The organism is Mycobacterium sp. NPDC006124 (assembly GCF_040614235.1).
Classification (GTDB): domain Bacteria; phylum Actinomycetota; class Actinomycetes; order Mycobacteriales; family Mycobacteriaceae; genus Mycobacterium.
Genome location: NZ_JBEXUA010000004.1, coordinates 226464 through 341106 on the forward strand (window position 1 = coordinate 226464; position 114643 = coordinate 341106).

Consider the following 114643-nt stretch of genomic DNA (forward strand, 5'->3'; position numbering starts at 1 on the left):
AGTCGCCGTCGTTCCCGAGGCCCCTAGCGGGCACCCAGGACTTCACCTATGTACAGAGCAACCGCGGCGACGTTGGAGATGGTTCCCGGATAGTCCATCCGAGTGGGACCCACCACACCCATCCCGCCGAAGACCTTGCCCGAGCTGCCGTAGGTGGTGCTCACCACGGACGTTCCCGCCATCTGCTCGGCCGCGGTCTCGTGTCCGATGCGCACCGTCACCTTACCGGCCTCCTCCTGGGCAGCCAGCAACCGCAGCACCACCACCTGCTCCTCGAGTGCCTCCAGCACCGAACGCAGTGAGCCGCCGAAGTCGGCGGTGTTCCGGGTGAGGTTGGCCGTGCCGCCGAGCAGCAAACGCTCCTCGGAGTGCTCGACGAGGGTTTCGACGAGCACCGTCGCCGCCCGCCCGACGGCGTCACCCAGCCCGCCGTGGCCGACCAGCTGGGAGGCCAGGTCCGAGACCGCAATCGAGGCGGTGTTGATCGGCTTGCCCTCCAGGGCTTGGCCCAGCCGTTCGCGCAGCGTCGAGAGCTGCACGTCGTCGATCGCGTCGCCGAGCTCGACGATCCGCTGGTCGACCCGGCCGGAGTCGGTGATGACGACCAGCAGCAGCCGGGCCGGGGTGAGCGCGACGACCTCGAGGTGGCGCACCGACGACGTCGACAGCGTCGGGTACTGCACGATGGCGACCTGGCGGGTCAGTTGGGCGAGCAGCTTGACCGCGCGCCGCAGCACGTCGTCGAGGTCGACGCCGGACTCCAGGAACGTGAGGATGGCGCGACGCTCGGCCGAGGACATGGGCTTGACGTCGTCGAGGCGGTCGACGAACTCGCGATACCCCTTCTCGGTGGGCACCCGGCCCGAGCTGGTGTGCGGCTGGGCGATGTACCCCTCGGCCTCCAGGACGGCCATGTCGTTGCGCACCGTGGCACTGGAGACGCCCAGGTTGTGGCGCTCGACGAGGCTCTTCGAACCGATCGGCTCCTTCGTGGAGACGAAGTCGGCGACGATCGCGCGCAGCACCTCGAAGCGACGGTCGTCGGCAGTACCCATGGTTCACCTCCTAGTCGTCGTCATTTTACGTCGCCCAGCAGCACCGACGCGCCGCGGCGTCGCGCGGTGCCAACCGGTGGGCCAACGGATAGCCTGACTAGGTGCTCACCGGGACCGGACGATGATCTTCAAGGGCGTCCGCGACGGCAAGCCATATCCGGAGCACAACCTGTCCTACCGGCAGTGGGCGCAGATCCCGCCGCGGCAGATCCGGCTCGACGAGTTGGTGACCACCACGACCGTGTTGGAACTGGACCGCCTGCTCTCGGAGGACTCGACGTTCTACGGCGACCTGTTCCCGCACGCCGTCCGGTGGGAGGGCAACGTATACCTCGAAGACGGCGTGCACCAGGCGGTTCGGGCCGCGTTGCGCAACCGTGCCGTCCTGCACGCGCGGGTCTACGACATGGACCTCCCGCTGGATCAGCAGACCTGACCGACTACCCCAGCAGTTCTCGGACCACGGCGTCGGCGAGCAACCGGCCGCGATCCGTCAGCACCATCGCGTCCCCGTGGTCGCTCAGCAGGCCGGCGCGGCACAGTTCTTGGGCCCTCGAGCGCTCGCCGGCGTCGAGCGTGCTCACCGGCAAACCGCCGCGCAGCCGAACCGTCAGCATCAGGTCCTCGGTGTGCCGCTCGGGTGCGCTCAACTCCTCGCGCCCGCCGACGGGCAGTTCGCGACGGGCGAGCAATTCGGCATAGGCGTTGGGGTGCTTGACATTCCACCACCGCACGCCGTCGGTGTACCCGTGCGCCCCGGGGCCGGCCCCCCACCACTCGCCGCCGTCCCAGTAACCGAGATTGTGGCGGCACTCGCCACCCGGGAGACTCCAGTTGGACACCTCGTACCAGTCGAACCCGGCACCCGAGAGGCGTGCGTCGAGAAGTTCGTAGCGGGTGGCGAGCACGTCGTCGTCCGGCGCGGGCAGTTCGCCGCGGCGCACCCGCCTCGCCAGCGCGGTGCCCTCCTCGACCACCAAGGCATACGCCGAGACGTGGTCGACGCCGGCCCCGATTGCCGCGTCGACCGAGCGCGTCAGGTCGTCGTCGGTCTCCCCCGGCGTGCCGTAGATGAGATCGAGGTTGACGTGCTCGAACCCCGCAGCCCGGGCGTCGGCGGCAGCGGTCAGCGCGCGACCCGGCGAGTGCACGCGGTCCAGCGCGGCGAGCACGTGCGGCGCCACCGACTGCATGCCCAGCGAGATCCTGGTGAAGCCGGCGGTCCGCAGGCGGGCGAGCAGCTCCGGTGTGGTCGACTCCGGGTTGGCCTCGGTCGTCACCTCGGCGCCCGCGGCCAGGGTGAAGTTGGCCCGCACCGCGTCGAGCACGGCGGCGAGCCGCTCCCCGCCCAGCATCGTGGGGGTGCCGCCGCCGACGAACACCGTCGCCGCCTCGGGGACCTCTCCGCGCGATGACAGCTGGTGGGCAGCCAACTCGAGTTCGACCTTCATCGCCTCGAGCCAGCCGTCGGGGTTCGCGCCGCCGAGTTCGGCGGGGGTGTAGGTGTTGAAGTCGCAGTACCCGCAGCGAGTCGCGCAGAACGGTACGTGGACGTAGACGCCGAAGGGTCGCGCCGCAGAACGTCCGGTGACCATCGGTCCAGTCTCCCAGAGCCGAATTTGGCTCGTGATGAGCGCAAGATTTGGCCGGTTGGAGCCCATCGGGTGCTTCGTGGCAGAATGGCGAACGTGACTGCTGCTCAGACCTCGACCGCCGGCGTGTCGCTGGTGGTCCGGCGGCACGTCGACTTCAAGCGCGTATGCACCTGTTGCTGTCTGCCCTGACAGCGTTCGATCTCGGAGAACCGTCCATCCTGTAACTCAGCTGGCCGCCGGATCTGCGCCGCCGGACAGCCACCGGTGACGACGCACGATTCACACGCCGGCTCCCTCGAGAGGGGCCATCACATGACCCAGGCCGACGCCAAGCCCGCCAAGCCACCCAAGAACGAGGGCCAGTGGGCACTCGGGCATCGCGAGCCGCTCAACCCCAACGAGCAGGCCAAGAAGGACGACAACCCGCTCAACGTTCGCGAACGCATCGAGAACATCTATGCCAAGGGCGGCTTCGAGAGCATCGACAAGGGTGATCTGCGCGGACGTTTCCGCTGGTGGGGCCTGTACACCCAGCGCAAGCCCGGTTATGACGGCACGTGGACCGGTGACGACAACACCGACATGCTCGAAGACGAGTTCTTCATGCTGCGGGTGCGCTCCGACGGTGGCGCCCTGACCGCGGCGTCGCTGCGGGCACTCGGCGGCATCTCCACGGAGTTCGGCCGCGACACCGCCGACATCTCCGACCGACAGAACGTCCAATTCCACTGGATCCGGGTCGAGGACATGCCGGAGATCTGGCGGCGCCTCGACGAGGTCGGCCTGCAGACCACCGAGGCGTGCGGCGACTGCCCCCGCGTCGTGCTCGGCTCGCCGCTGGCCGGCGAGTCGCTCGACGAGGTCATCGACGGCACCCCCGCCATCGACGAGATCACCAGGCGCTACATCGGCAAGCCGGAGTACTCCAACCTGCCGCGCAAGTTCAAGACCGCGATCTCGGGGTTGCAGGACGTCGTCCACGAGATCAACGACGTCGCGTTCGTCGGCGTCGTCCATCCCGAGCACGGTCCCGGATTCGACCTGTGGGTCGGCGGCGGTCTGTCGACGAACCCGATGCTGGGCCAGCGCGTTGGCGCGTGGGTTCCGCTCGACGAGGTGCCCGACGTGTGGGAAGCCGTGGTCAGCGTGTTCCGCGACTACGGCTACCGCCGCCTGCGCGCCAAGGCGCGGTTGAAGTTCCTGATCAAGGACTGGGGCATCCCGAAGTTCCGCGAAGTCCTCGAAACCGAGTACCTCAAGCGGCCCCTGGTCGACGGACCCGCGCCGACGCCGGTTCCCCGGCCGATCGACCACGTCGGCGTTCAGCGTCTGAAGAACGGCCTCAACGCCGTCGGCGTCGCGCCCATCGCGGGCCGGGTGTCGGGCACGATCCTGACCAAGGTCGCCGACCTCGCGGAGGCGGCCGGTTCGGATCGCATCCGTTTCACCCCGTATCAGAAGTTGGTCATCCTCGACGTGCCCGACGACGCGCTCGACGCGTTGCGCGACGGACTCGACGCACTCGGGTTGCCGTCGAAGCCGTCGCACTGGCGGCGAAACCTTATGGCCTGCACGGGAATCGAGTTCTGCAAACTGTCGTTCGCCGAGACCCGCAGCCGCTCGCAGCAGCTGGCCCCGGAGCTCGAGAAGCGACTGGACGACCTCAACGCCCAACTGGACGTCCCCGTCACGATCAACATCAACGGCTGCCCCAACTCGTGCGCCCGCATCCAGATCGCCGACATCGGCTTCAAGGGCCAGATGGTGGACGACGGCAACGGTCCCGAGGAGGGTTTCCAGGTGCACCTGGGTGGCAGCCTCGGCTTGGACAGCGCGTTCGGCCGCAAATTGCGTCAGCACAAGGTCACCAGTACGGAGCTCGGTGACTACATCGAGCGTGTCGTCCGCAATTTCGTGAAACAAAGGGAGGACGGCGAGCGTTTTGCAACGTGGGCCGTTCGGGCCGACGAAGCTGATTTGAGGTAGCGATGACCGACGTGATGACCGAGACCGACCTGATCGAGATCGCCGAGCGGGGCGCAGCCGAGCTGGCGGGCGCCTCCGCCGATGAGCTGCTGGCCTGGACCGACGAGACCTTCGGCGGTGACGCCGGAGCCGGGCCGCCGGCGACATCGGGTTACGTCGTGGCCTCGAACATGCAGGACGCGGTTCTGGTGGCGATGGCTGCCAAGGTGCGCCCGGGCGTGGACGTCTTGTTCCTCGACACCGGCTACCACTTCGCCGAGACGATCGGTACCCGCGACGCCGTCGAGGCCGTGTACGGCGTCAACATGGTGAACGTCACTCCCGAGAACGACGTGCCCGAGCAGGACGAGCTGTTCGGCAAGGACTTGTTCGCCAGGGATCCCGCGGCGTGCTGCCGGATGCGCAAGGTCGAACCGCTCGGCAAGGCGCTGAAGGGTTATTCGGCCTGGGTCACCGGCATTCGGCGCGTCGAGTCCCCGACGCGGGCCAATGCCCCACTCGTCAGCTACGACAAGGCCTTCGGATTGGTCAAGATCAACCCGATCGCCGCGTGGTCCGACGAGGAGATGCAGGCCTACATCGACGCCAATGACATCCTGGTCAATCCCCTGGTCTTCGAGGGCTATCCGTCGATCGGCTGCGCGCCGTGCACGGCGAAGCCCATCGACGGAGCCGATCCCCGCAGCGGCCGCTGGGCTGGTCTGTCGAAGACGGAGTGCGGGCTGCACGCCTCGTGACCCTCGATGACTGAACCCGCCCTGATCCTCGCGGCTCACGGCAGTGCGGATCGCCGTTCACCGCAGGTGGCCCACGCACTCGCGGGACGCATCCGCCGACTTCGCCCCGGAATCGAGGTCGGCGCGGCGTTCCTGGAGAAGTCGCAACCCTTCGTCGGCGACCTGCTGTCCGAACTCGCGCGGCGCGGCGAGCCCGCGGTCGTGGTCCCAATGCTGTTGGCCAGCGCCCATCACGTCACGGTCGACCTGCCGGCGGTGATCGAGGAGTCCGGTGCGACGGTCGAGGTCGCCGACGCTCTCGGCGAGGACCCGGCGCTGGTGACGCTGCTCGGGCAACGTCTCGCCGCCGCCGGCGCACCGGCCGACCGACGCGACGTGGGGGTCGTGGTCGTCGCGGTGGGATCCTCCAGCGAGGCGGCCAATGCCCGCACGACGACGCTGGCGTCGGCTCTCGTGGCGCGGACGCGGTGGGCGGCAGTGGAGGTGGCCTTCGCCACCGGGCCGCACCCCACCGTCGCAGAGGCCGCCGCTCGACTTCGAAGCCGTGGAGCCCGACACCTCGTCGTAGCGCCGTGGTTCCTGGCTCACGGCCGCATCACCGACCGGGTCGCCGCGTCGGCCGCCGAACTCGGCATCCCGATGGCCGAACCGCTGGGCTCGCACAACCTGGTCGCCGCCACGCTGCTCGACCGCTACGACGCCGCCCGGCTCGTACGGCTCGCCGCCTGATCGACCAACGCGGTTTGCCATCCGCCCCACCGGGGCCACGGCTGGGTCGTCATTGGCAAGCTGGGCACGGCTCGACGTCCATTCGACGTTTAGTGCGTCATTTGCTCATCTCGTGGCATGATATTGACGGCGGCGTCCAGCCGCCCACGACCCCGCAAACGGTCGTCGGATCGCAATTCGGGGATTGGATTGGGATAGAACATGAATACAGATCGTTTCACTCGTCGGATGGCGTTGGTCATCGGTGGCGGTGCGATCATCACGATGGGTGCACTGACCGCTGGCTGTAGCAGCAGCGAGACGCCCGCACCCAGCAGCACGACGACGACGACGACCACCGCGCCGTCCGTCACCCCGACGGAGAAGAGTCTCACCCCGGGTGGGGCGAACAGCTTCTCTCCGCCGGTGAAGGCACCGCCGGCTCCTACCGGCGAGCCGGGAACTCACCGCAACGGCAGCAGTTCCTAACTCCGGTCGCCGCAAGGCAATTCGAATTCTGCAGGGACGTCACATAATGGCGTCCCTGCAGAGTCGACGATGGTGACCGGGAGTCCCTGGTGTTCGATCGACGCATCGCCACGCGAGTGGCCGGGTGCACGTTGGCCCTCTCGTTGACAGCCGGTGTGGCCGTGGTCATCTCGGATCACCGGTCCGAATCTGCGGCCCGACCCGCGGTCACGATCGCCGGGCCCTATGCAAACCTTCTGGCCAGTTCCACCGATCTCGGCCCGTCCCAACTGGACCACGCTCAGCTCACCGTCGGCCTTCGAGAGTCCACCCGACCCGACCGCCTCCTGCAGTGGGCGACGACCAAGGGACTCGACGTCCGCTGGAAGGACGGCGAGGACTGGGCGATCGTGGAGGGTACCCCGCACGTCGTGGCCGAGGCCTTCGACGTACCCGTGCACGACTACCGCGGCATGCAGGGTCAGGTCTTCTACGCCTCCCCCCAGCAGCCCGAGGTACCGGCCGCGGTGCGCACCACGGTCACCGATCTCGGCCGTATCCTCGGATTCACCCCGCACCGCGAGGCGCGCCCGGATCACGTGCCGCTCGACGTCCCCGGCCAAGGGCTGACGCCGGCGGCCCTGCTGACCGCGTACAACGCCAATCCCCTTACCGACGCCGGCGTTACGGGCAAGGGCCAGACCATTGCCTTCTTCGCCTTCAGCGGTTACGACCAGGGCGACCTCGACGACTTCGCGTCGATGTCCGGCCTGCCACCGCTGAAGCCGGTGCTCGTCGGCGGTCAGCCGAGCGAGTCACGCGCCGAGACCGTGATGGATCTCGAAGTGGCCCATGCGATTGCGCCCGACGCCCGGATGGTGGTGGTCAACGCCCGTCCGACGTTGGAGGGCGGCCGCACCTACGAACGCATCGCGGAGATGTTCGATGCGACCAACGAGCAGTTCCCCGGCGCCGTGTGGAGCCTGTCGATCGGGTGGGGTTGTGACGCGCTGATCACCGCAACCGACCTCAAGCCCGTGCAGTCGGCCCTGGAGCGCGCCCACCGCAACGGCACGTCGGCCTTCGACGCCAGCGGTGACACCGGAGGCCTGGAGTGCAAGGGAGGCGAGAACTGGTCGTCCGCACCGGGTCCCGACGACGTCGGGCTGGACGCGATTTCCTCCCTTCCCGGCATGACGTCGGTGGGCGGCACGACGCTGTCGACCGACGAGGACGGCCAGTGGTTGGCCGAGCAGGCCTGGATCGACTCGCCGCTGTCGCAGGGCACCAGTGGCGGTGTGTCCAAACTCTTTCCGCGCCCCGCGTGGCAGCGCAGGCTGACCGTGGAGCGGGACTCCGGCAAGAAGCAGCGGCGCCTCACCCCCGACGTGTCCGCCCTGGCCGACCCGTTCACCGGCGTGCGGATCAGATTCGACCAGCAGGACTTGGTGGGCGCAGGAACGTCGCAGGCGGCGCCCGTGTGGGCCGGTCTGACCGCGCTGATGAACCAGTACCTGCTGGCCAACGGCGGTCAGCGCCTCGGTGACGTCAACCCCCTGCTCTACCGCGTCGCCGCAGGCGCCAACGAAGCGGGGTTCCGGGACGTGACGCTGGGCGGCAGCGCCGTCGACGTCGCGGCCCCCGGTTACGACCTGGCGACCGGTCTCGGCAGTCCCAACGTCGCCCAGCTGGCGCGTGACTTCCTCGCCATCCAGAAGGGAATGGCGCCTCGATGACGGCGACGACGATGACGTGTCGCGTCTGCGCCGTCGTCGTCCCGGAGGGCGAGTTCTGCGGAAACTGCGGGGCGACGGCGACCGCGCGGCGAGGTGACGGACCGTCCTGGCTCCGGCTGTCGGCCTACGCCGCCGCTCCCGGTGAGCGCGTGCTGCGGCCGGCGGTGCCGAGCACGGTGTTTCCGAGGGCACCGCGACATCTCCGGGTGGCGTTCGGCGTCGCGCTGATCGGCGTCGTCGCACTGCTGGTGGGCACGGCCGCGCCGATGTGGCTGGCCCCGTTGATCGGCGTCGTCGGCGTCGGGCTGCCGGTGGTGTTCCTGGCGTACCTCGCCGTGGCCGACGTGATGGCGGACCGGCTGGCGGGCACACTGCTGGTGAGTGCCGTGCTCAGCGTCGCCGGGGGTGTCGGCTGGAGCATCGCGACCGATCTGGCTGCCGCACGCGTCGACGACGACGCCCTGGGCCTGCCGGCCAGCACGCTCGACCTGCTGCTGACCTGTCTGGGCATCCCGGTGGGCTTCCTGATCCTGCTGCTGGCCCCGACGGCCGTCGCCCGGCTCTGGCACCCCGGTGCTCGAGAGCCGCTGCGCGGTATGACGATTGGGGCCTTCGGCGCCATCTGCTTCGTCACGGCCGGAAGCATGACGTCTCTGGTGCCGGAACTCGCCGGCGGTCCCGTGGACACCGACGGTCAAACGCCCGTCGACCTGGTGGTCGGAGGTTTGATCCAGGGAATCGCAGTCCCGCTGACGGCCGCGGCGGTCGCCGGCGCGGTCGGCGCGACCCTGTGGTTCGTGCCGCGCCGCGACACCGGTCGGCGGTCGCGGTGGTACGCGCTGACCTCGCCCCTTCCGTCGACCGCGTTCGGGCTCGCCGCGTACCTGGGTTTGGGGGTGCTGGACTTCGTCTCGCCGCCCAGCATCGTGGAGACGGTGGTCTACGCGGTGCTGACCGTGGTGGCCCTCTACCTGCTGCGCCTCGTGGTGCACTCCACGCTGCTGCACGCCCAGCCCGACGACGCCGGGGCACCGGATGAAGTGCTGCTCTGTCCCGAGTGCGAGCACGTCGTCCCGGACCTGCCCTTCTGCCCGCGGTGCGGCCTGGCGAGCCTGGCCACCTCGCGAATCTCGCGGGCCCGCAGGCGTTCCGAGCGCCCCGTGCCGGTGAGCTCGTGACGGCGGCGCCCCCGACGGTGTGGCCGGGGTATGCCACGCCGGAGACCAGCTACACCGCGGCGCCGGTGAAGTCGACGTCGCCGACGCGCCTGCTGCTGATCCTGGCCGCCGCGGTGGTCATGGTGGCGGCGGGCGCGACCGCCGCGGCGGTCTGGCTGACTCCGCAGGAGGCGGCGGTGGTGTGCCCGCCCGATTGCGGTACCCCGCCGATCGCCAAACCCGTCTCCACCAACCCCCGGTTCACCTCCACCGACGGTCAGTTCTCGGTGTCCTATCCCGGACCCGAGACCGCCTACGACGCCACGTTCGAGCCGAACGGAGTGGTGCTGGACCTGCTCGCCGGTGACGGCGGCACCCTGCGCTTGTTCGGGCAGCCCGCCAACGGACGAACGCCACGACAGATCGCCGACGACATGTTGCGAGAGCACTATCCGGACGCGACGTTCGACTACGAGATCCCCAACGCCTTCGTGGGTTACCAGCTGGGGTACGGAGAGCTGGCCGACGACTATCCCGCCGACGCGATCGGCGACGACGACCGCAACCGGGTCCTCGTCATGGTCGGGGTCAAGAACGACTACGCGTTGATCGCCGCGGCCGCCGGTCCGTACCGGGAGTTCACGCCCGAGTTCGGGTCGGGGCATCCCTCGGGCGCCAACTTCTTCCTCGCCCTGGACATGGCGAAGTACGTCAACAGCTTTACCTGGCGGGGAGACCCGCCGCGCTGAGGTCGGCGGGCACCTCGACGTCACCGGGGATCGGCGGCACCCGGGTGGCGCGCACGTAGACGGTGTCGCCCTCCTTGAGTGCGAGCGCCTCGGCGTCACCGCGGGTGATCTGCGCGGTGAACGTCGAGTTGTCCGCCGCGCTGGTCAGTTCGACGCGAACCTCGAAGCCCAGCATCACGATTCGGTCGATCACGGCGCGGATGACACCGGTCGAGGACACGCTGCCGTCGGTCTGCGCGAGGGCCATGTCGGGATTGCGACCCACCCGGATGTCGTGGGGACGCACCAGCGTGCCGTTCAAGGAGGACACGGCGCCGAGGAACGACATCACGAATCCGTTGGCGGGACTGTCGTAGACGTCGGTGGGCGAACCGATCTGCTCGATGCGGCCCTTGTTGAGCACGGCGATGCGGTCGGCCACGTCGAGCGCCTCGGCCTGGTCGTGGGTGACCAGCACGGTGGTGACGTGCACCTCGTCGTGCAGTCGGCGTAGCCACGCCCGCAGGTCCTCGCGCACCTTGGCGTCCAGCGCTCCGAACGGCTCGTCGAGCAGCAGCACCTCGGGGTCGACCGCGAGAGCGCGGGCCAGGGCCATCCGCTGCCGTTGACCACCAGAGAGTTGGCTGGGATAGCGATTCTGGAATCCGGCGAGGCCGACGATCTCGAGCAGGCTGTCGACCTTGTCCTTGATCTCGGCCTTGGGCATCTTGCGGATCTTCGGGCCGAACGCCACGTTGTCGCGCACGGTGAGGTGCTTGAAGGCCGCGTAGTGCTGGAACACGAAGCCGATCCCGCGTCGCTGCGGCGGCACCCCGGTGACGTCGCGGCCCTTGATGGTGATGGTGCCGGTGTCGGGCTGATCCAGACCGGCGATGGCGCGCAACAGGGTCGACTTGCCCGATCCGCTGGGCCCCAGCAGAGCGGTCAGCGATCCCTCGGGCACGTCGAAGGTGATGTCGTCGAGGGCGACGAAGTCTCCGTAGCGCTTGTTGGCGCCGCGCACGGTGATGGCGTTGGTCTGCTCGGAAGTCATGGGGTCTCCTAGCCGAAACCTATTTCATCGCCCGGGCACGCCGGGCGTCGAGAATCACTTGGACGATCAGCACCAGCACCGCGACGGTCATCAGCAGCGTCGAGATTGCGTAGGCGCCGTACTCCTGCCCACGGCTGTACCGGTCGGAGACGAGCAGAGTCATGGTCTGAGAGGTGCCGGGAAGGTTGGAGGACACCATGATGACCGCGCCATATTCGCCGAGGGTGCGGGCGATGGTGAGCACGATGCCGTAGGTCAAACCCCACCTGATGGACGGCAGGGTGATGCGCCAAAACGTCTGCCACCACTGAGAACCCAGAGTGGAGGCTGCCTCCTCCTGGTCGGTGCCGAGTTCGTGCAGGAGTGGCTCGACCTCGCGGATCACGAACGGCACCGTGACGAAGATGCTGGCCAGGACGATGCCCGGCAATCCGAAGATGATCTTGAAACCGAGGTCGTTCTCGACGAACCCCAGGACGCCGGCCGAACCCCACAGCAGGATCAGGGCTACGCCCACGACCACCGGCGACACCGCGAACGGCAGGTCGATGACCGCCTGAAGCGCACTCTTGCCACGGAACTTGTTGCGCGCCAGCACGAGTGCGGTCGGCACACCGAAGAGCACGTTGAGCGGCACCACGATTGCCACGACCAACACCGACAACTGCAGCGCCGAGATCGCAGCAGGTGTGGTGATCGAGGCGATGAACGTGCTTAGCCCCGGGGAGAGCGTGCGCCAAAGGATGAGTCCCACGGGGACTATCACCAGGATCAGGATGTACGCCAGCGCGGCGAGGCGGATGAGAAAGCGCACCGGGCGCGACAGGATCACTTTGCCAACTCCTCCCGCTTGGCGGCGCGAGATCCCACGGCCCGCAGGACGAAGAGCACCAGGAACGACGCAAGGAGCAGCACGATGGAGATGGCTGCGGCACCGGTGCGGTCATCGTTCTCGATGAGCGTGCGAATCCACTGCGAGGACACCTCGGTCTCGCCGGGGATTGCGCCGCCGATCAGGACCACCGAGCCGAACTCGCCGATCGCACGAGAGAAGGCCAGGCCCGCCCCGGACAGCAGCGACGGCAACAGCGCCGGCAGCACGACGCGGACGAAGATCGTCCAGTTGTTCGCCCCGAGCGACGCTGCGGCCTCCTCCACCTCCCGGTCGAGTTCCAACAGCACGGGCTGCACCGAGCGCACCACGAACGGCAGCGTGACGAACAGCAGAGCGACGCCGATTCCCCACCTCGTCTGCTGAAGGTGCAGTCCCACCGGGCTGTTGGGTCCGTAGAGGGCGAGCATGACCAGGCTCGCGACGATGGTCGGCAACGCGAACGGCAGGTCGATGACGGCGTCCACCAGCCGCTTGCCCGGGAAGTCGTCGCGCGTGAGCACCCAGGCGACCATCAGCCCGAAGACGAGGTTGACCACCGTGACGCCGACGGACACCGACAACGTGACCTTGTAGGACTCCAACGCCGCGTTCGAGGTCGCGGCCGCTGCGAAGGCCGACCAGCCGCCGCCGGCCGCTTGCCACAGGATGGCCGCCAGTGGCAGCAGCACGATCACGCTGAGCCACAGGGTCGCCGCGCCGACACGGAGCGACGTCGTGCCTCTGGCGCGGCGCAGTCGGCCCGGCGCCTCGGGAGTCGGCGCGAGCCCAGCGGTCATCCGGTGGCCTGCTTGTAGATCTTGGTGATGGTGCCGTTGTCCTTGTCGAACAGGGCGGGATCCACCGTGCTCCAGCCACCGAGGTCGGCGATGGTCCACAACTTCTGCGGCGCCGGGAAGTCAGAGGCGAACTCCGCCGCGACCGCGGGGTCGACGGGTCGGAATCCGGCCTGGGCCCACAGCTTCTGCCCCTCGGGGGTGTAGAGGAAGTTGTTCAGGGCGGTGGCTTCCTTGACGTGCTGTGAAGTGGTGACCACGGCCACCGGGTTCTCGATCTTGAAGGTCTGCGGCGGGGTGACGTGCTCGACGGGCTTGCCCTGACGCTCGACGTTGATGGCCTCGTCCTCGTAGGCAAGGAGAACGTCACCGCTGCCCTGGATGAAGAGGTCGGTGGCCTCGCGGCCCGAGCCTGGCCGCGCCTTGACGTGATCGGTGACGAGCTGGTTGACGAAGTCCAGACCGGCCTGCGCGTTTTGACCGCCGTTACTGGCGAATGCGTACGGCGCCAACAAGTTCCACTTGGCCGAGCCGGAGCTCAGGGGGCTGGGGGTGACGACCTCGACACCGGGCTTGAGCAGGTCGTTCCAGTCCCTGATGCCCTTCGGGTTGCCCTTGCGGACCAAGAAGGTGACCACGGAGCCGAACGGAATTCCCTTGGTCGCACTCGCGTTCCAGTCCTTGGCCACCTTGTCGGCCTTGACCAGCCGGGTGACGTCGGGTTCGACGGAGAAGTTGACGATGTCGGCGGGCTTTCCATCGACGACGCCGCGGGACTGGTCGCCGGAGGCGCCGTAGGAAGCGGTGACGGCGACGCCCTTGCCATCCGGGGTAGCGGCGAAGGCGGGAATGATCTTGCTCCAGCCCGGCTCGGGCACGGCGTAGGCGACCAGGGTCAGAGTGGTCTGGGCGGCGGGCCCCGAGCTCCCTCCGGCGACATCGCTGGCGCCGCCGCCGCACCCGGCGAGCAGGGTGGCCGTGACGGCGAGAGCGCCGGCAGTGGTCAAGGACCGCATCGACTTCTTGGTGACGACGGACATGGGTTGGGGCCTTTCCTTGCGGCGTTCTTGGGGTTCTGGTACCCGCCACGACGGAGAGGGGACGTATCAGCTCTCAGGCAAGGAGATTGCCGCGACCGACACCAAACCGCGCAACGGAATGGGGGTCAGCGACAACAGTGCACATCGGCCACAGCGCAGTTGCCCACGGCGATGAGGGCCAGGACATGGCTCTCGTCGTTGCTGGACAGTGCGTGCATGGCGCGAAGCGTAGCAGAACGAATCGACGTGCCGTTACCTGGCGAACAACCACATCACGACGACGAGCAACACCAGCGCCACCAGCACCAACGTCACCCTGGAGCGCGGCATGCCGGTCACGACGGATCCTCGTCGACGTGCTTGGTGCGCTGCAGCAGCCGGATGCCGTTGCCGAGCGCGCCGTCGAGCAGCACCGCGACCAGGTACGCCAGCACCAGCACCACGGGCATCACCACGATCGTCTGGACGACGAACCCGAGGCCGGACAGCCACAGTTCGACCCCGTCCCACCAACTCAGGATGCCCGTCACCCGCTCCACCCTACGATCACGTGCTGTCAACGGCCCGGAGGGTGATGCCGAGCGCGCGCCTGGACACGCCAGACGGCCGAACGCGCACGAGTAGACGCCGGAGGCCCGGCCGGTCGATGATGTCGGGATGGTTCTGCAGCAAGCTGGGTCCAACGGCAGTGGCGACGGTTCGTCCGACGAGGCCGACCACGTGCCGGAGGCGCCGTACACGGTGACCGCACCCGTGCCCTACGCCCCGAGCGGACCGTTGCGAAACCCGTTCCCGCCGATCGCGGACTACGGCTTCCTGTCCGACTGCGAGAACACGTGCCTGATCTCCTCGGCCGGCTCGGTCGAGTGGTTGTGCGTGCCGCGGCCGGATTCGCCGAGCGTGTTCGGCGCGATACTCGACCGCGGCGCTGGTCACTTCCGCCTGGCGCCGTACGGGGTGACGGTGCCGTCGGCGCGGCGCTACCTGCCGGGCAGCCTCATCATGGAGACCACGTGGCAGACCCACACCGGCTGGCTGATCGTGCGCGACGCATTGGTGATGGGTCCGTGGCACGACCTCGACACCCGCTCGCGCACCCACCGCCGCACCCCGATGGATTGGGACGCCGAACACATCCTGCTGCGCACCGTCCGATGCGTCAGCGGTGTGGTGGAGCTGGTGATGAGCTGCGAGCCGGCGTTCGACTACCACCGGGAGCCGGCGACCTGGGAGTACTCGGCGCAGGCCTACGGCGAGGCGATCGCGCGGGCGAGCAAGAATCCGGAGGCCCATCCGACGCTGCGGTTGACCACCAACCTCCGCATCGGCCTGGAGGGTCACGAGGCGCGCGCTCGCACGCGACTCACCGAGGGCGACAACGTGTTCGTGGCGTTGAGCTGGTCCGGCCACCCGGCGCCGCAGACGTTCGAGGAGGCCTCGGACAAGATGTGGAAGACCAGTGAGTCGTGGCGACAGTGGATCAACATCGGCGACTTCCCGGATCATCCGTGGCGGTCCTACCTTCAGCGCAGCGCGTTGACGCTCAAGGGGTTGACCTACTCCCCCACCGGGGCCCTGTTGGCCGCGAGCACGACGTCGTTGCCGGAAACGCCTCAGGGCGAGCGCAACTGGGACTACCGGTACTCGTGGATCAGGGATTCGACGTTCGCTTTGTGGGGCCTCTACACCCTGGGGCTGGACCGGGAGGCCGACGACTTCTTCTCGTTCATCGCCGATGTGTCGGGGGCGAACAACGGTGAGCGCCATCCGCTTCAGGTGATGTACGGCGTCGGGGGCGAGCGCAGCCTCATCGAAGACGAGCTGAACCACCTGTCCGGGTACGACAACTCGCGTCCGGTGCGCATCGGCAACGGCGCCTATGACCAGATGCAGCACGACATTTGGGGGTCGATGCTGGATTCGGTGTATCTGCACGCCAAGTCGCGCGAGCAGATTCCGGAGACGTTGTGGCCGGTGTTGAAGCTTCAGGTCGAGGAGGCCATCAAGCACTGGCGTGAACCCGATCGCGGAATTTGGGAGGTGCGCGGTGAGCCGCAGCACTTCACCTCCAGCAAGGTGATGTGCTGGGTGGCGCTGGATCGCGGTTCCAAGCTGGCCGACCTGCAGGGCGAGAAGAGCTACGCGCAGCAGTGGCGCGCGATCGCCGAGGACATCAAAGCCGACATCCTGGCCCACGGCGTGGACCACCGGGGAGCGCTGACGCAGCGCTACGGCCACGACGCACTGGATGCGTCGCTCCTCCTGGTGCCGTTGGTGCGGTTCCTGCCGTCCGACGATCCGAGGGTGCGCGCCACGGTGCTGGCCATCGCCGACGAGCTCACCGAAGACGGCCTCGTCCTGCGCTACCGCACCGAGGAGACCGACGACGGCCTCTCCGGCGAGGAGGGCTCGTTCACGATCTGTTCGTTCTGGCTGGTCTCGGCACTGGTGGAGATCGGCGAGATCAGCCGGGCCAAGCACCTGTGCGAGCGACTGTTGTCGTTCGCGAGCGCGCTACATCTCTACGCCGAGGAGATCGAGCCGCGGACGGGTCGTCACCTTGGCAACTTCCCGCAGGCGTTCACCCACCTGGCGCTGATCAACGCCGTGGTGCACGTGATCCGCGCCGAGGAGGAGGCCGACAGCACGGGCGTCTTCCAGCCGGCCAACGCACCCATGTGAGGTGACTCAGCCGACGAGCGGCCGGCCCAGAGGCAACGCGCGACCGCCGGTCTCCTCCCACAGCGCGGCCACGTAGTAGTAGGCCACCAGGGCGACGAACGCGAAGACGAACCACCCGCCGGCATGAGTGGCCGCGGCGCTGCCGGTCAGGTTTCCGATCAGCAACGACACCAGTGCGACGTCGACGATCCCCAGGAGCAGCGGATAGGTCCACGGCAGCCGGAGCACCAACACCGTCAGCAGACCGATGGTCAGCAGCCAGCTGCCCAGCCACAGGGCGGTCGTCGGTCCCGCGTCGGCAGCGCTGATGCCGAACCAGTCGTGGGTGAGTCCCAGGGACAGCGCCGCATAGCTGGCGTAGAAGCCGAAGAACACCCCGTAGACCGTGGCGTTGACGTTCTGACCCAGCGCCGCCGCCCACACCGTGGCCAGGAGAAGGCCGATCGAGGTAGCCGACAACAGGATTGGCACCGCAGCCGCGGCCACGTCGACGATGCCGGTGTTGGTGAAGCCCAGTCCGAAGCCTCCGGCGATGACGAGTGGCAGCGCCAGCAGTCCCGGGTTGCCCTCCCGCACCGGTGCAACGGGCGGCGAGACGTCGACGGTCGAGACGGCGGCCGCCGGTGTCAGCGGCTCCCTGGTGGCAAGGTCGGTCATCGATTCCCTCATCTCAGAAGTGGCTCAGCGCAGTGTCTTTGACACTGCAACGTTCCTGAAACATAGGGCGACGTCGTCGCCGGACCGACGGTTGCGATCAGCGGGAAGTAATCAGGCGGCGTCGTGCCAGGCGAGGTGGTCGGCGAAGGCGATCTCGACGTCGCTTCGGTGGTGGGTGGTGCGGCCGGGTAGTGGTGGGGCTTGGGTGTGGTGGCGGGCGCCGGTGGGGGTGGTGAATTCTGCCGCGTGGTGACCGTCCTGGTCGAGGCTGGTGCTCACCACCCAGCCGGGTGCTTCCTTGGCGTGGTTGCAGGCTTCGCAGTCGCCGAGGCCGTTGACCGCGGTGGTCGGTCCGCCGCGGGCGTGGGGCTGGGCGTGGTCGGTGTGCCGGATCGGGGCGTCGCAGTACGGCGTGCGGCAGGTGTCGTCCCGGACGGCGATGAACCGCGCCAACCCCTTCGGGAACAGCCGGGCCCGAGATTCCATCGCCACCAGCGCCCCGGAAGCGGGATGGCGGTAGAGCCGCCGCAGCGTCGCCGCCGAGCGTGGGTCGGTGGCGGCACGGTCGACGAGCCGGCAGGCGACCGCGGCGGGGATGGGTCCGTAGCCGGGTACGCGGGCGGGTGTGGTGTCCACGCCGAGCAGAGTCTCGTCGGTGATCACCACCTCGACCGCGATCGGAACGGGCACCGCGGCGGGGCGGCCGGTGACGCGTTCGACCAGGGTGTCGGCCATGACCTGGCCGCGGGAGCGCCCGTCTCCGCACGTGTCGGTTTCCCTGCGCAGTGCGGCGTACACCGCGACACCCTGGGTCATGGGGAGCAGTGCGGTCACATAGGTCATGGCATCCGGTGCAGGTCGGACCCAGACCGAGCGTTCGCCCTCGGCGCGCACGGCCCGGTCCACGACGGCATGCGGATCGAGTTCGTAGGCGATGGCCTTGGCGTCCGCGGTGATCCGCTGATCACCCTTGCCGTCCAAACTCTCTCGGTCCGCACACATCCGGGCATCGAGGATTCGGCGGTCGGTGACGTCGAGGCAGGCCGATTCGCGCACGATGAGGGTGGCCCGCCACTCCGACAACGCCCCGGCGGCGAGGGCGGCCAGGGTGTGGGGCATTTCGTGGACCAGGGCGCGGGCGAACCCGAGGTGGCGGCCTCCTTGGTTGGGGGATTCACGGCGGGCCAGGGCGATCTCGCTGCCCAGGCCCTTGCCGCGTTTTGCGGCCGGAATTCCGGCGGCCGCTTCCCGGGCCCGGCGGGCCTAATCCAGGGTGGCGGTGAGGACTGCTTGCTCGGCGGCGGCCGCGGACTTGGCGCGCTCGAGTGCGGAGATGCGGTCCACCAAGCGCGCCTCGTCAACGCTATCGAACATGTGTTCGACAGTACACCTGTGCACCGACAAGGGCATCATCTATTCATGACCTCCGAACCCCATCGCACCGACACCACCGACGGCCTCGCCGCGCTGTCCCCAGAACTGGAGAGGGTGGCCGAACGACTCGGGGTGAAGTCCGTTCTGGTGATGCGCTCCGAACCCGACTCCATGGTCGTGGCGGCCACCGCAGGCGAGGCCACCAAGCACTACACCGTCGGGGCCGCAGGCAAGAAGGCCGGTGACGACGCCAGCCGCGTACCGCTGTACTGCGAGCGCATCGTTGACACCGACGCCGACCTCTTCGTCCGGGACTCCCGCGCCGACGAGACCTTCGCGGGCAACGAGGACGAGAAGGAGTTCGGCCTGCACAATTATCTGGGACTGGCCGTTCACGACTCGGATGGCAAGGTCGTCGGCACGGTGTGCGTGCTGGACGACGAGGCGCGCGACTACACCGAGGAGCAACGCGGCGAGCTGGAGAGGCTGCGCGGCGCGGTGGAGTCGATCGTCGGCAAGGACGGCACCGCCCTGCGTTAGTCGTCAGACCGCAGCGGGCACCGAGAGCGGCTCGGAGACCTTGTCGGCCAACGAGTTGCCGGTGAACGCCCCGCGGTGCTTCGCCGCTGGGTGGCTGGCGGGCAGCCGGTCGGAGCCGCCTCGGGAGAGCTTGTGCCGCAATGTTCCCGACTTGCCTTCGCCAAGCAGCCCGCGCTTGCGCAACTCGGGGAACAGCAGTTCGGCGATGTCGGAGAAGGTGCCGGGCCGGACGGCATGGAACACGTTGACCCCGTCGATGCCGGCGTCGCGCCACTCCTCGAGCTTGTCGGCCACCTCGCTTGGCGAACCGACGATGCGGCTGCTGCGTTCGAAGGCGCGGCCCAGATCGTTGATGGTGGGTTCGGCGCCCCCGGCAGCTTCCCTGGCCCAACGGACCCAACCCTGAACGCCACGAAACTCACCGAGAACCGACAGTGGCGTGTCCAAGGGCAGCGCTCCCGCGTCGATGCCGGCGTCACCGAGGATGTGGCACAGCACGCCCTCGACGCTCGACAACTCCTCGATCCGCGCTTCCTTCTCCCTGGCCTGCTCCGACGTGCGGCCGACGACCAGCGACAGGCCCTGGAAGAACTTCACGTCATACGGGTCGCGCCCGAAATCCGCTGCCAGCGCTCGCGTCTCCTCGATGAGGCCGCGGGCCGACTGAGGATCCGGGCTGGAGATGAAGACCCCCTCGGCGTTGCGGGCCGAGAAGCGCTGTCCCACCGGAGATGCGCCCGCTTGGAAGAGCACGGGAACGCGCTGCGGTGACGGTGTCACGAAGTGCGGCCCCTCGACCGAGAAGTGTTCACCGACATGGTTGATCTTGTGGATCTTCGTCGCGTCGGCGTGAACGCCGGCCTGCTTGTCGGCGCGCAGGGCGTCCTCGTCCCACGAGCCCTCCCACAATTTGTAGAGGACGTCGACGTACTCCTCGGCGATCTCGTAGCGGAGGTCGTGTTCGACCAGCTTGTCGTGACCGTAATTGCGATAGGTGTTGTCGGAGAAGCTCGTCACGATGTTCCAGCCCACGCGACCGCGGGTGTAGTGGTCCAAGGTCGAGATGCGGCGGGCGAAGTCGAACGGCAGGCTCTGCGCGATCGAACTGGTGTAGACCAGCCCCAGGTTCTTCGTCGCCGTGGCGAGTGCGGAGATCAGTACCGAGGGGTCGTTCGTCGGGATCTGCATGCCCTCGCGCGCGACCAGTTCATAGGAGCCGTTCCAGGGTGATCGCAGCCCGCTGACGTCGGCGAAGAACATCAGGTCGTAACCGGCGTCGTCGAGGTACCGCGCCAGGTCGACCCAGTGGTCCAGGGAGTTGATCTCGTGGTTGGCCGCCGCAGGGTCACGCCACAGTCCGTGGATCACGTGGGACGGGGTGTTCATCACGAAGGCGGAGAAGAAGAGCGGACGATCCTCGGCTGGCTTGGGCATGATCTCCTATGTCGCTGCGACGTTTACGGACTGAAGAGGATGCCGCCGACCGTGACGACGGCGACGCCCAGGGCGAACACGATCCAGGGCCACCAGTCGTGCCATGCGGTCTGCCCCGTACGCCCCACCTCGGTCATGAAGGCAGGCTAGTTGGAGCCACGTCGCGAATCACGGCCTACCCACGGTCATGTGATTCGGTCCTGGACATTCAAGGCGTTGCGCCACAATGCCTTTGACGACGGAGACTGCCCCGCTGGCGTTTCGATCACGATGGTCCGAAGCTGTACAGGGCATTCTGAATGGGGTTGACTCGACGGACACGACGCAGTGAAGGAGACACCATGAGCGAGCACACCTACCGAATCGTCGAGATCGTCGGCACCTCACCCGAGGGAGTGGACGCCGCCATCCGCAACGGGGTGAGCCGGGCGGCCAAGACGCTGCGCGGACTCGACTGGTTCGAAGTGCAGTCGGTGCGCGGCGAACTCGAGGACGGTCAGGTGGCCCACTTCCAGGTCACCCTGAAGGTCGGATTCCGGCTCGAAGAGGGCGCCGAGGGATGACCACGACCGAGACGGAGTGGGCGCAGTGGCACGCCGAACGCGAGCGGTACTTCGGTGACCCGGTCTGCTCGTAGAGGGCGTCGCAGGAGTCGACCGTCTCGAGCCGGCGGAGGGCGCGCCCGGTAGCGCCGGCGGTCAACCGGCTGGAGGTTGCCGTCGAAAGCCGGCGAACGCCTGCCCCGCTGAGCAGCAGGGATAAGAATCACGTCGGACGTAATCGTCGCGGCGCCCACCTTCCAGTCCTAACTTGGTGCGATGCGCGACCTGAAGTCGATCGACGACGAGCTGGCGCTCGTGGCGGAGGTACGCGGGGCGCTACGCGACGAGGGGTGGTCGTTTCCGACCTGGCAGCTCGACGGTCTGCTCGACGAGCGTCTGCGCTTCGTCTCCGCCCGCGCGCTGCTGGGTCGCGCCCATCTCGTACTGCGTCGACGACGCCGGTAACCGATTGAGCGCCTTGGCTCCCTGACGTTTCCGCGCCTAGAGCCGGGCTGCGTTCGCGATCATCGCGCGGACCATCGACACGGCCTCGTCGTTGACGCCGAAGGCGCAGGCGATGGTCTCGACGGAGAGGTTCGCGACCGCCGAGAGCGCGTGTTGGCACTCCCACCCGTCGGAGTCCTCCTGCGTGACCTTCTGCGTGACGACGTCACCATCTGCGCGCACGTCGTCGATCAGCCATATCGAACTGGTCGCCTCGTCGTCGACGGCCACCGAGAATCCGCTGCACCCCCGCCAGGCCGCCGTGGACGCGCCGACGAAGTCCCTGGCCGCCCGTTCGGTCGGGTAGAGCACCGCGGTCTGCTCCATCCAGTGCTCGTTGTCGTCGCGGGGTTCGCGCGCCACCTGGTCGCGCACGGCGGTCCAGCCGCTGGACCGGTACACCAGGTCCTCGGCACCGAAGATCGAACCGAGGCAGTCGGGATCAGACACCGCATCGGAGTTGTCCGACATCTCCTCGCCGGTGAGCACCACCTCCATCTGCGTCGCCCCGGCTATCCCGTTGAGTTGGGCGACACTCAGCATCACGTCGTCGAGCTGGGGCTCCCGCAGCGGACGGACGTCGGTCGGGTTGGCACCGGCGTCGCGCACCGCCACGCCCTCGACCGTGCTCGCGCACCCCGAGGCGGCCGCGGCGGCGACGGTCAGCACCGCACACAGCCGAGCCCACCGCATCACGATCGTCATTCTGACTTGCCGAGCATCGTCTTGGCGATGTCCACCGCCCAGGCCCGCGGATCCGGCTGACGGTCGCCGTCGGGCGTCACCGCCAACGAGACCTCGACGAGGGTCGCATTCCGCACGCCGAGCGCCCGCTCGTAGCGCGTCTGCGCTCCCCCCGGCCGCTGGCGGGTGCGAACCGTCGCGGAGACGACCGCGTCCTCGTCGTCGACGTCGGAGACGACCGCATCGACGACCGCCGCGCCCACGTGCTTGACCACCGTGGTGCCTGCGCACTGTCGCCACTGCCGGGTGAACGCGTCGAACGCGTCGCGTGCCGCGGTCGCGGTGGACAGTCGTACCACCGCGGCGTCGGCACCCGAGGCGTCGGCGCCCTCGTCCCAGTTGAAGTAGCTCTGCCGCGCGGCCTCGATCACGGGCAGCGGTTCGTAGACGATGCGCGGGGCGGTGTCGGTGACCGCCGCGCAGCCGATCGGCGAGGCGTCCGCCTCGGTGCGATATCCGTCGGGCAGGATCTCGACCCCACCGACGAACGGGCGAAAACCGAAGGTGCTCAACGTGTTCGGCAGATCGGACCCGATCTCACCCTCGGTCGGCAGCACCTTCACCGTCGACGCTGCGGGCGTGGGCACCCCCGGCACCGTCTGTGCGCAGCCGGCCACCAGCAGGACGACCGTCACGGCGCCCGCCGGCCACCGCACCGGCGTTACTTCTTCGGCTTGTCGCTGGCGGCGTCGGCAGACAGCGCGGCGACGAAGGCCTCCTGCGGCACCTCGACCCGACCGATGGTCTTCATCCGCTTCTTGCCCTCCTTCTGCTTCTCGAGCAGCTTGCGCTTGCGGGTGATGTCACCGCCGTAGCACTTGCTCAAGACGTCCTTGCGGATGGCCCGAATGTTCTCGCGCGCAATGATTCTCGACCCCACGGCAGCCTGCACCGGGACCTCGAACTGCTGACGCGGAATCAGTTCCTTGAGCTTGGTGGTCATCTTGTTGCCGTAGGCCGCCGCACCGTCCTTGTGCACGATCGCGCTGAAGGCGTCCACCGCCTCGCCCTGAAGGAGGATGTCGACCTTGACCAGATCAGCCTCCTGCTCGCCGGCCTCCTCGTAGTCCAGGCTGGCGTACCCGCGCGTGCGGGACTTCAACGAGTCGAAGAAGTCGAAGATGATCTCGCCCAACGGCATCGTGTAGCGGAGCTCGACGCGCTCGGGTGAGAGGTAGTCCATGCCGCCAAGCTCGCCGCGGCGTGCCTGGCACAGCTCCATGATGGTGCCGATGAACTCGCTCGGCGCGATCACCGTGGTCTTCACGATTGGCTCGAAGACCGACCGCACCTTGCCCTCCTGCCAGTCCGAGGGGTTGGTGACGACGATCTCGGTTCCGTCGTCCTTGACCACCCGGTAGACGACGTTGGGCGCGGTGGAGATGAGGTCGAGGTCGAACTCGCGCTCGAGACGCTCGCGGGTGATCTCCATGTGCAGCAACCCGAGGAAGCCACAGCGGAAGCCGAACCCCAGCGCCACCGAGGTCTCCGGCTCCCACGTCAGCGCGGCGTCGTTGAGCTGCAGGCGTTCCAGGGCGTCGCGCAGATTGGGATAGTCCGAGCCGTCCACCGGATAGAGACCCGAGTACACCATCGGCCGCGGCTCCCGGTACCCCGTCAGCGCCTCGGTCGCGCCGTTGCGGGCCACGGTGACGGTGTCGCCGACCTTCGACTGCCGGACGTCCTTGACACCGGTGATCAGGTAGCCGACCTCGCCGACGCCGAGACCCTCGGTGGCCTTGGGCTCCGGAGAAACGATGCCCACCTCGAGCAGCTCGTGCGTGGTGCCGGTGGACATCATCTTGATCTTCTCGCGCGGGTTGAGCTTGCCGTCGACCACGCGGACGTAGGTCACCACGCCGCGGTAGATGTCGTAGACGGAGTCGAAGATCATCGCCCGGGCGGGCGCGTCCGGGTCGCCGACCGGCGCCGGCACCAAGCGCACCACCGCGTCGAGCAGCTCTCGGACCCCGACGCCCGTCTTGCCCGAGACTCGCAGCACTTCCTCGGGCTCGCAGCCGATGATGTGGGCGATCTCACCGGCATAGCGGTCGGGGTCGGCGGCGGGCAGGTCGATCTTGTTGAGCACCGGGATGATCGTCAGACCGCGGTCCAGCGCCAGGTACAGGTTGGCCAGCGTTTGCGCCTCGATGCCCTGGGCGGCGTCGACCAGCAGCACCGCACCCTCGCAGGCCTCCAGCGCACGCGACACCTCGTAGGTGAAGTCGACGTGGCCGGGCGTGTCGATCAGGTGCAGCACGAACTGCTCGTCGACGCCGTCGGTCGTCACCGTCCACGGCAGGCGCACGTTCTGGGCCTTGATGGTGATGCCGCGCTCGCGCTCGATGTCCATCCGGTCGAGGTACTGCGCGCGCATGTCACGGTCGGCGACCACGCCGGTGATGCCGAGCATCCGGTCGGCCAGCGTCGACTTGCCGTGGTCGATGTGCGCGATGATGCAGAAATTCCGAATCCGAGCCGGCGCGGTGAACGTCTTGTCGGCGAAGCTGCTGATGGGAATCTCCTGGTGGGGCTAGATGGCAGCGGCGCTGCGCTCGTTCAGGATATCGAGCCGCCACCTCATCGACACAATCGCCGCCGGGCGAGACGTCCTATGCTCGACGCCATGGCTCCTCAGTTGAGTCCGTGGCAGCGGATTGTGAAGACCACCGAGAAATTGGTGTTCAGCGAGGCTCCGAAGATCATCCGGCAGTTGCAGAACCCCGAGATGGTGCCGCGCACCCTCGGCCAGGGCATCCGGCTGGGCATCGACGTCGGCCTCAGCGTGATCGCCGCTTCGCAGCAGCAACAGCATCCCCGGCAGGCGATCACCGCCGGTCGACCGGTCACCAAGAACAGTGCGCCGACCCATCGCAGGGCCCGCCGGATCGCGTACGCCCCCGATCTGGACGGTCAGGCCGATCCGGGCGAGATCGTGTGGACGTGGGTCGTCTACGAGGAGGACCCCTCCCGCGGCAAGGACCGCCCCGTCCTGGTCGTCGGCCGCGACAGCACGACCCTGCTCGGGCTCATGCTCTCCAGCCAGGAACGGCACGCCGGCGACCGGTCCTGGGTGCACATCGGCAGCGGCAGCTGGGATCACGAGGGCCGTGCGAGCTGGGTGCGGCTGGACCGGGTGCTCGACGTCCCCGAGGAGAGCATCCGACGCGAGGGCGCGATCCTCGAACGGGAGACCTTCGAGATCGTCGCGGCGCGGCTGCGCGCCGACTACTCCTGGCGCTAACGGGCGGCCCGCCACATGGGCCACAATGCCGGGCCGCCAGGCAGCTTGATCTCGCCGGTGACCTCGAAGCCGAAGCGCTGGTAGTACGGAAGGTTGTCCGGATTGCTGGACTCCAGGTAGGCAGGAGCATGCTCCGCGTCGACGCGGTCGAGCCGCGACTGCATGAGCACCTGCCCGAAACCCTTGCCGCGCACGGTCGGATCGCTCCCGATGACCGCCAGGTACCAGTGCGGCTCCTCGGGGTGGGCCTGCTTCATCATCTCCTCGACGACGACGCCACGTTGCAGGGACCGGCCGAACGTCCAGATCAGTGACGGCATCGCCCGTAACTCCTCGCCGCGGGTGTGCCGCCACGCACCGGGCGGATCCCACAGCGCCGCGCCGCCGATGCCGCCGTGGTCGTCGGTCACCACCTCGACGCCGCCACGGGCCAGATGGTGGTGACGGGTGAGCGCGGCGAAGAGGGAGTGCAGTTTGCGCGTGCGGCGTTCGGCGTCGGGCAGCATCCAGCACATGACGGGATCGTCGGCGAACGCTCTACCCAGGGTTCTCGAGAGGGCCTTGACGTCGGCGCGGGTCGCGGGTCGCGCATGCACGCCGTTCATGGTCTCACCCCTGGGTGATGTACGCCGCCAACTGCTCGCGCTCGGCCTGCAACTCCTCCATCCGGGTCTTCACCACGTCCCCGATGCTGACGATGCCGGCCAGTCGCCCGCCGTCGACGACGGGTACGTGCCGCACCCGATGGTTGGTCATGAGGGCGCTGAGGCCGTCCACGGTGTCCTCGGGCGAACAGGTGACGACGTCGCTGGTCATGATGTCGGCGACGGGGCGTCCCAGCGCGCCGGCGCCGTGCTCGTGCAGCATCCGCACGACGTCGCGTTCGGACACGATGCCGATCACCCCGTCGGGGCCGACGACCACCATGGCGCCCACGTTGCGGCCCACCAAGCCGCTGATCAGATCGCTGACCAGGGTGTCCGGCGCGGTGGTCAGCACACCCGCACCCTTGTTGCGCAACACGTCTGCGATCCGCACGATTACCCCCTCGTGACGTAGATCACATCAGGGTAGAACCGGTCGACGGCGGAACACAATGCCGCCGTGCGCAGAGCCCCGAGCTTCCTGTCGGCCGGCCGGGAATGACCCGTCAGTCCTCGTCGTCGGATCGTGTCCCCTGCACCGCAACGGCGACGTCGTCGAACGCAGCCGCCTGGGCACGGATCCGTTCGATCTCGCCGGGGCGCTTGAGGAGGCCGCGAAGGGCAAGGGTGGCGACTTGCTCGCCCACCCGGACCGCCGCCGCGACGCGGTCCTCGGGTTCGGCGGTGAGCCGCACGCGCTTCTGGGCACCCTCGCCGAAGGTCAACAGCAGCTCCGCGGTCTGCACCCTGTCGCAGTCGAGGAATCTGCCCTCCCCCACACCCGCCCCGATCAGGTCGACCACCCACTGGGTGAGACGTTCGTAGTCCCGCCAGAACTGGTGGAAGTCGGCGCGCTGCCGGTGGGCGATGCGCTGAATCTCGTTGAAGTCGATCGGCGAGAGCGCGAGTTGCATCGTGTCGAATCGCAGCAACCGGTACAGCTTGACCGCCGGCGAGCCGGACCCCGCACCCACTTGCGCGACGAAGTCCAGCGACGCCCGGTTGACGGCGAGGGTCTCCTGCAGCAGCTGCTCCTTGTTGCGGAACCAGTAGTACAACGACGACTGTTGCAGCCCCGCGGCGCGGGCCACGTCACTCATCGTGGTGTGGGCATAACCCTTCTCCGAGAACAACTTCGTGGCCGCGTCGACGATGCCGGCGCGCGGCGCCCGGCGCCGTGGCGTCGACACGGCTAGCTCAACGGCGCGCGCTCGCGGTGCGCACGCCGAACCGTCTCCGAGGCGGCCTCGACCACGTCGCGCCACAGCGTCGCACCGAAGTCGACCGAGGCGCGCGACGGAAACCCGGTGACGCCGTTGGTCGAGACCTGGTCGAGTGCGTAGCGAAACACGGTGCCCGCGGTGCGGTCCGGGTCGTCGGCCCCGGCGAGCGCATCGACGTCGACCAGATCGGGCCGCAACGCCAGCATCAGCGACGTCTCGGCCGCGTTGGCGTGCCAGTCCACCGCGTCGGAGGTGGCGTGCCGGGCGATCTCGGCGGTCAGCTCCCACCACTGCATGACGCCGACGCGACCGTCGGGGAACTCGCGCCTGAACTCGTCGCAGGCGATCCACAGCGGCGCCGCGTTGCCGACGTGCCCGTTGACGAATAGCACTCGCCTGAATCCCGATGCCACGCACGCCCGTGCGACGCGCAGCGCGGCGGCCGCGGTCTGCGTGCCGCTCGCCGCGACGGTGCCCGCCATCGTCGTACCGTGAAAGAAGCTGGCACCGAACGCCATCGGAGGCAGGACGACGGCGACATCACCCGCGGCGGCATCGGCTACCGCGGTGGCGATGATCGTGTCGGTCCCCACCGGCAGATGCGGTCCGTGCTGCTCGGTGGCTCCGACGGGGATCAGCGCGACGCAGTCGGGGTCGGCCGCCGTGCGCCGTGCGAGCTCGGCCGAGGTCATCTCCTCCCAGCGATGGCTCACCCGATCACCAGAACCTCAGGTAGCGGTCGGTCTCCCACGACGAGACGTGCGCGGTGTAGGAGTCCCACTCGGCGCGCTTCTCGCTGACGAACGAGGCGAACATGGCCTCACCGAACACATTGCGCACCAACGGGTCCGCCTCCAGCGCATCGACGGCCTCACCGAGCGAGCGTGGCAGCCAGCCGATGCCGCGCTTGGCCAGGTCACCCTCCGACGCGTCGTAGAGGTTGTCCCGGTTGGGGTCACCGGGATCGAGTCCCTCCCGAATGCCCTCCAGACCGGCGGCGAGCACCAGTGCGGCGCCCAGGTAGGGATTGCTCGCGCTGTCGGCGGCGCGACACTCGACCCGGCCACCTCCGCGGGGGATGCGCAACATGTTGGTTCGGTTGTTGTCGCCGTAGCAGGCGAAGATGGGCGCCCACGTGAGCCCGGACATGCTGCCCTGCTTGACGAGTCGCTTGTAGCTGTTGACCGTCGGTGCGATCACCGCGCAGATCGCCGACGCGTGCCGTAGCACGCCCGCGGTGAACTGGTAGCCCAGCGTCGACAGCCCGCACCCGCGGGGATCGTCCTCGGACTCGAACAGGTTGAGCCCCGCCGAGTCGGCCAGCGACATGTTGTAGTGCGCTCCGCTGCCCGTGCGGTCGGCGAACGGCTTGGGCATCCACGACGCGAACAGGCCGTGCTTTCGGGCGATCTCGCCGACCATCATGCGGAAGAACACCAGCCGGTCGGCCATGGCGACGGCGTTGGTGTAGGTGAAGTCGGTCTCGAACTGCCCGTTGCCGTCCTCGTGGTCGAACGAGTAGACGTCCCAACCGAGTTCGTTCATCGCGGAGACGATCTCGTCGACCACGCCGTAGTTGTGCAGCATCGTGCGCAGGTCGTAGCACGGCTTGGCCAGGTCGTCGTCGAGACTCGCCGGCTGGGGCACGCCGACGCGATCGTCGGTGAGCAGGAAGAACTCCGTCTCGATGCCCAGGTTGAAGGTGTACCCGAGGGTTTCGGCGTCGGCGGTGACTCGTTTGAGGATCTGGCGGCTGCAGGCCTCGAACGGAGTGTCTCCGATCCAGAGATCGCCGGGGAACCAGGCGATCTCGCGGTTGAACGGCGCGATGATGGCGGCGTCGAGATCGGGATGCGGTGCGACCTCGTCGTCGTTGACGTCCTGCGGCACGCCGTCGAGGGCGGCGCCGGTGAACATCTCCGATCCCTTCGACGCCTGCTCGAGATGGCCGAGCGGCACCATCTTCGCCTTGGGCTTGCCGTGCACGTCGACGAAACTGATGGCCGCGTACTTCACGCCGGCCGCGGTGAGGCGCTCCGCGATCTCGGCGGTCCGTCCGGTGAACGTGGTGACGATGATTCCTCCTGGTTTCCGGTGGTCGAGCAGGACGGTAAGTGCCCTCTGTTGCCGACCTGTTTCGCCGTCGTAAATGACGTATGGAGACTCCTTCCCTGCCTCGTTCGGGTGGAACGCACGTCAGGAGGCTTCCACCGACGGTGAATCAATAGGTCATCGAGAGGGCTTGGAGACGGCACCAAGCCGTTCCCGCCGATGTGCCGCGCGGTTGATCTTGACCGGGTAGATATGACGGCATGATCGAGGTAACCCTGCTGGGCACCGGCAGTCCGATGGTCGACCCCCACCGCGCCGGACCGGCCACGCTGATCCGGGCGGGGAGCCAGACGCTACTCGTGGACTGCGGCCGAGGAGTCCTGATGCGCGCCGCGGCGGTGGGCGTCGGCGCCGCCGACGTCTCGGCGTTGCTGCTGACCCATCTGCACAGCGATCACATCACCGATCTGTCCGACGTCGTCACCACGCGGTGGATCTCGACGTTCACCCGCACCCCCCTGCCGGTGTTCGGCCCACCCGGAACGGCCGCCGTCGTCGAGGCCATCCTGGCCTCCCTCGCGCCGGACATCGGCTACCGCGTCGGCCATCACGCCGACATCACCGAGCCTCCGACCGTCGAGGTCCACGAAGTGACCGAGGGCACCATCTGGGACGTCGACGGCGTCATCGTGTCGGTGGGAGCGACCGATCACCGTCCGGTGGAACCGACCATCGGCTTCCGGATCGAATTCGACGGCGCGTCGGTGGTGGTGGCCGGCGACTCGGTGCCGTGCGCCAGCCTGGACACCTTGAGCAGCGGCGCAGATGCGCTGGTGCACACCGCGATTCGCAAGGATCTGGTAGAGCTCGTACCCAATCAGCGCCTGCTCGACATCCTCGACTACCACTCCTCGGTGGAGCAGGCCGCCGCCACCGCGGCGCGGGCCGGGGTGGGCACACTCATCCTCACGCACTACGTTCCGTCGCCGGCCGCCGGTCAGGAAGACCAGTGGCGGGCGCGGGCGGCCGCCGAGTTCGACGGCACCGTCGAACTCGGCGACGACCTACACCGCGTGGAGGTCGTCGCTAGGCCAGCCGGGTGATCTCGACGATGACGTCGAGGTCGGTCGACCCCTCACCGGAGTAGATGCCCTTGAGCGGCGTCACGTCGTGGTAGTCGCGGCCCACCCCGACGCTGATGTACTGCTCGTTGATCTCCTTGTCGTTGGTGGGGTCGTAGTGCCACCACCCACCCGTCCACGCCTGGATCCAGGCGTGGCTCTGGCCGTCGATGGTGTCGCCCACCTTCGCCTTCGCGTTGGGATGAAGATATCCCGAGACGTACCGCGACGGAATTCCCATGCTGCGCAACACGATCAGGGTCAGGTGTGCGAAGTCCTGGCACACGCCCTTGCCCTCCCGCAGCGCGTCGAGACCCGAGGAGTGCACCCCGGTGGTGCCCGGCACGTAGGCCAGCTCGGTGTGCACCCACTGCGCCGCCTCGATCACCGCCTGCTGTGGATCGTGATACTTCGCGATGCGCTCGCCGACCCGCGTCAGACGCCTGCTGAACGGGGTGAACTCCGACGCGCTGAGGTATTCGTCGAACTTGTCCTTCACCGCAGGCGAGTCCAGGTCCTCCCACGACAGCCGCTCCTCGGGCACCTCGCCCTTGTCGGTCTCGACCACCGAGGAGGCGGTCACCTCGAGTTCGGCATGCGGAGCGTGCAGGTCGAACGCCGTCACCGCCGTACCCCAGTAGTCGACGTAGCGGTAGGACCGGGTGGCGGGCACCGTCTCGATGCGGTTGAGGACGACGTTCTGCCGCGAGTCCGACCGCGGAGTCAGGCGGGCTTCGTTGAACGACGCGGTGACCGGTGACTTGTAGGCGTAGCCGGTTGCGTGGATGACTCGCATGCGCCACATGTCCTAGACCTCGCCCTCTTCGATGACCAGCGAACCGTTGCGCCCGGCGTCGGTCCAGGCCACCCACGGTGCCGAGTAGAAGTACTCCTGCGCCAAGGCTTCTCCCACTTCGGCGCAGGTCACCTGCAAGGCGCCGAGCCGTTCGTCGAGGGATTCCAGCAGCACCCCGGATCTCAGGAACTCCAGCTCGCTGCGGGCGCGGCCGAGGAGGCGCTGCGCCTCGGCGGTCGCCCCGACGCGGTTGAGCCTGCGGTGGTGCAGCTCGTCGAGGCTGTGCTCGGCCAGGCGCAGCGAGTACATCACCGAGCGGGGGAACAGCCGGTCGAGCATCATGAATTCGACCACCCGGCCGGCGTCGAGAACGCCGCGGTAGGTCCGCAGGTACGTGTCGTGCGCACCGGCCGAGCGCAGTACCGTCACCCAGGCCGGCGAGGACGCGCTGTCGCCGACGCGCGACAGCAGCAGCCGCACGATCATGTCGACGCGCTCGATGGCCCGGCCCAGCACCATGAACCGGTAGCCGTCGTCACGCGAGAGCGTCGAGTCGGCCAGGCCGGCGAACTGCGCCGCCCGGCCCTCGATGTAGGACAGGAATTCGTGCGGTCCGAGACGTCGGGCGGCGCGCTCGCGCTCCGGTAGCGCGTTGTAGGTGGTGTTGAGGCACTCCCAGATCTCGGTGGAGGTGACTTCCCGTGCCCCGCGGGCGTTTTCGCGAGCCGCGGAGATCGAGTCGACGATCGAGCAGCCACCTTCGGTGTCGCGACTGAATGCCACGAGGTCGGTCAGCGACCACAGGTCGAGCTCGGTCTTCGGCGGCTTGATCCCCAGCACCCTCAGCAGAGTGCGCGACGCCTGGTCGGGGTCGACGCTGGAGTCCTCCAGCAGTTGGTGCACGGTCACGTCGAGGATGCGCGCGGTGTCGTCGGCCCGCTCGACGTAACGGCCGATCCAGTACAGCGATTCCGCGTTGCGTGCCAGCATCAGTTCACCGCCTGCTGCTGCTGTCGTTGTTGCTGCTGTTGTTCCTGCTGACCCTCGACGGGTCCGGCCGTCTGCGACTGCTTCTGCGACTGGGTGGGCCCGTCACCGTTGCGCTCCTTGGCCGGCTTCGGCTTCGGCAGCGCGCGAACGACTTCCGCCGCGGCGAGTTCGCGGTCGGCCACCGAGGTGCGCGACGCCAACACCCAGGTGTCCTTGGAGCCACCACCCTGGCTGGAGTTCACCACCAACGATCCCTCGGGCAGCGCGACACGGGTCAGGCCACCGGGCAGCACCCACACGTCGTCACCGTCGTTGACCGCGAACGGTCGCAGGTCCACGTGGCGTGGGGCCAGGCTGTCGTCGATCTGCGTCGGCACCGTGGACAGTTGCACGACCGGTTGTGCGATCCAGCCACGCGGATCGGAGCGGACCTTCTTGGTGATCGCCGCGAGTTCCTTCTCGCTGGCGCTCGGACCGAAGACGATGCCGTAGCCACCCGAGCCCTCGACGGGCTTGATGACGAGTTCGTCGATGCGGTCGAGCACCTCCTCGCGCTCGTCGTCCAGCCAGCACCTGAAGGTGTCGACGTTGGCCAGTGACAGCTTCTCGCCCAGGTAGTACTCGACGATCGTCGGGACGTAGCAGTAGACCAGCTTGTCGTCGCCGACGCCGTTTCCGACCGCGCTGGAGATCACCACGTTGCCGGCGCGGGCGGCGTTGAGGATGCCCGCGACGCCGAGCACCGAGTCGGGCTTGAAGTGCATGGGGTCGAGGTACTCGTCGTCGATGCGGCGGTAGATGACGTCGACCTGACGTTCACCCTCCGTGGTGCGCATGTAGACGGTGTTGTCGCGGCAGAACAGGTCGCGGCCCTCGACGAGTTCGACGCCCATCTGCCGCGCCAGCAGCGAGTGCTCGAAGTACGCCGAGTTGTAGACACCTGGCGTCAGCACCACGACCGTCGGATCGGCCTCGTTGGAGGCGGCGGCGTTGCGCAACGCGCGCAGCAGGTGCGAGGAGTAGTCGCCGACCGCACGCACGCGGTGGGTGGCGAACAGATTCGGGAACACCCGCGCCATGGTGCGGCGGTTCTCCATGACGTAGGAGACGCCCGACGGGGACCGCAGGTTGTCCTCCAACACCCGGAACGTGCCCTGGCCGTCGCGCACCAGATCGATGCCGGCGACGTGGATGCGGACGCCGTTGGGCGGGACGATGCCCGCCGCCTCGCGGTGGAAGTGCTCGCAGGAGGTGATCAGCCGGCGCGGGATGACGCCGTCACGCAGAATCTCCTGGTCGCCGTAGATGTCGTCGAGGAACATCTCGAGTGCCTTGACGCGCTGCTTGATGCCGCGCTCCAGGCGCGACCACTCGGCCGCCGAGATGACGCGCGGCACCAGGTCGAGTGGGAACGGCCGTTCCTGACCCGACAGCGAGAACGTGATGCCCTGGTCGACGAAGGCGCGTCCCAGCGCCTCGGACCGGGCGGCCAGCTCGGAGGCGTCCGACGGCGCGAGCTCGGCGAAGATGCCCTTGTACGGCCCGCGGACGTTGCCCTGGGCGTCGAACATCTCGTCGAAGGCCTTGGAGTAGTCGCCGACGTCGTTGTAGCCGCCGAAGATGCCGTGGTGACGAGTGGACGAGGACGCGGTCTTTCGCCCCGTTCGGGCGCCGTCCGCAGGCAGGGTTCGAAGGCTCACGACTGACATGCTGCCCCAACGTATTCGTTTCGGCAGGCCAGGCCACGCTGCTTTGGGGATTTAGGTGCTCCGCTGGTAACGTGAACCCTCGCTGCCCTCAGCAGGGCGCCCGTGCACACTTTGGTACATCCAAGCAGACATTCGCAAAGGAACTTTCGCGTGGCCAACATCAAGTCGCAGAAGAAGCGCATCCTCACCAACGAGACCGCGCGCCTGCGCAACCAGTCGGTGAAGTCCGCTCTGCGCACGGCTGTGCGCGGCTTCCGCGAGGCCATCGACGCAGGTGAGAAGGACAAGGCCGCCGAGTTGCTGGCCACCACGAGCCGCAAGCTGGACAAGGCCGCCAGCAAGGGCGTCATCCACAAGAACCAGGCGGCCAACAAGAAGTCCGCGCTCGCACAGGCCCTGCACAAGCTCTGAGCTAGTTCCCCCCGGCCAGTTCGGCCACCCTTCGCACCGCTGACTCGAGCGCGTAGTCCGAGTCCGCGGCTGCTCCCTTGACGTCTGCGTTCAAGGCGGCCACGAGGCGCATCGCCTCGGCCACCGAGTCCCGTGTCCACCGCCTGGACTGCTTCTGCGCCTTCTGCACGCGCCATGGCGGCATGCCCAGCTCGCCCGCCAGCCGGTAGGGATCCCCGGACAGCGGACCTACCCGCGCGATCGCGTGCACGGCCTCGGCCAGCGCGTCGGCGAGCACCACGTGCGGTTCACCGCCGATCATCGCCCACCGCAACGCCTCGGCGGCGCCGGACACGTCACCGGCCACGGCCTTGTCGGCGATGTCGAACCCCTTCACCTCCGCCTTGCCGCTGTGATAGCGGCGCACCGCGTCGGCGGTCACCTCACCGCCGGTGTCGGCGACGAGCTGTGAGCACGCAGCGGCCAGCTCCCGGACGTCGGATCCCACCGCGTCGAGCACCGCCGTGACGACGTCGTCGCCCACCTTGACCTTGAGACCGCGGAATTCGCGGCGGACGAAGTCGGCACGTTCACCGGCCTTGGTGATCTTGGCGCACGGATGGACCTCGGCCCCGAGCGCCTTGAGCCGGTCGGCCAGTGCCTTGGCCCGGCCCGCACCGGAGTGCACGACGACGAGCACGGTGCCCGGCTGCAAGTCCGCCGCGGCGTCGGCGATCAGGGCGACCGCGTCCTTTCCGGCCTCGGCGGCCGCTTCGAGCACCAGGATGCGTTCGTCGGCGAACAGCGACGGGCTAAGCAGTTCGGCGAGCTCGTTGACGCTGACCTCGCCGGCGCGCATCCGGTCGACGGGAACGTCCTGCGTGCCGGCCTCCTTGCGAGCGGCACGCAGGACCGTGCCGATCGCGCGGTCGACGAGCAGATCTTCATCGCCCAGGACGAGGTGCAGTTGACTCACGCCACGATGGTGTCACGCCGCACCGACGCTCCAGGCCACCAGGCACACCGCTGCGCCGATGACCGTCAGCCGGCCCCAGCGCCGCCGCCACAGCGCGACCGTCGCCACTGCGGCGGCCCCGGTGATCGCCACCCCCGGCCAGCCCGACGGCGTGGTCACCACCGCGCCGGGAACCGCCGCCGCCCAGGCGCCGACGTGCGTCAGCCACCACAGCTCGGGTCCGGTGAAGCGGATCATCGACTCGGCGGCGGCGGGCCATGGCACCGTCAGCACGGCCGCTGCGGTGCCGATCACCGTGATCGGCGGAATCACCACGGCGACGGCGAGATTCGCCAGCACCGAGACCATGCTGACGGTCCCGGACATGCCTGCGACCAGCGGCGCCGTGACGAGCTGGGCGGCGACGGCGACGCTGACCCCCGCGGCCACCGGCGTCGGCCACCCGCGGTCGACGAGCCGACGCGCCCACACCGGGGCCACGACCACCAGTGCGGCGGTCGCCGACACCGACAGGGCGAATCCCACGTCGACCGCGAGCTCGGGCGCCACGACCAACAGCACCAGCACACAGGCCGACAGCGCCGGAATCGCTTGGCGCCGACGGCTCGACAGCACCGCGAACAGGGCGATGGACCCCATGACCGAGGCCCGCAGCACGCTGGCCGAGGGTTGCACCACGACGACGAACGCGATCAGCGCCACCGCGGCGAGCGCGACGGCGATCCGCGGACCGACCACGGCCGCCGAGGACAGGACCGCGCCACACACGATGGTGACGTTGGCGCCCGACACCGCCGTGAGATGGGTCAGTCCTGAGGCGCGGAAGTCGGCCTGGGCGTCCTCGCCGACCGCGGAGGTGTCCCCCAGCACCAGCGCAGGCAGCATCGCCGCCTGGTCGCCGGGCAACACCGCCCGGGCCGCGTCGGCGAACCGCGCCCGAACCTCGGCGGCGGCCCGCTGCACCAGGCTCGCGGTGCCCCACCGCGGGCTGCCCGTCGCGGTCAGGACCGCGACCGACAGGTCCCGTCGCATCGGCCGCGAGATGCGGGCACGAAAGGCCGCGGGCCGACCAGCGGACACCTCGCGATAGTCCGATCCCGATGCGAACACCACGACGCGGCCGGTGGTCTCCCGCCCGTCGACTGACATCAGTTTGGCGCGGAACATGATTCGCGTCCCCCGCAGTAGGCGAGGAGACTCGGTTGGGATCACGACGACCGCCGCGGTCGTGCCGTACTCGGAGACGACGGGATGATGCTCGACGTCGTGCACCCGCATCCCCACCGCCGCAGCGAAGGCCACGCCGACCGCCGCCACCGCGACGACGGCGGGCCACGGCATCCGCAACCGCCATGCGACCGCCGCCGCGACGAGCACCGCCGCCAGCACGACCGCCCAGGCCGCCGTCGCCCCCCAGACGATGCCGGCCGCGGTGACCGCCCAACTGGTGAGCGCGCTCGGCACCAGCCGGACGTCGGGGACGGCGCCGGCCGTCGTGGTGGTCACACGTGAACCAGGGCGCGCAACTTCTCCAGGCGAGCCGGGCCGATGCCGTCGACCTCGGCGAGTTGATCCACGCCGGCGAAGGAGCCGTTGGCATCACGCCAGGCGACGATCGCCGCCGCGGTGACGGGACCCACGCCGGGCAGGGCGTCGAGCTGCTCGACCGTCGCGGTGTTCAGGTCGACGAGTTCGCCTGGTGCCGAGCCCTTCTCGCCGACGGTGGGAGACGCGGACGCTGCACCGGGTGGCGAGGTGATCGAACTGCCCATCGACGGCGGGGCACCCGGCGGTGACGACAGGCCGACGACGATCTGCTCACCGTCCGCGACGCGGCGGGCCATGTTGAGGCCCACCAGGTCCGCTCCGTCGAGCGGCCCGCCCGCGGCGGCGAGCGCGTCGGCGACGCGGCCACCGGTGCCGAGCGTCACCAGACCGGGCTGATGCACCAGCCCGACCACGCTGACGGTGACCTCGGCCTCCGCCGGCGCGGCCGGCGGCGCGGCCGGCGCCGTGGACGAGACCATCTGCACCGGCGGCAGTTTCGCCGACGTGACCGCGGGCCCGTCGTCGCGGGTCAGCGTGAACACCGTCACCAGGACGGCGACGGCACCGAGGACCACGAGGCCGACGACACCCGCGCGGCCCGGGTCGGCCCGGACCAAGGCGACCCATCCCGAGGCGGTGCCGGTGGTCGCCTCGGGCAGCCATCGCGACAGGGAGGTGTCGGACTCCTCGGCGCTGGAGGCGGCCTCGGCATCCCCCTCGGGCGAGCGTGTTCCGGAGAGCCGGCGTTCCACGTCGAGGACCGGTCGTTCGGTGCGCATGCCGCGACGTTAGGCGCGGCGACGGACGGGATTGCCCCGCCAGCCGGCCGACGGACACCCGCTGTGGATGAAGCGCCGTCTGTGGACTACCCCCACCCGTCCGAGCGCCAGCACACCCAGTCGATCTCGACCAGCGCGTCGACGGCCAGCCCGCTCACCCCGACGCACGTCCTGGACGGCAACCGATCCGGGAACCACGCGGCGTAGGCGGCGTTGAACGCGTCGTAGTCGGCCCAGTTCGTCAGGAAGGCGCGCACCGAGACCACGTCGGCCAGCCCGCCGCCGCAGAGTTCGCTGACGCGCAACAGGTTACGCAGCACCTGATCGGTCTGGGTGGCGACGTCGGAGCCCACCACGGCGCCGTCCACCCCGGTGGGCATCTGACCGGTGACGTAGAGGGTCTGGCCCGCGGCGGTGGCGTGGGCGAACGGGGCGACCCCGGGCGGAACGCCGTCGGCGGGGCTGAAGGTGAACGCCCGAATCCCGGTCATCCGGCGAGCCGCCAGCTCGGGAAGCACCGTTTGTCGATACGGCCGTGAACGCCCTGGCGTTGATCGACGACCTGGGTGACCGTGAAGTCGACGGCGACCGACATGAAGGAGTACGCGTCCACGCCACTCAGGCCGAAATGTCGTTGGAGTACGTCGAGAGTCCTCGTCGCAGCAGCCTTCATCGCCTCGTCGAGGGTGTCGCCGAATCCGTGCACCACCATGTCGGTCGAAGTCTCCAACACCGGGACGGTGAACGGCACGTCACGGCGAACCGTCACGCGCAGCAATCCGTTGAGGGAGGCCTCCAGTGCGGTCCCGCTGACTTCGCCGTCGCCTTGAGAGACGTGCGGGTCACCCACCGAGAGCAGTGCGCCGGGCACCTGAACCGGGAAGTACATTCGGCCACCCACTCCGATCCGCCAGTCGTCGACGTTGCCACCGTGATCGCCGGGCGGCACCGACGACACCCGCTGCGGTTCGGCGGGCGCGACCCCCATGGTGCCAAAGTGCGGGCGCAGCGGGATGACGACACCCGGCAGCGCGGGTTCACGGGCCTCGGCGTCGGGGGTGACGACGGTGCCTGGCTGGTCGGCCAGCGGAGTCGCGGCCCAGTCGTAGCCGAAGACCGCGCGGGCCAGCAGGCCATCGCAGTCCAGTTCGTAGATCGTCACGCGTTCGACCGGCAGCACGTCGTAGAGGTGGCCCCAGTGCGCGGCCAGATTCGACCCGTAGGGCAGCCGCGGGACCGCTTCGAGGATGTCCACCTGCAGGACGTCCCCGGGGCGGGCGCCCTCGACGGCGACGGGTCCGGTCAACAGGTGCGGTCCCGGCCCACGGTCGGTGACGGAATCGAAGACCGCGGCGACGCCGTCGTCCATGAGCAGGTCCGGAGCGTCGCCCGCATGATGGGTCAGCGTCTCGATCTGGATCAGGTCACCGGACGCGACGACGACGGCCGGGGGCAGGCGCGGGTCGAAGAAACCCCAGTGCACCGTCGACGGCGTGGCGGGCAGGAAGTGGTGCATCCGGCGATCATGCCAGCGGTCGACCCTCTCGGCGCGGCGACGAAGTGCGGGAATCGGCCCGCCGGTGAACACCTCGCGAATAGTGTTCACGCCATGACTTCGACGACCGACAGGCCGCTCCGGGTGATCCAGTGGACCACCGGCAACATCGGACGGCGTTCGCTGCACGCCGTCATCGGGCGCGACGACATGGAACTGGTCGGGGTGTACGCCCACGGCGCCGACAAGGTGGGCGTCGACGCCGCCGAACTGGCCGGCCTGACCGAGCCGACGGGCGTCACCGCGACGAACGACGTCGACGCCCTGATCTCCCTGCGGCCCGACGCCTGCTGCTACAACCCGCTGTGGCCCAGCGTCGACGAGCTCGTCCGGCTGCTGGAGGCGGGTGTGAACGTCTGCTCCAGTGCCGCCTGGATCACCGGCGGCAAGCAGACCCCGGAGGACATCGGTCGCATTCAGAAGGCCTGCGCCACGGGCAATTCCACCATCTTCGGCAGTGGGGCTCATCCCGGTATGACCAACATGGTGGGCATGGTGCTCTCCGGTGCATGCGAGGACGTCGACCAGATCCGGATCACCGAGTCGGTGGACTGCTCGACCTATGAGTCGGCGGGCACGCAGTCGGCCATGGGATTCGGCCGTGACCCTCAGACCCCCGACCTCGCCGAGAGCGTTCGGCGGGAGAGCGAGGTGTTCGCCGAGTCGGCGGCGATGATGGCCGACGCGATCGGCGCCACCCTGGACAGGATGACCTTCGACGTCGAGTTCACCGCCGCCACCGGCGATTCCGACCTCGGCTTCATGCAGATCCCCGCGGGTACCGTCGGCGGGGTCTTCGGATATCACCGCGGCTGGGTGGGCGACCGGAACGTCGTCAGCGTGGGCTTCAACTGGACGATGGGCACCCACGTCACCCCACCCAAGCCGCTCGAGCAGGGTCACGTCATCCAGGTCTTCGGCACGCCGAACATGCGCACCGTACTGCACTGTCTGCCGCCCAAGGACTGGCGTGAGCCGGGCTTCATGGGCCTTGGCATGATCTACACCGCAATGCCGGTGACCAACGCGGTGCCCGCCGTCGTCGCCGCGGCGCCGGGAATCGTCACCCTGAAGGACCTGCCACCGGTGACGGGTCGCCTTCGGCGCCAGCACTAGTCGTCACGACACGGCGTCGACGACGATCCTCGACGCCTGGGCGATGACGCGGTGCGCCTCGTCGGCCGGGAGCGCCGGATCCCGGGGCGACACGTAGACCGAGACGATCACCGGCGCGCGATGCGGCGGCCACGCCACGGCGAGGTCGTTGCTCTCGCCTTGGGCACCGCTTCCGGTCTTGTCGCCAACGGTCCAGTCGCCCGGCACGCCGGCCCGGATGGCCTGGCCGCCCGTGGTGTTGGCGATCAGGAGGTCGGTCAGACGCCGGCGCGAACCGTCGTCGAGGGCAGTGCCCAGGACGAGCGTCTGCAGATCGGCGGCCATCTGCGCCGGCGTCGAGGTGTCACGCTCGTCCCCCGGGCTGGTGACGTTGAGATCTGGCTCGAGGCGGTCGGCACGTGTGACGTCGTCGCCGAGGGTGCGCGCGAACTCGGTGACGGCGGGCGGCCCACCGAGCAATCCGACGAGCAGGTTGGCGGCCGTGTTGTCGCTGACCGTGATCGCGGCGTCGCACAACGCGGCGACCGTCATCCCCTCGGTCACGTGCAGAGACGTCACCGGCGCCCAGGCGAGCACGTCCGACGGCCCGTAGTCGACGACCCGGTCGAGGAGGCCAGGCTCGGTCTGGCTGCGCCGGAGGACGGCGGCGACGACCAACACCTTGGCCGTCGAGCACATCAGGAATCGTTCGTCGGCGCGATGCGTCACGACGGCCCGGCTGCCGGTGTCGACCGCGAAGACGCCCAACCGAACCTTGGCGCGAGCTTCCAGCTGCGCCAACGCGTCCGAGGCGCCGGGCCCTTGCGCCCGGGCTGGCGCCGCGGTGCGCCCAACCGCGGCGGTGCCGACTGCGGCCAGTCCGATACCCAGTAGCGTGCGGCGGCTCATCGAGGTGGTCATGGCGACGACTAGACCATTCTGCGCGCAGCATGTCCAAGATCGACTGACGCGCTCAGCGATATCATCGACGTATGACCGCTGCTCACCAGCGCATCGACCTGGTCAGACACCTCGAGTTCTTCGTGGCGGTGGCCGACGAGTTGCACTTCGGTCGGGCCGCGGACGCCGTGGGCGTCAGTCAGCCACCGCTCTCACAGGGTCTGCGTCGCCTCGAGCGCAAGCTGGGGTTCACGCTGTTCGACCGCAGCAGCCGCGGCGTCGCGCTGACCGACGCCGGTGCCGCCCTACTCCCCCATGCCCGCCGGATCCTCGGCGAGGTGGCCCTGCTGCTGTCCGCTGCCGACGATGCGCGACTGGAACCGGTGGGCCTTCGCCTCGGGGTGCCGCCCCAACTGCCGGTGAGCGCGGTGGCGGCCCTGGTCACCTGCGCACGCGTCGTGCAGCCGCACCGGCGGGTCGAGCAGTCCACCGCGCCGACCACGGAGCTGCTGCCCATGGCGCTCCGCGGCACGGTCGACGTCGCCGTCGTCGTCCACCCGGCTCCGGTGGCGGGCCTGCAGGCGGGTCCCGTCGTGCGGCTGCCACGGCACGTCCTGGTTGCCGCCGATCACGCTCTCGCCCAGGGCGATTCGGCTCGAATATCGGCGAAGGAGCTGGCGCGCGCCCTGCCGCTGGCGCTGCCGCCACGCCGACACCACCCCGCCGCGCACGACGACCTGCTCGACGTGTCGGCACGGCACGGGGTTCGGCTGAGCCAACGCCACGCCGAGGACGACCGCGCCGCGATGCTCGCCGCGGCATCCGGCACGGTGGCGGCCCTGACCGCCGACCCGAACCTCTCGTCGCCCAGCATCGCCAATCTGATCCTCACCGGGGATCCGTTTCCGTTGCGGCTGAGACTGGTTCGTCCGACGAACCCCGACCGCCCGGTCGAGCCCGGGGTACTCGCAGCCGTGCAACAGGCACTCGACGACGTGGCGGGTGGCGGGCGATGAGCGACGTCTGCGACCACATCGGCCATGTCTTCGCCGACGCCGGCGCCACCGGCTGGCTTCACGCCGTCGCCGCCGACGGTTCGAGCGGCGGCACCGTCGACGTCGCCGGCGATCGTCCCGTGGCCATCGCCTCGGTGTACAAGTTGCCGCTCCTGGTCGCGATGATGCGGATGGTCGACGACGGCCGGCTCGACCCGCTGGAGCGGATCACGCTCGAACCCGCCGACCGCACCGTGGGCCCAACCGGAATCTCGGCACTGCTCGACGCCGTCACCATGTCGTGGCGCGACCTGGCCTCGACGATGATGAGCGTGTCGGACAACGCCGCCGCCGACGCAATCATCCGACGGGTCGGCATCGAAGAGATCGCCGAGACGCTGCGCGCCCTCGGCCTCACCAGAAGCCGCGTGGTGGGCGGCACCGCCGATGCCTACCGCCTTCTCCACGTCGACACCGGCACCACCACCCTGGCGGCGGCGCTGGAGGCCCTCGCCGACGCCGACCGGACCGTCGACCCGCGCGCCTATGATCCGTTGCACTCCAGTTCCGCCACCGCGAGGGAGATGACGACGCTCCTCACCCGCATCTGGACCGATGCCGCTGCCAGCGCGCAGAGTTGCGCCTTCATCCGGCGACTGATGGGTCTGCAGGTGCGAACCACGCGCATTCACAGCGGATTCCCGTTCGCGGGGGTGCAGGTGGCCAGCAAGACCGGGACCATGGGCGCGCTACGGCACGACGTCGGCGTCGTCCAGTTCGACGACGAAAGGCCCTACGCCGTCGCAGTCTTCACGCAATCGGCCCGAGCGGCCGCCGTCCAGCCGACGGTGGATGCCGCCATCGGGCACGCCGCCCGTCTTGCCGTCGACCACCTGCGGGGCATCCACCGCTAGAGCCGGGCGGCGAGCATCCGGATGCCCGGTCCGTCGAGGTCGGCGAGCGCGTCGCGACGGCCCGCCATGACCATCAGCAGCGCCTCGCCAGACCCACGCACCTCGGGCCCCTTGCCGTGCGACCAGTCGACGTCGACGGCCACCAGTCGCGTGCCGCGGGCGCGCCACGCACCGCGGATGGTGGGTGCGTAGCGCACGAAGTCCAGTGCGACGCGAAGGCGGTCCGGCGGGATGGTCCGCGGCAGGCCCAACGGACGCCGGATGTCTTGCTGGTGGATCATGTTGTCGGTCAACGCGATCCGGCCACCAAACCCAGCGGTCAGTCCCGACGGCTCGGTGTTGTCGCGAAAGATGCCCACGATCTGCTCGTCCGTGCGGTCCGCCAAGGCCTCGACGGCCAGCGCGTTGATCCGGTCGGTCTGAAGCCATCCCTTCAGGAACCGAGCGGCCAGACCGGCAGGCGGAACACCCTCGAAACTGATGCAATGCGCGGCGACGTCCCGAACGGTCCAGCCTGCGCACAGCGACGGCGCCGCCCACTGGTCCGGCGTCAGACCGTCGAGGAGGTCCGCGAAGTCCTCGCGCTCCGCCCGCGTCAGTTCCAGATACGCCATGGTGTCTCCTCAATCCTCCAGCGTGACGCAGACGCCGATGGCGCCACCCCCGACGTGCACCGACAGCACCGGGCCCATGTCGGTGACGGACATCGTGTTCACCTGGGGCAGCCGGGTGGTCAGCGCCGCGCCGACCTCGGCCGCGCCGTCGTAGTCGTCGACGTGGTGCACCGCGAGAGTCGCCAGGCGGTCGCCGACCACCTCGGCGACGGCGTCGACGAGCGCCGCATGCGCCTTGGACGCCGTACGGATGCGCTGGGACAGCACCAGTCGGCCGTCGACGTCGAGGCGTAGCAACGGCTTCAACGAGAGTGCGGTGCCCAGCCACGACGCCGCGGTGCCGATCCGGCCGCTGCGGCGCAGATTGTCGAGCCGGTGCACCACGATGAAGGCGTGACCGCGAGGCACCGCATCCCGCGCCGCGGTCTCCACGGCGTCGAGGTCCCCGCCGGCGGCCGCGGCGCGCGCCGCGGCGAGCGCGACGAACCCGACACCGGCCGCAGCCGACCGCGAATTCACCACGCGCACCGCTGATCCGAACTCACGGGCCGCCCCGACGGCCGAACTGAACGTGCTCGACAACGCCGCGGACAAGTGCACCGCGACCACCCCGTCGCCACCGCTGTCGGCCAGCGCCTTCCGGTACGCCTGCGACAGATCGGCCGGTGAGGCTCCGGCGGTGGTCGCGTGTGGTCGGTCGTGGACGTCGTGGGGCACGTCGTCGACCTCGTCGAGCAGGTCGGCACCGTCGACCAGCACGTGCAGCGGAACCTGTCGAATCCCCCACCGCTGCAACAGTTGCCGCTCCAACCGGGCCGAGGAGTCGGTGACCACCGTGACGGCCACGATCAGCTACCCGAGTCCACGGTCGTCACGCCCGCCTCGGCGAGTCCCTTCATCATCAGGTCGGCCACCGCGCGGTGCGCCTCGAAGTTCCAGTGGATGCCGTCGGGATTGCCCCGGCCACTCATCACCTCGTCGCCCACCGCGGCCTTGAGGTCGACGATCGGGACGTCGTGCCGTCGACCCCAGTCGGTGATGGCGGCGGCGGTGGCGTCGCGCCAGCGGTGCGACCTGCCGTAGGTCTGCGCAACGTGAACGGACGGGACGCACGCGACGAACGGAATGCCCGGTCGGTTGAAGTCGATTGCGGCGCGGGTCTGTTCGAGATAGTCCACGCTCAGATGGGCAGGCAGTGCGGGGCGCGCCAGCGGCGACAGCCTCGGCTGCAGCCAGCCGTATCCGTCGCGTACCCAGCGGCGCAGCGTCGGCGGCCGCAGGTAGCGGATCCCCTCGCGCAGCGCGGTCGGCAACGGCGAGGGCAGTGAATCCATGCCGGACGTCGCGAAGACCACCGCACCCGCGCGGGGCAGCGACGCCCAGGCGCGGGGGTCCTGGATGGCGGCCCACCATACGTCGCGACAGGTCCACCCGATGCGACCGATCAGCTCGACGTCCCAGTCGAGTTGGGCGGCAACGATGTTGGGCCAAATCCTGGGGTCGTCGGCCGGCAGGCCGCCGGTCGGCCCGTAGTAGGACAGGGAGTCACAGAAGACGAGGAGGGTCCGGCGGGCAGGAGCGGACTCGTCAGAGGACATCGTTGGCGACCTGGGCCGAGGCGTTCCACACGTCGAGCCGCCACCGGATCTCCCGTGGCGCCGCGTCGTCATCGGAATGCCCGGACAGCTGCACCCAGCTGGCGTTGCCCATGCCGCCGAGCACCGGCCAGTTGTCGACCGGCAGGTTCAGCAGGGCGGCCGTGAGCGCGGCGATCAACCCGCCGTGAGCCACCAGCACCACCGGGCGGTCCGAGGCGTCCCCGGCATCCGCGGAGCCCCAGCCCTCGAGTTGGGTCAGCAATTCGTCGACCAGCGGCATGCTGCGCTCGGCGACGTCGACCCTGCTCTCGCCGCCGTGTGGAGCCCACCTGGCGTCGTCGCGCCACGCGAACCGAGCGCCGGGCGCGACGTCGTCGACCTCGTGATGGGTCAAACCCTGCCAGTCACCGAGGTGCGTCTCGCGAAGGCGGGTGTCGAGCGACATCTCCACCCCGCTGCGCTCGGCCAGCGCGGTCGCGGTGTCGGCGGCGCGCCGCAGATCCGAGGACACGATGGCCAGCGGCTGACGCTTGGCCAGCACCTCGGCGGCCGCGGCGGCCTGATCGCGTCCAAGGTCGGTCAGATCGGTGTCGAGCTGGCCCTGCATGCGGTTGCCGGCGTTGTACTGCGTCTGCCCGTGACGCAACAGCACCAGGCGACGAACCCTCACCGTTCGCCGTCCAGGTCGACCGGGATGATCGGGCAGTCGCGCCAAAGCCGGTCCAGGGCATAGAAATTGCGCTCGTCCTGGTGTTGGATGTGGGCCACGATGTCGATGTAGTCGAGCAGCACCCACCGGCCCTCGCGGGTACCTTCGCGGCGGGCGGGCTTGTACCCGGCCAGCCGCATCTTCTCCTCGACCTCGTCGACGATTGCGTTCACCTGGCGGTCGTTGGACGCCGAGGCGACCACGAAGCAGTCCGTGATGACCAGTTGGTCGGAGACGTCGATGACGACGACGTCGTCGGCGAGCTTGGCCGACGCGGCCTGGGCTGCGATCGTGGCCATGTGGATGGCTTCTGCGGTGGCCGTCATGCGTGGTGTTCCCCTAGTAAGTGAGCCGTCGCGGGATAGAGACCGCGCTTGGTGACGTATTGGACGACGCCATCTGGCACCAGGTACCAGATGGGCCTGCCGAGTTCGGCCCGCCTTCGGCAGTCACTCGACGAGATCGCCAGCGCCGGAACCTCGACGAGTTTCAGCGAGTCGGCGGGCAGTTCCTTCATCGCCGCCTCGATGTGCTCGCCGTCGAGCTCGTAGCCGGGCCGGCTGACCCCCACGAAGCGTGCGAGGGCGAACAACTGCTCCCAGTTCTGCCAGGACAGGATCGAGCCGAGGGCGTCGGCCCCGGTGATGAAGTACAGGTCGGCGTCGGGATTGAGCGCCGCGAGGTCACGCAGCGTGTCCTTGGTGTAGGTCGGACCGCCGCGGTCGATGTCGACCCGACTGACCGAGAAGCGTGGATTGGCCGCGGTGGCGATGACCGTCATCAGGTAGCGGTCCTCGGCCGCGGTGACCGAGCGGTCGCGCTTCTGCCACGGCTGACCGGTGGGCACGAAGACGACCTCGTCGAGGGCGAACAGATCGGCGACCTCGCTCGCGGCCACGAGGTGACCGTGGTGGATGGGGTCGAACGTTCCGCCCATCACCCCAAGTCTGCGTCGAGTCACGACTAGGCAGCTTAGACGGGTAGCAGCTGGTCGATCACCGCGGCGAGCTGCTTGGCCGAGCGGCACTCGTGCATGGGGATGACGCCGGAGTACCGCGGCACCGCCGAATCTCCGCTGCCCCACAGGTGCCTGGGCTCCGGGTTGAGCCAATGGGCGTGCCGGCTGGCGGTCACCATGTGCGTCAGCAGGTCGACCTCGGGATTGCGGTAGTTGTTGCGCGCGTCGCCGAGCACCAGCAGGGAGCTGCGCGGGGAGAGCACGCTCGGATACTTGTCCAGGAACGAGACGAACGCGTGCCCGTAGTCGGAATGACCGTCACGGGTGAACACCCCCGCCTCCCGAGTGATGCGCTGCACGGCGACGGCCAGGTCGGCCTCGGGCCCGAACATCTCGGTGACCTCGTCGGTGGTGTCGATGAAGGCGAAGACGCGAACCCTGCTGAACTGCTGACGCAGCGCATTGACCAGAAGCAGGGTGAAGTGGCTGAAGCCGGCGACCGAGCCGGACACGTCGCACAGCACGACCAGTTCCGGACGGGCCGGGCGCGGCTTCTTGAGCACGACCTCGATGGGCACGCCGCCGGTGGACATCGACTTTCGCAGCGTCTTGCGCAAGTCGATCTGACCGGCGCGCGACCGTCGGCGACGCGCGGCCAGTCGAGACGCGAGGGTCCTGGCCAGCGGCGCGACCACCCGGCGCATCTCGCGCAGCTGCTCACCGGAGGCCCGCAGGAACTCGACGTTCTCGGCGAGCTGGGGAATGCCGTAGGTCTGGACGTGCTGGCGCCCGAGTTGCTCGGCGGTGCGACGCTTGGTCTCGGCCTCGACCATGCGGCGCAGCTGTCCGATGCGCTTGGCGGCCATCGCCTTGGCGATCTGCTCCTGGGTGGGGGTGGGCTCCTCGCCGTAGGGCGCCAGCAGGCCGGCGAGCAGCTTGCCCTCCAGCTCGTCGAGGGCCATGGCCTTGAGCGCCTGATACGACGAGTACGACGGACCCCGGCTGGAGCTGTACTTGCCGAACGCCTCGACGATCTGGGCGACCATCGCCGCCAGCCGGTCGTCCATGGTGGCCATGTCCTCGTTGCCGGCCAACATCTCCACCAGCGCGGCCCGCAGCGCCTCGGCGTCGCGGCCTGGCGCGCCGTCGGGCGCGGTCGGATCGTCGGACTCCTCGTCCGAGAGCACCGTGCGGGCACCCAGAGCCGCGGGGAACCACAGGTCGAACATGGCGTCGTAGGTGCTGCGATGGTCCGGCCGGCGCAGCACTGCACACGCCAGCCCCTCGCGCAGCACCTCGCGGTCACCGAGTCCGAGCACCGTCATCACCTGCCCCGCGTCGACCGTCTCCGACGGCCCGACTGCGATGCCCACCCCGCGCAGCGCCTCGACGAACTCCACCAGATGGCCCGGGAAACCATGGGGCGCAAGGGGTTGCGGCGGGGTACTGCGACTGTAGGCCATCAGTTGAGCCTGAGCTCCCCGCTGGCCTTGACCTGATCGGACTGGTGCTTGAGCACCACGCCGAGCGTGGCGGCGATCATCTCGTCGTCGATGGTGTCCATGCCCAGGGCCAACACCGTTCGGCCCCAGTCGATGGTCTCCGCAACCGACGGGACCTTCTTGAGCTGCATGTCGCGCAGCACCCCGATGATCCGGACCAGCTCCTCGGCGATCTTCTCCGGGAGTTCGGGTACGCGCGACAACAGGATCCGGCGCTCCAGGTCCGGCGTGGGAAAGTCGATGTGCAGGAACAGGCATCGTCGCTTGAGCGCCTCGGACAGTTCGCGGGTCGCGTTGGAGGTCAGCAGCACGAACGGGGTGCGGGTGGCGGTGATCGTGCCCAATTCCGGCACGGTGACGGCGAAGTCGGACAGCACCTCCAGCAGCAGGCCCTCGATCTCGATGTCGGCCTTGTCGGTCTCGTCGATCAGCAGCACGGTCGGGTCGGTTCGCCGGATCGCGGTCAGCAGCGGTCGCTGGAGCAGGAACTCCTCGCTGAAGACGTCGGTCTTGGTCTGGTCCCAGTCGGCGGACCCGGACTGGATGCGCAGGATCTGCTTGGCGTGGTTCCACTCGTAGAGGGCACGGGCCTCGTCGACGCCCTCGTAGCACTGCAACCGCACCAGACCGGAACCGGTGCACTGCGCGATCGCGCGGGCCAGTTCCGTCTTGCCGACGCCGGCCGGTCCCTCGACGAGAAGCGGCTTGCCCAACCGGTCGGCGAGGAAGACCGCCGTCGCCGTGGCCGTGTCGGGGAGGTAGCCGGTTTCGGCGAGCCGCTTGGCGACGTCGTCGATGTCGGTGAACAGCGGGGTCGGACGGGTGGGGACGGCCACGTTGGGTGTTCTCCTTGCTAGGCAGGGCGGATGTGGCCGTCGGCGGGTGAGCCCCACACGATCCACTTGGTCGAGGTCAACTCCGGTAGTCCCATCGGACCTCTGGCGTGGAGTTTCTGAGTGGAGATGCCGATTTCGGCGCCGAAGCCGAACTGCTCCCCGTCGGTGAAGGCGGTCGACGCGTTGACCATCACCGCGGCCGCGTCGACGCGCTCGGTGAAGCGTTGCGCCGCCGCGAGATTGGCGGTGACGATGGCCTCGGTGTGGCCTGTGCCGTACTCGTTGACGTGGGCGATCGCGGCGTCCACGCCGTCGACCACGGCCACCGCGATGTCCATCGAGAGGAACTCGGCGCGCAGTTCCTCCTCGCTCGGGTCGAGGTGGACGGTGACGCCGGCGTCGGTGAGGGCGGCCACCAGCCGTGGCAGCGCGGTCGCGGCGATCGCCGAGTCGACCAGCAAGGTCTCGGCGGCGTTGCAGACGCTGGTGCGTCTGGTCTTGGCGTTGAGCACGATTCGCTCGGCGACGTCGAGATCGGCCGCCTCGTGGACGAAGACGTGGCAGTTTCCGACGCCCGTCTCGATGGTCGGCACGGTCGCGTCGCGCACCACGGCGTCGATCAGCCCCGCGCCCCCACGGGGGATCACGACGTCGACCAGTCCGCGGGCCTGAATCAAATGCGTGACGCTGGCGCGGTCGGCACTGGGCAGCAGTTGGACGGCATCCTCGGGCAACCCCTCGCCGAGCAGCGCCATCCGCAGCGCGGCGACGAGCGCCGCGTTGGACTGTGCCGCCGACGAACTGCCGCGCAACAGCGCCGCGTTGCCGGACTTGAGGGTCAGGCCGAACGCGTCGACGGTGACGTTGGGCCGGCCTTCGTAGACCATGCCGACCACCCCGAGAGGGACGCGCTGCTGGCGGATCTGCAGCCCGTTGGGCAGGGTGCTGCCGCGCAACACCTCGCCCACCGGGTCCGGCAGGCCGGCGACCTGTCGCAGACCTGATGCAATGCCCTCGACGCGCTGCGGGTTGAGCGCCAAGCGGTCCAGCATCGACTCGGGCGTGCCCGCAGCCCTCGCGGCTGTGACGTCGGCGGCATTGGCGGCCAACACCTCGTGCACGTGGGCCAGCACCGAGTCCGCCGCGGCGTGCAGCGCGCGGTTCTTGGTCTCGGTGGTCAACGTCGCAAGGGTGCGGGCGGCGACGCGCGCCCTACGGGCGGCGCCGTGAACCCGATCGCGCAGGTCGGAGGGAGCCTCAACGCTCATTAGTGCAGCTTATCGAGGTACGCCGCGTTTCGCCGCGTCGGGTCAGGTCGACGGCCTGAGCACGTCATGTGCGATGGACAGCGCAGTGCTCGTCTCGGCGTCCGCCGACTGCTGGGCGACCAGGACGCGACTTCGATCCGGGGACAGGGCGACCGACAGCACGTGATGTGGCAGACCGCCCGCGTAGGCCACCCGGTTGACGCGGATCAACGGCGACCCGATGGCGGTCGACAACAGTGACGCCGTTCGGGGACCGGCGATCTCGGCGGTCATCTCGTGGTCGAGGTGCTCCAGTTTCACCCCCGCGTCGGTCATCAGCCGGTAGAGCGGAGCCTGCCGCAACGCCGACTCCGTCACCACCTCGGCGAGTTCGGCGGGGAGCCAGGCATCCGTGATCATCAGGGGCTCGCCGGTTCGGCGCTCGTGACGTACCCGCAGGACGTGCAGCGCGGTGTCGCGGGCGTCCCATCGAGCGGCGACGGCCGGTGGAACGGCTCGGACACCCCACTCGACGACGTCCACCTCGGTCTCGAATTCGACCTGCCGCATGTTGTCCAGGTAGCTGCCGCCGGAGACCTGCCGGGCCGCCGCCGAGTGTTCGGCGACGAAGGATCCGACGCCGTGACGCCGGTCGACGAAGCCCGCCTCGGACAAATCCGCCAGGGCGCGTCGCACGGTGATGCGGGAGACGCCGAACATGTCGCAGAGCGTCTGCTCGGTCGGCAGGGCCTCACCCGATGCCAGTGCTCCGCGGCTGATCTCGTCGTGGAGCACCAGGTAGAGCTGACGGTGCAGCGGTACCCCGGCGTCTACGCTGACACGCGCGGTGCCGTTGCCGGGTTCCTCCACAGCGGAGAGTTTTTCACACTCCCGGCCGGTTAGGCCTCCGGGACCTCGCGGTCGATCTCGTCGAGCCAGATTCGCGCCGACATGTCCGACGGGGCGCGCCAATCACCGCGCGGAGACAGCGCTCCGCCCGCGGACACCTTCGGACCGTTGGGCAGCGCGGACCGCTTGAACTGGCTGAAGGAGTAGAACCGCTGGACGAAAACCTGGAGCCAGTGCCGGATCTCGCTGAGCGAGTACTCCGGCCTCTCGTCGACGGGGTAGCCGGTGGGCCACCCGCCGGTCTCGGCATCGTGCCAGGCATGCCAGGCGAGGAAGGCGACCTTCGACGGGCTGAATCCGTAGCGCAGCACCTGGAACAGTGAGAAGTCCTGCAGGACATAGGGTCCCACCTTCGCCTCGCTGCTCTGGACTTCCTCGTCCTCGCCGGCGGGCACCAATTCGGGGGTGATCTCGGTGTCCACGACCGACTGCAGCACCACGTTGACGTCGTCGGCGAACTGACCCGAGGAGATGACCCAGCGAATCAGGTGCTGGATCAGCGTCTTCGGCACGCCCCCGTTGACGTTGTAGTGGGACATCTGGTCGCCGACACCGTAGGTGGACCAGCCCAGCGCCAGCTCGGAGAGGTCACCGGTGCCCAGCACGATGCCGCCGCGCTGGTTGGCCAGCCGGAACAGATAGTCCGTGCGCAGACCGGCTTGCACGTTCTCGAACGTGACGTCGTACACCTTCTCGCCACGGGAGAAGGGATGCTCCATCTCGGTCAGCATCCGCGTCGCGGTCTCGCGAATGTCGATCTCGGCGAAGGTCACCCCCAACGCCTTGCACAGGGCGATCGCGTTGCCCTTGGTGCGCTCCCCGGTCGCGAATCCCGGCATCGTGAAGGCCAGGATGTCGCTGCGCGGCCGCTGTTCGCGGTCCATCGCCCTGGCCGCCACGATCAGCGCGTGTGTCGAGTCGAGACCACCGGAGACCCCGATCACGATCTTGGGATACTTCAGCGCCCGCATCCGCTGTTCGAGGCCGGACACCTGGATGCTGTAGGCCTCGTAGCAATCCCTCTGCAGGCGTTCGGGATCCGACGGGACGAAGGGAAATCGTTCGACCGCTCGGCGCAGCCCGATGTCACCGGCGGGCGGATCCAGGACGAACTCGACCCGCCGGAACGCGTCGACGCGGTCGGCGTGATGGCGCCGGTTGTCGTCGAAGGTTCCCATCCGGAGACGTTCTGCACGCAGGAGTCCGACGTCTACGTCGGCGACCGACCTGCGCTCGCCCTTGGGGAAACGCTCGGTCTCGGCGAGCAGCACGCCGTTCTCGTAGATCATCGTCTGGCCGTCCCAGGCCAGGTCGGTCGTCGACTCGCCCTCACCGGCCGCGGCGTAGACGTAGGCGGCCAGGCAGCGAGACGATGCCGAGCGCGCCAACAGCTTCCGGTCGTCGGCGCGACCGATGGTGATGGGGCTGCCGGAGAGGTTGGCGAGCACGGTCGCGCCCGCGAGCGCAGCATCGGCACTCGGCGGCACGGGGACCCACATGTCCTCGCAGATCTCGACGTGCAGCACGAAGCTCGGGAGGTCGGTCGCCGTGAACAACAAGTCCGGTCCGAACGGCACCTCGGTGCCGCCGAGCCGGATGACCCCACCCTGGTCGTCGCCGGGGGCCATCTGGCGTCGTTCGTAGAACTCGCGGTAGGTCGGCAGGTAGGACTTCGGCACGACGCCGAGCAACGCGCCCCGGTGGATCACGACCGCGGTGTTGTAGATCCGGTTGCGGTGCCGCAGGGGCGCGCCGATCACCAACACCGGCAACAGGTCCGCCGAGGCGGCGACGACCTCGTCGACGGCTGCTTCCACGGCGTCGAGGAGGGTGTCCTGCAGGACGATGTCCTCGATCGAGTACCCGGACAGCGTCAGCTCGGGGAAGACCGCCAGCCCGACACCCTCGTCGTGGCACTCGCGCGCGAGGCCCAGCACTGATTCGGCGTTGGTCGACGGGTCGGCCAGCGTCGTGTGATGGGTACACGCGGCCACTCGCACGTAGTCGTGCCGGTAGGCGGAGTAGAAGTCCACGCTCCCATTCTTTCAAAGGCCCCGGCGTACGGGTCCCTTTGGCGGTCTCAACGGCGCATCGAAGTCCGCATCATCCGAAACTACGATTGACAACCCATTCGTTGTCAATGGAGCCCTAACTGGTGTTTCTCACTGGAGTCGACGTAACCGATCATGGCGGCAGGGCGAAGTCCGCCCACCTCAACCCCGAGGAGTGGGACGTGACCTCAGTCGCCGCGGCCAATCGCAACGACCTCGAGCTCAGTCGACGAGCGAACAAGGTCGTGCCCGGCGGAATGTACGGACACCAAGCCGTCCGCAACATGTCACCGGCCTACCCTCAATTCTTCGCCGCAGGCAACGGCGCTCTGATCACCGACGTCGATGGCAACGAATACGTCGACCTCATGTGCAGCTGGGGGCCCGTCGTCCTCGGACACCGTGACCCGGTCGTCACGACGGCGGTACACACTCAGATGGAACGGGGCGAATGCTTGGACGGTCCTGGCCCGGTATTGGTCGATCTCGCGGAGACCCTCGTCGACGCGATATCTGACGCCGACTGGTGTCTGTTCGGCAAGAACGGGACCGACGCAACGACCGCCTGTCTGACCATCGCCAGGGCGTACACCGCTAAATCGGTCGTCCTTGTTGCCCGGGGTGTCTACCACGGCGCCGCGCCATGGTGCTCTCCGGTGCCCGCCGGCACCCTTCCGAGTGACCGCACTGCGATGGGCTACTTCGACTACAACGACGAAGCTGACTTCGACCGGGCGGTGGAGGCGGCCGGAAACGACCTTGCGGCGGTGATGTTGACGCCATTTCGTCACGTCGAGGGCGAGGATCAGGATCTCGCCGACGTCGACTTCGCTCGACACGTTCGAAGCCGCTGCGACGCACTCGGCGCACTGCTCATCATCGACGACGTGCGATGCGGCTTTCGGCTGGCTCACGGCGGCAGCTGGGAACCCCTTGGCATCCGGGCAGATATGAGTGCCTGGAGCAAGGCAATCGCCAACGGCTACCCGCTCGCGGCCGTGACCGGCCGAGAGTCCTTGCGCGACGCGGCATCGACGGTGTTCCTCACCGGATCGTTTTGGATGAACGCCACCCCCATGGCAGCGGCACTCGCCACCATTCGACGCCTGGCTCAGATCGACGGAGTATCGCTGATGCAGCAAGCCGGTTCCCGCCTCCGGGAGGGGATCCAGGGCCAAGCGGCCGACCGCGGGTTCGACATCGCCTACACCGGGCCAGACGTCATGCCCTACATGACGTTCGCCGGGGACGATGACTACGCCAAGATGACGTGCTTCGCCGAAGCTGCCCTCGCATCTGGGGTCTACCTCCACCCCAGGCACAACTGGTTCATGTCGTGCGCGATGACAGACGACGTCGTCGACCGCGCGCTGCGTGGCACGGAGGCTGCATTCGCCGCGGTGCACGAGCGTTTTGGCCCCAGCTGAGTTCACCAGCCTTCATCAAGGAGATCCCATGACGATCGGCCGTCCCGCAGAAGAGCGCGACGTAGCGCTCAACCACGACGCGAACCCCAACGATGCCACTCTGGCGTCATTTGGTTATACGCAAGAACTCAAGCGAACGTTGCGCTTCTTCTCGCTGTTCGCGATCTCCTTCTCCATCGTCTCCATCTCCACCGGCATCTTCCTGAACTACGGGTTTGCGATCAACCAATTTGGCGGAGCATCCATTTGGACGTGGCCCATCGCCGCGGCCGGTCAAATCGTGATGGCGCTGCTGATCGCAGAGTTGAGCACCAAGATCCCGCTTGCGGGCTACGCATATCAGTGGGGCGCACGCCTGGTCGGCTCGACTTACGGCTGGTACACGGGCTTCTTCGGTCTGCTGTACATGAGCATCACCGGTGGCGCCATCATCCTGCTGGGCGCCACCCCTCTGCTGTTCGAGGCGCTCGGCATTAGTCCACCCGACGGCGTTCTCCTTGGCGTCGCCGTCGCAATCCTCCTCTTCACCGTGCTCATCAACATCGTCGGCGTGCAGTTGGCGGCGAGGGTCAACAACACCGCCGTCATCGCCGAGATCATCGGGACGGTGCTACTCGCCGTCACCGTGATCGTCGCCTTCGGCCTGTATTCGGGCGGCGACGGGGGTTCGACTGCAAACCTGACCGACAGCACCGGAACCGCGGGCTCGGGCATCGGGCACTTCGTCCTGGCTGGCCTGCTCGGCATCTATACGATGGTCGGATTCGAACTCTCCGCCGATCTCACGGAGGAGGCTGTCGATTCACAGAAGGCCGTCCCCCGTGGCGTGCTCATGGGCGTCATTGGTTCGGCCGTGCTCGGCATGTTGGCGTTGATCTGCTTCACGGTGGCCATGCCCGATCTTGCGGCGGCGCAAGCGTCTAGCGCACCGATCGTGACGATCGCGGAGTTCTACCTACCGACCTCCGTCGTGAAGGTGTTCATCGTCGTGGTGGCGTTCTCGATGATCGCCCTTGTCATCGCGAATCAGGCGGCCCAGGCAAGACTCATGTACTCGATGGGCCGCGACAACATGTTGCCGCTATCCCGCCACTTCCGAATGGTCAACGCACGCACCAAGACTCCGATGCGGGCACTCATCGTCGGTGGCGTCGTCAGTGTCTGTTTCATGATCTACGGCTTCCTGCAGACGGACTCGTTCACCACTCTCGTTGGTGCCACCTCGATCGCTCCTTACCTCGTCTACCTTCTGATCGTTGGGTCCTACATGCGACGACGACCAGCGCTGGCGGCGGCTCCCGGCGCATTCAATCTGGGGCGGTGGGGCGTCCCCTTGATGGTGGTCGGGCTGATATGGATCATCGCTGCGCTGTTGATCTTGACCATTCCCGACGACTTCCATGGCGCAGTCAAGGTAGTGGCTGGTGCCACCGTTCTGGCCGTCCTGTGGCACGTGCTGGTGTTACGGGGCCGGATCAAGCGGGGCGAGGCTGGGGTGGCGAAGTTCGACGTTCCGATACGGCGGAACTGAACTCCCCTCCGCTGAAGGGATTCTCGATTGCCTCGACAATCCGAACCTCACGCTGCCGAACTTCCTGCGCAACCCGGTTGAAGGCCAGCGCGAGCGGTGAGACCCGGTCCCTACGCCAGGCGATCGCAACGACCGAACCCGGAACGTCGACGATCGGTATGTAGCGAACTCCCGAGTGCGGGATGTACCGCATTATCGCGGCTGGATTGACCGTGCAGGCCAGCCCCGCGGCAATGAGCTCGATTTCCTCGGTGTTGCTCGTGGTCGGGGTAAGGAGCGGCTCGGTCATCCCCGTGCGGAATTCCTGAAGACTCCAAAAGCGTCGATATTCCTCGTCGGTGGACCGACCTACAGCCAGCGGAACGTCGAGAATGTCCGCCACCGCGACCGTGTCCCGGTCGGCAAGAGTGTGTCTCACCGACACCGTCAGCACCCGCGGCTCGACGAACAAGGCGTGGGAGACGATGCCGGGTTCGGCTAGAGGTGGGCGGATGATTGCTACGTCCGCCCAATGCTCAGACAGACCGGCACTCTGATCGGGCAGCCCGAATTCGCGCATCTCGATCTCGACATTGGGAAACTGTCGGGAGAACTCGTCGACGATGTAAGGCGTGAGCTCGAGGGCTGCGCCCAGTCCGAAGCCGATCCGCAGATGCCCAACTGCCCCGGCGTCATGGCGCCGCGCGGCCTCTATTCCAAAGTCCAGGCTGGTTAGCGCTGATCGGACGGCCTCGAGGAAGGCCTCGCCCGCCGGCGTGAGTTCGACGGACCGCGTCGTCCGATAGAACAGCTGCGCGCCGAGCTCTTCCTCCAGATCACGAATCTGACGTGACAGCGACTGCTGCGTCATGAAGAGACGGGCTGCAGCTCTGGTGAAGTGCCGCTCGTCGGCGAGGACCGCGAAGTAGCGCAACTTCCGCACGGTCAGGTCCATGCACGCACGATAACGTGGCAGGCCAGCATCGACACCTGATCGGGTCGCAGTGACGGGGCCTACCCTGGACGGTGATGAACGGTCACACCGCCCCCGATCTGGTCACGCTGCTCGCAGGTCGGCGCCTCGCAGTCCTGACGGGCGCGGGCCTGTCCACCGACTCCGGCATTCCCGACTACCGCGGCCCGGACTCCCCGCCGAGCAATCCCATGACGATTCGCCAGTTCACCTCCGACCCGGCCTTTCGGCAGCGCTACTGGGCGCGCAACCACGTCGGCTGGCGGCACATGGACGACACCCTGCCCAACGCCGGGCACCGCGCGCTGGCGGCGATGGAGCGCGCCGGCGTGGTCACCGGCGTCGTCACCCAGAACGTCGACCTGTTGCACACCAAGGCCGGTAGCGAGAACGTCGTCGACCTGCACGGCACCTACGCCCAGGTGGTGTGCCTCGATTGCGGATTCACGATGACGCGGGCCCGGCTGGCCGACGAACTGGAGGCGCTCAACCCCGGTTTCGCCGAACGCGCTGCGGCCGTCGGCGGCATCGCGGTGGCCCCCGATGCCGACGCGATGGTCGAGGAGACGTCGTCCTTCCGCTACGTCGACTGTCCCCGCTGCGGCGGAATGCTCAAGCCCGACATCGTCTACTTCGGCGAGAGCGTCCCCAAGGACCGGGTAGCTCGGGCATATTCGATGGTCGACGCCGCCGACGCGCTGCTCGTCGCGGGCTCGTCGCTGACGGTGTTCTCGGGGTTGCGCTTCGTCCGGCACGCCGCGGCGGCCGGCAAGCCGGTCGCGATCATCAACCGCGGGATCACCCGTGGCGACGAGTTCGCGACGGTCAAGCTCGACGCGGGCTGCTCGGAGCTGCTGGTCCTCTTGGTCGACGAGCTGGCGCCAATTCCGGCTCCCTAGAAGGTGACCGGCAGCGACCGCACGCCGTGGACGAAGTTGCCTGCCACGTAGGACGGTTCGCCCGCGGCGATCGTGGGCAGCTGGGTCAGCAGCTCGCCGAACAGAGCCCGCAACTGCGCCCGGGCCACGTGCGCTCCCAGACAGAAGTGTCGGCCTCCGCCGCCAAAGCCGAGGTGCGGGTTGGGTTTACGGGAGAGGTCGAATCGCTCGGGCGCCTCGAAGGCCGCGTCGTCGAAGTTGCCCGACGCGTAGAACATGACGACCTTCTCTCCCGCGGCGACGTCTTGGCCGCCAAGCCGGACGTCGACGGCGGCCGTGCGGCGAAACGTCATCACCGGCGTCGCCCATCGCACGAACTCCTCGACCGCCCCGCCGATTCGGTCGTCGAAGTCGGCCATCAGCCAGGACCGCTGATCGTCGAAGTCGGTCAGCGCCTTCACGGCGTGGCTCGCGGTCTGTCGGGTGGTGTCGTTGCCGGCGACGCTGAGCAGGACGAAGAACGCGGCGATCTCGGCGTCGGTCAGCTTGTCACCGTCGACCTCGGCGTGGACGAGGGCACTGATCAGGTCGTCGCCCGGATTCTGGCGGCGGTCGGCGGCTAGGGCGCCCGCCACCTGGTGCAGGTACATCTGACTTCCGACGAGGATCTCCAACGGATTTCGCCCGTTGAGGTAGTGCGGATCGCCCCACGACACCATGGCGTCGGCGGCGTCGGCGACTTGGGCGCGCTCGGATTCGGGGATGCCCACCATGTCCGAGAGGGTCCGGATCGGCAGCTCCTTGGCGCAGAGGTCGACGAAGTCCGAACCGCTGCCCGCATCGCGCAGTTCGGCGACGATGGCGGCAGCGTTGGCCTTGATCGAGTCCTCGATGCGTCGCACCTGCCGCGGCGTGAAGGCGGCGTGCACGACCTTGCGAATCTTGGTGTGCCGCGGCGCATCCATGGCCAGGAACGATTGCGAGGCCTCGAGCAACTCCTCGGGGACGTTCTCGAACAGCACGCCCTTGCCGGACAGAAACGTCTCGCTGTCCTTGCTGACGGCGACGATGTCGGCGTGCCGGGTCACCGCCCAGTAGCCGCGGTCCTGCGGGTCATGCATCAGGGCATCCTCGACCGGCGGGTGCCAGCTGACGGGCCGCTCGGTGCGCAGAGTGGCGAAGGACCTCTCGCGGTCGGCCGCGGTGGTGGACCAGAACGCCCGCGAGGACAGGTCGATCGGGTCATACGGACGGACCGGGGTGGGTGTGAGCGGCGACACAGTCATGATCGTGACGATAAGTCTAGACAGTGTGTCTAGTCAAGATGTGTGAGCGCGGTCTACGCTGATCGGATGCCGTCAGTGACCCGAAGGCCGCAGGCCAAGCGGCAGGAGCGGCGTGGACAGATCGAACGCCTGCTGCTCGACGCCACCGAGCGTCTGATGGCAGACGGCGCCAGCTTCACCGAGCTCAGCGTCGACCGGCTGGCCACCGAGGCCGGCATCTCGCGCGCCAGCTTCTACGTCTACTTCGAGGACAAGGGCCACCTGCTGCGCCGGCTGGCGGGGCAGGTGTTCGACGACCTCGCCGACGCCGCCGAGCGCTGGTGGAGCGTGGCGGGGCGTCGAGACTCCACCGACGTGCTCGCCGCGATGACGGCGCTGGTGGAAACCTACCGGCGCCACCAACCGTTGCTGGTCGCGCTCAACGAGATGGCCGGTTACGACGCCGCGGTCGGCGCCACGTACCGGGACATCCTGGCCGCGATCGCGACGCGCCTGGCGGCCGTGATCACCGAGGGACAGCGCGACGGCTCGATCCGTCCCGAGCTGGCGGCTCCGACGGCCGCCACCAGCCTGACCTGGATGGTGGAGCGCGTCTGTCAGCAGAGCCTTCCCGGCGCGCCGGAGTCGGGCGACCGCGAGCTGGCCACCACCCTCACCCAAATCGTCTGGGGTGCGCTATATCTCGAGGCGCCCTAGACCGCGACGAGGTCGTCGGCGTGCACCGCGGGGCGTCGCATCTCGGCGGGCAGGTCGGAGGTCGACCTGCCGACCATCGTGGCCAACTCCGTGGCGTCGTAGGCGACGACTCCGCGCGCGACGACGGTGCCGTCCAGCGCGCGAAGTTCGACGACGTCGCCACCGTGGAACCGGCCGGAGACCTCGGTGATGCCCGCCGGCAACAGGGAGCGACGCTGGCCGACCACGGCGCGGACCGCGCCGTCGTCGAGCATCAGCGCACCCGTCGACTCCGCGGCGTAACGCACCCAGAAGCGCCGCGACGTCATGCGTTCGGAACGCGGGGCGAACACCGTCCCCACCGACGCGTCGGTCAGCGCAGCGGTGGCGTCGGCGGCCGCGGCCAACAGCACCGGCACCCCGGCATCGGCGGCCAGGAGCGCCGAGGACAGCTTCGAGGCCATGCCGCCGGTGCCCAACCGACTCCCACCGCCGGCAATGACGCCGTCGAGGTCGTCGGCGCCGACGACCTCGGAGATGAACCGCGCGTTACCCTTTCGCGGGTCGGCGTCGTACAACCCGTCGATGTCCGAGAGCAAGACCAACGCGTCGGCGCCGACGAGATGGGCCACCAGCGCGGAGAGCCGGTCGTTGTCGCCGAACCGGATCTCGTTGGTCGCGACCGTGTCGTTCTCGTTGACGATGGCCACCGCGTGCAACGCGCGCAGCCGGTCCAGCGTGCGCTGGGCGTTGGTGTGCTGCACCCGCATCGCGATGTCGTGGGCGGTCAGGAGGACCTGGCCGACGGTGCGGTCGTACCGGTCGAACGCCGCCGTCCAGGCGTTCACCAGCGCGACCTGACCAACGCTCGCGGCGGCCTGCTTGGTGGCGAGGTCGGTGGGCCGTCGCGTCAGGCGAAGGGGTTCGATGCCTGCCGCGATCGCACCCGAGGACACGATCACGACGTCGGAGCCCGCCGTCATCCGCGCCTCGATGGCGTCGACCAGCGAGGCCACCCTGGTCGCGTCGAACATGCCCTTGGCATTGGTCAACGCCGTGGTGCCGATCTTGACGACGACGCTGCGGGCCGTGCGGACGGCCTCGCGGTGAGGACTGGTCACGACTGCTCTTCGCGACTTTCCCGTCGCTGCTTGCGGGCGAGCTTGCGCTCGTCGGCGCGGACCCGGTCGTCCTGCTCGAGCCGGAGGTCGGTGCCGCGGCCCGACATGGTGACGTCGACGCCGGCGGGTGTCTGCGGCTCCCAGTCGAAGGTCATGTCGCCGATGGTCACGGCGCATCCGGGGGTCGCGCCCTGCTTGAGCAGTTCGTCCTCGACGCCGAGGCGGGCGAGCCGGTCGCCCAGGTAGCCGACGGCCTCGTCGTTGGTGAAGTCGGTCTGCGCGATCCACCGCTCGGGCCGGGTGCCGCGCACCACGAACCCACCCTCGCCGTCGGGAGTGACGGTGAAACCGCTCTCGTTGACCGGGATGGGTCGGATGACGGGGCGCTTGGGCGCCACGACGGGCTGTGCGTCACGGTAGGTCTTGACCATGTCCCACAACGCGAACGTCAACGGGCGCAATCCATCTCGCGTCAGCGTGGACACCTCGAAGACCGGCCAGCCGTACTTCTGCGAGACCTCCTCGCGGACGAAGTCGGCAAGCTCCCGCGCGTCGGGCACGTCGATCTTGTTGAGTACCACCGCGCGTGGTCGCTCGGCGAGGTCGCCGAGGGTCGTGTCACCCTGCAGGGTCGGGGTGTACGCCGCGAGTTCGGCTTCCAGCGCGTCGATGTCGGAGATCGGGTCGCGGCCGGGTTCCATCGTCGCGCAGTCCACCACGTGCACCAGCACGGCGCATCGCTCGATGTGGCGCAGGAAGTCCAGCCCGAGACCCCGGCCGTCGGACGCGCCGGGGATGAGGCCGGGGACGTCGGCGACGGTGAAGGTGTTGTCCCCCGCCGACACGACCCCGAGGTTGGGCACCAGGGTGGTGAAGGGATAGTCGGCGATCTTCGGCTTGGCCGCGGAGATCACCGACACCAGCGACGACTTGCCAGCCGACGGGAAACCGACGAGGCCGACGTCGGCCACCGTCTTGAGTTCGAGTACGAGATCGCGGGCTTGGCCCTTCTCGCCGAGCAGCGCAAACCCAGGTGCCCGGCGGGCCCGTGACGACAAGGCCGCGTTGCCGAGTCCGCCGCGACCGCCGGCGGCCGCCTCGAAGCGGGTGCCCTCGCCGGTCAGGTCGGCGAGCAGCTTGCCGTCCTCGTCCACGACGACGGTGCCGTCGGGGACGTGGAGTTCCAGATCCTCACCGTTGGCGCCGTCGCGGTTGTTGCCCATGCCCTGCTTGCCGGACGGGGCGTCGACGTGCGGGTGGAAGTGGAAGTCCAGCAGCGTGTGCACCTGCGGGTCGACGACGAACACGATGCTGCCGCCGTTGCCACCGTTGCCGCCGTCGGGACCGCCGAGGGGCTTGAACTTCTCGCGGTGTACCGAGGCGCAGCCTCTACCGCCGTTGCCAGCTCGCGCGTGGATGACCACGCGGTCGACGAAACGGGGCATGGGAGGTCCTTTCCATGACGAAATCTACGTTTTGCGGAGCTTGCGCGAGAGCCGAGCTGCAAAACGTCGATCTCGACTTGGTTCTAGGCCTCCGGAGCCGCCCCGGCGGTGGCGTCCGCGCGGACGGTGCGGATGATGTTGACGGTCTTGCGACCGCGCTTCTCACCGAACTGCACGGCGCCGGGGGCGGTGGCGAACAGGGTGTCGTCGCCGCCACGGCCGACGTTGAGGCCGGGGTGGAAGTGAGTGCCGCGCTGACGCACGATGATCTCGCCCGCCTTGACGACCTGGCCACCAAAACGCTTGACGCCGAGGCGCTGTGAATTGGAGTCGCGACCGTTGCGGGAGCTGGAGGCGCCCTTCTTGTGTGCCATGAGTTCGCTCCTCTACCTATGCGATTCCGGTGACCTTGACGACCGTCAGCTTCTGACGGTGGCCCTGGCGCTTGTGGTAACCGGTCTTGTTCTTGAACTTGTGGATGCGGATCTTGGGACCCTTGGTGTGCTCGAGCACCTCGGCGGTGACGGCGACCTTCTCCAGGTCCTTCGCGGCCGTGGTGACCTTCGCACCGTCGACGACGAGCGCTACGGGCAGCGAGACGGAGTCGCCGGCCTCGAGCTCCAGCTTCTCGACCTTGACTATGTCACCGACCGCGACCTTGTACTGCTTGCCGCCGGTCTTGACGATTGCATACGTCGGATTCTTGGCTGCCATCGTGCTCGTGCGTCCTCTACTTCGCTTGCGGGCGCGCGCCACCCGAGGGCTGCGTGCGCGGGTCTGGGGTGCGGGGGTCTGAGCCCCGCGTGTCACCGGCTCGGTCGCTACCTAGCCTGCAGACAACTGTGCAAGGGTACGTGACCAGCGGGTAAGGGGTCAAACCGCGACCCCCTCCGGTACCGGTCGGCCCTCATGAAACCGGTGGACCTGCGGGGCGGGCGGCGGCACGGCGGCGCCGGGGCCGTCCGGTCACCGCGACGACGGGCTCGTCGTCGGAGTCCTCGTCGTCAGAGTCCGCGTCGTCTGAGTCCTCGTCGTCGGAGTCGGATTCCAGATCGTCATCGTCATCATCGTCGTTGTCATCGTCGTCGTCATCGTCGTCATCGTCGTCGTCGTCCGAACCGACGTCGATGACCTCGATGTCGTCGTCGTCCTCGTCGTCGTCGTCCGAGTCGTCCTCGTCGTCCGAGTCGTCGTCATCCTCGTCGTCGAGATCGTCTTCGGAGTCCTCCTCGGACTCGTCGGCCAGCACTTCCTCGACGGGCTCGGTCGACGCCAGGTCCTCAGACCCCTCGACCACGGTGTCCTCGGCGTCCTCGGCGTCGATGCCGTCGCCCTCGACGTCCTCGTCGCCGTCTTCACGGCCGGTGGCCGCCGCCATGGCTCGGAACATCGGATGCTCGCCCGCGGCGTGCGCGGGCACCTTGGCGACCTGGACGTCTTCCTCGGTCCGGCCGCCCTTCTTGCCGCGCTTGCTCCGTCGGCCGGTGCCCGGCTCGTTGCGCCGGCCGGCGGCCGACCCGGAGTCCACGGGATCGCCGTGCAGCATGATGCCGCGACCGGCGCAGTGCGAACAGGTCGTCGAGAACGCCTCGATGAGCCCGGTGCCCAGCTTCTTGCGAGTCAGCTGCACCAGGCCGAGGGAGGTCACCTCGGACACCTGGTGCCTGGTCCGGTCCCGGGCCAGCGCCTCGGTCAACCGGCGCAGCACCAGATCGCGGTTGGACTCCAACACCATGTCGATGAAGTCGATGACGATGATGCCGCCGATGTCGCGCAACCGGAGTTGGCGGACGGTTTCCTCCGCAGCCTCCAGGTTGTTGCGAGTGACGGTCTGCTCGAGGTTGCCGCCCGAGCCGGTGAACTTGCCCGTGTTGACGTCGACCACGGTCATGGCCTCGGTGCGGTCGATGACCAGCGTGCCACCGGACGGGAGCCACACCTTGCGGTCCATCGCCTTGGTCAGCTGCTCGTCGATGCGGTGCACGGCGAACACGTCGGGACCGCCGGAAGCGGCGGGCTCGTACTTGGTCATCCGGGTCAGCAGCTCCGGCGCCACCGACGTCACGTAGTCACTGATGGTGGTCCACGCCTCGTCACCGGAGACGATGAGGCCGCTGAAGTCCTCGTTGAACAGGTCACGAATGACCTTGACCAGCACGTCGGGCTCTTCGTACAGCGCAACCGCGGCGCCGGCGGCCTTGCCGGTGACCTCGGTGGCCTTGGCCTCGACCTGCGACCACCGCTCCTGCAGACGGTTGACGTCGGTGCGGATGTCGTCTTCCTTCACGCCCTCGGACGCGGTGCGGATGATCACGCCCGCATCGGCGGGGACGACCTCGCGGAGGATCTCCTTGAGCCGCTGACGCTCGGTGTCGGGCAGTTTGCGGCTGATGCCGGTCGACGAGGCGCCGGGCACGTACACCAGGTAGCGGCCGGCCAGCGAGATCTGAGTGGTCAGCCGGGCACCCTTGTGCCCGACCGGGTCCTTGCTGACCTGCACGACGACGTAGTCGCCCGGCTTGAGGGCCTGCTCGATCTTGCGCTGCGCGCCACCGAGGCCGGCTGCCTCCCAGTTGACCTCACCGGCGTAGAGCACGCCGTTGCGGCCACGGCCGATGTCGACGAAGGCCGCCTCCATCGAGGGCAGCACGTTCTGCACGATGCCCAGATAGATGTTGCCGACGAGGGACACCTGCGCGGCGGAGGTGACGAAGTGCTCGACGACGACGCCGTCCTCCATCACCGCGATCTGGGTATAGCGGGCACCTTCGTGCGGCGGCTCGCTGCGCACCTTGTCGCGGACGACCATGACGCGCTCGACGGCCTCGCGGCGGGCGAGGAATTCGGCTTCGCTCAGGATGGGGGGACGGCGGCGACCCGCGTCGCGCCCGTCGCGGCGACGCTGACGCTTGGCCTCCAGGCGCGTCGAGCCGGCGATGCCCTGGATCTCCCCGTCACCGGAGGACTTGTTCGAGGCCTTCGCGGGCCGAGGCTGACGCTCGTGGACGACGGTGTTGGGCGGGTCGTCGGCCGAGGTGGCCTCGTCCCCGTCTCCCCCGCCGGTCTTGCGACGGCGCCGCCGCCGGCGGCGGCGGTTTGCTCCGTCGGCGCCGGTGCCGTCGTCGTCGCCACCCTCGTCGTCGGATCCGTCATCGTCGGACCCGTCGTCGTCGGAGTCCTCCGACGAGTCGCTCTGGTCGTCTGCGCCGTCCGGGCCGTCTCCGTCACCGGGGCCGTCGGCGTCGTCGCTCTGTTCACCGCGTCCACGGCCACGACCGCGACGGCCGCGACGGCGTCGCTTGTTGGCGGGGCGGTCACCCTGGTCGTCGTCGGAGTCCTCCGACGAATCGTCCAGCGAATCGTCGTCCTCGTCCTCGTCGTCGTCCTCGTCGAGGTCGTCGTCGGGCACGACGACGGCGCGGGGCGGCACGTAGGCGACGGGCTGGGGTGCCACGAACAGCGGCATGTACGCCGCGGGGGTGGTGTTGGGAGGCAACGGCTCGGGCACTGGCGGCGGCTCGGGCTCCACCTCGAGGGCCTGCGCCGGAGGTGTCGCGCCGGGGGACACCGGCTCGACGAAGACGTCGGCGGGATCGAGGCTCAGCTGAGCCGGCGCATCCACGTCGCGCTGAGTGTCTCCGGGTAGCTCGAATGGGGCGGCAAAATCACGGTCAGCCACGTACTCTCCTCAAGCCCCCGGGCGCGTCGTGCTGACGCGGCCACGCGAGGGCTTTCGCTATGGACCCGTGGAACTCTTCCCGGGCTTGTCATGGTCTCGCTCCGAGCGGTTCGTGAGAACCCCCGGTGCCTGGTGCGAATGATGGCTGGACTCCGCGCCGCACTGAAGAACACGTCCTAGGTGGTCGCGCTCGCCCAAGTCTTCATCCGGGATTCCAGCTCCGTTATGAAGCAGGTCACCCTCGGCCAGTATCCCACACCGCAGCGCCGGTTCCGACGAGGTGCCAATCTAGGCCCGGCCGACAGCTAACGACCGGGGAACCACAACTCGATCTCGCGGGCCGCCGACTCGGGCGAATCCGACCCGTGGACGAGGTTGTCCTGGGTGACCAACGCCAGGTCACCGCGGATCGTGCCGGGGACGGCCTTCTCCACCGGATCGGTGCCGCCGGCGATCTGACGGAAGGCGGCAATGGCCCGCGGGCCCTCGACGATCACGGCCACGACGGGACCGGAAGTGATGAATTCCAGCAGCGACGGGAAGAACGGCTTGCCCTCGTGCTCGGCGTAGTGCGCCCGCGCCAAGTCCTCGCCGACGTTCTTGAGTTCCAGAGCCGCGATCGACAGACCCTTGCGCTCGATTCGGCCGAGAATCTCCCCGACCAGGAGGCGCTTCACGCCGTCGGGCTTCACCAGTACCAGCGTCCGCTCAGTCACGGCGTGAGAGCCTACCCGTCACTCCCCCGTCGCTGCGCTCCTGCCCTCCGAATCAGCAGGCGGGCCCTGCTGACCTGGCAGCAGGCCTCGGTCCTGGCGACGCTTGACCTCGGCGCGCAGGTAGGCGATCAGCAACCACACCGCGGCGAAGACCACCCCGATGAAGCAGATCGCGGGATGGATGACGACACCGGCGATCAGCACCACCTGCACGGCGAGGTTGGCGCGCAGCGCCCATGGCCTGCCCTGGACGCCAGCCAGCAAGATCAGGATGCCGCTGATGCCGAGGATGAAGCCACCGCTGACCCACGTCAGCCCGCCGAGGGAGTTCGACACCACCGGTAGTGCGAGGAGGACGACGATGACCTCCAGGATCAGCGTGCCCGCCATGACGCCACGGAAGCTCTTCCACGGATCCGGTCCGACGGGTGGCTGCTCGACGGTCTCACTCACGAGGGATCCCGTCCGAAGAGGGTGCGGGCGGCGCCAGCGGTGACGACCGAACCGGTGATGACGATGCCGCTGCCGGAGAACCCGTCGGGAAAGGCGTCATCTGCCCCACTGTCCTCCGCCATCGCAATCGCCGTCTCGATGGCGTCGGGCAACGTCGGCGCCGTGATCACGCGGTCGGGGCCGAAGTGTTCCTCGGCGCGCATCGCGAGACCGTCGACGTCGAAGGCACGCGGTGATCCGTTGTGCGTGACCACGATCTGGTCGAAGGCGGGTTCGAGGGCCGCCAGGATGCCGTCGACGTCCTTGTCACCCATCACCGAGACGATGCCGACCAGATGCCGGAACTCGAACTCCTCGGCGAGCGCCTGCGCCAGGGCAGCCGCACCGGCCGGGTTGTGAGCCGCATCGACGAATACCGTTGGTGCACTGCGCATCCGCTCCAGCCGGCCGGGACTGGCCGCGTTCGCGAAGCCCTCCCGCACGGCGTCGACGTCGAGCTGACGGTCCGCTCCCGCGCCGAAGAACGCCTCGACGGCGGCCAGCGCGAGAAGGGCGTTGTGCGCCTGATGCTCGCCGTGCAACGGCAGGAATACCTCGGGGTACACCCCGCCGAGCCCCTGGAGTTCGAGCAACTGCCCGCCGATGGCGACCTGCCGGCGCAGCACCGCGAACTCCGACCCCTCGCGGGCGACCGCGGCATCAGCCCGAATGGCTTCGGCGAGAAGGACTTCCATGGCCTCGGGGGTCTGCTGCCCGATGATCGCCACGGTGCTGAGGTCGACGTCGGGGGCGACCGGATCCGGCGCCCGCTTGACGATGATGCCGGCCTTCTCGCCGGCGATCTCGGCGATGGTGTCCCCGAGGTAGTCGGTGTGATCCAGGCCGATCGGCGTGATGACGGCGACCGGTGCGTCGACGACGTTGGTGGCGTCCCAGCGGCCGCCCAGGCCGACCTCGATGACCGCGACGTCGACCGGCGCGTCGGCGAAGGCCGCGAACGCCATCGCCGTGACCACTTCGAACTTGCTCATCCGGGGGCCACCGGCCGCCTCGGACTGCTGGTCGACGAGTTCGACGAACGGTTCCAGTTCGCGGTAGGTGTCCACGTAGAGGGCCGGGGTGATCGGCTTGCCGTCGATGGCGATGCGCTCCACGGCCGACTGCAGGTGCGGGCTGGTGGTGCGCCCGGTCCGGCGGTGCAGGGCGGTCAGCAGCGAGTCGACGATCCGGGCGACCGACGTCTTGCCGTTGGTGCCGGCGACGTGGATGGTCGGATAGGCCCGCTGCGGGGAGCCCAGCAGCTCCATCAACGCCGAGATGCGCGCCGTGCTCGGCTCGATCTTGGTCTCGGGCCAGCGCTGGTCGAGCAGGTGCTCCACCTGAAGCAGCGCCGCGATCTCGTCGGGCGTGGGATCCGGCGTGGGCTCGGTCGTCGGCTCGGTCACGACAACCCGGCGAGTCGGGCCGTGATGCGCTCGACTTCCTCGCTGGCGACCTGCTGCCGGGTACGGATCTTCTCCACGACGGCGTCGGGGGCCTTGGAGAGGAACTCCTCATTGCCGAGCTTGGCGGCGGTCTGCGCCAGATCCTTCTGCGCGACGGCGAGATCCTTCTCGAGCCGCTTGCGTTCGGCGGCGACGTCGACGGTGCCGGAGGTGTCCAGTTCGACCTGCACCATGCCGGTGGACAACCGGACCTCGACGGCCGCCGAGGGGGTGAACCCGTCGGCGGGTTCGGTCAGCCAGGCCAGCGAGGTGACGGCCGCGATCTGAGTCGACAGGTCGGCCTCGGCGACGCCGACCAGGCGCGCGGGCACCCGTTGCCGGTCGTTGAGACCCTGATCGCTGCGGAATCGGCGAACCTCGGTGACGAGCTTCTGCATGTCGGCGACCCGGCGCCCGGCGACGTCGTCGCGGGCGAAACCCGAAGGTTGCGGCCACTGCGCGATCACCAGCGACTCGTCACCGGTGAGCGTCTTCCACAACGTCTCGGTCACGAACGGCATGACCGGGTGCAGCAGCTTGAGCAGGCTGTCCAGCACGGCCGCCAGCACCGCGTTGGTCGGCCCGTCGGGCCGGTCGGCCAACTGAACCTTCGCCAGTTCGAGGTACCAGTCGCAGAATTCGTCCCAGGCGAAGTGATACAGCGACTCGCAGGCTCGGCTGAACTCGTAGCGCTCGAACGCCGAATCGACTTCCGCGCGAACCTCTTCCAGCCTGCCGAGGATCCAGCGGTCGGCGTCGGTCAACGCCTCGGGGGCGGGCAACGGGCTCAGCGCGGCACCGTTCATCAGCGCGAACTTGGTGGCGTTGAACAACTTCGTCGCGAAGTTTCGCGAGGCGCGGGCGTAGTCCTCGCCGATCGACATGTCGCCGCCCGGGTTGGCACCGCGGGCCAGGGTGAACCGCAGCGCGTCGGCGCCGTAGGTGTCGACCCAGTCCAGCGGGTCGATGCCATTGCCCTTGGACTTGCTCATCTTGCGGCCGAACTCGTCGCGAATCAGACCGTGCAGGAAGACGTTCTCGAAGGGCACCTGCGAGCCGCGGGCGCCGCCGGCGGTGATCGCGTCGTCGTCGCCGACGAAGGTGCCGAACATCATCATCCTGGCGACCCAGAAGAAGATGATGTCGTAACCGGTGACGAGAACGGTCGTCGGATAGAACTTCTCGAGCTCCGGCGTGCGGTCGGGCCAGCCCATCGTGGAGAACGGCCAAAGGGCCGAGGAGAACCACGTGTCCAACACGTCGGAGTCCTGCACCCACCCCGGCGGCGGCGTCTCGTCCGGTCCGACGCACACCTTCTCGCCGTTGGGTCCGTGCCAGACCGGGATTCGGTGGCCCCACCACAGCTGGCGTGAGATGCACCAGTCGTGCATGTCGTCGACCCAGGCGAACCAGCGCGGCTCCAGGCTGGCGGGGTGAATCACCGTGTCGCCGTTGCGGACTGCGTCACCCGCAGCCTTGGCCAGCGACTCGACGCGCACCCACCACTGCAGGCTCAGTCGGGGTTCGATGGGTTCGCCGCTGCGCTCGGAGTGCCCGACACTGTGCAGGTACGGTCGCTTCTCCTCGACGATCCGGCCCTCGGCGGCGAGTGCCTCCCGCACCGCGACACGGGCCTCGAAGCGGTCCATCCCGTCGAACCGGGTTCCGGTTCCGGCGATGCGGCCCTTCGTGTCCATGATCGACGGCATCGGCAGGTCGTGCCGGACGCCGATCTCGAAGTCGTTGGGATCGTGTGCGGGCGTGACCTTGACTGCGCCCGTGCCGAATTCGGGATCGACGTGGGCGTCGGCGACCACGACCACCCGGGTGTCGAGGAACGGGTGGGGCAGGGTCTGACCGACCAGCGCCCGGTAGCGGTCGTCATCGGGGTGCACGGCGATCGCGGTGTCGCCGAGCATCGTCTCGATGCGCGTGGTGGCCACCACGAGGTGTGGCTCCGAGTCGTCCATCGACCCGTAGCGGAAGGAGACCAGCTCGCCCTCGACGTCGGAGTACTTCACCTCGAGGTCCGAGATGGCCGTCTCCAGCACCGGCGACCAGTTGACCAGCCGCTCGGCCTGGTAGATCAGATTGGCGTCGTAGAGGCGCTTGAAGATGGTGCGCACAGCGCGGGACAGCCCGTCGTCCATGGTGAAGCGATCACGGCTCCAGTCGACGCCGTCACCGATGCGCCGCATCTGAGCGCCGATGGTGCCGCCGGACTCGCGCTTCCAGTCCCACACCTTCTCGACGAACGACTCGCGGCCGAAGTCCTCCTTGGTCTTGCCGTCGACGGCGAGCTGCTTCTCCACCACGCTCTGGGTGGCGATGCCGGCGTGGTCCATGCCGGGCAACCACAGCACCTCGTAGCCCTGCATCCGCTTGCGCCGGGTCAGGGCGTCCATCAGCGTGTGGTCCAACGCGTGGCCCATGTGCAGGCTGCCGGTCACGTTGGGCGGCGGCAGCACGATCGAGTACGGCGGCTTGTCGCTCGACGGGTCGGCGGTGAAGTAGCCCGCGTCGACCCAGCCCTGGTACAACTCGGTCTCCACCGCAGCCGGATCCCACGACTTCGGAAGGGACTGCACCCCTGGGCTGTCTGCGGATTGCGGGCTGACGGTCACCTCGACAGTGTAGGAACTCCCCGCGAGCAGTCTCGAAAGGCCCTCGATCGTGGGTCAGCGCTTGCCACCGAGCAGCCCGCCGAGGATGTCGCCGAGCCCACCACCGCCCTGCCCGCCACCGAGCACGCTTCCGAGAATGCTGCCGAGCGGATTGTCCGTGCCGCCGCCACCGCCCTTGGCGGCACCGGTGAGGATGTTGCCCAGGACGTCCCCGATACCACCGGAGGAGTTGGAGAGCTGCTTGCCCACGTAGGCGAGCACGATCGGCGCCAGGATGGGCAAGAGCCTCTTCATCAGGTCACCGTTGCCCGCCCCACCGCCGGAGAGCGCGGCGGCGACCTGGGTGCTGTCGTTGCCGCCGAAGATCTTGGCGATCGCCTTGGAGCCGTCGGCCTCGTCGACCTGGTCGACGCCGACCCCACCGTCGAGCAACCCGCTCGCGGCGTGCGCGCCCGCGGCGTTCTCGATGCCGGCGGCATGCTCGGGATCCTGTGCGTTCTGCCTCAGGCCGCCGACCAGCAGCGGCACCAGGGTGCGAACCGCGCCGTCCACCTCGCCCTCGTCGGCGCCCAGCTTGCGGGCGATCTCAGCGGTGGGGATCTGGTTGAACAATTCGTCGAGGCCGGCCATGGTCGCGACAGTAGACCCAAGGTCGGCTGGTTACAGCCGTTCGGTCCTCAGCGTCACGCCCGCGTCGGGCAGGCGCGTCAACAGGGCGTCGCCGAGTGCCGTGGCGGGCGTGAGCACACCGCGGAGGTCCGACAGCGCGTCGCGGTCCAGCGCCAGCGCCAGCCCGCACTCACCGAGCAACACCGAGGTCGCCTTGTACCCGGGGTCGCCCTGCTGCGCCATCGTCGCCCGATAGCGGGCACCGCTGGTGGTCGTGGTGTACGTCTCGACCGTGTAGTGCCCGTTCTCGCGAGCCTGCTCGCTGGGACCGGTGCCCGGCTTGGGCAAGATCCGCTCGACCAGACCGCGCGGCACCTTGTCGAAGAAGCGGCTGCCGAGGCTCAGGACGGCGGCGTTGGCCGCGGTGCCCAGCGCGGCCGCGACGGGCGCCACCACCGAGGACCCCATGCTCATGTTCTCCGCGTAGCGAAACGATCGGCCGTAGGCCCAGTCGAGCAATGCGTTGCTGCGCCGCACGATTCGGGCGTTGGGCGCCCCCATCGCGAATGCGCCCGTCCAGACGCCGTCCAATTCGGGGGCGATGTCACGCCCGCGGCGCCACGGGACGTCGGACTGATGACCGAAGTCGGGTTCGGCGGCGCGGTCGGTGGTCAAGGTGTAGGGGTCGTTCATCGCGCGGCGCGCCTCGGGATCCGTCGACGAGGTGTGCATGACCTCCAGCATCGAGGCCGCGGTGCCGCCGGAGACCCCGCCCGCGAAGCCGCGCAGGACGAAGTTGGTCTCCGCGAGTTCGCCGGCGCCGTCGGCGAGCGCTCGCTTGTAGAGCGCGTACACCGTGAGATCGGATGGGATGGAGTCGAATCCGCACGAGTGCACGATGCGGGCGCCGTTGTCGGCCGCCTCCTTGCCGTAGACGTCGATGCTCTCCCGGATGAACATGGTCTCACCGGTGAGGTCGGCGTAGTCGGTGCCCGCCGCCGCGCAGGCGGCGACGACCGGGAGGCCGTACTTGGTGTAGGGCCCGACCGTGGTGACGACCACGCGGGTGCGCGACGCCATGTCGTTGAGGGTGGATGGCTGGCTGGCCTCGGCTTCGATCAACCCCCAGTCGCGGGCCGCCTCGCCGAGGGATTCGCGGACGTCGCGGAGCTTGGCCACCGACCGGCCCGCCAGCGCGATGCGCGCCGGACTGCCCGCCGATGCCAGGTACTGCGCGGTCAATTTGCCGACGAACCCCGTCGCCCCGTAGAGCACGATGTCGAATTCCCGCTGCGGTTCGGTCATGGCCCCAAGCTACCGGGAGGTCATCCGAGCGCCTCCGGACGCACCTCGGGTTCATCGCGCAGGTGCCGACCCAGGAACGCCAGGACGACCTGATACCAAATCTTGGTGTGCTGCGGCGCGAGCACCCAGTGCCCCTCCGACGGGAAGTACAGGAACCGGTGCGGGCTGGTGCCGTCGTCGGCGGCGGGCAGCCCGGACCGGGTGAGGAGGTCGAACCACAGCCGCAGACCCTCCCCGATCGGCACCCGGTAGTCCTTGTCGCCGTGGATGACGAGCGTCGGGGTGACGATCCGTTCGACGCCGAGGTGCGGTGAATTGCGTTCGGCCATGTGGGCCGTCATCTCCCTGGCCCACCAGTACGCGCCGTCGGTGGTGGGCCCGAACTGGTCGAGCGCCCAGAGGCTGGCGTGGGTGACGACGGCGTCGAACCGGTCGGTGTGGCCGGCGATCCAGTTGGCCATGTAGCCGCCGAAGGACCCGCCCATCGCCGCGGTGCGGGTCGCGTCGACCCGTGGATGCGCGCAGGCCCCGTCGACGGCTGCCATCAGGTCGGTGTACGGCGCGAATCCCCAGGCCCCCCAGCCCCGTTGAACGAAATCCTGACCATAGCCCGTCGACAGTGCCGGATCGGGCAGCAGGACGGCGTAGCCGCGGGCGGCCAACAACCATGGGTTCCACCGCCAGTGCCATGAGTTCCAGCTGCCCAGCGGGCCGCCGTGGATCCACAGCACCAGCGGAGCGGGGGCCTCGGCCTCGGGGTCGGACTCGGGGAGCACCAACCACGACCGCACGGCGGTGCCGTCGTCGGCGACGGCCGAGACGTCGACCACCTCACCGGGCAACTCGGGTGCGGCCACGCAGGGCAGCACCGTGACGGCGCCGTCACGGTCGACGCGCACGGGATGCGGTGGCACCGAATAGGAACTGCGCAACGCGAGGATGACGCCGCCGGGCGCGGGCCGGACGTCGGTGTAGCCGAAGTCGTCTGAGGTCAGGCACGTCACCGAGGAGTCGGCGGGGTCGACGAGGAAGATCGGCCGGCGGCCCCCGTCGTCGGCGGTGACGACGAGCGCGGACCCGTCGTACGTCCAGGCAACAGAGGCGGGCCAGCGGTCCCAGTCCTCGGCGACCGTGGTGACGGAACCGTCGGACGACACGACACAGAGCGTCATCCGGGGTGCGGTCTCGGGCGTCGAGTGCGACTCCCGGATGAACGCCACCACCGATCCGTCGGGTGAGATGGCCGGGGCGCCGAAGTCGGCGTGCGGATCCTCGGCGATCGTCGTCCGGGTGCCCGTGGCGACGTCGACGCGGACCAGCACCCGGCGGATCGAGGCGCCGGGCCCCGGGACCGCCCAAGACGCGACGGCGAAGAGTCCGTCGGCGCTGACGTCGACGTCGGCCTCGCGCAGGCCGCCGCCGGGACGCGGCGACACGTCTCGCGGGCCGGACGCGTCGACGAGGTGGGGTTCGGCGGGGCCGATGTCGTGATCCCAGTGCCGCACGGGATAGCCGGTGTGCAGCACCGCCGAGACCTTGCGGTCCTTGCGCAGGGCCCGCACGCGCGCGTCGTCGGTGACGCCGGCGGCGGAGGGCATCAGCGGCGCGGTGACCAACGTGACGTCGGCGTCCCGCGCGGCGTGGACCGCGTCGACTCCGCCGGCGAGGTCCAGGACGACGACGGCCTCCCCACCATCTGCAGGCAGTCGCCACAGCGACGCCGTCGGCTCGTCGGTGCCGTCGGCGTCGGGAATCTCGCGCGTGGCGAGGAAGAGCAGGTCGCCGGTCGAGGTGAACACCGGCGCAGATTCACCCTTGGCACCTCGGGTGAGGCGGCGCGCGGGGCGTCGACCGGTGACGTCGAGTTCCCATATGGCGGTGACGTATTCGGTGCGCTTGGCGTTCAGCTCACTCACCGTCGTGACGGCACGCGCCCCGTCCGGGGAGACCGCCAGGCCGGCGACCCTGGGCAGCGCCAGGAATGCGTCGAGATCGGAGAAGGGGGTCGGTGTCACGTTCCCGGGCGTCATGTTCCTCCGCGCGTTCCGAGCCATGCCACGATGCGGGCGCGATGCGCGGCGAATCCCTTGTAGTCGGCCAGGTCCTCGGGCAGCTCGGCCAAGACCGCCGCGGCGCGCCGCCGCCACGGCTCGACGGTGGCGAGCTGCTCGAGCGACAGGAGGTACGTACGGATGAGGAAGCAGACCGCACCAGACTCGGGCAGCCCGATGAGGTGCTGAACCTCCACCCGCAGGTGCACGAGGCGGCCGAACGGGTCGTCGTCGGCACAGGCCGCCACCTCGCGGTCGGCGACCCAGTCCGGGTAGCGCTCCAGCGACGTGTCGAGGCGGGGACTCATCGCCATCGACCAGTTGGTGCGCCGGTAGGCCTCCCCCGGCTGCAGTCGCAGGATGAATTCGCGGGCCCTGGTGATCACGCCGCTCTCCCGAAGTCGCGGCACCGGGCCGTGCACGTCGAGGAACTCCATGCCGACGTCGAAGCCGAACGACCACGCCGCCGCGAAGCTCACCACCCCGGCGTCGACGAACAGTTCGCCGCCGCGCTGGTCGAGCAGCACGACGTCCTCCTGAACCTGGGCGCCGATGAAGGCCAGCGGCTCGGCGGGCAAGGTCGTCTCGTCGCCGACGACGAAGTCCACGGTGACGCCCAGTCGGGAGTTGCACCAATGCCAGGTGGCGCCGTCGCCGGTGAGTGACATCGTCTCGGGGTAGGTGGCCGCCAACTCCCGCATCAGCACCAGCATCGCGTCCCAGCAGGCGGGCCGCATGTGCGGCAGCACGGCGTGCCGCCCGGGGTCGGCGGCCAGGATGGCTGTGCGCTCGGCGAGTTCGGCCTCGTAGTGCTCGTCGACGTCGACGACGCGATCCCCCCAGGCGCCGGTCGCGGTCACCACCTCGGTGCCCGCCGGCGCGAGGTTGGTGCCGTATCGGTAGGTGTCGGCGTCGAACGGAAAGGGAAAGCGGGACAAACGATCCGAGGCGGCGGTCACAGGGTCAACTCCAACCGGGCTCCGGCCGCCCGGGACACGCAGCACATCATCGAGTCGCCGGCCGCCCGTTCCCGGTCGCCGAGGAACAGGTCCCGGTGCAGCACGTCGCCGGCGGCGACCCCGACGCGGCACTCCCCGCACACGCCCCGGCGGCAGAGGTTGGGCACGTCGACGCCACGGGCGAGGAGGACCTCGAGCAGCGAGACACCCGGGTCGACGGTGAACGTGTCGCCGGTCGTACGCAGGTGGACGTCGAAGGGCTTGCCGGGATCGAAGACGTCCGTGCCGAAGTGTTCGACGTGCACCCGGCTCGGCGGCCATCCCAGTGCGGTCGCCGCCGCGGTGACCTCGGCCATGAACGGGGTCGGCCCGCACAGGTAGAGGTGGGTGCCGAGCGGTTGACGTCGCAGTGCGACGTCGACTGCCGCGGTGAAGGTCTCGCGCTCGGTGAACACCGATGCGTGCCCGGCGAGCGCCTCGACGTCGGCGACGTGGGCGCCACGGTCGCTGCGGTGGACGTAGAGCAGTTCCACCTCGCGGTTCCACCGCCGTGCGCTGCGCAGGTGCGAGACGATCGGCGTGATCCCGATGCCCGCCGCCACCAGCAGATGGCGCGTGGCGCTCAGCACCGGCGGGAACGCGCTGCGCGGCCCGCTGGCGGCGATCGGATCGCCGACGCGCAACCGGTGGATCCAGGATGATCCGCCGGAACCGTTGGCGCACAACAGGACCGAGATCGAGTAGGTATGCGGGGCGGCACCGTCGCCGGTCAGGGAGTAGGCGTTGCGCACCGGACCGCACTCCACCACGAGGTGACTCCCGGGGACGAACGACGGCAAGGGTCCACCGCCGGACCGCGCCAAGGTCAGCGACCTGACCCCGGGTAACCGGTCGTCCACGGCGACGACCTCGAGGCGGAGCTCGATCACGCCAGCACTCCGAGGTGGGCGCCGAGGCGTCGCGACACGTGCGCCTGTACGGCGAGCCGCCGACCGCAGCCCCGGCAGCCGACGACGCCGCCCAGTGCGACGGTCGCGTGCGTCACGGCGCGACAGTGCGCACAGTGAACGTCCTTGTCGGCCACGTCGGTGCTCGCCACGATGATCTCGTCGTCGCCGATCCCGAGGCCCAGCGCACGTGCCCGCAACCGCAGGCAGGCATCCGCCGGGCCGGCGATCATCAGGCGCCAGCCCACGCGCGCGGTGGACGCGTCGGACACGAGGGCACCCGTCGCGTCGTCGTCGCCGACGACGAGATGCACGCGCGGGGCCGCGGCGGGGTGGCGGCACTCGAGTTGCGCGACCCACTCGGCGGCGATCGGCTCACCGCCCACGAACGCGATCACCGTCCAGTACCGGCCCGTCACGTCGGCGTGCGCGCGGCGAGGCGCGACGGCCCACGGGGGCACGCTGGTGAATTCGATGGCGGGCGTCATGGCGGTCTCCGTCGAGGAAACCACACATCGGGGTCAGTGGCGCGGGTGGCGCGGCGCCCGTCCGGCCAAGGCCACCGCGCCGGCACCGACCAGCGAGATCGTCGCCGACACGACGATCGCCACGTTCCAGCCGGCGGCGAGGTCCTCGCCGACGTGGGTGGCGACGACGACGAAGAACGTGATGCCCACCGCCGCGCCGAAGTAACGGGCCGTGTTGTTGGCCCCGCTGCCCATCGCCGCCCGGTCTGCGTGCACGCTGGCCACGGCTTCGCGCCCCAGCAGTGCGTTGAGCAGACCCGTCGCCACGCCCGCCACGAACAGCGACGGAACCAGTCGCCACGGGCTGGACTCGGCGGTCACGCCGAAGCCGAGCGCCTGGCCGGCCGCGACCACGACCAACGCGATGGCGATCGGCATGGGCCCGTTCATCGGATGCCGCACGAGGCGCGACAGGAATGCCGTCACCACACTGGTGCCGGACCACACGACGACCAGCAGGCTGGCCGGCCAGATGCCGGCCCCCAGTCCCGTTTGGGCCAGCGTCGGGACGAACGACACGGTGGCGATGACGCCGGCGCCCAGGACGAAGGACCCAATGGTGGCGGCCCGGAAGCGGTGGTTCCGAAGGAGTGTCGGGTCGACGAGTGGATCGCGGACGCGGGCCTCGACGACCCCGAACCCGATCAGCGCCAGCAGCCCGGCGGCACCGAGGATCACCGATGTCGGGTGAATGCCGTTGCGGCCGAGAGTCAGTGCACACACCAGCAGGATCATCGCCGAGGCGAACAGCCCCAGTCCCCCGCCGTCGAGCCGACGCCGCTCGGCCGCGCGGGACTCGCCGACGCGGGACAGGCTGGGCCACGTCAGGATCAAGGCGACCACGGCGACGGCCAGATACGGTCCACGCCAGTGGGTCGCGCCGACGGCCGCCGACAGCACCGCACCCACCGTGATTCCCAGACCGACGCTGGTGCCCCACACCGCGGTCGCGTGGGTGCGTCGGCGCGGCTCGGTGAAGTCGTGAGCCAGGATCGCCAGACCGCAGGCCAGCACCGCCGCGCCGCGCACCCCTTCGAGCACGCGACCCGCGACGAATCCCACCGCCTCCCAGGCGACGCCGCAGGTGACCGCCCCGATCGCCATCGCGACGAGTCCGGCGACGTAGACGCGACGGCGACCTACGTTGTCCCCGACGACACCGGCGGCCAGCAGGCCGGCGGCCAGGCCGACCGACATGGAGTTGAGCAACCACGGTCCCGCGGCGGCGCCGGCACCGAGGCCGGCCACCGTGGCGGTCAGCGTGGCCATCGGCGTGACGTAGGTGACCAGCACCAGCGCCGTGCCCGCCGCGACCGGAGTCAGGGAGGTGACGCTGGCATCAACAGGTTTGATTTTCAAACTCACTCCTGGCACGCTAACACCGTGTCGACCGTGCCGCTGACCAATCTTGCGGGACGCCCGTGTCCGATCGCCGCCGCGTTGACGGTGGTCGGTGAGAAGTGGGCGCTACTCGTCGTGCGTGAGATTGCCCTCGGTGCAACCCGTTTCGGTGAGATCGTGGCTGGCACGGGAGCCCCCCGCGACCGGATCGCGGCCCGGCTCAAGACGTTGGAGACGGCAGGGGTGGTCTGCCGGACCAGCTATCAGGACCATCCGCCGCGCGACGAGTACGGGCTGACCGAGTCGGGTCGGGACCTGCTGCCCGTTCTGGACGCGCTCCTGGCCTGGGGCGTCGAACACGCCGTCGACGCCGACGATCCGCTACGCAGCAGCCGTTACCGCCGCTTCGTCCGACCGGAGGAGACCGCATGACCGACGAACGAGGCTGGGGCGAGCAGCGCTCGAAGGTGATCACCTGGCACGACCCCGCGCCCACCACGGCGACGGGCCTGTCGATGGCAGGTGTCGACTACCTGCGCGCGATGGTCGACGGTACGTTGCCACCCCCTCCGATCTCGGGCCTGATGTCGTTCGCGATGACATCCGTCGAACCCGGGCGCGTGGTCTTCACGTGCGAACCCGACGAGTCGGCGTACAACCCGATCGGCGCGGTGCACGGCGGATTGGTGTGCACCCTGCTGGACTCGGTGGCCGGTTGTGCTCTGCACAGCGTGCTGCCGCAGGGCAAGGGGTACACGTCGGTCGAGATCAAGGTGAACTACCTCAGGGGCGTGCGCGCCTCGGGCGGGCGGCTCACCGCCACCGGCACCGTCGTCAAGGCCGGGTCGCGGGTCGGCTTCACCGAGGGCGTCGTCACCGACGAGTCCGGCGCGGTCGTCGCGACGGCGACGAGCACGCTGCTGGTGTTCGACCTCCCCACCGCGGGCGGCTAGCCTCGCGGCGTGAGCCGTAGCTTCCTCGTCGTCGGAGCGGGCATCTCTGGCCTGGCGACCGCAGTGGCGTTGCAGCGGCGTGGTCACCGGGTGACGGTTCTCGAGGAGCGCGTCGACGCCGCCACGGGCACGGCGATCAGCATCTGGCCCAACGCGCTGGCCGCCCTGGACCGCATCGGTCTCGGCGACGCCGTCCGCGACTCCGGTGGACGGGTGTCGGCGGGCGCGATGCGCTGGTCGGACGGCACGTGGCTACGACGCCCGGCTCCGGAACGCATCGTCGCCGCCCTGGGCGAACCACTGGTCGTGGTGCGGCGGTCGGCGTTGACCCGCATCCTCGCCGACGCACTCGCCGAAGACACCGTCCAAACCGGTGTCACGGCAACCGAACTCGTCGTCACCGCCACCGGAGTGCGGGTCACGACGTCGGACGGCGACACCCGCGAGACCGAGGCGGTGATCGGCGCCGACGGCGTCGGATCCATGGTCGCCCGCCATCTCAACGGCACGCTGCGCCGCCGGTATGCGGGGTACACCGCGTGGCGTGGCGTCGCCGGCTATGCACTGGACCCCGATCTCGCCGGCGAAACGGTGGGGTTCGGAACGGAATTCGGACACGTACCCCTTGGGGCGAATCACACCTACTGGTTCGGCACCGAACGCCGCCCGGAATTCGCCACCTCCCCCGGTGGAGAACTCACCCACCTCGAGCGCCTGTACGCCGGCTGGGCGGATCCCGTTCCCGCCCTGCTGGCCGCCACCGACCCGACCGAGGTCCTACGCAACGACCTCTACGACCGCGAACCCGCGCGCCAGTGGTCGCGCGGCGCCGTCGTCCTCGTCGGCGACGCCGCCCATCCGATGCGCCCGCACCTCGGCCAGGGTGGTTGTCAGGGTCTTGAGGACGCCGCCACCCTGGCGTACTGCGTCGACTCGGTCGGCGATCTCGCCGGCGCGTTCACCAGATACACCGAGTTGCGCCGCCCGCGGGCGATGGCGCTGACCCGCGAGTCGCGACTGTTCGGACGAATAGTCAACGCCCGGCCCGCCATCCTCGGCGCGGTGGCGATGCGCGCGTCTGCGGCGGTTCCCGAGGTGGTCCTGCGCAGACATCTGGCCTCGGTGGCCGGCCGCTCGGCCTTCGTGCTTCCCGGTGCCCGATGAGCGCCGGCGACGCGATCAGCTCCGACCGGTCAGGGCACCCATCGGGTTGAGCAGCGCCGAGCACATCTGGCGGGGGTTGATGAGGCCGAGCAGTCCCTGGGTCGGCATCGCCTGGCAGCCGGTCGCGGGCTGTGCCGGGCTGATCGACGACACGTTCCACACGGCCGGGGTCCCGCCCTTGGCACCGCACTTCGGCCAGGCGCCGGGACCCTGGCTGGCCAGGACGTTCTCGGCCACGCGGATCTGCTCGGCCCGCGACGCCGAGGCAGGCGAGCCGACGCCGCCGTTGGAGCTCCAGGTGGCCGGCTTGAACTGCAGCCCGCCGTAGTGGCCGTTACCCGTGCTGGCGGCCCAGTTTCCGCCCGACTCGCACTGTGCGACGGCGTCCCAGTTCATCGAATCCGCATGTGCGTTGCCAGCGGACATTCCTGTCGATATCGCCATGATGACGATCGCGAATGCGCCGGTCAGCAGGACGAGCTTCAGGCCTCTGACCATGGAGGTGCGGTTTCCCTGGATCTTCACGAGTGCGGTCCTTCCCCGACCGGTTGACACGAGGACCGCGATAGCTGGTGGCTAATTGACGCGGTCAACCGGTAATTCGTGGGATGGATCACATGCGTTACAGAAGCGACGAAAGTTCTTTATCGAGACGTGATGGAAGCCTGAGAAACCTGAGGTAGGAGGGTCAAAAGCGAAAGCAGCGCCGGGCGTGTCGCCCAGCGCCGCTCTCGGAGGCTGCTCGTGGACCTAGCCGCGGCGTCCGCAGACCGGCCAAGCGCCGATGCCCTGGCTCTTGAGCACGTTGTTGGCCACGCGGATCTGCTCGTCCTTGCTGGCCTGGTGGGGCGAACCGCTGCCGCCGTTGGCACGCCAGGTGCTCATCGTGAACTGCAGTCCGCCGTAGTACCCGTTACCCGTGGCGGTCGACCAGTTGCCGCCCGACTCGCAGGCCGCGACGGCATCCCAGTTGACTCCGCCGTCCGCATTCGCGGTCCCGGCTCCCATCGCGATCGGGGCCACGGCGAGCGCGCCGGCGATCGTTGCCAGACCAAGCGTCTTGCGGGTGTACTTCAACTTCTGTCCTTTCGCCACGCGCGCACCAAGGACACCCGCGCTGAGCGCGGGTGCGATTGCCTGTCGGACAGGCGAGAGGTTCTGGGCCGTGCCGTCTCGGTCGGGCACGGCAGTGGGTGGTCAGGAATGCCACGCCGGGCGGGTTGCCCGGCGGCGGGCGCGGCACCGAAACTGCTCCGGGACCCGAGACCGCCCCACTCACACGCTGGTTCGTGGTTTGCGTTTCGTTTGCTCCACATGTGGAGACCCTTTGAAAGTACAAACGTTCTCCGCGAAAACGAAACCTGCCGCCGTGGGTGTCGCCGTTCGATAACGATCGGATAACGGCGGACGAACATCGCATCCTTGCAGGTCACCGATGATGGTTAGCACCCCGAGACATATAGGCACGCCGTCGAATCCACGTGAGTCAAATCACGCATCGGTTGTGACGTGGGGCACGAAGCGAAGTCACACGAGCCACTTCCATCACTCAGAATGGCCGTGCAGCAGCGACATTGGCCGAAGCGCCGCGGTTTCGCCGTCGCCCGTTCGCTGGAAGCCTTTGCCGTTGACAGCCCAATGACGTTGCATCACAGTTGATTCCGTTCTCGACCAGAGAAGTGGGCAACACCTCTTCGCAAGCCTGATGGAGCGAGAAGCATTGCGAACATTGACCTTTCACTGCCGTAGCCAGACGTGGTCGCCACTTCGATCGCCCACGATGCCCGTGCGCTCGGGTTCGGGCTTCTGCACCCGGTGAATGGAACTGCGCGATGGCGGCGCACCGCACGGGAAAGGCGGTGCGCCGCTCCGACTTTCATCAGGTGGTGCCGAAGCCACGAAGGCGTGATGGCCTGCACTGCAACGGATTCCACCGCGCTCGGGGTGCCGCCGTGATGCCAGCACACGACCGCACGCGACGAGGGTGAACGCGGGAACGCCCGGAATCGGATCGACTGCGCAGCGCATTCCGGTCGGCGTCAGCGAGCACGAGACCGCCGGCGAGCTGATTCGACGTTTGCTGGATGCCGTTACGACAGATCGGCGGGTGCGTTCACGTTGGCCAGCGACCGCTGCTCGGGCATCACCACACGCTGAACGTCGACCACGTCGACCAGGGCGCGCATGCTGCGTTCACCGGCGGCTACCAGCTCGTCGGCCCGCGCGGCCAGATCGGTCCGGTACACCCCGGCCAGGTAGTGGTCCCGACCGTCCCACGGCAGCACCACGGCGGCCCCCAACCGCACCGACGGGCCCACCAGCTCGTCGATCAGGTCAACGGTGAGATGGGGCATGTCGACCGCGCAGACGAAGGCCCGCTCCATGCCGGCGTCGGCTGCCGCGTGCAGGCCCCTGGCCGTGGCCAGCAGCGGGCCGACACCACGGACGTCGTCGCGCAGCACCGTGGCGTCGAGGGTGGGCAGCGGCTGACCAGGCGCCGCGACGACGAATATCGGTGCGCACCGGCCCGCCAACGTCTGCACCGCCCGTTCGACGAAGGTGCGGCCGTCGAGCTCCAGGGTCGCCTTGTCGCGACCCATTCGCCTCGAGGCGCCACCGGCCAGCACGATGCCGGCGAGCGGGGCCTGATGGGCCGTGCTGTTACTCGACGTTCCAGGTGTCCTTGCCACGAAGCAAGGATTGCAGAGCCGAGGTGTCGTGGGGCTTGGATTCCATCGCAGAGGTCACCTGATTACGGGCCATCTCGTCATACGTCGGGCGGCTCACCTGACGGAAGATGCCCATGACCGTGTGCTCGAGGTTCTGCTCGGACAGGCGCGACAGCGCGAACGCGTAGGCGGGGTCGTCGATCGTCGCGTCGTGCACCACGATCTGATCGGCGGACACGTCGGCGGTCTTGGCGACCTCCAGGCCGAAGCCCGAACTCACCACGCAGTAGGCGCCGTCGGCACCGAACGTGATCGGCTCTCCGTGACGGACGTTGACCAACCGATCCTCGGAGCCCTCCTTGCGCAGGGCGTCGAAGGAGCCGTCGTTGAAGATCGGGCAGTCCTGCATGATCTCGACCAGGGCCGCACCGCGGTGGCTGGCGGCCGCCCGCAGCACCTCGGTCAGACCCTTCTTGTCCGAGTCCAGCGCGCGACCGACGAAGGTGGCCTCTGCACCCAGCGCCAGCGACACCGGGTTGAAGGGCTGGTCGATCGAGCCCATCGGCGTCGACTTGGTGACCTTGCCGACCTCGGAGGTCGGGGAGTACTGGCCCTTGGTCAGCCCATAGATCCGGTTGTTGAACAACAGGATCGTGATGTTCACGTTGCGGCGCAGCGCGTGGATCAGGTGATTGCCGCCGATGGAGAGGGCGTCGCCGTCACCGGTGACGACCCACACCGACAGATCGTCGCGGGCCAGCGCCAGACCGGTGGCGAAGGTCGGCGCACGCCCGTGGATGGAGTGCAGACCGTAGGTCTCGAGGTAGTACGGGAACCGGCTGGAGCAACCGATGCCGCTGACGAAGACCATGTTCTCGCGCTTGAGCCCGAGCTCGGGCAGGAAGCTGCGGATGGTGTTGAGGATGACGTAGTCACCGCACCCCGGGCACCAGCGCACCTCTTGGTCGCTGGCGAAGTCCTTGGCCTTCTGCGGCTCGTCGGTCGTCGGAACTCCGCTGACCTTGGTCAGCGCCGTCAGTCCCAGATCCGAACCAATCAGGTCGGTCATAGCGCTTCAGCTCCTTCGGCCGTCGCCGGAGTCTCGATGGTGGCCGCTGCCAGCCGGGCGAACTTGGCCTTGTCGGTTTCCTTGTCCCGCAACGTTCCGTCGAGGGCCGAGTCGATGATGCCCTCCACCTCCTCGGCGAGGAAGGCCATACCCTCCACCTTGGTCACCGATTGGACGTCGACGAGGTACTTGCCGCGCAGCAGCAGCGCGAGCTGTCCGAGGTTCATCTCGGGAAGCACCACGTTCGGGTAGCTGCGCAGCACCTCGCCGAGGTTGCCGGGCAGCGGGTTCAGATGCCGCACGTGGGCGTGGGCCACCTTGACGCCATTGCGACGGGCGCGACGGCAGGCCTCGCCGATGGGTCCGTAGGAACTCCCCCATCCGACGATCAGCAGCTCGGCCTCGCCGCTGGGGTCGTCCACGACGACGTCGGGCACGGTGATGCCGTCGATCTTGGCCTGGCGCAGCCGCACCATCAGGTCGTGGTTCTTCGGCTCGTAGGAGATGTTGCCCGATCCGTTGGCGGACTCGAGGCCACCGATGCGGTGCTCGAGGCCCGGCGTGCCGGGGACGGCGAACTGGCGGGCCAGCGTCTCCGGATCGCGGGCGTAGGGCTGGAACGGCTCACCCGCCTTTGCGAAGGTGTGGTCGATCGACTCGAAGGTGGAGACGTCGGGGATGCGCCACGGCTCGGAGCCGTTGGCGATCGCACCGTCGGACAGCAGGATCACCGGCGTGCGGTACGTCAGCGCGATCCGCGCGGCCTCCACGGCGATCTCGAAGCAGTCCGAGGGCGACTGGGGTGCGAGCACCGCGACCGGGGACTCACCGTTGCGGCCGAAGAGGGCCTGCAGCAGGTCGGCCTGCTCGGTCTTGGTCGGCAGCCCGGTGGAGGGACCGCCGCGTTGGACGTCGACGACCAGCAGGGGCAGTTCGGCCATGACGCCGAGTCCGATGGCCTCGGCCTTGAGCGCCACGCCGGGGCCGGAAGTGCTGGTGACGCCGAGGGCGCCGCCATACGACGCGCCGAGAGCAGCGCCGATGCCCGCGATCTCGTCCTCGGCCTGGAAGGTCAGGACGTTGAAGTTCTTGTGCTTGGACAGCTCGTGCAGGATGTCCGACGCCGGGGTGATCGGGTAGCTGCCCAGCATGACCTGGGTGTCGGCGAGCTGGCCGGCGACGACGATGCCGTAGGCCAGGGCCGTGTTGCCGGACACCTGACGGTATTCGCCGGACTTCAACTTGGCGGGCGACACCTCGTAGGTGGTGCCGAAGGCTTCGGTCGTCTCGCCGTAGTTCCAGCCCGCCTTGAGTGCGAGCACGTTGGCGTCGGCGATCTCGGGCTTGCGGGCGAACTTCTCCCGGATGAACCGCTCGCTGTGCTCGAGTTCGCGGTTGTACATCCACGACAGCAGCCCGAGCGCGAACATGTTCTTGGCCCGCGAGCCGTCCTTCTTCGACGCGCCGATCTGTTCGACGGCGCCCAGCGTCAGGGTGGTCATGGGCACGGCCTGCACCACGTAGTCGGAGAGCTCGTCGGTCTCCAGCGGGTTGGCCTCGTACCCGACCTTGGCGAGGTTGCGCTTGGTGAACTCGTCGGAGTTGGCGATGACCAGTCCGCCGCGCGGGAGGTCGCCGACGTTCGCCTTCAACGCGGCCGGATTCATCGCGACGAGTACGTCGGGACGGTCGCCGGCGGTGAGGATGTCGAAGTCGGCGATCTGGATCTGGAACGACGAGACGCCGGGCAGCGTGCCCTGTGGTGCGCGGATCTCGGCCGGGTAATTGGGTTGTGTCGCAAGGTCGTTGCCGAACAACGCGGCTTCGGTGGTGAACCGGTCACCCGTCAGCTGCATGCCGTCGCCGGAGTCACCGGCGAAGCGGATGACGACCTTCTCGAGCTTCTGCCGAGAGGAGGAACTCGTCCCGGCTTCACTGCCGCTCAAAGTCACGACCCCCGCCTTTCACACTTATCTGTCACTGCCGGTACCGATTATTGCACTGCTCTTAGGTTGGCCTTCACCGACCGGCCACTCGCCACGTCTGATCTGCGGCGGGAAACGTCCTGTTCACGAGCGCGAGAACGAACCGCGGGCGTCGATTTTGTGGTTTTGGTCACGTTCGAGGTGGCGGAAATCCTAAGAGCGAAGCTACTCGCCGGTAGAAACTTGACGGGTGTCGAGTTGGACGTGCCTCGACCTGCGCCTACGCCCGGTCGGGAGACGGCACGGGCAGCCGCTTCTCGAGTTCACGAGCGACGAGTTCGCTGGCCCGCTCGGCCGCCGCGACCGGATCCGCACCCGCCGCCCGGTTGGCCACGTAGCACGACGTGAACATGTCGCCGGCGCCCGTCGCTTGCACACCGGTGACCCGCCATGCCGCGGGAACCCGGACGACGTCACCGTCGGTGTAGATGTCGCATCCCTCCGACCCCATGGTCACCAGGATCTCGGGCACGCCCAGCCGTTCGGCGGTCGCGGCGTCGAATTCCCCGTCGGCGACGATGACCGCCTCGTCCTCGGCCAGCTTGAGGACGCTGATGTCACGCAGCAGGCCGTGGGGGTAGTCGCGGTCCACCGCGAGCGGTCCCACCCGGTCGGCGCGCACCAGGCCCTGACCGTCGTAGGCCACGCGATGTCCGCGCTCGGCCAGCAGCGCCAGGGTGTCCTCGGGGAAGTCCGCGCGCAGCAGAGGCGCGAGGTGCACCCACGTCGTCTCCGGATTGGCGGTCTCGATCTGCTCGGTGCCCCAGACGGGACCAAGGGACGTCACGGACATCGCGCGGTGGTCGACGTCCACGTAGTCGAGCCGGAATCCGGCGGTCCGGTCCGAGTCGATGATGCGGACGAGCGAGCCGAACCGGTCGAGTACGCCGGTGAAGAGGTGATGATCCTGCGGCGCGCCCATGGCCACGATCTGGCCGACGCCACCCGCGTACTCCAGCGCCACGCCCGCGAACGAGGCGCAACCGCCAGGGCTGGGCGGGGCGCCGTCGATCAGGTCGACTGCGAGGTTGCCAAGGACGGTGACGCCGTCGACGAGCTGTGGCCGCACCGTTCGAATCTCCTGCTCTTCGTCGGCGCGCCGGAGTCGCCGTGAGGCGAAATGGTATCTGGCTCCACTGAGAATCGACGACTCATCGATCAAGGGGGCAGGTTGTAGGGGGTGACGACCTGGATTGGCGCCAGCCGCGCCGGCTCCGGCGGCAGGGCGCCGTGCTGCTGCAGGATCTGGCGCATGGCGAGCCGCGCGTCGGCCCGCAGGTCGTTGTGCAGCACCACCGAGATCCTGCCGTCGCGCAGCAGCCGTCGGTTGTCGGCGTCGAGGTCGTGGGCGATGAAGACCTTGTAACCGCGACCGAGCGTCTCGAACGCGGCGACCGTCGCGGCGTTGCCGCCGCCGGGCGAGTAGACGGCCGCCACGCCGGGGTGGCGACGAAGCGCGTCGAGGACGAGCCGTTCGGTGGTGGCGTCGAGGCCGTCGCTGTCGCTGACCTCGACGACCTCGCGCCCGGACCCGCGCAACGCCGACCGGAAGCCGACCTCCCGCTCGCCCTCACCGCGAAAAACCGTGCCGCTCAACGTGATCAACACCCCCGACTGCGCCGAGCCGAGCCACTGATCCATCAGATAGGCCGCCGTGACTCCGGCGCCGTGGTTGTCGATGCCCACGTAGGCGCAGCGTGCGCTATTGGGAACGTCGGTCGTGTAGGTGACGACGGGGACGCCGCTGCCGACCAATCGGTCGACGGCCTCGGTGACCTCGGGGGCGTCTTGCGCCTTGAGCACGACGCCGTGGCTGCCGCGGATCTTGCCGAGAGCCTCGGCCATCTGCGCCGTCGACCCCGACTCCCACAGATGGAATCGGGCCCTCAGCATGGCCGGCGCGAAGGCGGGCAGTTCGGCCTCGATCGCGACCCGGAAGGCGTCGGAGAATCGCTGCGGGGTCTGCATCACCACGTCGATCAGGAAGCGACGGCCGTTGAGGCGCAGTTGGGCGCGCTGCTTGTCGAGGTCGGCGATGGCTTGCGCGACCTCGGCGCGGGTGTTCTCGCGCACGCCGGGCCGTCCGTTGAGGACGCGGTCGACGGTCGCCTCGCTGAGACCGGACTGCTGGGCGATCTCACGGACCTTGTAGCGGTGCGGCATTCCTTCCCTCCCTCGCCAAGCGCTGAGGCGTTTTTGACGGGTTCTTGGTGTTGATCGAGGCGCGGGTCACAGCAAGACTAACGGGCATGGTTGCTCCCACCTCCACCGCGCACCGGGCGTGGATCGACGACGCCGATTGCGACCTCGACGACTTCCGCGCACTGGTGGCCACGTCGACCGACGCCGGCGACTACCCGCTCGCGAGTGACGTTCGCCGGGGCGTCCTGGTCTACTCCGCCGACACCGTCGCCAACGCCGACCGGCGCACCCTGCAGACCGAGTTGATCCACGCTCTCGCCGACGGACCCGGCGTCGTGATCTTCGAGGGCGCATTCGACCGTTCGACGGTGGACCGCGCCAGCGCGGCGTTCACCGCGATCATCGACGCCCAGCGCGCCGCAGGGACGGCGGCCGGCGACCACTTCGGCAAGGCCGGCGTCAACGACCGGGTGTGGAACGCCGCCCAGAAGTTGGCGTTGCACTCCCCCGAGGTGTTCGCGGACTACTACGCCAATGACGCCCTCGCCATCGTGTGCGAGGCGTGGTTGGGACCCCGCTACCAGGTCACCTCGCAGGTCAACGTCGTCAATCCCGATGGTGCCCCGCAGGTTCCGCACCGTGACTACCATCTCGGCTTCGTCGACCAGGACCACCTGGCCGCCTACCCCGCGCACCTGCACCGCATGTCTCCTGCCCTGACCCTGCAGGGTGCCGTCGCGCACTGCGACATGCCGCTCGAATCCGGCCCGACCATGCTGCTGCCGCACTCGCAGAAGTTCGTCGGTGGGTACATCGCCTTCTACCGGCAGGACTTCATCGACTTCTTCGCCACCGTGCAGGTGCAGGTGCCCCTGCAAGAAGGTGACGCGGTGTTCTTCAACCCCGCCCTCATGCATGGCGCCGGCGCCAACACCTCGACCGACATCCGCCGGATGGCCAACCTCCTGCAGGTCTCCTCGCCGTTCGGACGGGCGATGGAGGCCATGGACCGCACCGCGATGGTCCGCGCCGTCTATCCGGCACTGCTGGGCATGCGGGCCGCCGGCAGACCGGAGCGCGACATCCGCAACGCGGTCAACGCCACGGCCGAGGGCTACGCGTTCCCGACCAATCTCGACCGCGACCAACCCATCGGCAGCCTCGCGCCGCCGAGTCAGGTCGACACCGTATTGGCCGCCCTGGCCGACGAACTCACCCCCGAAGACCTCGACGCCACGTTGGCAGAACACACGACAAGGAGAATTCCATGACCACCCTCGGCGTGATCGGATTGGGCCGCATCGGCGCCTTCCACACCGAAACCCTCAGCAGCCTGGCAGGTCTCGACCGCCTGGTCATCACCGACGAGCGCACCGACGTCGCCGAGTCCGTCGCCGCCAAGCACGGCGCGACGTTCGTCGCGACGGTCGAGGAACTGTTGTCCTCCGGGGTCGACGGCGTCGTCGTCGCGGCAGCCACGCCCGCCCATGCCGAGCTCACCCTGGCCGCCGTCGAGCGGGGCATCCCGACGTTCTGCGAGAAGCCCATCGCGTCGACGGCCGTCGAGAGTGCCCGCGTCGCCGAGAGGATCCTGGCCTCCGGAGTGCCCGTGCAGGTGGGCTACCAGCGCCGGTACGACGCGGCGTTCGCCGCGGCGAAGCGCGCCGTCGATGACGGCTCGCTCGGCACGTTGCACACCGTGCGCAGCACCACGATGGACCCCGCTCCCCCGCCGCTGGACTACATCAAGGGCTCGGGCGGCATCTTCCGCGACTGTGCCGTGCACGACTTCGACGTGCTGAACTGGATCACCGGGCAGCGCGCGGTCGAGGTGTACGCCACCGGCACCGTGCAGGGAGACCCGTTGTTCGCCGAGTACGGCGACGTCGACACCGCCGCAGTCATCGTGAAATTCGACGGCGGCGCCCTCGGCGTGGTGTCCAACGCCCGCTACAACGCCCGCGGTTACGACTGCCGCCTCGAGGTTCACGGCTTCGACGACAGCGTCGCCGCCGGTTGGGATCAGGGAGTCCCGGTGCGAAACACCGATCCCGCCAACGACTTTCCTCAGGGGCCGGCCCACCACTTCTTCATGGACCGCTTCACCGAGGCGTTCCGCACCGAGCTGGCCGCGTTCGTCGAGGTGACCAAGGGTGGCCCGGTTATGGGTGCGACGGTCGCCGACGCGGTCGAGGTGGCCTGGCTGGCCGAGGCGGCCACCGAGTCGTTCAAGCGGGGAACGCCGGTCACGATCGCCGAGGTGCGGAACTCGTGAGTGCGATCAAGATCGCGGGCGCACCCATCTCCTGGGGAGTCTGCGAGGTGCCCGGCTGGGGCTACCAACTCGAGCCCGACCGCGTGCTGACCGAGATGCGCGGCGCCGGACTGACGGCCACCGAACTCGGACCGGAGGGCTTCCTTCCCGTCGACGCCGAGGAGCTCAAGGCCGTTCTGCGCAGTAAGGATCTGGCGTGCGTCGGCGGCTTCGTGCCGGTGGTGTTGTTCGACGAGCACCACGATCCGGCCGAGGACCTCGCCGGTCCGTTGGAGTCGCTCGTGGCCGCCGGCGCCGGCGTCGTGGTGCTCGCCGCGGCCACCGGAGCCGACGGTTACGACTCCCGGCCCACCCTCGACGACGCCCAGTGGGCTCGGCTGGTCGCAAACCTGGACCGGTTGGCCCGCATCGTCGCCGAGCGCGGTCTGCTGGCGGTGCTGCACCCCCATGTGGGCACGATCGTCGAGACGCGCGCCGAGGTGGACCGCGTCCTTCGGGGCTCGTCGATCATGCTCTGCCTGGACACGGGGCACCTCCTGATCGGCGGCACCGACCCCCTCGAGTTGGCGAAGGCCGTACCCCACCGGATCGCGCACGCCCACCTCAAGGACGTCGACGCCGCGTTGGCGGCCAAGGTGCAGTCCGGTGAGCTGACCTACACCGAGGCCGTCAAGGCGGGCATGTACACCCCGCTGGGCACCGGTGACGTGGACGTCGCAGGAATCGTCTCGGTGTTGCGGGACAACGGTTTCGACGGCTGGTTCGTCCTGGAGCAGGACACGATCCTCGACGGGGAACCCGCGGGCGAGGGTCCGGTGCGCGACGTCGTCGCGAGCGTGGCCTACCTGCGCAGCGTCACGTCGTGAGGATCGGCGTCCTCGGCGCCTCGCGAATCGCCGAAGCGGCGATCGTCGGTCCGGCGGCCGAACTCGGCCACCGTCTGGTGGCCGTGGCGGCGCGAGACCGCTCCCGGGCGGAGGTGTTCGCCGAGAAGTTCGGCGTGGAGCGGGTGCTCGACGACTACCAGCAGGTCATCGACGACGCCGAGGTCGACGTCGTCTACAACCCCCTCGCCAACTCGCTGCACGCGCCGTGGAATCTGGCGGCGATCGCGGCCGGCAAGCCGGTGCTCAGCGAGAAGCCCTTCGCCCGAGATCGATCCGAGGCGCGGCGCGTGGCCGAGGCCGCCGACGCGGCGGGCGTGACGGTGCTGGAGGGCTTTCACTACTTCTTCCACCCGGTCACCCAGCGCGCGTTCGAGCTGGCCGGGGACGGCACCATCGGCGCCGTCACCCACGTCGAGGTCAGGATGGCGATTCCGGCTCCGGCCGACGACGATCCGCGCTGGTCCCTCGACCTGGCCGGCGGGGTGCTGATGGACCTCGGCTGTTACGGGCTGCACGTCATGCGCTCAGTCGGCCGGCTCGCCATGCCGGGTGTCGAGGGCCGGCCGTCGATCGTCCGGGCGCACGCCAAGCAGCGCACGCCCGGGGTCGACGCGTGGTGTGACGTCGAGCTTGGCTTTCCCGGCGGCGCCACCGGACTGGCGGCGAATTCCATGGTGGCCGATCACCGCTCGTTCACCCTTCGCATCGTCGGCACGGCGGGCGATCTGCTGGTGCACGACTTCATTGCGCCGAGCTCCGATGACCGGTTGACCGTGACCACCCCCTCGGACACCACGGTCGAGCACCTCGGCACCCGGGCGTCGTACACCTACCAGTTGGAGGCGTTCGCCGCCCACGTCGAGCACGGCACCGCGCTGCCCTTCGGGACCGCCGATGCGGTGGAGAACATGGGGTTCGTCGACGAGGCGTACCGAGCGGCGGGCATTCGACCGCGTTGACGTGCACCGGGGGTTGATTCGCAGGGAGGGCATGGGGAAACACCCGATTAATCTGGTCCCGCGGATCCCTAGCGTCGGGTTGCAGTGTTCGCAGCACTCCGGCCAGGACGAAGGAATCCCGATGAGAGCTCTGTCAGCCCTTTCACTCGCCGCAGCACTTGGCATCCTCGCCGCTGCCCTCCCCGCACCGGTGTTCGCCGATCCACTTCCCTACGGTCCGGACACCTGCGTCGACGGCTTCGTCTGGCGCGAGGCCCGCAGCGGCGACACCGTTTGTGTCACGCCGGCCACCCGGGATCAGATCGCGGCGCAGAATGCCAACGCCAGCGCCAACAGAGACCCCAGCCAGGCGTCCGGGCCGCAATCCTGCTCGCAGGGCTACGTCTGGCGCGAGGCGTTCGACGGCGACACCATCTGCGTCACCCCTGCGGTCCGGTCGGCGACACTGGCCGACAACGCAGCGGCCGCGTCCCGCAAGGCTGCCAACCAGCCCCAGAACGAACCCGTAACCAACACCGTGAGGTTCGAGGTGACCGGTCCCGGCGAGGTGTTCAACATCGTCACCGATCCCGGTGGAGCGCCGGTGGCCGACCACACTCCGCTGCCGTTCGTGCGCAGCATGCGGATCGGGTCGGACGTCCACCTGCTCCAGGTGGTCGCCACCGGCAGGAACGATCCCGGTCCGGGCTGCCGAATCATCCTCAACGGCAAGGTCGTAGCCGAGGAGCCGATCGGCGGCAACGCCCACTGCATCTTCAGTCTCGACTAGTGGGCAGGCGGCGTCCCTCTCAGGGCCGCCGCCTCCCGCGCGCCATCCGCGGCCGGGTGGCCGAACGCTCGTGCCAACGCAGTCGCAACAGCAGCACTTGACGGTGCGCACGGAAGGACAGGCTCAACGGGTCACGCCACGCTGAATTTCGGGCCGGCCCCTGGTGATCGACGTCCACGACTCGATTGTGCCGTCCCGCCGACCGCCAGGCACCTTGGCGGGCCACGTCATTCGACGTCCTCTCGGTGAATGGTCGACGAAGACGAGGGGGCCATGAGGGGTTTTTGCCGGTCGGAGAACGTTGAAACCCTGCCTCGGCAGCACCAGACTGGCCACCATGAGTGAGTTCGAGTTGGCCATCAGCGCCGAGATGGTGTTCACCGACCTGCCGATCGTCGAGCGGGTTCGCCGCATCCACGACCTCGGTTTCGCCGCCGAGATCTGGAGCTGGCACGACAAGGACCTCGACGCGCTCGCGGCCACCGGCGCCACCTTCACCTCGATGACCGGCTACCTGCACGGTGACCTGATCGACCCGCAGACCGCCGACGAGGTGCTCCGCACGGCCGAGCTGAGCATCAAGGCCGCCGAGACGCTGGGCGTCACACGGCTCAACCTGCACACCGCCGAATTGGTCGACGGCCTGCCGGCCCGACCGCGACTGCGAGCGACGGGCGCCATGTGGGCGACCGCGCTACGGACTCTGGAGAGACTTGGTGACCTGGGCGCGGCCGCGGGAGTCACCTTCTGCGTCGAGAACCTCAACACCATCGTCGACCATCCCGGCGTTCCGCTGGCGCGGGCGAAGGACGTGCTGGCGCTGATCGAGGGCGTCGCCCACCCGCACGTCAAGATGATGCTCGACCTCTACCACGCTCAGATCGGCGAGGGGAACCTCGTCGAGCTGGTGCGCCGGTGCGGCCCCGCCATCGGCGAGATTCAGGTGGCCGACGTGCCGGGCCGATGCCAGCCGGGCACCGGTGAGATCTACTACCCGGCCGTGGCACGGGCGTTGCACGACATGGGATATCGCGGCACCGTCGGACTGGAGGGGTATGCCTCAGGCGACGACGCGGACGCCCTCGAGGCGTTCCGCGCGGCCTTCACCGTCTAGGCGTACCGGAGGGCGAGCCGCTCCAGCGTGGATGCCATGCCCTCGGCGTTCTTCTTGTCATAGCCGAACGCGGTGATGACGAACGGAACCTTCGCGGTGCTGTAGTCGAAGGTCTCGGTCACCTCGGTGACGGCGTCCTGGCCGGGTACCGGCGCAAGCTCCCAGCGCCACTTGTGTCCCAGGGGGTGCTGCCACTCGACGACCTTGCCCTCCTGGACGTCGGTGGCGGTCGAGGTGATCTTGTACGGCAGACCGTACTGCGTCATCCCGACGGTGAACTTGTCGCCCACCGCAAGGTGAGACGGTCCCTTGACGTCGACGTCGCGCACGGTGCCCGAACCGTCGAGTTCGGCATGGCGGTGTGGGTCGGCGACGAGGGCGAAGATGTCGGCCGCCGGAGCGTTGACGAGCACGCGTTTGGCGACGCGTCGGGGGCCGGCGTCGACCGTGGTGACTGCTGAGGTGGTCATGACGCCATTACTACCCGCATCCGGGCGGTGCGACACTCGACGGGCGACGTCCATGCGTGAATCCCACCGTTGAACCCTTTCACTTGTAGCCTGCCTAATGTGATCGACACCGCCACGGGCATCCCCGTGAGTTTGCGCGAGCGAAAGCGGCAACGAACCCGCGTTCAGTTGGTGGCCGCGGCCGTGGACCTGAGCCGTCGCCACGGATTCGCCCAGGCGACCATCGAGCAGATCGCCGCCGCGGTCGACGTGTCCCCACGCACCTTCTCGCGGTACTTCCCCACCAAGGAGGCCGCGATCCTGTCGGTCATCCAGGACATGGCCGACACCGCCCAGGATTACGTCGTCGACGTGGACCCGAAGGTCGAGCCGCTGGACGCGCTCGTCGTCGCCCACCAGATGATGTTCGACGACGTCCACCGCGGGCGGCACACGGTGACCCCGACGCTGCTCGCCGGGGCGCTGCTGGTCATCGGCGAGTCAACCGTTCTGCGTCCGCTCGCGCTGGGGCTCACTCCGGTGGGCCTGCTGCACGCCGTCGCCCGCAGGATGGGCGCCGGACCCGATGACAGCCCGCCCTGGCTGGTGATGCGGCTCTGGCTCACCATCTTGTCGTGCGCGTCCCGGGAGGCCGGGATCGCCGTGGCGTTCGGCCAGTGCGACGCCACCCTCACCGCGCGGGTGATGAGCGAACGGGTCACCGCCGTGCGAGTCCAGCTCACGGGTCTCGTTCCGCGGTGAGCGAACTGACCCTCGTCGGGCTACTCTCCCGCCGAGGTCTTCAGGGCGGCGTCCGCGGCCTTCAGAACCCCGGCGGCCACCTCGATGCCCTCGATGCGGGCCAATTCGGTGTCCTCGTGCTCGATGTTGACCAGCATGTCGGGATCCACCTCGTACAGAGCGCGCAGGAATTCGGTCCAGTAGGCCGTGTCGTGGCCTCTTCCGAGTGCGACGAAGTCCCACGACGAGTCCGACGGCCATTCGTTGGCCCACTCGTCACCCCCGAGATTGGTGCGCGACTCCTCCGGTGACAACCGACGGAAGCCGTTGTCCAGCACACCGTTCAGGGCCACCTGACGCGCGTTGACGCGGACGTCCTTGGCCGCGGCGTGGAACACCGGTCACCGAGGTGGCGCACCACCTGCACCGGGTCCATCTGCTGCCAGAACAGGTGTGAGGCATCGAGTTCGACCCCGACGTTGGTGGCACCCGTGAGGTCGAGCAGGTGGTGGATCGACGCGCAGTTGAAGACGAGATTCTGCGGGTGGAGCTCGAGAGCCACCTTCACGTCGTGATCAGCTGCGAGCCTGTCTGTTTCGCGCCAGAAGTCGGTGGCGACGCCCCATTGGTAGTCCAGGACGTCGAGGGCCGCCGAGTTCCAGGCGTTGACGATCCAGTTGGTCCGGGTGCTGCCTGGCTCCCCGCCGGGCAGGCCAGACATCGTGACGACGCGGTGCTGACCGAGTCTCTGCGCCAACCGGATCGAGCGGCAGACGTCCTCGGCATGTGCGACGCCGATGGTCGGGTTGGGATGCAGGAGGTTGCCGTTGCAGTTGAGCCCGGCGATGGACACGCCGGTGCCCTCGAATATTCCGAGATAGTCGTCGCGGGCGGTGTCGCTGACGAGGATGTCGTCGAAGGTCGGTACGTGCACCGGGGGCAGGAATCCACCGGTGTTGATCTCGATGCCGGGCAGAGGCCGGTCGTGCAGGACGGCGTCGAAGCGGCTCGTGTCGACCGCCCGGCCCCCGACCGGACGGAACCCCGCCGACTGTAGGGCCGACGGGGTTTCGTCGTAGTGCTCCTACTTGCGGGCCAGCTCGTGGCTCAGCGCCTCGAGTTCGTCGCCACCTGCCATCTGCTGAGTCAGGTGCTCGAGGGTGATCTCGTCGTAACTGCAGTCCAGCTTCTGACGCCCTCGGTTGAGCAGCACGAAGTGATCGCCGACCATGTGGGCATGGTGCGGGTTGTGGGTGATGAAGATGACGCCGAAACCCTGTTCCTTGGCTGCGGTGATGTACCGCAACACCATTCCCGACTGCTTCACGCCGAGTGCGGCGGTCGGCTCGTCGAGGATCAGGACGCGGGCACCGAAGAACACGGCGCGGGCGATCGCCACGCACTGCCGCTGACCACCGGACAGCGACCCGATGGGAGCGTCGACGTCGGGGAGGTCGATGCCCATCTTGTGCAACTCGGAGATCGTCGTCGCGCGCATCGCGTTGATGTCGAGCGACTTCAGGATGCCCTTCTTCCTGAGCTCCTGGCCTAGGAAGAAATTGCGCCACACGGGCATGAGCGCGACGACCGCGAGGTCCTGGTAGACCGTCGAGATGCCGTTGGCCAGTGCGTCCTTGGGCGAGTCGAACGTCATCGGCTGCCCGTCGACGAGCAGTTCACCCTCGGTCGGCTTGTGCAGGCCGGCGATGATCTTGATCAGCGTCGACTTGCCCGCGCCGTTGTCACCCAGCACGCCGGTCACCTGGCCGGCGCCCACGGCGAGGTTGATGTCCTTGAGCGCGATGATGTTTCCGTAGCTCTTGCCGACGCCCTTGAGTTCGATCAGGGGCACGTTGCCGCCGGCCGGGGTCTCGGAGATCGAGGATTCAGCAGTGGTGGTCATGTCGGATTCCTACCTCTTCGCCGCGTAGTTGCGGAAGGCGTTGTTGGCGATGACCGCGAACAGAAGCATCGCGCCCAGGAAGAACTTGAACCAGTCCGGGTTCCACCCCGCATAGACGATGCCCTGGTTCGTCATGCCGAAGATGAAGGCGCCGATCAGCGTTCCGATCGCGGTGCCGTAACCACCGGTGAGCAGGCAGCCACCGATGACCGCCGCGATGATGTAGAGGAACTCGTTGCCCACGCCTTGGCCGGACTGAATCGTGTTGAAGGAGAACAGCACGTGCATGCCGACGAACCAGGCCGCGAAGCCCACGCACATGAACAGGCCGATCTTCACCTTGTTCACCGGCACACCGACTGCGCGTGCGCTGTCCAGATTGCCGCCGACGGCGAAGATCCAGTTGCCGATGCGGGTCTTGAACAACACGTAGGTGGCGATGACGGTGAAGAAGATCCACCACAGGACGGTGATCCTGACCGACACCCCGAAGATGTTGAACGACGATGCGAACACCGTTCTCGCGGAATCGAATCCCTGCATGTCGGCGACGTTGGACGAGGCCACCTGCCCCGTGATCAACTTCGTCACGGCCAGGTTGATGCCGGTCAGCATCAGAAAGGAACTCAGCGTGATCAGGAACGACGGGATCTTCGTCTTCATCACGAGATAGCCGTTGAGGAAGCCAATCGCCAAGGACACGCACAGCGCCAGCGCCGCCCCCACCCACAGGTTGAGATGCAGGTTGTAGGAGAGCATCGACGCGGCCAAGGCGCTGGTGGTGACGGCGACACCGGCGGACAGGTCGAACTCACCGCCGATCATCAGCAACCCGACCGCAACGGCCATGATGCCGATCGTCGAACTGGCATACAGCACCGTGGCCAACGCCTCCGGACTGCGGAACGGCGGAGCGACGACGCAGAAGAAGATGAAGATTCCGATTGCGCCGACCAAAGCGCCCATCTCGGGGCGAATCAACAAGCGCTGAAGTCGATTTTGTTCCTTGACCCGCTCGTCGGTGACGACTTTGTGCGTCCCGAGGTCGAGATCTGCCTGGGTTGTCATGTTCTCCCTTTCGAGCCCGACTAGCGGGTTCCGGCCTCGGCCAGCGCCGCGATTGAATCGATGTTGGTCTTGTCGATGAAGGAGGGACCGGTCAAGGTCGGCTGGCCGCCGCCGATGACGTTCTTGTTGTTGAGGTATAGCCACAGCGAGTCCACGGCCAGATAGCCCTGCAGGTAGGGCTGCTGGTCGATGGCCCACTGCACGCTGCCGTCCTTGATGGCCGAGACCAGGGCGGCGTTGGTGTCGAAGGTCGCGACCTTCGCGTTGCTCCCCGCGGCCTTGGCCGACTGGACCGCGCTGAGGGCGAATGGAGCACCCAGCGTCACGATGTGGTCGATAGTGGGATCGGTCTGAAGCTTCGCGGTGATGGTCGACTCGACCGAGGGCATGTCCGTGCCGTTGACGTTGAGGTTCTCCACCGAGCCTCCGCCCATGCCCGCCTTGACGCCGGCACACCGGGCCTCCAGGGACACCGAGCCTTGCTCCTGCACGACGCAGATGGCCTTCTTGGCACCGTCGGCGGCGAGCCGCTTGCCGGCCGCCTCCCCGGAGATGCGCTCGTCCTGGCCGAAGTACTCCATGACGCCCATGCCCTGCCACTGCTCGATGCCCGCATTCAGGGCGACGACGGGAATGCCGGCGGCGACGGCACCCTTCACCGCGGACTCCATCGCGTCCGGCTGAGCCAGCGTCACGGCGATGCCGGCCACCTTGCTGTCGGTCGCATTCTGGACCAGGTTGGCCTGATTGGGGCCTTCCTTGTCAGAGGAGTACTTGAGTTCGATGTTGTCCTTGTCGGCGGCGGCTTGCGCGCCCTTGCGGATCAAGTCCCAGAACGTGTCTCCGGGCGCTGCGTGGGTCACCATCGCGATCGTGACACGCGGGGTGTTGACTCCGCCCCCGCTGCCGCCGGCACCGCCGGCGTCGGCGGGCTTGCCGCCCGTGCTCGAACACGACGCGAGCGCCAGGGCGACAACCCCTGCTCCAGCGGCAATTGCCAGCCGATCGAACTTCATCGTCTCTCCTGTCTGCGAGTGCCGTGGGACACGGCCTGGAGACGATGTAATACGGGTCACATCAGAAAGTCAAGACTTTGTTCGGACATTAGGACTGCAGGTCATATGCAACGTGCGCCGCGGAGTTTGCCAGAGCTAGCGGTCGACCAGCGTGGTCTCGAAGTAATACCGCGAGGCTCGGTAGCAGTGGTCGCCATACTCCACGGCCCTGCCCGAGTCGTCGAAGGCGGTGCGACTCATCGACAGCAGTGGGGCGCCGGCCTTCTCCGCCAACAGCCGTGCCTCGTTCCTCGTCGCCGGCCGAGCCCCGATCCGCTGTCGCGCCAGCCGTATGTGCACGCCCCGCGCCCGCAGCGCCTGGTAGAGGCCGCTGCGCTCGAGTTCGTCGGCCTCCGGGGCCAATTCGATCGGCAGATAGTTCACCATCACCGCCAGCGGCTCGCCGTTGGCTCGGCGCAGCCGCTGGATCGTCACGATCTCGTGGCCGCTGGTCAGGTTGAGCTGCGTGGCAACCTCGTCGTCGGCGTGGCCGATCTGATAGTCGAGGAGTTCGGTGGAGGGCTCCTGACCTGCGCGGGCGAGATCGTCGAACAGGCTGGTCAACTCGACGCGACGGTGGACGGGGTTCTGCACGACCTGGGTGCCCACGCCCCGCTTGCGCACCAGCAGACCCTTGTCGACGATCTCCTGAATGGCCCTGCGCGTGGTCGGGCGTGACAGCGAGAGGCGCTTGGCGAGGTCGAGCTCGTTCTCGAAGCGGTCACCCGGAACCAGGTGACCGTCCCGGATGGACGCCTCGATCGCCTGTGCCAGTTGGTAGTACAGCGGCACGGGGCTCGATCGGTCGAGCTCTACCTCCAGGGGCACGACGCCTCCAGCCTCGGATGACCAGACAAAGTGGTGATTAGGGTAACACCGTAATGACGGCAAGTCAGAATGTCAGGACAAAGTCTTGACACAGGTGAGTGACGCGAGGCACAGTCTTGGGGAGTCCATCACCAACCGCCTCGGGAGTCGACTTGTCCACCTCATCGCCCTTCGACGTACTGGCCATCGGTCGCAGCGGCGTCGACGTCTACCCACTGCAGATCGGCGTCGGCCTCGAGGACGTCGAGTCCTTCGGCAAGTTCCTCGGCGGCAGCGCCGCCAACGTCACGGTCGCCGCCGCCCGACTCGGCAATTCCGCGGCGCTGATCTCCGGCGTCGGCGACGATCCGTTCGGCCGGTACGTCCGCGCCGAATTGGCCCGCCTCGGGGTCGACAACCGCTACGTCGCCACCCATGATGCGTTTCCGACGCCGGTGACGTTCTGCGAGATCTTCCCGCCCGACGACTTCCCCCTGTACTTCTACCGCAAGCCCAGCGCACCCGATCTGCAGGTCACGCCCGAGGAGATCGACACCGAGGCCGTCCGCTCCGCGCGGCTGTACTGGTCGACGGTGACCGGATTGTCCGAAGAGCCAAGCCGCAGTGGGCACTTCGCGGCGTGGGAGGCCCGCAATCGCGCACCGCTGACGGTACTCGACCTCGACTACCGGCCGATGTTCTGGGAGAGCCCCGCCGCGGCGACCGAACAGGTCCGGCGCGCGCTCGCCCACGTCACCGTGGCCGTCGGCAACCGTGAGGAGTGCGAGATCGCCGTCGGCGAGACCAACCCGCACAAGGCCGCCGACGCCCTCCTCGACCTCGGCGTCGAACTGGCGATCGTCAAGCAGGGCCCCCGGGGCGTGCTCGGCAAGACCAAGCACTCCTCGGTGACCGTGCCGCCCAACGAGGTCGACGTCGTCAACGGTCTCGGTGCCGGAGACAGCTTCGGCGGCAGCCTGATTCACGGCCTGCTCCACGGTTGGTCGCTGGAGAAGACCCTGCGCTACGCCAACGCCGCCGGCGCCATCGTGGCGTCGCGGCTCGAATGCTCCACCGCCATGCCCACCGCCGCAGAGGTCGCCGAACTCGCCGAGCGGACCGCCGAGGAGGCCGTCAATGTCTAGCACCGAGACCGCCCTGTGCCGGGACTACGCCCAGGTGACCGATCTGCGTGCCGCCGACCCCGGTGCGGTCGCCCGTGCCTGGGACACCAGGACCACGCGTCCGACCGTGCGCGGCGACGGCCGGCTGATGATCGTCGCCGCCGACCACCCCGCCCGCGGTGCACTGGCGGTCGGCAACCGTCCCACCGCGATGAACAGCCGCACCGATCTGCTCGACCGACTTCGGGCCGCACTCGCCGAACCCGGCGTCGACGGTGTGCTGGCGACCTCGGACATCCTCGACGACCTGCTGCTGCTCGGCGCGCTCGAGGACAAGGTGGTCTTCTCCTCGTTCAACCGCGGCGGCCTGGCCGGCGCGGCGTTCGAACTGGACGACAGGATGACTGGGGCAACTCCCGAGTCGACCGCGGCCGCGAAGATGAACGGTGGAAAGATGTTGTGCCGCATCGCTCTCGACGATCCCGGTACCGTCGCGACCATGACGGCGTGCGCCCAGGCCGTCGACGAGCTCGCCGCCCGCGGCCTCATCGCCATGCTCGAGCCGTTCATGTCCAGCCGCGTCGGCGGCAAGGTCCAGAACGACCTGAGCCCCGACGCCGTCATCAAGTCCGTGCACATCTGCCAGGGTCTCGGCTCGACCTCGGCCTACACGTGGATGAAGCTGCCCGTGGTGCCCGAGATGGACCGCGTGATGGAGTCCACCACCATGCCGACGTTGCTCCTGGGTGGCGATCCCGCGGACCCCGACGAGGCGTTCGCCTCCTGGGAGAAGGCCCTGGGCCTGCCCTCGGTACGAGGACTCATCGTCGGACGCACGCTGCTCTACCCCGCCGACGACGACGTGAGCTCCGCCGTCGCCACGGCCGTCTCGATGGTGAGGTAGCGCATGCACAGCGACCTCTACATCCCAGCCCGCAGCGCCGAGCTGCCCTACACGGTCGACGTCACCCCAAAATCTGCCGGCTGGACCGAATCCTCCTTGCAGATAATCGAATTGGACGACAGTCAATCCGCCGAGCTTCACACCGGCGGCACCGAGGTGATGATCCTGCCGCTGGCCGGCGGCGGCACCGTCGAGTGCGATGGCGTCACCTTCGAATTGGCACCGCGCGCATCGGTGTTCGACGGCCCGTCGGACATGGTGTACCTCGGCATCGGCCAGACCTACGTGCTCGCGGGCGAGGGTCGCTTCGCCATCTGCGGAGCGCGCGCCAAGAACTCCTTCCCCAACCGACGGGTCGCCGCCGCCGACGTGTCGGTCGAACTGCGCGGCGCGGGGAACTGCAGCAGGCAGGTGCACAACTTCGGCACCGCGGGCGTCTTCGAGGCCGACTCCTTGATCGCCTGCGAGGTCATCACCCCCGGCGGCAACTGGTCGAGCTACCCCGCCCACAAGCACGACGAGAACACCGCGACAGAAAGCGAACTCGAGGAGATCTACTACTTCGAGATCGACGGGGGCCCGGACGGTTCACGCGGCTTCGGCTACCACCGGGTGTACGGCAGGCCCGACCGCCCGATCGAGGTGCTCGAAGAGGTGCGCACCGGTGACGTCGTGCTGGTGCCGCACGGCTACCACGGCCCGTCGGTCGCCGCCCCCGGCTACCACATGTACTACCTCAACGTGATGGCCGGACCGGGCGTCGAGCGCGCCTGGAAGATCGTCGACGACCCGGAGCACGCGTGGCTCCGCGGCACCTGGGACGACCAGGCGGTCGATCCCCGCCTTCCCCTGCACGCCCCGAGAGGAGCCTGACCATGGTGTCCACCGCACCCAAGCGCGCCGAGAAGGTCGCCGACAGCGAGGCGACCGTGCGACTCACCGTCGCCCAGGCCACCGTTCGCTTCCTCGGCAACCAGTACGTCGAGCATGACGGCATCCGCACGAAGTTCTTCGCCGGCGCGTTCGGCATCTTCGGGCACGGCAACGTCGCCGGCCTCGGCCAGGCGCTGCTGCAGGACGAAATCGATGCAGCCACGGCTGGTTCCGAGCCGTCTCTGCGCTACGTACTCGGCCGCAACGAGCAGGCGATGGTGCACAGCGCGGTTGCCTATGCGCGCCAGAAGGACCGACTGCAGACGTGGGCCGTCACCGCCAGCGTCGGACCCGGGTCGACCAACATGCTGACCGGCGCCGCGCTGGCGACCATCAACCGGTTGCCGGTGCTGCTGTTGCCGGCCGACACCTTCGCCACCAGGGTCAGTTCCCCCGTGCTGCAGGAACTCGAACTGCCGTCCTCCGGCGACGTCACCGTCAACGACGCGTTCAAGCCGCTGTCGCGGTACTTCGACCGGGTGTGGCGACCCGAGCAGCTGCCCGCCGCCCTGCTGGGCGCCATGCGGGTGCTGACCGATCCCGTCGAGACGGGCGCGGCGACCGTGTCGATCCCGCAGGACGTCCAGGCCGAGGCCCACGACTGGCCGGAATCGCTGTTCGCCGAACGCACCTGGCACGTGGCCCGCCCGCTGCCCGAGCGATCGGTGATCGCCCGGGCGGCCGACGTCATCCGGTCGGCCAAGAAGCCTCTGATCGTCGCCGGCGGTGGCGTCATCTACTCCGACGCCACCGATGCGCTGGCCACGTTCTGCGAGAAGACCGGCATCCCGGTCGGTCAGAGCCAGGCCGGCAAGGGGTCCCTGCCCTACGACCATCCGCAGTCGGTCGGGGCCATCGGCTCCACCGGTACCACCGCGGCCAACGCGCTGGCCACCGAGGCCGACGTGGTCATCGGAATCGGCACCCGCTACAGCGATTTCACCAGCGCCTCGCGGACCGCGTTCAACAATCCCGACGTGAAGTTCGTCAACGTCAACGTCGCGTCGATCGACTCGGTCAAGCAGGGCGGGGTCAGCGTCGTCTCCGACGCCCGCGAGGCCATCGAATCGCTCGGCGTTGCGCTGGGCGACTACTCCGTGAGTGACGAATACCGCACGCGGACGGCCGATCTCGCGGGGAAATGGGACGACACCGTTTCCGCGGTGTACAAACTCGACGACGACGTGGCGCTGAACCAGAACCAGGTGATCGGCCTGGTCAACACGCTCTCGGATCCCCGCGACGTCGTGGTCTGCGCCGCCGGTTCGATGCCGGGGGACCTGCACAAGCTCTGGCGCACCCGGGACCGCAAGGGTTATCACGTCGAATACGGCTACTCCTGCATGGGATACGAGGTGGCCGGCGGCATCGGCGCCAAGATGGCCGAGCCGGACCGCGACGTGTTCGTCATGGTCGGCGACGGCTCGTACCTGATGATGGCCACCGAACTGGTGACCGCGGTGCAGGAGAACGTCAAGGTCATCGTGGTGCTGGTGCAGAACCACGGCTTCGCCTCCATCGGCGGGCTCTCGGAGTCGTTGGGATCGCAGCGCTTTGGCACCTCGTACCGCTACCGCAGTGACGACGGCCGGCTCGACGGCGACAAGCTCCCCGTCGACCTGGCCGCCAACGCCGCCAGCCTCGGCGCCGACGTGATCCGCGTGGTCACCGCCGCCGAGTTCACCGACGCGGTCAAGGTCGCCAAGGCCAGCGATCGCACGACCGTGATCCACGTCGAGACCGACCCGATGATCTTCGCCCCCGATAGCGAATCCTGGTGGGACGTACCGGTCTCGGAGACATCCACCCTCGAGTCGACCCAAACCGCCTACGAGCGGTATGCCGACTGGAAGAAGATCCAGCGACCTCATCTCCGCCCCTCCGACAGCTCTGAGGCATCGTCATGAAGATCGCACTGGACCCGACCCCGTTCCACCACGACTACGAGCTGCTCGAATTCCCGCGCGTGGTGGCCGAATTGGGCTTCGAGTACCTGCAGCTCACCCCGCACCGGGACTTCATCCCGTTCTTCAACCACCCGCGGGCCGACGACGACCTGGTGGCCAAGTTCCGCAAGGCGTGCGAGCACGCGAACGTGGGCATCGCCTCGGTCCTGCCGGTGCTGCGCTGGTCGGGTCCCGACGAGGACGCCCGCGAGGCGGCCGTGCGGAACTGGAAACGCGTCATCCAGATCACCGTCGACCTCGGCGTCGACGTGATCAACACCGAATTCTCCGGCCGGCCCGAACGCGCCGAGGAATCCGAGCGGGCGTTCTTCCGGTCCATGGAGGAACTGATGCCGATCTTCGAGCGCGAGGGCATCGACGTCCGCGTCGACCCGCATCCCGACGACTTCGTCGAGGACGGCCTGGAAGCAGTCCGGATCATCCGCGGCGTCAACTCCCCCAACCTCGGCATGGTGTACGTCGCGTGTCACTCCTTCCACATGGGAGGCGACATGACCGCGATCATGAGGGCTGCGGGCGACAAGCTCCGCCTGGTGCACGTCGCCGACACCATGGATCATCATCGCAGCCATGGACTTCGGTACATCACCAACCCTCCGGGCAACGCCGCCCGGGTGCATCAGCACCTCAAGATCGGTGACGGCGACGTCGACTGGGATCAGTTCTTCTCCGGCCTCGCCGAGATCGGCTTCTACGACCGCCCCGACACCGTGATGGTGTCCTCGGTATTCGCCGAGGACGAGAACGCCCACGAGGTGTCGCGTTACCAGCTCGCCACCATGACCGACTACGTCACCAAGTACACGAAATGAGAAACGACATGACCACCATCGGCCACTGGCTCGACAACGAGGCGTTCTTCGGTGACGGCTCCGCCACCGCCCCCGTCACCAATCCCGCGACCGGCCAGGTCACCGGTCAGGTCGTCCTCGGCAGCGTCTCCGACGCCCGCACGGTGATCGACGCGGCGGCCGCGGCCTTCCCCGCCTGGCGCGACACCAGCCTGGCCAAGCGCACCAGCATCCTGTTCGCCTTCCGAGAGCTGCTCAACGCCCGCAAGGGTGAGCTGGCCGAGATCATCACCAGCGAGCACGGCAAGGTCGTCTCCGACGCCCTCGGTGAAGTCAGCCGCGGCCAGGAAGTCGTCGAATTCGCCTGCGGCATTCCGCATCTGCTCAAGGGCGGGTTCACCGAGAACGCCTCGACCAACGTCGACGTCTACTCGATCCGTCAGCCATTGGGACCGGTGGCGATCATCTCTCCGTTCAACTTCCCGGCCATGGTGCCGATGTGGTTCTTCCCCATCGCCATCGCCACCGGCAACACCGTCGTGCTCAAGCCGTCGGAGAAGGACCCCACCGCCTCGCTGTGGCTGGCCGAACTGTGGAAGGAGGCCGGCCTGCCCGCCGGCGTCTTCAACGTGCTGCAGGGCGACAAGACCGTCGTCGACGAGCTGTTGACCAACAAGGCCGTCAAGTCGGTGAGCTTCGTCGGCTCGACGCCCATCGCGCAATACGTCTACGCCACCGGCACCGCCGCGGGCAAGCGCGTCCAGGCTCTCGGCGGCGCGAAGAACCACGCGGTGATCCTGCCCGACGCCGACCTCGACTTGGCCGCGGATTCGATGGTCAACGCCGGCTTCGGCTCGGCGGGTGAACGTTGCATGGCCATCTCCGCGTGCGTGGCGGTCGGCCCGATCGCCGACGACCTCGTCGCCAAGATCGCCGAGCGCACGACGCCGTTGAAGATCGGTGACGGCACCAAGGACACCGACATGGGACCGCTGGTCACCAAGGCCCACCGCGACAAGGTGGCCTCCTACATCGACGCCGGTGAGGCCGACGGGGCAAAGATCGTCGTCGACGGCCGCAACGTCTCCGCCGACGGCGGGCAGGACGGCTTCTGGCTAGGCCCCACGCTCATCGACCACGTCACCCCCGAGATGAGTGTCTACACCGACGAGATCTTCGGTCCGGTCCTGTCGGTCATCCGCGTCGAAACCTACGACGAGGCACTGGAACTCATCAACTCCAATCCCTACGGCAACGGCACCGCCATCTTCACCAATGACGGCGGCGCCGCGCGGCGGTTCCAGAACGAGGTCGAGGTCGGGATGATCGGCATCAACGTACCCATCCCGGTTCCCATGGCGTACTTCAGCTTTGGCGGCTGGAAGGCCTCGCTGTTCGGCGACAGCCACGCCCATGGTACGGAGGGTGTGCACTTCTTCACCCGCGGCAAGGCCGTCACCAGCCGCTGGCTCGATCCCAGCCACGGCGGCATCGAGCTGGGCTTCCCGCAGAACGCCTAGCCTTCACCCCGTCGAGTGTGCGGTGAGATCGCCAAATCGGGTGAAATCCCGATCTCACCGCACACTCGACGCTGGCGGCGCTGTGATGGGATGGTCCCCATGCCATTCGCCGAACTGCACCTGCACCTCGAGGGCACCCTCGAACCGGAGACCATCCTGCGCCTCGCCGAGCGCAACCGGATCGAGCTGCCCTACGCCGACGTCGACGAGCTCTCGGCGCAGTACGATTTCTCCGACCTGCAGTCGTTCCTGAACCTGTACTACGCCAACATGGCCACGCTGCAGACCGCGGCCGACTTCGCCGAGATGACCGACGCCTACCTCGCCAGGGCCGCCCGCGCCGGGGTCCGGCACGCCGAGGTCTTCCTCGACCCCCAGGCCCACCTGAGCCGTGGGATCGCCCTCGAGGAGGTGATGGACGGCGTCTCGACGGCGCTGGCGTCGTCGCTGACGAACCACGGCGTCAGCAGCGGCCTGATCATCGCGATGCTGCGCGACCACAGCGCCCAGTCTGCGATGGACGTCCTGGATGCCGTTGTCGCACTTGGCAAGCCGATCCTCGGAATCGGACTGGACTCCGCCGAGGTCGGGCATCCCCCGTCGAAGTTCGTCGACGTCTTCGCCAGGGCACGTGCCGAGGGTCTGCACCTGGTGGCGCACGCCGGTGAGGAAGGTCCGCCCGCCTACATCTGGGAGGCGTTGGACCTGCTTGGCGTCGAGCGCGTCGACCACGGCATCCGCTGCCTGGAGGACGACGCCCTCGTCGAGCGCCTGGTCACCGATCGGACGCCGCTTACGGTGTGCCCGTTGTCCAACGTGCGACTGCGCGTCGTCGACGACATCGCCGACCACCCGCTGCCCGTCATGCTCCAGAGGGGGCTCAACGTCTCGGTCAACTCCGACGACCCCGCGTACTTCGGCGGCTACCTCGACGACAACGTGACCGCGGTGCGCGACGCGCTGGGCCTCGACGACGCGGCGCTGACGACGTTGGCGCGCAACTCCGTCACGGCCTCATTCGCCGACGACGCGCGCAAGGCCGAGTTGCTCGCCGAGATCGAGACGGGCTAGCCCCGTCAGCACGTCGCGCCCGCCGCGGGCACGGTGAGGTCGACGAGGTACTTGGTGGCCGCCTCGTCGACGCAAGAGTTTCCCTCGAACACCACGGTGTGTTGCGTGCCGTCGAAGGTCAGCAACGCGCCGTGCAGTTCCTTGGCCAGGTTGACCCCGGCCTGATAAGGGGTCGCCGGATCGTGCGTCGTCGACACCACCAGGACGGGCGGCAGACCGGGTGCGGCGGCCGTATGGGGCGTCCCCGTCGGCGGCACGGGCCAGAACGCGCAGTCGTCGAGCGGGGCGTTGCCGGTGAACGGCCCATAGCTCATGAAGGGAGCCACCTTTCGCACTTGGCGGTCCTCGTCGACGACCTTGGCCCGGTCGGTGACGGGCGGCCGGTCGACGCACGTGACGGCGATCTGCGCGTCGCTGGAGTTCGCATAGTGACCCTGCGGGTCGCGTTCGGAGTAGTCGTCGGCCAGTGCCAACAGCGTGTCGCCGTGCCCCTGCGCGAGTTCGGTCAGCCCATCGGTCAGGTGCCCCCACGTGCTCGGCGAGTACAGCGCCATCGTGGTGCCGGTGATCGCGTCGCCGTAGCTCAGTCCCCGCGGATCGTGGGTCGGCGCCGGCTTGGCCACCAGCGGGTCGACCAGGTGGTGGTATTCGTCGACGGCCTTGGCCGGGTCGGTGCCGAGCGGGCAGGTGGGCTTCTTCGCGCAATCCGCGGCGTAGTCGTCGAAGGCCTTCTGGAAGCCGGCTGCCTGGTTGACCTCGGCCACGACCGGGTCGGCATCGGGATCGACGGCGCCGTCGAGGATCATCGCGCGCACCTTGTCGGGGTAGGCCTCGGCATAGGCCGAGCCGATCAGCGTGCCGTAGGAGTAACCCAGGTAGGTCAGCTTCTCGTCGCCGACCGCCGCGCGCAGCGCGTCGAGATCCTTGACCACGCTGGCAGTTCCGACGTTCTCGAGGAACTCCTTGCCCATCCGGTCGACGCAGCGCTGCACGAACTGCTTCTCGGTGTCCTCGATGCGGGCGACACCCGCGGGGCTGTAGTCGACCTGCGGGTCGGCGCGCTCGGCGTCGGCCTCGGCGTCGGAGTTGCAGCGCACCGCCGGCGTCGACGACCCGATCCCGCGCGGGTCGAACCCGACCAGGTCGAATCGCTCGCGGATCTGTGGCGGCAAGCTCTGAAGCATTCCCAGCGCGGCGTCGACCCCCGACTCCCCCGGACCGCCCGGGTTGACCATCAGCGACCCGATCTTCTCGCCGGTGGCAGGAAAGCGGATCAACGCCAGGTCGGCGGTGCCCGCGTCGGGCTTCGCGTAATCGACGGGCACCGTGAGCTTTCCGCACTGCGCGTCCTTCGGGAGCTGTGCGTCGCCGCCCCCGGACACCACCTGACACGGGCCCCACTGCACGGTCTCACCGGCACGCTGGGCACCGGCCTCGGGCTTGCCGCCGACGGTGCCGCCGCAACCTGCCGTGGCGAGGCCGAGGACGGTCACGGCCGCCAAGACGAACACTGACCGACCCACGCCGCGACGGTGATTCCAGCTCATCGGCCCCATGCTGCCAGGGACACCTGGGAGAACCTGGCGACCGTGGCACACCGGCGCGTCAACCGCGCCGTGGGCGGGTATGTCGCCACGGCCAGAGTCAGGACCATCAGGGGATGGTCGAGGTCCGCGGTTGAGTCGACCTCCCCGGGCACGCCGCCTCGTGGGATGACACGCTGACGCCGTGCCGACTGAACCCACCACCGTCATTCGATCCGCTACCCCGTCGGGTGCCGAACTGGCCACCCTGACCTTCGACCACGGCCCGTTGAATCTCTTCGACCAGGCCATGTTCGACTCGCTGGCGGCCAACGTCGCAGAACTCGTCGCCAACCCACCCCGCGCCGTGCTGCTGCGCGCCGAGGGCAAGGTGAACTCTGCGGGCGTCGACGTTCACGTCTTCGAGGGCTTGACCGAGCAGCAGGGCGCCGACCTGTGGCGCACGCTGTTCAACCAGATCATCGCGCCCATCGAGGCGCTGCCCTGCCCCGTCGTGTTCGCCGCGCACGGCCTGACGCTGACCGCGGCGTTCGAGATCGCACTGGCCTGCGACGTCATCCTGGCCGGGCCGCGCGCCAAGTTCGGGCTCGTCGAGACCGTCGTCGGGCTGACACCGTCCATGGGCGGACCGCAGCGTCTCGCCGAGCGCGCCGGATCGGGGCGGGCCCGGGAGTTGGTCATGACGGGCGACGTGTACGACGCGGCCACGATGGCGGCGTGGGGCGTGGTGAACGCCGTGCACGACGACGTCGAGTCGGCGGCCCGCGCGTTGACCGACCGTCTGGCCGACGGACCGACTAAGGCACACGCCGCCACCAAGCAGATCGTGGCGGCGTGGCGCTCGGGCGGTGTCGGTCACGCCGACGCCGTCACCCCCGAGGTGTCGGGTGCGCTGTTCGCCACCGACGACCTCAGGCGCGCCGTCACGAGCTTCCTCGAGAACGGACCGGGCAAGGCGACCTACCAGGGGCGGTAGGCACCCGATGTCAGAGGATGTAGAGCATCTCCTGATATGTCGGCAGCGGCCACAGATCGTCGGCCACGACGCCTTCCAGCGTGTCGGCGGCCGCCCGGACCGCGTCCATCAGACCCAGCAGGCTCTGCGCGTGCGCAGCCTCCTCGGCGGCGGTGTCACCGCCGTGGGCGTCCATCGCGGCCTTGAGCGACCCCAACGCGGCCGTCAGCTCCGAGATCGGCGTCGAGACCATCTGCAGCAAGGTGGTGTCGGCCTCGACGCCCGCCGCCTTCAGGGTCGCCACGTTGGACGCCAACTCGGTCTGATACCGAACGGCCGCAGGCAGAATCACCGTCGACCCCAGTTCCAGCGTCAGCTTCGCCTCGACGTTGACGGTCAACGCGTAGGTCTCGTAGCGGACCTCCTCGCGGGAGTGCAGTTCGCGGGCGGTGAAGACGCCGTACTTCTCGAAGACCTCGATGGCCTCGGGCTTGCCCAACTCCGGGATGGCGTCGAGGGTCGTCTTGAGGTTCGGCAGCCCGCGCGTCGCGGCCTCGGTCTGCCAGTTCTCGGAGTAGCCGTCGCCGTTGAACACGACCGCGCCGTGCTCGGTGATGATCTCGGTGAGCAGCTTCTGCACCGACTGGTCGAAGTCCTCGCCGTCGCCTACGGCCTTCTCCAGCCACGTCGCCATGTAGTCCAGCGAGTCGGCCATGATCGTGTTGAGGATGATCATCGGGACGTTGATGGTCTGACCGGAGCCCGGCGCACGGAACTCGAACCTGTTGCCGGTGAACGCAAACGGGCTGGTGCGGTTGCGGTCACCGGGGTCGGTGGGCAGCACCGGCAGCGTGTCGACGCCGATGATCATGGTGCCCTTGCCCTTCGACGACGTCGCCGCGCCCTTGGCGATCTGGTCGAACACATCGGCCAGTTGGTCCCCGAGGAAGATCGAGATGATCGCCGGCGGAGCCTCGTTCGCGCCGAGCCGGTGGTCGTTGGTGGCCGAGGCCACCGACACCCGCAGCAGGCCGGCGAACTTGTGCACCGCGCGGATGACCGCGGCGCAGAACACCAGGAACTGTGCGTTCTCGTGCGGAGTGTCACCCGGCACCAGCAGGCTGCCGAACTGAGCGTTGCCCAGCGAGAAGTTGACGTGCTTGCCCGAGCCGTTGACACCGGCGAACGGCTTCTCGTGGAAGAGGCACTCCATGCCGTGCTTCTTGGCGATGGACTTGAACGTCGTCATCAGCAACTGCTGGTGGTCGGCGGCGATGTTGGCGCGCTCGAACATCGGCGCGATCTCGAATTGCCCTGGGGCAACCTCGTTGTGGCGGGTCTTGGCCGGGATGCCGAGCTTGAAGAGCTCACGCTCGGTGTCCATCATGAAGCCGAGCACGCGGTCCGGGATCGCCCCGAAGTAGTGGTCGTCGAACTCCTGGCCCTTGGGCGGCTTGGCGCCGAAGAGCGTGCGCCCGGCGTTGATCAGGTCGGGGCGGGCGAGGAAGAAGTGCCGGTCGACGAGGAAGTACTCCTGCTCGGGACCGCAGAACGACACGATGTGGTCGAAGTCCTCGTGGCCGAACAGCTTCAGGATGCGCTCGGCCTGGGCGCCCATCGCCTGCTGGCTGCGCAGCAGCGGCGTCTTGTAGTCCAGTGCCTCACCGGTCATCGAGACGAAGACCGTCGGGATGCACAGCGTGTTGCCGTTGGAGTTCTCCAGGATGTACGCCGGGCTGGTGACGTCCCACCCGGTGTAGCCGCGTGCCTCGAAGGTGCTGCGCAGGCCGCCCGACGGGAAGCTCGACGCATCGGGCTCGCCCTGAATGAGGGTCTTGCCCGCGAACTCGGCCAGTGTCTGACCGTCGCCGACGGGTTCGAGGAAGCTGTCGTGCTTCTCGGCCGTCAACCCCGTCATCGGGTAGAACACGTGGGCGTAGTGGGTGGCGCCCTTGCTCAGCGCCCAGTCCTTCATCACCGAGGCCACGGAGTCGGCGATCGCGGGGTCGAGCTTGGCGCCCTTCTCGATCGTCGCGACGACGGACTTGTAG

At 68.6% G+C, this 114643-nt stretch carries 108 protein-coding genes and 4 pseudogenes (1 of these 112 running past the window's edge); 40 read left to right on the forward strand and 72 right to left on the reverse strand.

The features are described from left to right. Positions 1-23: 23 nt before the first annotated feature. Complete coding sequence (gene hrcA / locus ABZ195_RS10725) at positions 24-1055, reverse strand: heat-inducible transcriptional repressor HrcA (RefSeq protein ID WP_355217430.1); 1032 nt, start codon at positions 1053-1055, stop codon at positions 24-26. A gap of 121 nt (positions 1056-1176) precedes the next feature. On the opposite strand from hrcA, the gene ABZ195_RS10730 reads away from it, so the two are divergent. Continuing rightward, entirely contained in the window at positions 1177-1491 is a 315-nt protein-coding gene (locus ABZ195_RS10730) for a type II toxin-antitoxin system VapB family antitoxin (RefSeq protein WP_355217432.1), read from the forward strand. Between the two features lie 4 nt (positions 1492-1495). Here the strand turns inward: ABZ195_RS10730 and hemW are convergent, their stop codons facing one another. Next, a complete protein-coding gene (gene hemW / locus ABZ195_RS10735) occupies positions 1496-2650 on the reverse strand; it encodes a radical SAM family heme chaperone HemW (protein ID WP_355217434.1) in 1155 nt (384 codons plus the stop codon). Positions 2651-2962: 312 nt separating this feature from the next. Between hemW and ABZ195_RS10740 the strand changes: the two genes are divergently transcribed. The 7 genes and pseudogenes from ABZ195_RS10740 to ABZ195_RS10770 all read left to right on the forward strand — a co-directional run bounded on the left by ABZ195_RS10740 (position 2963) and on the right by ABZ195_RS10770 (position 10191). After that, positions 2963-4636: a nitrite/sulfite reductase gene (locus ABZ195_RS10740; RefSeq protein WP_355217435.1), complete on the forward strand. Its 1674-nt coding sequence runs from the start codon at positions 2963-2965 to the stop codon at positions 4634-4636. 2 nt (positions 4637-4638) lie between these two features. After that, positions 4639-5373 (forward strand): phosphoadenylyl-sulfate reductase, encoded by a 735-nt coding sequence (locus ABZ195_RS10745; RefSeq protein WP_355217437.1) that lies wholly within the window; start codon positions 4639-4641, stop codon positions 5371-5373. Further along, positions 5352-6102 (forward strand): annotated as a pseudogene (locus ABZ195_RS10750) (sirohydrochlorin chelatase). The gene ABZ195_RS10745 and the pseudogene ABZ195_RS10750 overlap by 22 nt, the downstream one beginning before the upstream one ends. Positions 6103-6330: 228 nt before the next feature. Continuing rightward, on the forward strand, positions 6331-6570 hold the full coding sequence (locus ABZ195_RS10755; protein ID WP_355217439.1) for a hypothetical protein: 240 nt from the start codon (positions 6331-6333) through the stop codon (positions 6568-6570). 155 nt (positions 6571-6725) lie between these two features. Continuing rightward, on the forward strand, positions 6726-8285 hold the full coding sequence (locus ABZ195_RS10760) for a S53 family peptidase (protein WP_355217864.1): 1560 nt from the start codon (positions 6726-6728) through the stop codon (positions 8283-8285). Then, positions 8282-9463: a zinc ribbon domain-containing protein gene (locus tag ABZ195_RS10765; RefSeq protein WP_355217441.1), complete on the forward strand. Its 1182-nt coding sequence runs from the start codon at positions 8282-8284 to the stop codon at positions 9461-9463. Before ABZ195_RS10760 ends, ABZ195_RS10765 begins: the two co-directional genes overlap by 4 nt. Then, entirely contained in the window at positions 9460-10191 is a 732-nt protein-coding gene (locus ABZ195_RS10770; protein ID WP_355217442.1) for a hypothetical protein, read from the forward strand. The genes ABZ195_RS10765 and ABZ195_RS10770 overlap by 4 nt, the downstream gene beginning before the upstream one ends. On the opposite strand, the gene ABZ195_RS10775 is transcribed toward ABZ195_RS10770, so the two are convergent. The 6 genes from ABZ195_RS10775 to ABZ195_RS10800 form a co-directional block, all read right to left on the reverse strand. Beyond that, complete coding sequence (locus tag ABZ195_RS10775; protein ID WP_355217444.1) at positions 10163-11224, reverse strand: TOBE-like domain-containing protein; 1062 nt, start codon at positions 11222-11224, stop codon at positions 10163-10165. The two genes, ABZ195_RS10770 and ABZ195_RS10775, sit on opposite strands and share 29 nt — an antisense overlap. A 19-nt stretch (positions 11225-11243) precedes the next feature. Beyond that, positions 11244-12056, reverse strand: a complete 813-nt coding sequence (gene cysW / locus ABZ195_RS10780; protein ID WP_355217446.1) for a sulfate ABC transporter permease subunit CysW — start codon at positions 12054-12056, stop codon at positions 11244-11246. Next, complete coding sequence (gene cysT / locus ABZ195_RS10785; protein ID WP_355217448.1) at positions 12053-12895, reverse strand: sulfate ABC transporter permease subunit CysT; 843 nt, start codon at positions 12893-12895, stop codon at positions 12053-12055. Before cysT ends, cysW begins: the two co-directional genes overlap by 4 nt. Continuing rightward, positions 12892-13932: a sulfate ABC transporter substrate-binding protein gene (locus ABZ195_RS10790; protein ID WP_355217449.1), complete on the reverse strand. Its 1041-nt coding sequence runs from the start codon at positions 13930-13932 to the stop codon at positions 12892-12894. Before ABZ195_RS10790 ends, cysT begins: the two co-directional genes overlap by 4 nt. A gap of 125 nt (positions 13933-14057) precedes the next feature. Then, entirely contained in the window at positions 14058-14150 is a 93-nt protein-coding gene (locus tag ABZ195_RS10795) for an Ms4533A family Cys-rich leader peptide (RefSeq protein ID WP_355217450.1), read from the reverse strand. A 117-nt stretch (positions 14151-14267) separates the two neighbouring features. After that, on the reverse strand, positions 14268-14462 hold the full coding sequence (locus ABZ195_RS10800; RefSeq protein WP_355217452.1) for a hypothetical protein: 195 nt from the start codon (positions 14460-14462) through the stop codon (positions 14268-14270). Positions 14463-14589: 127 nt separating this feature from the next. Here ABZ195_RS10800 and ABZ195_RS10805 point away from each other — a divergent pair, with 127 nt between their 5' ends. Continuing rightward, positions 14590-16614 carry a glycoside hydrolase family 15 protein gene (locus tag ABZ195_RS10805; protein ID WP_355217453.1) on the forward strand — a complete coding sequence of 675 codons (2025 nt, stop codon included), beginning with the start codon at positions 14590-14592 and terminating at the stop codon, positions 16612-16614. Between the two features lie 6 nt (positions 16615-16620). On the opposite strand, the gene ABZ195_RS10810 is transcribed toward ABZ195_RS10805, so the two are convergent. Then, positions 16621-17271, reverse strand: a complete 651-nt coding sequence (locus ABZ195_RS10810; protein WP_355217454.1) for a GPR1/FUN34/YaaH family transporter — start codon at positions 17269-17271, stop codon at positions 16621-16623. A 111-nt stretch (positions 17272-17382) separates the two neighbouring features. Then, positions 17383-18645: pseudogene (locus ABZ195_RS10815) on the reverse strand (HNH endonuclease). A gap of 45 nt (positions 18646-18690) precedes the next feature. Here ABZ195_RS10815 and ABZ195_RS10820 point away from each other — a divergent pair. Further along, entirely contained in the window at positions 18691-19185 is a 495-nt protein-coding gene (locus ABZ195_RS10820) for a GAF domain-containing protein (protein WP_355217456.1), read from the forward strand. A gap of 3 nt (positions 19186-19188) precedes the next feature. Here the strand turns inward: ABZ195_RS10820 and ABZ195_RS10825 are convergent, their stop codons facing one another. Next, positions 19189-20619, reverse strand: a complete 1431-nt coding sequence (locus ABZ195_RS10825; RefSeq protein ID WP_355217458.1) for an NtaA/DmoA family FMN-dependent monooxygenase — start codon at positions 20617-20619, stop codon at positions 19189-19191. Between the two features lie 341 nt (positions 20620-20960). Here ABZ195_RS10825 and ABZ195_RS10830 point away from each other — a divergent pair, with 341 nt between their 5' ends. Beyond that, on the forward strand, positions 20961-21182 hold the full coding sequence (locus ABZ195_RS10830) for a dodecin (protein ID WP_355217460.1): 222 nt from the start codon (positions 20961-20963) through the stop codon (positions 21180-21182). Between the two features lie 255 nt (positions 21183-21437). Next, positions 21438-21626 (forward strand): hypothetical protein, encoded by a 189-nt coding sequence (locus ABZ195_RS10835; protein ID WP_355217462.1) that lies wholly within the window; start codon positions 21438-21440, stop codon positions 21624-21626. 36 nt (positions 21627-21662) lie between these two features. Here ABZ195_RS10835 and ABZ195_RS10840 read toward each other — a convergent pair whose 3' ends face one another. From ABZ195_RS10840 to lepA, 3 genes are read right to left on the reverse strand one after another with little or no spacing between them, the layout of a single operon-like run. Next, positions 21663-22358, reverse strand: coding sequence for a sensor domain-containing protein (locus ABZ195_RS10840; RefSeq protein WP_355217866.1), 696 nt, complete (start codon positions 22356-22358; stop codon positions 21663-21665). 8 nt (positions 22359-22366) lie between these two features. Continuing rightward, on the reverse strand, positions 22367-23065 hold the full coding sequence (locus tag ABZ195_RS10845) for a sensor domain-containing protein (protein ID WP_355217464.1): 699 nt from the start codon (positions 23063-23065) through the stop codon (positions 22367-22369). A 5-nt stretch (positions 23066-23070) separates the two neighbouring features. Next, complete coding sequence (lepA, locus tag ABZ195_RS10850) at positions 23071-24930, reverse strand: translation elongation factor 4 (protein ID WP_355217868.1); 1860 nt, start codon at positions 24928-24930, stop codon at positions 23071-23073. A 93-nt stretch (positions 24931-25023) separates the two neighbouring features. Between lepA and ABZ195_RS10855 the strand changes: the two genes are divergently transcribed. Beyond that, the gene (locus ABZ195_RS10855; RefSeq protein ID WP_355217466.1) at positions 25024-25653 is read left to right on the forward strand and encodes a type II toxin-antitoxin system PemK/MazF family toxin; all 630 of its coding nucleotides are present in this window, start codon (positions 25024-25026) and stop codon (positions 25651-25653) included. Here the strand turns inward: ABZ195_RS10855 and ABZ195_RS10860 are convergent. The 5 genes from ABZ195_RS10860 to glnT all read right to left on the reverse strand — a co-directional run bounded on the left by ABZ195_RS10860 (position 25650) and on the right by glnT (position 29596). Then, positions 25650-26258, reverse strand: a complete 609-nt coding sequence (locus ABZ195_RS10860; RefSeq protein WP_355217468.1) for a GNAT family N-acetyltransferase — start codon at positions 26256-26258, stop codon at positions 25650-25652. The genes ABZ195_RS10855 and ABZ195_RS10860 overlap by 4 nt on opposite strands. Before the next feature lie 4 nt (positions 26259-26262). Continuing rightward, positions 26263-26691, reverse strand: a complete 429-nt coding sequence (locus ABZ195_RS10865) for a CBS domain-containing protein (protein ID WP_355217470.1) — start codon at positions 26689-26691, stop codon at positions 26263-26265. A 112-nt stretch (positions 26692-26803) separates the two neighbouring features. Further along, on the reverse strand, positions 26804-27487 hold the full coding sequence (locus ABZ195_RS10870) for a helix-turn-helix domain-containing protein (RefSeq protein WP_355217471.1): 684 nt from the start codon (positions 27485-27487) through the stop codon (positions 26804-26806). A 2-nt stretch (positions 27488-27489) separates the two neighbouring features. Next, positions 27490-28233, reverse strand: a complete 744-nt coding sequence (locus ABZ195_RS10875; protein ID WP_355217473.1) for a creatininase family protein — start codon at positions 28231-28233, stop codon at positions 27490-27492. 4 nt (positions 28234-28237) lie between these two features. Further along, complete coding sequence (glnT, locus tag ABZ195_RS10880) at positions 28238-29596, reverse strand: type III glutamate--ammonia ligase (RefSeq protein ID WP_355217870.1); 1359 nt, start codon at positions 29594-29596, stop codon at positions 28238-28240. 236 nt (positions 29597-29832) lie between these two features. On the opposite strand from glnT, the gene ABZ195_RS10885 reads away from it, so the two are divergent. After that, positions 29833-30675 carry a ribonuclease Z gene (locus ABZ195_RS10885; RefSeq protein WP_355217475.1) on the forward strand — a complete coding sequence of 281 codons (843 nt, stop codon included), beginning with the start codon at positions 29833-29835 and terminating at the stop codon, positions 30673-30675. On the opposite strand, the gene ABZ195_RS10890 is transcribed toward ABZ195_RS10885, so the two are convergent. From ABZ195_RS10890 to ABZ195_RS10900, 3 genes are read right to left on the reverse strand one after another with little or no spacing between them, the layout of a single operon-like run. Beyond that, positions 30659-31498, reverse strand: coding sequence for a transglutaminase family protein (locus ABZ195_RS10890; RefSeq protein WP_355217476.1), 840 nt, complete (start codon positions 31496-31498; stop codon positions 30659-30661). The genes ABZ195_RS10885 and ABZ195_RS10890 overlap by 17 nt on opposite strands. 3 nt (positions 31499-31501) lie before the next feature. Continuing rightward, positions 31502-32479 (reverse strand): alpha-E domain-containing protein, encoded by a 978-nt coding sequence (locus ABZ195_RS10895; RefSeq protein ID WP_355217477.1) that lies wholly within the window; start codon positions 32477-32479, stop codon positions 31502-31504. Continuing rightward, the gene (locus ABZ195_RS10900) at positions 32479-34050 is read right to left on the reverse strand and encodes a circularly permuted type 2 ATP-grasp protein (RefSeq protein ID WP_355217871.1); all 1572 of its coding nucleotides are present in this window, start codon (positions 34048-34050) and stop codon (positions 32479-32481) included. Before ABZ195_RS10900 ends, ABZ195_RS10895 begins: the two co-directional genes overlap by 1 nt. 288 nt (positions 34051-34338) lie before the next feature. Between ABZ195_RS10900 and rpsT the strand changes: the two genes are divergently transcribed. Then, entirely contained in the window at positions 34339-34599 is a 261-nt protein-coding gene (gene rpsT / locus ABZ195_RS10905) for a 30S ribosomal protein S20 (RefSeq protein WP_355217479.1), read from the forward strand. Between the two features lies 1 nt (position 34600). Here rpsT and holA read toward each other — a convergent pair whose 3' ends face one another. From holA to ABZ195_RS10930, 5 genes are all read right to left on the reverse strand, one after another. After that, a complete protein-coding gene (gene holA, locus ABZ195_RS10910) occupies positions 34601-35545 on the reverse strand; it encodes a DNA polymerase III subunit delta (RefSeq protein ID WP_355217873.1) in 945 nt (314 codons plus the stop codon). A 21-nt stretch (positions 35546-35566) separates the two neighbouring features. Continuing rightward, the gene (locus tag ABZ195_RS10915; protein ID WP_355217481.1) at positions 35567-37060 is read right to left on the reverse strand and encodes a ComEC/Rec2 family competence protein; all 1494 of its coding nucleotides are present in this window, start codon (positions 37058-37060) and stop codon (positions 35567-35569) included. Beyond that, positions 37057-37881 (reverse strand): ComEA family DNA-binding protein, encoded by an 825-nt coding sequence (locus ABZ195_RS10920; protein ID WP_355217483.1) that lies wholly within the window; start codon positions 37879-37881, stop codon positions 37057-37059. The genes ABZ195_RS10915 and ABZ195_RS10920 overlap by 4 nt, the downstream gene beginning before the upstream one ends. 86 nt (positions 37882-37967) lie before the next feature. Further along, on the reverse strand, positions 37968-38372 hold the full coding sequence (locus tag ABZ195_RS10925; RefSeq protein WP_355217875.1) for a RidA family protein: 405 nt from the start codon (positions 38370-38372) through the stop codon (positions 37968-37970). Then, the gene (locus ABZ195_RS10930; RefSeq protein ID WP_355217484.1) at positions 38369-39487 is read right to left on the reverse strand and encodes an acetamidase/formamidase family protein; all 1119 of its coding nucleotides are present in this window, start codon (positions 39485-39487) and stop codon (positions 38369-38371) included. The genes ABZ195_RS10925 and ABZ195_RS10930 overlap by 4 nt, the downstream gene beginning before the upstream one ends. Before the next feature lie 3 nt (positions 39488-39490). Here ABZ195_RS10930 and ABZ195_RS10935 point away from each other — a divergent pair, with 3 nt between their 5' ends. After that, the gene (locus ABZ195_RS10935; protein WP_355217486.1) at positions 39491-40552 is read left to right on the forward strand and encodes a dihydrodipicolinate reductase; all 1062 of its coding nucleotides are present in this window, start codon (positions 39491-39493) and stop codon (positions 40550-40552) included. A gap of 3 nt (positions 40553-40555) precedes the next feature. On the opposite strand, the gene bla is transcribed toward ABZ195_RS10935, so the two are convergent. Continuing rightward, positions 40556-41452 carry a class A beta-lactamase gene (gene bla / locus ABZ195_RS10940; protein ID WP_355217488.1) on the reverse strand — a complete coding sequence of 299 codons (897 nt, stop codon included), beginning with the start codon at positions 41450-41452 and terminating at the stop codon, positions 40556-40558. Between the two features lie 71 nt (positions 41453-41523). Here bla and ABZ195_RS10945 point away from each other — a divergent pair, with 71 nt between their 5' ends. Beyond that, positions 41524-42447 (forward strand): LysR family transcriptional regulator, encoded by a 924-nt coding sequence (locus ABZ195_RS10945; protein WP_355217490.1) that lies wholly within the window; start codon positions 41524-41526, stop codon positions 42445-42447. Further along, complete coding sequence (locus ABZ195_RS10950) at positions 42444-43340, forward strand: serine hydrolase (protein ID WP_355217491.1); 897 nt, start codon at positions 42444-42446, stop codon at positions 43338-43340. Before ABZ195_RS10945 ends, ABZ195_RS10950 begins: the two co-directional genes overlap by 4 nt. Here the strand turns inward: ABZ195_RS10950 and ABZ195_RS10955 are convergent. The 11 genes from ABZ195_RS10955 to ABZ195_RS11005 are packed head-to-tail and all read right to left on the reverse strand — an operon-like array spanning position 43337 to position 53746. Next, positions 43337-43954 (reverse strand): maleylpyruvate isomerase family mycothiol-dependent enzyme, encoded by a 618-nt coding sequence (locus tag ABZ195_RS10955; protein WP_355217493.1) that lies wholly within the window; start codon positions 43952-43954, stop codon positions 43337-43339. The genes ABZ195_RS10950 and ABZ195_RS10955 overlap by 4 nt on opposite strands. A 9-nt stretch (positions 43955-43963) precedes the next feature. Further along, positions 43964-44800, reverse strand: coding sequence for a DegV family protein (locus ABZ195_RS10960; protein WP_355217494.1), 837 nt, complete (start codon positions 44798-44800; stop codon positions 43964-43966). Positions 44801-44802: 2 nt separating this feature from the next. Beyond that, on the reverse strand, positions 44803-45552 hold the full coding sequence (gene octT / locus ABZ195_RS10965) for a diglucosylglycerate octanoyltransferase (protein WP_355217496.1): 750 nt from the start codon (positions 45550-45552) through the stop codon (positions 44803-44805). Then, on the reverse strand, positions 45542-46222 hold the full coding sequence (gene gpgP, locus ABZ195_RS10970) for a glucosyl-3-phosphoglycerate phosphatase (RefSeq protein WP_355217497.1): 681 nt from the start codon (positions 46220-46222) through the stop codon (positions 45542-45544). The genes octT and gpgP overlap by 11 nt, the downstream gene beginning before the upstream one ends. Then, complete coding sequence (rsfS, locus tag ABZ195_RS10975; RefSeq protein ID WP_355217499.1) at positions 46219-46587, reverse strand: ribosome silencing factor; 369 nt, start codon at positions 46585-46587, stop codon at positions 46219-46221. Before rsfS ends, gpgP begins: the two co-directional genes overlap by 4 nt. Continuing rightward, positions 46584-47222 (reverse strand): nicotinate-nucleotide adenylyltransferase, encoded by a 639-nt coding sequence (gene nadD, locus ABZ195_RS10980; protein WP_355217501.1) that lies wholly within the window; start codon positions 47220-47222, stop codon positions 46584-46586. Before nadD ends, rsfS begins: the two co-directional genes overlap by 4 nt. A gap of 11 nt (positions 47223-47233) precedes the next feature. Next, positions 47234-48682: a VWA domain-containing protein gene (locus ABZ195_RS10985; protein ID WP_355217503.1), complete on the reverse strand. Its 1449-nt coding sequence runs from the start codon at positions 48680-48682 to the stop codon at positions 47234-47236. After that, positions 48682-49557: a MoxR family ATPase gene (locus ABZ195_RS10990; RefSeq protein ID WP_355217505.1), complete on the reverse strand. Its 876-nt coding sequence runs from the start codon at positions 49555-49557 to the stop codon at positions 48682-48684. Before ABZ195_RS10990 ends, ABZ195_RS10985 begins: the two co-directional genes overlap by 1 nt. A gap of 17 nt (positions 49558-49574) precedes the next feature. Further along, positions 49575-50825, reverse strand: coding sequence for a glutamate-5-semialdehyde dehydrogenase (locus tag ABZ195_RS10995; protein WP_355217507.1), 1251 nt, complete (start codon positions 50823-50825; stop codon positions 49575-49577). 42 nt (positions 50826-50867) lie between these two features. Beyond that, positions 50868-51674 carry a GntR family transcriptional regulator gene (locus ABZ195_RS11000; protein ID WP_355217509.1) on the reverse strand — a complete coding sequence of 269 codons (807 nt, stop codon included), beginning with the start codon at positions 51672-51674 and terminating at the stop codon, positions 50868-50870. A 29-nt stretch (positions 51675-51703) separates the two neighbouring features. Beyond that, entirely contained in the window at positions 51704-53746 is a 2043-nt protein-coding gene (locus ABZ195_RS11005) for an NAD(+) synthase (protein WP_355217510.1), read from the reverse strand. A 122-nt stretch (positions 53747-53868) separates the two neighbouring features. Between ABZ195_RS11005 and ABZ195_RS11010 the strand changes: the two genes are divergently transcribed. Together ABZ195_RS11010 and ABZ195_RS11015 are read left to right on the forward strand one after the other, a co-directional pair. Next, positions 53869-55191: an aminotransferase class III-fold pyridoxal phosphate-dependent enzyme gene (locus tag ABZ195_RS11010; protein WP_355217512.1), complete on the forward strand. Its 1323-nt coding sequence runs from the start codon at positions 53869-53871 to the stop codon at positions 55189-55191. 28 nt (positions 55192-55219) lie between these two features. Beyond that, positions 55220-56722 (forward strand): amino acid permease, encoded by a 1503-nt coding sequence (locus tag ABZ195_RS11015; RefSeq protein ID WP_355217514.1) that lies wholly within the window; start codon positions 55220-55222, stop codon positions 56720-56722. Here the strand turns inward: ABZ195_RS11015 and ABZ195_RS11020 are convergent. Then, entirely contained in the window at positions 56667-57656 is a 990-nt protein-coding gene (locus tag ABZ195_RS11020) for a LysR substrate-binding domain-containing protein (protein ID WP_355217516.1), read from the reverse strand. The genes ABZ195_RS11015 and ABZ195_RS11020 overlap by 56 nt on opposite strands. A 74-nt stretch (positions 57657-57730) precedes the next feature. Here ABZ195_RS11020 and ABZ195_RS11025 point away from each other — a divergent pair, with 74 nt between their 5' ends. Continuing rightward, complete coding sequence (locus ABZ195_RS11025; RefSeq protein WP_355217518.1) at positions 57731-58573, forward strand: NAD-dependent protein deacetylase; 843 nt, start codon at positions 57731-57733, stop codon at positions 58571-58573. Here the strand turns inward: ABZ195_RS11025 and ABZ195_RS11030 are convergent. After that, complete coding sequence (locus tag ABZ195_RS11030) at positions 58570-59838, reverse strand: cytochrome P450 (RefSeq protein ID WP_355217520.1); 1269 nt, start codon at positions 59836-59838, stop codon at positions 58570-58572. The two genes, ABZ195_RS11025 and ABZ195_RS11030, sit on opposite strands and share 4 nt — an antisense overlap. Before the next feature lie 66 nt (positions 59839-59904). On the opposite strand from ABZ195_RS11030, the gene ABZ195_RS11035 reads away from it, so the two are divergent. After that, positions 59905-60534, forward strand: a complete 630-nt coding sequence (locus ABZ195_RS11035) for a TetR/AcrR family transcriptional regulator (protein ID WP_355217522.1) — start codon at positions 59905-59907, stop codon at positions 60532-60534. Here the strand turns inward: ABZ195_RS11035 and proB are convergent. The 16 genes from proB to ABZ195_RS11115 form a co-directional block, all read right to left on the reverse strand. Further along, the gene (gene proB, locus ABZ195_RS11040) at positions 60531-61634 is read right to left on the reverse strand and encodes a glutamate 5-kinase (protein WP_355217524.1); all 1104 of its coding nucleotides are present in this window, start codon (positions 61632-61634) and stop codon (positions 60531-60533) included. The two genes, ABZ195_RS11035 and proB, sit on opposite strands and share 4 nt — an antisense overlap. After that, positions 61631-63079, reverse strand: coding sequence for a GTPase ObgE (obgE, locus tag ABZ195_RS11045; RefSeq protein WP_355217526.1), 1449 nt, complete (start codon positions 63077-63079; stop codon positions 61631-61633). The genes proB and obgE overlap by 4 nt, the downstream gene beginning before the upstream one ends. A gap of 83 nt (positions 63080-63162) precedes the next feature. Beyond that, complete coding sequence (gene rpmA / locus ABZ195_RS11050) at positions 63163-63453, reverse strand: 50S ribosomal protein L27 (RefSeq protein ID WP_355217528.1); 291 nt, start codon at positions 63451-63453, stop codon at positions 63163-63165. Between the two features lie 16 nt (positions 63454-63469). Further along, positions 63470-63793 carry a 50S ribosomal protein L21 gene (gene rplU / locus ABZ195_RS11055; protein ID WP_355217530.1) on the reverse strand — a complete coding sequence of 108 codons (324 nt, stop codon included), beginning with the start codon at positions 63791-63793 and terminating at the stop codon, positions 63470-63472. Positions 63794-63986: 193 nt separating this feature from the next. Next, positions 63987-66758, reverse strand: coding sequence for an Rne/Rng family ribonuclease (locus tag ABZ195_RS11060; protein WP_355217532.1), 2772 nt, complete (start codon positions 66756-66758; stop codon positions 63987-63989). A 305-nt stretch (positions 66759-67063) separates the two neighbouring features. Further along, entirely contained in the window at positions 67064-67474 is a 411-nt protein-coding gene (gene ndk, locus ABZ195_RS11065) for a nucleoside-diphosphate kinase (protein ID WP_355217534.1), read from the reverse strand. An 18-nt stretch (positions 67475-67492) separates the two neighbouring features. After that, positions 67493-67864, reverse strand: a complete 372-nt coding sequence (locus ABZ195_RS11070; protein WP_355217877.1) for a DUF4233 domain-containing protein — start codon at positions 67862-67864, stop codon at positions 67493-67495. 59 nt (positions 67865-67923) lie between these two features. Further along, positions 67924-69372, reverse strand: coding sequence for a folylpolyglutamate synthase/dihydrofolate synthase family protein (locus ABZ195_RS11075; RefSeq protein WP_355217536.1), 1449 nt, complete (start codon positions 69370-69372; stop codon positions 67924-67926). Continuing rightward, complete coding sequence (locus tag ABZ195_RS11080) at positions 69369-72035, reverse strand: valine--tRNA ligase (RefSeq protein ID WP_355217538.1); 2667 nt, start codon at positions 72033-72035, stop codon at positions 69369-69371. Before ABZ195_RS11080 ends, ABZ195_RS11075 begins: the two co-directional genes overlap by 4 nt. Before the next feature lie 54 nt (positions 72036-72089). Beyond that, entirely contained in the window at positions 72090-72665 is a 576-nt protein-coding gene (locus tag ABZ195_RS11085; RefSeq protein WP_355217540.1) for a DUF937 domain-containing protein, read from the reverse strand. Between the two features lie 30 nt (positions 72666-72695). Continuing rightward, on the reverse strand, positions 72696-73949 hold the full coding sequence (locus ABZ195_RS11090) for a trans-acting enoyl reductase family protein (protein WP_355217542.1): 1254 nt from the start codon (positions 73947-73949) through the stop codon (positions 72696-72698). 20 nt (positions 73950-73969) lie between these two features. Further along, the gene (locus ABZ195_RS11095; protein WP_355217544.1) at positions 73970-75979 is read right to left on the reverse strand and encodes a S9 family peptidase; all 2010 of its coding nucleotides are present in this window, start codon (positions 75977-75979) and stop codon (positions 73970-73972) included. Then, a complete protein-coding gene (locus ABZ195_RS11100) occupies positions 75976-76959 on the reverse strand; it encodes a DUF3445 domain-containing protein (RefSeq protein WP_355217546.1) in 984 nt (327 codons plus the stop codon). Before ABZ195_RS11100 ends, ABZ195_RS11095 begins: the two co-directional genes overlap by 4 nt. Continuing rightward, entirely contained in the window at positions 76956-77888 is a 933-nt protein-coding gene (locus ABZ195_RS11105) for a PDR/VanB family oxidoreductase (RefSeq protein ID WP_355217548.1), read from the reverse strand. Before ABZ195_RS11105 ends, ABZ195_RS11100 begins: the two co-directional genes overlap by 4 nt. Then, on the reverse strand, positions 77885-78394 hold the full coding sequence (locus ABZ195_RS11110) for a dimethylamine monooxygenase subunit DmmA family protein (protein WP_355217550.1): 510 nt from the start codon (positions 78392-78394) through the stop codon (positions 77885-77887). Before ABZ195_RS11110 ends, ABZ195_RS11105 begins: the two co-directional genes overlap by 4 nt. Positions 78395-78427: 33 nt before the next feature. Next, positions 78428-79798 carry an MFS transporter gene (locus ABZ195_RS11115; protein ID WP_355217552.1) on the reverse strand — a complete coding sequence of 457 codons (1371 nt, stop codon included), beginning with the start codon at positions 79796-79798 and terminating at the stop codon, positions 78428-78430. 18 nt (positions 79799-79816) lie between these two features. Between ABZ195_RS11115 and ABZ195_RS11120 the strand changes: the two genes are divergently transcribed. Genes ABZ195_RS11120 through ABZ195_RS11130 form a run of 3 tightly spaced genes read left to right on the forward strand, consistent with a single transcriptional unit; the run spans position 79817 to position 81891 of the window. After that, positions 79817-80206: a helix-turn-helix domain-containing protein gene (locus ABZ195_RS11120; RefSeq protein WP_355217553.1), complete on the forward strand. Its 390-nt coding sequence runs from the start codon at positions 79817-79819 to the stop codon at positions 80204-80206. Next, the gene (locus ABZ195_RS11125) at positions 80203-80727 is read left to right on the forward strand and encodes a PaaI family thioesterase (RefSeq protein ID WP_355217555.1); all 525 of its coding nucleotides are present in this window, start codon (positions 80203-80205) and stop codon (positions 80725-80727) included. Before ABZ195_RS11120 ends, ABZ195_RS11125 begins: the two co-directional genes overlap by 4 nt. A gap of 9 nt (positions 80728-80736) precedes the next feature. Beyond that, positions 80737-81891, forward strand: a complete 1155-nt coding sequence (locus ABZ195_RS11130) for an FAD-dependent oxidoreductase (RefSeq protein ID WP_355217557.1) — start codon at positions 80737-80739, stop codon at positions 81889-81891. Positions 81892-81906: 15 nt separating this feature from the next. Here the strand turns inward: ABZ195_RS11130 and ABZ195_RS11135 are convergent, their stop codons facing one another. The 7 genes and pseudogenes from ABZ195_RS11135 to ABZ195_RS11165 form a co-directional block, all read right to left on the reverse strand. Beyond that, entirely contained in the window at positions 81907-82335 is a 429-nt protein-coding gene (locus ABZ195_RS11135) for a transglycosylase family protein (RefSeq protein ID WP_355217878.1), read from the reverse strand. A gap of 306 nt (positions 82336-82641) precedes the next feature. Next, positions 82642-82866: pseudogene (locus ABZ195_RS11140) on the reverse strand (transglycosylase family protein); the annotation flags it as partial. Between the two features lie 1115 nt (positions 82867-83981). Beyond that, entirely contained in the window at positions 83982-84581 is a 600-nt protein-coding gene (mobA, locus tag ABZ195_RS11145; protein ID WP_355217559.1) for a molybdenum cofactor guanylyltransferase, read from the reverse strand. Next, positions 84553-85629 (reverse strand): 2-oxoacid:ferredoxin oxidoreductase subunit beta, encoded by a 1077-nt coding sequence (locus ABZ195_RS11150; protein WP_355217561.1) that lies wholly within the window; start codon positions 85627-85629, stop codon positions 84553-84555. The genes mobA and ABZ195_RS11150 overlap by 29 nt, the downstream gene beginning before the upstream one ends. Beyond that, positions 85626-87581: a 2-oxoacid:acceptor oxidoreductase subunit alpha gene (locus ABZ195_RS11155; RefSeq protein ID WP_355217563.1), complete on the reverse strand. Its 1956-nt coding sequence runs from the start codon at positions 87579-87581 to the stop codon at positions 85626-85628. Before ABZ195_RS11155 ends, ABZ195_RS11150 begins: the two co-directional genes overlap by 4 nt. Before the next feature lie 253 nt (positions 87582-87834). Continuing rightward, positions 87835-88683 (reverse strand): PfkB family carbohydrate kinase, encoded by an 849-nt coding sequence (locus ABZ195_RS11160; RefSeq protein ID WP_355217565.1) that lies wholly within the window; start codon positions 88681-88683, stop codon positions 87835-87837. A gap of 89 nt (positions 88684-88772) precedes the next feature. Then, positions 88773-89777 carry a LacI family DNA-binding transcriptional regulator gene (locus ABZ195_RS11165; protein WP_355217567.1) on the reverse strand — a complete coding sequence of 335 codons (1005 nt, stop codon included), beginning with the start codon at positions 89775-89777 and terminating at the stop codon, positions 88773-88775. Positions 89778-89863: 86 nt separating this feature from the next. Here ABZ195_RS11165 and ABZ195_RS11170 point away from each other — a divergent pair, with 86 nt between their 5' ends. From ABZ195_RS11170 to ABZ195_RS11195, 6 genes are all read left to right on the forward strand, one after another. After that, positions 89864-91027 (forward strand): phytanoyl-CoA dioxygenase family protein, encoded by a 1164-nt coding sequence (locus tag ABZ195_RS11170; RefSeq protein ID WP_355217569.1) that lies wholly within the window; start codon positions 89864-89866, stop codon positions 91025-91027. Next, positions 91024-92031, forward strand: coding sequence for a Gfo/Idh/MocA family oxidoreductase (locus ABZ195_RS11175; protein WP_355217571.1), 1008 nt, complete (start codon positions 91024-91026; stop codon positions 92029-92031). The genes ABZ195_RS11170 and ABZ195_RS11175 overlap by 4 nt, the downstream gene beginning before the upstream one ends. After that, a complete protein-coding gene (locus tag ABZ195_RS11180) occupies positions 92028-92897 on the forward strand; it encodes a sugar phosphate isomerase/epimerase (protein ID WP_355217573.1) in 870 nt (289 codons plus the stop codon). Before ABZ195_RS11175 ends, ABZ195_RS11180 begins: the two co-directional genes overlap by 4 nt. Beyond that, a complete protein-coding gene (locus ABZ195_RS11185; RefSeq protein WP_355217575.1) occupies positions 92894-93877 on the forward strand; it encodes a Gfo/Idh/MocA family oxidoreductase in 984 nt (327 codons plus the stop codon). The genes ABZ195_RS11180 and ABZ195_RS11185 overlap by 4 nt, the downstream gene beginning before the upstream one ends. A gap of 121 nt (positions 93878-93998) precedes the next feature. Next, complete coding sequence (locus ABZ195_RS11190; protein ID WP_355217577.1) at positions 93999-94646, forward strand: hypothetical protein; 648 nt, start codon at positions 93999-94001, stop codon at positions 94644-94646. Positions 94647-94983: 337 nt separating this feature from the next. Beyond that, positions 94984-95760 carry a TIM barrel protein gene (locus tag ABZ195_RS11195; protein ID WP_355217579.1) on the forward strand — a complete coding sequence of 259 codons (777 nt, stop codon included), beginning with the start codon at positions 94984-94986 and terminating at the stop codon, positions 95758-95760. On the opposite strand, the gene ABZ195_RS11200 is transcribed toward ABZ195_RS11195, so the two are convergent. Further along, positions 95757-96230, reverse strand: a complete 474-nt coding sequence (locus ABZ195_RS11200) for an SRPBCC family protein (protein ID WP_355217581.1) — start codon at positions 96228-96230, stop codon at positions 95757-95759. The genes ABZ195_RS11195 and ABZ195_RS11200 overlap by 4 nt on opposite strands. 99 nt (positions 96231-96329) lie before the next feature. On the opposite strand from ABZ195_RS11200, the gene ABZ195_RS11205 reads away from it, so the two are divergent. Further along, on the forward strand, positions 96330-96971 hold the full coding sequence (locus ABZ195_RS11205) for a TetR/AcrR family transcriptional regulator (protein WP_355217583.1): 642 nt from the start codon (positions 96330-96332) through the stop codon (positions 96969-96971). Positions 96972-96991: 20 nt separating this feature from the next. Here the strand turns inward: ABZ195_RS11205 and ABZ195_RS11210 are convergent. The 5 genes and pseudogenes from ABZ195_RS11210 to ABZ195_RS11230 form a co-directional block, all read right to left on the reverse strand. Next, positions 96992-97920: pseudogene (locus tag ABZ195_RS11210) on the reverse strand (sugar phosphate isomerase/epimerase); the annotation flags it as partial. A gap of 114 nt (positions 97921-98034) precedes the next feature. Next, positions 98035-98853 carry an ATP-binding cassette domain-containing protein gene (locus ABZ195_RS11215; RefSeq protein ID WP_355217585.1) on the reverse strand — a complete coding sequence of 273 codons (819 nt, stop codon included), beginning with the start codon at positions 98851-98853 and terminating at the stop codon, positions 98035-98037. 9 nt (positions 98854-98862) lie between these two features. Next, positions 98863-99921, reverse strand: a complete 1059-nt coding sequence (locus ABZ195_RS11220) for an ABC transporter permease (RefSeq protein WP_355217587.1) — start codon at positions 99919-99921, stop codon at positions 98863-98865. A gap of 20 nt (positions 99922-99941) precedes the next feature. Continuing rightward, entirely contained in the window at positions 99942-100937 is a 996-nt protein-coding gene (locus ABZ195_RS11225; RefSeq protein ID WP_355217589.1) for a substrate-binding domain-containing protein, read from the reverse strand. 135 nt (positions 100938-101072) lie between these two features. Beyond that, positions 101073-101804, reverse strand: a complete 732-nt coding sequence (locus ABZ195_RS11230) for a GntR family transcriptional regulator (protein ID WP_355217591.1) — start codon at positions 101802-101804, stop codon at positions 101073-101075. 152 nt (positions 101805-101956) lie between these two features. On the opposite strand from ABZ195_RS11230, the gene iolC reads away from it, so the two are divergent. The 7 genes from iolC (at position 101957) to ABZ195_RS11265 (ending at position 110093) form a co-directional block, all read left to right on the forward strand. Then, positions 101957-102928, forward strand: coding sequence for a 5-dehydro-2-deoxygluconokinase (gene iolC, locus ABZ195_RS11235; RefSeq protein ID WP_355217593.1), 972 nt, complete (start codon positions 101957-101959; stop codon positions 102926-102928). Next, the gene (locus tag ABZ195_RS11240) at positions 102921-103811 is read left to right on the forward strand and encodes an aldolase (RefSeq protein ID WP_355217595.1); all 891 of its coding nucleotides are present in this window, start codon (positions 102921-102923) and stop codon (positions 103809-103811) included. Before iolC ends, ABZ195_RS11240 begins: the two co-directional genes overlap by 8 nt. Before the next feature lie 3 nt (positions 103812-103814). Beyond that, positions 103815-104684, forward strand: coding sequence for a 5-deoxy-glucuronate isomerase (iolB, locus tag ABZ195_RS11245; RefSeq protein ID WP_355217597.1), 870 nt, complete (start codon positions 103815-103817; stop codon positions 104682-104684). 2 nt (positions 104685-104686) lie between these two features. Next, a complete protein-coding gene (gene iolD / locus ABZ195_RS11250; protein ID WP_355217599.1) occupies positions 104687-106651 on the forward strand; it encodes a 3D-(3,5/4)-trihydroxycyclohexane-1,2-dione acylhydrolase (decyclizing) in 1965 nt (654 codons plus the stop codon). Continuing rightward, a complete protein-coding gene (locus ABZ195_RS11255) occupies positions 106648-107523 on the forward strand; it encodes a sugar phosphate isomerase/epimerase family protein (RefSeq protein WP_355217601.1) in 876 nt (291 codons plus the stop codon). Before iolD ends, ABZ195_RS11255 begins: the two co-directional genes overlap by 4 nt. Positions 107524-107531: 8 nt before the next feature. Then, positions 107532-109022: a CoA-acylating methylmalonate-semialdehyde dehydrogenase gene (locus ABZ195_RS11260; RefSeq protein WP_355217603.1), complete on the forward strand. Its 1491-nt coding sequence runs from the start codon at positions 107532-107534 to the stop codon at positions 109020-109022. 90 nt (positions 109023-109112) lie between these two features. Then, positions 109113-110093: an adenosine deaminase gene (locus ABZ195_RS11265; protein WP_355217605.1), complete on the forward strand. Its 981-nt coding sequence runs from the start codon at positions 109113-109115 to the stop codon at positions 110091-110093. A gap of 5 nt (positions 110094-110098) precedes the next feature. On the opposite strand, the gene ABZ195_RS11270 is transcribed toward ABZ195_RS11265, so the two are convergent. Beyond that, the gene (locus ABZ195_RS11270; protein ID WP_355217607.1) at positions 110099-111616 is read right to left on the reverse strand and encodes an alpha/beta hydrolase; all 1518 of its coding nucleotides are present in this window, start codon (positions 111614-111616) and stop codon (positions 110099-110101) included. Positions 111617-111821: 205 nt separating this feature from the next. Between ABZ195_RS11270 and ABZ195_RS11275 the strand changes: the two genes are divergently transcribed. Next, on the forward strand, positions 111822-112613 hold the full coding sequence (locus tag ABZ195_RS11275; RefSeq protein WP_355217609.1) for an enoyl-CoA hydratase/isomerase family protein: 792 nt from the start codon (positions 111822-111824) through the stop codon (positions 112611-112613). Between the two features lie 10 nt (positions 112614-112623). On the opposite strand, the gene ABZ195_RS11280 is transcribed toward ABZ195_RS11275, so the two are convergent. Further along, on the reverse strand, positions 112624-114643 hold the 3' portion of the coding sequence (locus ABZ195_RS11280) for a glutamine synthetase III (protein WP_355217611.1). The gene runs 155 nt beyond the window's last position; only the last 2020 of its 2175 coding nucleotides appear in the window; its start codon lies beyond the right edge, outside the window; it ends in the stop codon at positions 112624-112626.

What these genes read in the sequence shown, in the direction of transcription:
- ABZ195_RS10730 (WP_355217432.1), top strand. Translation starts at nt 1,177, where the DNA reads ATGATCTTCAAGGGCGTCCGCGACGGCAAGCCATATCCGGAGCACAAC.
- ABZ195_RS10925 (WP_355217875.1), bottom strand. Translation starts at nt 38,372, where the DNA reads ATGACCGGGATTCGGGCGTTCACCTTCAGCCCCGCCGACGGCGTTCCG.
- ABZ195_RS10935 (WP_355217486.1), top strand. Translation starts at nt 39,491, where the DNA reads ATGACTTCGACGACCGACAGGCCGCTCCGGGTGATCCAGTGGACCACC.
- ABZ195_RS11085 (WP_355217540.1), bottom strand. Translation starts at nt 72,665, where the DNA reads ATGGCCGGCCTCGACGAATTGTTCAACCAGATCCCCACCGCTGAGATC.
- ABZ195_RS10835 (WP_355217462.1), top strand. Translation starts at nt 21,438, where the DNA reads ATGCGCGACCTGAAGTCGATCGACGACGAGCTGGCGCTCGTGGCGGAG.
- obgE (WP_355217526.1), bottom strand. Translation starts at nt 63,079, where the DNA reads ATGCCCCGTTTCGTCGACCGCGTGGTCATCCACGCGCGAGCTGGCAAC.
- ABZ195_RS10985 (WP_355217503.1), bottom strand. Translation starts at nt 48,682, where the DNA reads ATGGCCTACAGTCGCAGTACCCCGCCGCAACCCCTTGCGCCCCATGGT.
- rsfS (WP_355217499.1), bottom strand. Translation starts at nt 46,587, where the DNA reads ATGACGGCCACCGCAGAAGCCATCCACATGGCCACGATCGCAGCCCAG.
- ABZ195_RS11135 (WP_355217878.1), bottom strand. Translation starts at nt 82,335, where the DNA reads ATGGCGATATCGACAGGAATGTCCGCTGGCAACGCACATGCGGATTCG.
- ABZ195_RS10765 (WP_355217441.1), top strand. Translation starts at nt 8,282, where the DNA reads ATGACGGCGACGACGATGACGTGTCGCGTCTGCGCCGTCGTCGTCCCG.
- octT (WP_355217496.1), bottom strand. Translation starts at nt 45,552, where the DNA reads ATGTCCTCTGACGAGTCCGCTCCTGCCCGCCGGACCCTCCTCGTCTTC.
- ABZ195_RS11265 (WP_355217605.1), top strand. Translation starts at nt 109,113, where the DNA reads ATGGTCCCCATGCCATTCGCCGAACTGCACCTGCACCTCGAGGGCACC.
- ABZ195_RS10895 (WP_355217477.1), bottom strand. Translation starts at nt 32,479, where the DNA reads ATGCTGGCACGCAACGCGGAATCGCTGTACTGGATCGGCCGTTACGTC.
- hemW (WP_355217434.1), bottom strand. Translation starts at nt 2,650, where the DNA reads ATGGTCACCGGACGTTCTGCGGCGCGACCCTTCGGCGTCTACGTCCAC.
- ABZ195_RS10950 (WP_355217491.1), top strand. Translation starts at nt 42,444, where the DNA reads ATGAGCGACGTCTGCGACCACATCGGCCATGTCTTCGCCGACGCCGGC.
- ABZ195_RS11150 (WP_355217561.1), bottom strand. Translation starts at nt 85,629, where the DNA reads ATGACCGACCTGATTGGTTCGGATCTGGGACTGACGGCGCTGACCAAG.
- ABZ195_RS11220 (WP_355217587.1), bottom strand. Translation starts at nt 99,921, where the DNA reads ATGACAACCCAGGCAGATCTCGACCTCGGGACGCACAAAGTCGTCACC.
- ABZ195_RS10840 (WP_355217866.1), bottom strand. Translation starts at nt 22,358, where the DNA reads ATGCGGTGGGCTCGGCTGTGTGCGGTGCTGACCGTCGCCGCCGCGGCC.
- rpmA (WP_355217528.1), bottom strand. Translation starts at nt 63,453, where the DNA reads ATGGCACACAAGAAGGGCGCCTCCAGCTCCCGCAACGGTCGCGACTCC.
- ABZ195_RS11030 (WP_355217520.1), bottom strand. Translation starts at nt 59,838, where the DNA reads ATGACTGTGTCGCCGCTCACACCCACCCCGGTCCGTCCGTATGACCCG.
- ABZ195_RS11095 (WP_355217544.1), bottom strand. Translation starts at nt 75,979, where the DNA reads ATGACGCCCGGGAACGTGACACCGACCCCCTTCTCCGATCTCGACGCA.
- ABZ195_RS10945 (WP_355217490.1), top strand. Translation starts at nt 41,524, where the DNA reads ATGACCGCTGCTCACCAGCGCATCGACCTGGTCAGACACCTCGAGTTC.
- ABZ195_RS10745 (WP_355217437.1), top strand. Translation starts at nt 4,639, where the DNA reads ATGACCGACGTGATGACCGAGACCGACCTGATCGAGATCGCCGAGCGG.
- ABZ195_RS10805 (WP_355217453.1), top strand. Translation starts at nt 14,590, where the DNA reads ATGGTTCTGCAGCAAGCTGGGTCCAACGGCAGTGGCGACGGTTCGTCC.
- ABZ195_RS11255 (WP_355217601.1), top strand. Translation starts at nt 106,648, where the DNA reads ATGAAGATCGCACTGGACCCGACCCCGTTCCACCACGACTACGAGCTG.
- ABZ195_RS11015 (WP_355217514.1), top strand. Translation starts at nt 55,220, where the DNA reads ATGACGATCGGCCGTCCCGCAGAAGAGCGCGACGTAGCGCTCAACCAC.
- ABZ195_RS10790 (WP_355217449.1), bottom strand. Translation starts at nt 13,932, where the DNA reads ATGTCCGTCGTCACCAAGAAGTCGATGCGGTCCTTGACCACTGCCGGC.
- rplU (WP_355217530.1), bottom strand. Translation starts at nt 63,793, where the DNA reads ATGGCAGCCAAGAATCCGACGTATGCAATCGTCAAGACCGGCGGCAAG.
- ABZ195_RS10900 (WP_355217871.1), bottom strand. Translation starts at nt 34,050, where the DNA reads ATGTTCGACGCCCAGGGCAACGTCCGCGGGCCGTACAAGGGCATCTTC.
- ABZ195_RS10740 (WP_355217435.1), top strand. Translation starts at nt 2,963, where the DNA reads ATGACCCAGGCCGACGCCAAGCCCGCCAAGCCACCCAAGAACGAGGGC.
- ABZ195_RS10820 (WP_355217456.1), top strand. Translation starts at nt 18,691, where the DNA reads ATGACCTCCGAACCCCATCGCACCGACACCACCGACGGCCTCGCCGCG.
- cysT (WP_355217448.1), bottom strand. Translation starts at nt 12,895, where the DNA reads ATGACCGCTGGGCTCGCGCCGACTCCCGAGGCGCCGGGCCGACTGCGC.
- ABZ195_RS11240 (WP_355217595.1), top strand. Translation starts at nt 102,921, where the DNA reads ATGTCTAGCACCGAGACCGCCCTGTGCCGGGACTACGCCCAGGTGACC.
- ABZ195_RS11035 (WP_355217522.1), top strand. Translation starts at nt 59,905, where the DNA reads ATGCCGTCAGTGACCCGAAGGCCGCAGGCCAAGCGGCAGGAGCGGCGT.
- ABZ195_RS10890 (WP_355217476.1), bottom strand. Translation starts at nt 31,498, where the DNA reads ATGTGGCGCATGCGAGTCATCCACGCAACCGGCTACGCCTACAAGTCA.
- ABZ195_RS11110 (WP_355217550.1), bottom strand. Translation starts at nt 78,394, where the DNA reads ATGACGCCCGCCATCGAATTCACCAGCGTGCCCCCGTGGGCCGTCGCG.
- ABZ195_RS11225 (WP_355217589.1), bottom strand. Translation starts at nt 100,937, where the DNA reads ATGAAGTTCGATCGGCTGGCAATTGCCGCTGGAGCAGGGGTTGTCGCC.
- ABZ195_RS10795 (WP_355217450.1), bottom strand. Translation starts at nt 14,150, where the DNA reads ATGCACGCACTGTCCAGCAACGACGAGAGCCATGTCCTGGCCCTCATC.
- bla (WP_355217488.1), bottom strand. Translation starts at nt 41,452, where the DNA reads ATGACCACCTCGATGAGCCGCCGCACGCTACTGGGTATCGGACTGGCC.
- ABZ195_RS11260 (WP_355217603.1), top strand. Translation starts at nt 107,532, where the DNA reads ATGACCACCATCGGCCACTGGCTCGACAACGAGGCGTTCTTCGGTGAC.
- ABZ195_RS10955 (WP_355217493.1), bottom strand. Translation starts at nt 43,954, where the DNA reads ATGGCGTATCTGGAACTGACGCGGGCGGAGCGCGAGGACTTCGCGGAC.
- hrcA (WP_355217430.1), bottom strand. Translation starts at nt 1,055, where the DNA reads ATGGGTACTGCCGACGACCGTCGCTTCGAGGTGCTGCGCGCGATCGTC.
- ABZ195_RS11175 (WP_355217571.1), top strand. Translation starts at nt 91,024, where the DNA reads ATGACCACCCTCGGCGTGATCGGATTGGGCCGCATCGGCGCCTTCCAC.
- ABZ195_RS10775 (WP_355217444.1), bottom strand. Translation starts at nt 11,224, where the DNA reads ATGACTTCCGAGCAGACCAACGCCATCACCGTGCGCGGCGCCAACAAG.
- ABZ195_RS10825 (WP_355217458.1), bottom strand. Translation starts at nt 20,619, where the DNA reads ATGCCCAAGCCAGCCGAGGATCGTCCGCTCTTCTTCTCCGCCTTCGTG.
- iolD (WP_355217599.1), top strand. Translation starts at nt 104,687, where the DNA reads ATGGTGTCCACCGCACCCAAGCGCGCCGAGAAGGTCGCCGACAGCGAG.
- ABZ195_RS11195 (WP_355217579.1), top strand. Translation starts at nt 94,984, where the DNA reads ATGAGTGAGTTCGAGTTGGCCATCAGCGCCGAGATGGTGTTCACCGAC.
- ABZ195_RS10920 (WP_355217483.1), bottom strand. Translation starts at nt 37,881, where the DNA reads ATGCGCACCGAACGACCGGTCCTCGACGTGGAACGCCGGCTCTCCGGA.
- ABZ195_RS11025 (WP_355217518.1), top strand. Translation starts at nt 57,731, where the DNA reads ATGAACGGTCACACCGCCCCCGATCTGGTCACGCTGCTCGCAGGTCGG.
- ABZ195_RS11165 (WP_355217567.1), bottom strand. Translation starts at nt 89,777, where the DNA reads ATGCCGCACCGCTACAAGGTCCGTGAGATCGCCCAGCAGTCCGGTCTC.
- ABZ195_RS10885 (WP_355217475.1), top strand. Translation starts at nt 29,833, where the DNA reads ATGATCGAGGTAACCCTGCTGGGCACCGGCAGTCCGATGGTCGACCCC.
- ABZ195_RS11200 (WP_355217581.1), bottom strand. Translation starts at nt 96,230, where the DNA reads ATGACCACCTCAGCAGTCACCACGGTCGACGCCGGCCCCCGACGCGTC.
- ABZ195_RS10755 (WP_355217439.1), top strand. Translation starts at nt 6,331, where the DNA reads ATGGCGTTGGTCATCGGTGGCGGTGCGATCATCACGATGGGTGCACTG.
- ABZ195_RS11070 (WP_355217877.1), bottom strand. Translation starts at nt 67,864, where the DNA reads ATGGCGGGCACGCTGATCCTGGAGGTCATCGTCGTCCTCCTCGCACTA.
- ABZ195_RS10995 (WP_355217507.1), bottom strand. Translation starts at nt 50,825, where the DNA reads ATGAGCGTTGAGGCTCCCTCCGACCTGCGCGATCGGGTTCACGGCGCC.
- ABZ195_RS11020 (WP_355217516.1), bottom strand. Translation starts at nt 57,656, where the DNA reads ATGGACCTGACCGTGCGGAAGTTGCGCTACTTCGCGGTCCTCGCCGAC.
- ABZ195_RS10855 (WP_355217466.1), top strand. Translation starts at nt 25,024, where the DNA reads ATGCTCGACGCCATGGCTCCTCAGTTGAGTCCGTGGCAGCGGATTGTG.
- ABZ195_RS10830 (WP_355217460.1), top strand. Translation starts at nt 20,961, where the DNA reads ATGAGCGAGCACACCTACCGAATCGTCGAGATCGTCGGCACCTCACCC.
- ABZ195_RS11215 (WP_355217585.1), bottom strand. Translation starts at nt 98,853, where the DNA reads ATGACCACCACTGCTGAATCCTCGATCTCCGAGACCCCGGCCGGCGGC.
- ABZ195_RS11190 (WP_355217577.1), top strand. Translation starts at nt 93,999, where the DNA reads ATGAGAGCTCTGTCAGCCCTTTCACTCGCCGCAGCACTTGGCATCCTC.
- ABZ195_RS10810 (WP_355217454.1), bottom strand. Translation starts at nt 17,271, where the DNA reads ATGACCGACCTTGCCACCAGGGAGCCGCTGACACCGGCGGCCGCCGTC.
- iolB (WP_355217597.1), top strand. Translation starts at nt 103,815, where the DNA reads ATGCACAGCGACCTCTACATCCCAGCCCGCAGCGCCGAGCTGCCCTAC.
- ABZ195_RS11090 (WP_355217542.1), bottom strand. Translation starts at nt 73,949, where the DNA reads ATGACCGAACCGCAGCGGGAATTCGACATCGTGCTCTACGGGGCGACG.
- ABZ195_RS11125 (WP_355217555.1), top strand. Translation starts at nt 80,203, where the DNA reads ATGACCGACGAACGAGGCTGGGGCGAGCAGCGCTCGAAGGTGATCACC.
- ABZ195_RS11170 (WP_355217569.1), top strand. Translation starts at nt 89,864, where the DNA reads ATGGTTGCTCCCACCTCCACCGCGCACCGGGCGTGGATCGACGACGCC.
- ABZ195_RS10860 (WP_355217468.1), bottom strand. Translation starts at nt 26,258, where the DNA reads ATGAACGGCGTGCATGCGCGACCCGCGACCCGCGCCGACGTCAAGGCC.